This window comes from Microbacterium cucumeris (assembly GCF_058349845.2).
In genome coordinates, this window is record NZ_JBYRIZ020000002.1 from 222912 (window position 1) to 335943 (window position 113032).

Here is a 113032-nt window from a genome sequence, read left to right on the forward strand (position 1 = left end):
TGGTGGGAGCGCGACCTCGAGAACGGACTCGGTGAGCTCTCCTTCCCGCCGGAGTTCCCCAAGATGCCCGGCGAGCCGCCGCGCGTGCAGCCGAGCAAGAAGGTCGCGGAGAACTGGGACGAGGACGGCGAGCGGGTCGACGGCTGAAGCCTTCTCCCCTCAGGTCAGCACGTCGTCCAGGTCGTAGCCGGCGACGGTCTCGAGCTGCGCGTAGGTGCAGGAGCGGGCGTCCCGGTCGGGCCGCCAGCGCTCGAACTGCACGGTGTGCCGGAAGCGCGCGCCCTCCATCTGGTCGTAGCGCACCTCGAGCACGCGTTGGGGGCGGAGCCGCACGAACGAGGTGTCCTTGGCTCCGCTGAAGCGGCTGCGCTCGCCTTCACCGGTCACGGCCTCGCCGTCGGCATCCCGCTCGACGAACGGAGCGAGCTCCTCGACGAGCTCCTGGCGGCGGACGTCGCTCCAGGCGGCCACACCGCCGACCTGTCGCAGCGTCCCGTCGGCGTCGTACAGCCCCACGAGGAGCGACCCGACGCCCGAGCCGGACTTGTGGATGCGGTAGCCGAGAGCGACCACGTCCGCGGTGCGCGCGTGCTTGACCTTGATGAGCGTGCGCTTGCCAGGCGCGTACGGCTGGCCGAGAGGCTTCGCGACGATGCCGTCCAGGCCCGCACCCTCGAACTCGGCGAGCCAGCGCTCGGCGACGGCCTGTTCGCGTGTCGTCCGGGTGAGGTGGAACGGATGGGGGACGTCGTGGAGCAGCTGTTCCAGGCGGTCGCGGCGTTCGAAGAACGGACGCTCCTGCAGCAGGTCGTCTCCGTCGGCGAGCAGGTCGAACGCGACGAACATCGCGGGCGTCTCCTCCGACAGCCGGGTGATGCGCGACGCGGCGGGGTGGATGCGCTGGCTGAGCGCCTCCCAGTCCAGGCGCTGCGCGCCGGGTTCGCCCGTGGCGACGACGATCTCACCGTCGAGGAGGCACGGTCGGGGGAGAGCGGATGCCGCGGCATCCGCCAGCTCCGGGAAATAGCGCGTCAGCGGCTTGGCGCCACGGGAACCGATCTCCAGCGTCTCGCCGTCCCACGCCAGGAGCCCGCGGAACCCGTCCCACTTCGGCTCGTAGAGCAGCCCTCCCGGCGTCTTGGCGGGGTCGGGGACGGCGGGGGCGGCCTTCGCCAGCATCGGCGCGGGGATGTCGTACATGCAGCCATCCTGCCCGGTACGGCTGCCCGCCGGAAGGTCCGCCGCGGATGGTGCGCGTGTCGAACTCCTGCAGAACCCGCGCGGCGGGTGCCTGCGGCGGCGCGGGAGAGCGATCGTCCCGGAGTTCGGAACGGCGGTGGCTCAGAACAGGTCGGCCAGGGATGCCGGGGCTCCGGCATCCTTCAGCGCGGTGCGTGCCGCGTGCCAGCCGGACAGCCCGTTCACGCCGGGACCGGGGGGAGTGGAGGCCGAGGCGAGATACACGCCGGACATCGGTGTCCGCCAGGGGGCGGTCGACAGCGTCGGGCGTCGGATCGCCTGTCGGATCGTGAAGGCGCCGCCGAGGATGTCGCCGCCGATCTCGGCCGGATTGATGGCCTCCCGCGCGGAGGCCGGGACGGCGTGGTGGGCGAGGATGCGGTCCCGGAAGCCGGGGGCGAACCGCTCGATCTGGCGCGTCACGAGTTCCGTGGCGTCGAGGTCCGAGCCCTGCGGCACGTGGATGTAGGCCCAGAGCACGGCCTTGCCCGCGGGGGCGCGGGAGTCGTCCAGCACGGACGGCTGCGACGTGAGCACGTACGGCCGTTCGCTCACGCGTCCGTGTGCGACGGCGTTCTCGCTCGCCCACACCTCGTCGCGCGTGCCGCCGACGTGCACGGTCGGCGCCAGGGCGACGTCGGGATTGGTCCACGGCACGGGCCCGTCCAGTGCGAAGTCGACCTTCGCCGCCGCCGGTCCGTACCGGTATCCCTCGACCGCTCTGGCGTAGCGCGAAGGGACGTCGGGGTGCGACAGCAGCAGCCGCGGGGAGGTGTCCAGCAGCAGCACGTCCCCGCGGGCAGGATCGCCCCAGTCGAGCGCGCCTAGATCCGTGACGTGCACGCCGGTCTCGATCTCGCCGCCGTGGGCGCGGAGATCGTCGGCCAGGGCATCGGCGATGCGCTGCGCGCCCCCGCGCGGATACATCCACCCCCCGGCGTGGGCCTGTGCGGCCAGCAGGAGACCCGCAGCCGCTCCGGCGAGCGAGGGCAGCGGGGTGTTGGCATGCGCGAGCACGCCGCTGAGCAGGGCGGCCGCCTCCTCGGTGCGGAATGTGCGCTTCGCGAGCGGGGTGCCCTGGTCGAGCATCCGCAGCGCGAACCGCACTGCGGTCACGGGATCGCGCGGGATGCGCAGCATCTGGTTGCCGGTGAAGTCGACCACGCCGCCGATGTGTGCGCTGAGCGGGCGCAGGCGGCTGAGCCATGCGCGTTCGTCGACGCCGAGGCCCGCGGCCGTACGCTCGACGTCGCGCCAGGCGACGCCGGCGCGGCCGTCGTCGAGCGGGTGCGCGTACGAGATCGCCGGGCGGATCCAGTCGATCCGGTCGGCCAGTCCGAACGCCTGGAAGAACGGCGAGGCGAGAGCGGCGGGATGCACGGCGGAGCAGATGTCGTGGACGAAGCCCGGGAGCGTCGACGCCTCGCTGCGCACGCCGCCGCCGATCGTCGCCGCCGCTTCGAGGACGCGCACCCGGTAGCCGGCCCGTGCCATCGAGACGGCCGCCGCGAGTCCGTTCGGACCGCTCCCGATGATCGTCGCGTGCGCCATGCCGCCAGTCTTGCACGCGCAGAAGCGGTCTGCAGGACGTCGGCGCGCGTGCGATCCTGGTAGTGATGAACGAAGTACAGGGGCCGACCCCCGCAGGCACCTCCCGTCCGTACCGCAACCTCGCCGAGGCGCTGCGCGCTCACCGCATCGATCCGGTGAACCACGCGTTCATCACGCAGATCATGGATGCCGTCGGCATCACCTCCTACATCGACCGCGGCCGCTACATCGAGGCCATCCGCCGGGGAGAGGGCGCCGCGCTGCACATCGGTCGGACGTACACCAACGGCTTCACCGAGGACGAGGTGGTCGTCGTCGGCTCGGCGCCGCTGCGGCTGGTGCCGAGCGAGGGGCGCGCACCGTACTTCTACGCGGTCCATCCCAGCGAGTTCGCGCCGGCGACCCCGGCGAGGGCGTCGCGGTCGCGCACGTCCACGCCTCGGGCGGCTGCCGCACCGCGCCCCGATCGGGCCGCCAAGCCGAAGCCCGTCGAGCGCGACTACGGCGTGTGCGAGGTGTGCTTCATGACGCGCACTCCCGCAGGTACCTGCGGCTGCAGCTGACCCTCGCGGCAGGCGTCACGCGAACGCCGAATGACCGGTGATGTCGCGACCCAGCAGCAGCGCCTGCACGCTCTCGGTGCCCTCGTAGGTGTGGATGGCCTCGATGTCGGCCATGTGCTGGATCACGCCGTTCTCGAGCAGGATGCCGTTTCCGCCGAGCAGGTCCCGGGCCGTCGCGGCGATGCGGCGGGCGGCCCGCGTGTTGTGGAACTTCGCCAGCGACGCCTGGGTCGGGCGCAGCTCGCCGGCGTTCTCGAGATCGGCGAGTCGGCGGCAGTACAGCTGCATGGCGGTGAGGTCCTCGAGCATGTGCGTGAGCCGCTCCTGCACCATCTGGAACTTCGCCAACGGCTTGCCGAACTGCACGCGCTGCAGCGCGTAGGACAGCGCCGCCTCGTAGCAGGCCGTCGCGTGCCCGAGCGCCGACCAGGCGACACCGGATCGCGTGGCGTACAGCACGGTGGAGGCGTCCTTGAAGCTGCGGGTCCCCGGCAGGACGGCATCGGCGGGGACGCGCACGTCGTCGAGGACGATGTGCGCCTGATGGATGCCGCGCAGCGAACCCTTCCCCGGGATGACGGTCCCCGTGTACCCGGGGGCGGACTGCTCGATGAGGAAGCAGCGCACCGCGCCGTGCTCCGCGGCATCCGGATCCTCCACCCGCGCCCACACGAACGTGATCCCTCCGGAGGCGCCGTTGCCGATCCACTTCTTGGCGCCGCGGATGACCCAGCCGTCGCCGTCGCGGCGCGCGACGGTCTCGAGCGACACCGAGTCGGACCCGTGGTCGGGTTCGGTGAGCGCGAACGATCCCAGCACCGAGCCGTCAGCGAGCGCCGTCAGCCACCTCTCCTGCTGATCGTCGCTGCCGAACAGTGCGAGGGTGCGCAGCGCGAGTCCGCCCTGCACTGCGAGCACGGTGCCGAGCGATCCGTCGCCGCGGGAGATCTCCATGTTGACCAGTCCGGCCGCGAGCGGCGAGAGGCGCGTGAGCAGCGGATGGTCGATGCCGTCGACGACGAGGTCCATCTCGCCCATGCGGCGGGCGACGTCCAAGGGGTACTCGCCGCGGTCCCAGGCCTCGGCCATGCGGGGACCGACCTCGTCGATGTACGCCCTGGCGCGATCCCACGCGGCGCGGTCGGCGTCCGGGATGTCCGCGAACACGGCGTAGTAGTCGCTGTCGCGGCGGGTCGTCGTGTCGTAGCGGGAGACGCGCTCGCCGGGGAGGAGGGTGGCTTCATCGCTCATGCGCGCCACTCTACTCCGATGCGGCACTCAGTTTCACGTCGGGAGGCACCGAGTGCCACGGAGGTCATCAGCCCAGTTCGGCACCCAGACGGCGGGTGATCTCGGCGACCGGCATCGACCGCGGGAACACGGCGACGACCACGTCGTCAGCTGCGGACGCCGCGGCGTCCTCCTGCACGCCGTAACGCCGACGGACGTCGGCGAGGGCCGTCTGCAGGGTCGTCAGCGGCACCTTCTTCGTGCCGCGCAGCAGGCGGCGCAGCACATGGTTGTGCACCGCGGTGACCAGAGCGGCGAACCCGACCGCGTCGAGCGGATCGATGCCGGGAAGGGCGCCGCGCAGGTACTCGTCGAACAGGCGCTCGTAACGGAACACCGTGATGATCTCGCGCTCGCGCAGCACGGGGACCTGCCGGACGATCTGGTAGCGCTGTCTGGCCATCTCGGGATCGTGCGCGAAATGCGCGTAGACGTGCTCGGATGCCTCGCACACCGCCGTCCAGGGGTCGTCGTGCCCCTCGGCGAGGAAGGAGCGCAGTTCTTCCAGCAGCACCTCGTGGTCGGCGAAGACGACGTCCTCCTTCCCGCCGAACTGACGGAAGAAGGTCGAACGGCTGACCCCGGCGGCCCGGGCGATCTGCTCCACGGAGGTCTGGTCGTACCCCTGCGCCTGGAACAGTTCGAGCGCTGCGGCGACGACGGCGGAGCGCGGTTCTGCGGATTCGTGCATAGCGAGAAGCCTAGACCGGCGCGAAAGCACGATGACAGACGGTAGTAGGCTGGGGGATCGGGTCGATTCAACAATCGGCAACCGACAATCTTGTCGCGTCCCACCCGCCGCAACCAGCGAAGGACTGCACGTGGATCTCTACGAGTACCAGGCACGAGACCTTTTCGAGAAGTACGGAGTGCCGGTCCTCGCCGGCATCGTCGCGGACACTCCTGAGGAGGTGAGAGCGGCAGCCGAGAAGATCGGCGGCGTGGTCGTCGTCAAGGCGCAGGTGAAGACCGGTGGCCGCGGCAAGGCCGGCGGCGTGAAGGTCGCGAAGACGCCGGACGAGGCGTACGAGGCCGCCAAGGCGATCCTGGGTCTGGACATCAAGGGCCACGTGGTCAAGCGCGTCATGGTCGCGCAGGGCGCCGCGATCGCCGAGGAGTTCTACTTCTCCGTGCTGCTCGACCGCGCCAACCGCTCGTACCTGTCGCTGTGCTCCGTCGAGGGCGGCATGGAGATCGAGCAGCTCGCCGTCGAGAAGCCCGAAGCGCTGGCTCGCGTCGAGGTCGACCCGCTGACCGGCATCGACAAGGACAAGGCGGTCGAGATCGCCCGTGCGGCGAAGTTCCCGGAGGATCTCGTCGAGAAGGTCGCCGACGTCTTCGTGAAGCTCTTCGAGGTCTACAAGGGCGAGGACGCCACGCTCGTCGAGGTGAACCCGCTGGTGCGCACCGAGGACGGGTCGATCATCGCCCTGGACGGCAAGGTCTCGCTCGACGACAACGCCAGCGAGGTGCGCCACCCGGAGCACGAGGAGCTGGAGGACAAGGCCGCCGCCGACCCGCTGGAGGCGAAGGCCAAGGCCGAGGGCCTCAACTACGTCAAGCTCGACGGCGAGGTCGGCATCATCGGCAACGGCGCGGGTCTGGTCATGTCCACGCTGGACGTCGTCGCGTACGCCGGCGAGAACCACGGCGGCGTGAAGCCGGCCAACTTCCTCGACATCGGCGGCGGCGCGAACGCGCAGGTCATGGCCGCGGGGCTCGACGTCATCCTCGGCGACGCGCAGGTCAAGAGCGTGTTCGTCAACGTCTTCGGCGGCATCACCTCGTGCGTCGCGGTCGCGGAGGGCATCGTCAAGGCGCTCGAGATCCTCGGCGACCACGCGACGAAGCCGCTCGTCGTCCGCCTCGACGGCAACCAGGTCGAGGAGGGCCGCGCGATCCTCGCGGACGCGAACCACCCGCTCGTCACGCTCGCCGCGGGCATGGACGAGGGCGCCGACAAGGCCGCTGAGCTGGCGAACGCCTGAGACTGAAGGAATCAGAGAAATGTCGATCTACCTCAACAAGGACTCCAAGGTCATCGTCCAGGGCATCACCGGCGGCGAGGGCACCAAGCACACCGCGCTCATGCTGAAGGCGGGCACGAACATCGTCGGCGGCGTCAACGCGCGCAAGGCCGGCACGACCGTCACCCACGAGAAGCCGCACGAGGGCGAGGTCGACCTCCCCGTGTTCGGCACGGTCGCCGAGGCCATCGAGAAGACCGGGGCGGACGTCTCGGTCGCGTTCGTCCCGCCGAAGTTCGCCAAGGACGCCATGATCGAGGCCATCGACGCCGAGATCCCGCTGCTGGTCGTCATCACCGAGGGCATCCCGGTGGGCGACAGCGCCGAGGCGTGGGCGTACGCGAAGTCCAAGGGCAACAAGACCCGCATCATCGGCCCGAACTGCCCCGGCATCATCACGCCCGGCGAGGCGCTCGCCGGGATCACCCCGGCCAACATCACGGGCACCGGACCGATCGGCCTGGTGTCGAAGTCGGGCACGCTGACGTACCAGATGATGTTCGAGCTCAAGGACATCGGCTTCTCCACGGCCATCGGCATCGGCGGAGACCCGGTCATCGGCACGACGCACATCGATGCGCTCGCCGCGTTCGAGGCCGACCCCGACACCAAGGCGATCGTGATGATCGGCGAGATCGGCGGCGACGCCGAGGAGCGCGCTGCGGAGTACATCAAGGCCAACGTCACCAAGCCCGTCGTGGGTTACGTGGCCGGCTTCACGGCTCCGGAGGGCAAGACCATGGGCCACGCCGGTGCCATCGTCTCCGGCTCCGCCGGCACCGCGCAGGCGAAGAAGGAGGCCCTTGAGGCCGCCGGGGTCAAGGTCGGCAAGACGCCGAGTGAGACCGCCGCTCTGATGCGCGAGATCATCGAGTCGCTCTGACGCGCTAAGCCGTAGACGAAGGCCCGGGCTCCACCCCGGGCCTTCGTCATGTCCGGGGACATCGCGCGTGCCGCCGGCGGGTTCAGCGGATGCCGTCGAGCAGGATGTCCAAGGCCTCGTGCGCCTGCGCGCGGGCGGCGGCGTCCTGATGGTTCCTGGTGAGCAGGAGCGCGAGTTCGTTCATGGCCCCGGACAGCGCAGCGGTCATGGCGTCGATCAGCTCGGGGGCGATCCCCGCCTCGGCGAGGCCCGCGCGCAACTCCGTCTCGGGTCCCGCAGCATCCATACGACGCCAGTCCTCCCAGGTCAGCACCGCCGGTCCGTCGACCAGCAGGATGCGCGCCGCGGCGCCCTGCGTGATGGCATCGAGGAAGGCATGACTGCCCTCGCGCAACGCGTCCTGCGGGCGCGAACGCTCGGTACGCGTCGCGATCGCCTCGGCGACCGTCTGCTGCTGTGCGGTCGCGACGGCGGTGAACAGGCCGCGTTTCGAGGCGTAGTGGTGATAGACCGCGCCGCGGGTGACTCCGGCGGAGCGGGCGATGTCGTCGACGGACGCCGCCGCGAACCCGTGCTCGGCGAAGTGATCGGCGGCCACGGCGAGGATGCGACGCGCCGTCTCGGCGGCCTCGGCGGCGCTGGCTCTGGGCATGGACTTCCCTTACGTGCAGTGTGTATGTATTCTAAACCGAGGAAATACAAACAGCGTGTATGTAAAGGAGGATGACATGGAAGTCACGAGCTTCTACCCGGTCCTGATGGTCGACGACGTTCCTGCGAGTGCGCGGTTCTACCGCGAGGTCCTCGGCTTCGAGACGGCGTTCGAGACGAACTGGTACGTGAGTCTGCGTTTCGCCGGGGGAGAGCTGGCCGTGCTCGATCGCTCGCATGAGACGATCCCGGACGGATTCCGCGAGCCCGTGCGCGGGCTGCTGCTCAACGTGGAAGTCGAGGATGCCGCGGCCGAGCATGCGCGGATGGTGGGGGAGCTGGGCCTGAGCGAGCGGCTCCCGCTGCGGGATGAGGCCTTCGGCCAGCGCCACTTCATCGTCGAGGCACCCGGGGGCGTGCTGCTCGACGTCATCGAGCCGATCGAGCCGTCGCCGGAGTTCGCCGCCGCCTATGCGGCCGACTGAACGCGCGGGAACGACGGAGGGTCGGATGCCGGGGCATCCGACCCTCCGTCGTGTCCGAGGTCAGGCGACGCCGAAGGCCGCCTCGATCGGGCCGCGGGCGAAGAACAGCACGAAGCCGACGCCGACGATCCACAGCAGCGGGTGGATCGTCCTCGCCCGGCCGGACAGGGCGTTGACGACGATCCAGCTGACGAAGCCCGCACCGATTCCGTTGGCGATCGAGTACGTCATCGGCATGACCGTGACGGTCAGGAACACCGGCAGCAGCACGCGGAAGTCGCTGAAGTCGATGTTCTTGATCTGCGACAGCATCATGGCCCCGACGAGAACCAGTGCGGCGCCGGCGATCGCGCCGGGGACGAGCGAGGTCAGCGGCGTGAAGAACATCGCCAGCAGGAACAGTCCGCCCGTGATGACGGTCGCGAAGCCGGTGCGCGCGCCCTCGCCGATGCCGGCGCCGGACTCGACGAACACCGTGGCCGAGGAGGACGAGGTCCCGCCTCCCACGATGGCTCCGACGCCCTCGACGACCAGGGCCGACTTGATCCGCGGGAAGTCGCCCTTCGCGTCGGCGAGATCCGCCTCCTTGGCGAGCCCCGTCATGGTGCCCATGGCGTCGAAGAAGTTCGAGAAGACGAGGGTGAAGACGAACATCACGAGCGCGACGAAGCTGACCTTGCCGAGATCGAAGGAGAAGTCCACCGCGCCGATCAGACTGAGATCCGGCAGGGACACGATGCCGCCGGAGAAGTCGAAGCCGAGGCCCTCCACCTTCCAGATGAGGTTGATGAGCGCGCCGATCACGGTGCCGCCGACGAGGGCGATGAGGATCGCGCCCTTGACGCGCAGGGCGATGAGCACGCCGCCCAGCAGCAGCGTGATGACGAAGAGTAGGGTCGGCACGCTCGCCACGGAGCCGCCGATGCCGAGGTCGACGGGAGGAGACGCGTTGCCCGTCGCCGTCACGAAGCCGGCGTTCACGAACCCGATGAACGCGATGAACAGGCCGATGCCGACCGTGATCGCGAGCTTCAGCTGCACGGGCACGGCGTCGAAGATCATCTTCCGCAGCCCGGTGGCCGCGAGCAGCACGATGACGATTCCGTTGATCATGACGAGGGCCATGGCCTCGGCCCATGTGACCGATCCGACCACCGTGAACGCGACGAACGCGTTGATGCCGAGGCCTGCGGCGAACGCGAAGGGCAGGCGCGTGATGACGCCGAACAGCACGGTCATGACGCCGGCTGTCAGCGCGGTGGCGGCGGCGACCGCGGGTCCCGGCAGCGTGTCGCCGGCGACGTCCGGCGTGGACAGGATGATCGGGTTGAGGATCACGATGTACGCCATCGTCACGAAGGTGACCAGGCCCCCTCGGATCTCGGTGCCGATCGTGGATCCGCGGCGGGTGATCTCGAAGAACCGGTCGAGTGCGTTCTTCGGCTCCGCTGTCTGTTCGGGCGCGGGAGCAGGGGCAGTTGTCATCGGGGGAACCTCCGCAGAAACGTTATCGTGTGGCGGGCATCGCGCGCGCCCCCGGAGGACTGTCGGGAACTCGTCGTAGTCTCGTTGAGTCATGCAACGCCTCCTCGTCGCGCTCCTCGCCGCCGTCGATGCCGCCATCGCGGCCGCCGTGGGGCTGACGGTGCTGCTCGCGCCGCTGACGCTGCTGTGGACGTTCGCGTTCGGCGTCGCGGCGGACTGGGGCGCGCTGTGGCCGGCCACCGGCGTGCTGTGGCAGTTCGGGCACGCGGTGCCTCTCGACATCCTGCTGTCGGACGACGTGCGCGTCGCCGTCGGGATCCCGCAGGAGGCCGCGGCCTTCACTCTCTCCGTGACGCCGTTGGCGTTCCTGCTCTTCACGCTGCTGTTCGCCGCACGCTCCGGGCGCCGTGCGGCACGGTCGGGCGCCTGGGCGACCGGTGTGCTCGCGGGGACGCTCGCCTTCGGCGCCATCGCGGCCGGTGTCGTTCTCAGCTCGCACATCGCCGGAGTGACCACCTCTCCGGTGCTCGGCATCGTGCTGCCGACGGCCGTGTACCTCGCCGGCGCCGCGGGCGGAGCCGTCGTCGAGGCGTGGCGCGAAGGTGACGACGGGCTCGTCGATCGTGTCCACGACCTCCTCGACGACCGCGGTGACCACGGTGCCGTCGTCGCGGAGACCGTGCGGGGCACCGCTGTCGTGGTGGTGGCGCTCACGGCCGCGGGCGCTCTCGGCGTGGCCCTCATGGTGCTGCTGCGCGGCAGCGAGGTCGTCACGCTGTTCGAGGCGGCCCGTGTGGACGCGCTCGGTGCCACCGTCATCACGCTGGGCCAGCTCGCCTATCTTCCGACGATCGTGGTGTGGGCGGTGTCGTGGCTCGCCGGACCCGGGTTCGCCGTCGGGGTCGGCACCGCGGTGTCCCCGGCGGGCACGCAGCTCGGCGTCCTCCCCGGCATCCCGATGCTGGGGCTGATCCCCGAGAACGGATCCATCTGGATGCTCATCGTCGTGCTGGTCCCGGTGGCGGCCGGAGCGGTGGCCGGGTGGATGGTCCGGTCGCGCCTCGTGTGGGAGCAGACCGCGGTGAACTGGAGGCCCCGCGCCGTCATCGCCCTCGGGATCGCCGCGCTGTCGGCGTCCGTCGCGGCTCTCGCGGGGTGGGCCGCATCGGGGTCTCTCGGTCCCGGACGGCTCGCCGAAGCAGGGCCTCACCCCGGCCTTTTCGCACTCGCGATCGGCGTGGAGGTCCTCGTCGGCGCCGGCATCCTGCTGCTGTCCCCGCGCAACCGCGACGAGCTGGCGGAGGAGCGCACCGATCGCTGGACCGCGCAGATGGGGATGTCGCCGGTCGAGGTCGACGCCCCGATCGCCGCCCCTCACGCGGCGGGCGCGGTCCCGGGAGACGACGACGAGACGGCGCCGATCGAGGGATCCGACTTCTTCCGCGATCGTCACGGCGATTCGGGCGACTCCGGCCGCCGGTAGACTGGCCGGGTGCTCACGGTCGCCGTCCTCATCTCGGGTGCGGGCTCCAATCTCGCTGCCCTCCTCGAAGCCGCTCGTCACCCCGATTTCCCCGCTCGGATCGTCGTGGTCGGCGCGGACCGCGAAGCCGACGGACTCGCGCACGCCGAGGCGTTCGGCATCCCGAGCTTCACGGTGCCGTTCCGCGCGCACCCCGACCGCGAGAGCTGGGGCGAGGAGTTGGGCCGCCAGCTCGAGGTCTGGTCCCCGGACCTCATCGTGCTCTCCGGCCTCATGCGCCTGCTGCCGGCGTCTCTCGTCGCCCGCTACGCCCCGCACATCATCAACACCCACCCGGCGTATCTGCCCGAGTTCCCGGGTGCGCACGGCGTGCGCGACGCCCTCGCTGCCGGAGTCACCGAAACAGGGGCGAGCGTCATCGTCGTCGACGACGGCGTGGACTCAGGGCCGATCCTCGCGCAGGAGCGCGTCCCCGTACACCCCGGTGACGACGAGCACTCCCTGCACGAGCGCATCAAGCCCGTCGAACGACGGCTGCTGATCGACGTCGTCCGCGGCATCGCCACCGGCTCGATCGACCTGACCACCGCAACCTGAACACCCGAACGCCCCGACGCACGAAGGAGCCCTCCATGGCCGGCCCCCGCCACGACCCCTCTCTCTACCGCGACCGCGACATCGTCCCGATCCGGCGCGCGCTGGTGTCGGTGAGCGACAAGACCGACCTGCTCATGCTCGCCGAGGCCCTCGCCGGCGCCGGGGTCGAGATCGTGTCCACCGGCTCGACCGCGGCGACCATCCGGGATGCCGGGTACGAGGTCACCGACGTCGCCGCCGTCACCGGGGTCGACGAGATGCTCGACGGTCGCGTCAAGACCCTCCACCCCAGCATCCACGGCGGCCTGCTCGCCGATCTGCGCCTGGCCGACCACGAGCGCCAGCTCGCGGAGCTGGAGATCGCGCCGTTCGAGCTCGTCGTGGTGAACCTGTACCCGTTCGTCGAGACCGTCGCCTCCGGCGCGGTCGGCGACGACGTCGTCGAGCAGATCGACATCGGCGGTCCCGCGATGGTGCGGGCCTCCGCGAAGAACCACGCGAACGTCGCGATCGTCGTCTCGCCCGAGTCGTACCCCGCGATCATCGAGGCGGTGGCGGCGGGCGGCACGACGCACTCGCAGCGCCGGGAGCTCGCCGCCAGGGCGTTCGCGCACACCGCCGCATACGACACCGCCGTCGCCGCCTGGTTCGCCGAGGGGACGCTCTCGGACGGCGGAGAGCTGCCCGCGCACCTGACGATCAAGGCCGAGCGCCTCGCCACGCTGCGCTATGGCGAGAACTCGCACCAGCGCGGCGCCATCTACACGCGCGTCGGCGGTCACGGGATCGCCCAGGCCGTGCAGCTGCAGGGCAAGGAGATGTCGTACAACAACTACGTGGACGCGGATGCCGCGCTGCGTGCCGCGTTCGACATGGTGCTGCCTGCCGTCGCGATCGTGAAGCACGCGAACCCGTGCGGCATCGCGACCACGGCGCCCAACGCCCTCGACCCGATCGCCAGCGCGCACCTGCGCGCCCACGAATGCGATCCGGTGTCGGCGTACGGCGGCGTGATCGCCGCCAACGGCACTGTGACGCTGAAGATGGCCGAGAACCTCAAGGACATCTTCACCGAGGTCATCGTCGCCCCGGCCTTCGAGCCCGCGGCGCTGGAGGTGTTCAAGTCCAAGAAGAACCTGCGTCTGCTGCAGCTGCCGGCCGACTGGCGCCAGGAGCAGATGGACGTGCGCCTCGTCTCCGGCGGCCTGCTGCTGCAGGACGCCGACCGCTTCCCGGACGACATCGAGTCCGTCGCGAAGGACTGGGAGCTCGTCTCGGGCGAGCGTCCGGCCGAGGAGGAGATGCAGAACCTCATCTTCGCGTGGAAGGCGTGCCGCGCGGTGAAGTCGAACGCGATCGTGCTGGCCAAGGGCAACGCGACGGTCGGCATCGGCATGGGGCAGGTCAACCGGGTCGACTCGTGCCGTCTCGCGGTCGAGCGCGCAGGAGACCGGGCGGCCGGTTCGGTCGCGGCATCGGACGCCTTCTTCCCCTTCGCCGACGGGCCGCAGGTGCTCCTCGACGCCGGAATCACGACGATCATCCAGCCGGGCGGCTCGGTGCGCGATGACGAGGTCGTCGCCGCGGCGAAGGCCGCGGGCGCCACGATGTTCTTCACCGGCGAGCGTCACTTCTTCCACTGATCCTCACGCCCGGGCTCAGCGCATCGCTTCGCGTCGGTCTGAGCCCGGGAGCGCGGCGGAGAGACGCAGCGGGACGGAACCGTGATGTCCGATTTCCGCGCGCCCGCGGCATCCGGACATGTCAGAGTGGAGGCATGAGCCTCCCCGTGATGACCTTCGACGAGCGGTACCGCGCGATCGACGCGCGCGACGTCCGCTTCGACGGCCAGTTCGTCACCGCCGTCCGCTCCACGGGGATCTACTGCCGCCCGAGCTGCCCTGCACGGACGCCGAAGCGCGAGAACGTCACGTTCTATCCGACCAGCGCCGCCGCCCACGAAGCGGGGTACCGCGCCTGCAAGCGCTGCCTGCCCGAGGCGGCACCCGGATCGCCTCAGTGGAACCTCCGCGGGGACGCGGCGGCCCGCGCGATGCGGCTGATCGCCGATGGAGTCGTCGAACGCGAGGGAGTGACGGGCCTGGCAGCCCGACTGGGCTACTCCAGCAGGCACCTGAACCGGATGCTCACGGCCGAGCTCGGTGCGGGGCCGCTCGCCCTCGCGCGAGCGCACCGTGCGCACACGGCGCGCATGCTCCTCGTGGGCACCGACCTGCCCATCGCCGACGTCGCGTTCTCGGCCGGCTTCGCCAGCATCCGGCAGGCGGGAGACACGATCCGCGAGGTGTTCGGCCTGACGCCGACCGAGCTGCGCGCGCGTCGTCACCGCGCCGGGCTCACGGCTCCCGGCGAGATCGATCTGCTGCTGCCGCATCGCGAACCGCTGGAGGCCGCCGGAGTGTTCGCCTGGATGGCGGCTCGAGCTCTGCCCGGCGTCGAGCGCGGGAGCGCCGAGGCGTTCGCGCGGCACCTGCGCATGGCCGGCGGACCGGCGTGGTTCGAGGTCCGCGCGGAGCGGGGGCGGTTGCGCCTGCGCGCTCGCGTCACGCAGCTCGGTGATCTGGCCCCGCTCGTCGCGACCGCACGCAGGCTGTTCGACCTCGACGCCGACCCTGTCGCGGTGGATGCCGCGCTGGCCGCGCATCCCGAGCTCCGGGACGCCGTGGCGCGGACTCCCGGCATCCGTGTCCCGGGTGCCGCCGACCCGCACGAGATGCTCATCCGCGCGATGGTGGGGCAGCAGATCACGGTGGCGGCCGCGCGGACCGCGCTCACGGGTCTGGCCGAGGCGCTGGGAGAGCGCGTCGACGACGGACTGCTCTTCCCGACCATGGCGACGATCGCCGAGCGCGGCGCCGAGGTGCTGCGCGGGCCGGCGGCTCGCATCCGGGCCCTCACCGGTGCCGCGGCGGCGCTCACGGACGGATCGCTGCGGCTGACGGTCGGCGACGATTCGCGCGACCAGCGGGCCGCGCTGCTCGCGATGCCCGGAATCGGACCGTGGACCGCCGACTACGTGCGCATGCGCGTGCTCGGAGACCCCGACATCCAGCTGCCCGGCGACGTCGCCGTGCGCGCCGGGGCGGCAGCCCTGGGCATCCCGTCGGATCCGCCGGGGCTGACGGCCTGGGCCGCACGCACGGCGCCGTGGCGCAGCTACCTCACCGCCCACCTGTGGCGGGCCGCCCCCGTGCGCCCGTCCCGCACGAAGGAGAAGCCATGACCGCCACCATCCAGACCATCGACACCCCGGACGGCGCCTTCACGATCCTCGCCGACGAGCGCCAGCGCGTGCTGGCCTCGGGATGGACGGACGAACCGGTGCGGATCCTCGGTCGTCTGTCGGCGAAGACCCGTCCGGTCGCCGTCCGGGAGGGGGAGACGGACGCCGCGGCCGCCGCCCTGGCCTATTACGGCGGCGACGTGACCGCGATCGACGAGGTCGCCGTCGCTCAGCACGGGACCGAGATGCAGTTGCGCGGCTGGGCCGCGCTGCGGAGGATCGCGGCCGGTGAGCCGCTGACCTACACGGGATTCGCGACCGCCCTCGGTCAGCCGAGCGCGGTGCGTGCTGCGGCGTCGATCTGCGCGCGCAACGCCCCGGCGCTGTTCGTGCCCTGTCACCGCGTGCTGCGCACGGACGGCTCGCTCGGCGGCTTCGCGTGGGGCCTGGGTGTGAAGGAGTCGCTGCTCGGGCGCGAGTCGCGCTGATCACGCCTGAGACGATTCATTCACTCGAAACGACCTGTTGCACTCAGGAGGTTCACAGGCATAGGCTGGAGGGCTGTCGCGCCGACCGGGCGACGACGCCGAAACCGAGGAGGACACCATGATCTCGATCGCCGTCGCACAGGTCTTCACTCCGGGTGTCCGCGTGGCGCACAGCCGCGGGTAGATTCCACCCCCGCCCTCACGTCTTCCCCGTCGTCCGCATCGGACGACGGCCTTCGCCTCCCTTCTCGCCTCGTCACTTCTGAGAGTCATGTCTGCCACGCCTACGCACATCCCTCCCTCATCCGCCTCCCTCTCCACTCCGGCCGCCCTGTGGCGGCTGAAGCCCTTCGTCCGCCCGATCATCTGGCGCCTGGTCGGCGGGGCGGGCAGCGCGCTCGCCGCGGCCATCCTCGCCCTGATGATCCCGATGGTGCTCGAGCAGATCGTGCGCGGTCTCGGTGCCGAGACCGTGAACATCGGCCTGATCGTCGGCGGCGCCGCCGTCGTGCTCCTCCTCGGACTCGGCGAGGCCGCCATGGTGTGGCTGCGCCGCTGGTTCGTGCTGACTCCGGCCACCGAGGTCGAGTTCCGCATGCGCAGCGAGATCTACGCGCGCCTGCAGACTCTGCCGGTCGCATTCCACGACCGCTGGCAGTCCGGTCAGCTGCTGAGCCGGATGATGCAGGACATCGGGCTCATCCGGCGCTGGATCGCGTTCGGTCTCATCCTGCTCGTCGTCAACGTCCTGACGATCATCATCGGCTCGGTGCTGCTGTTCCAGTGGCACTGGATGCTGGGGACGATCTTCCTCGTCACCGGCATCCCGATGTGGATCCAGGGATTCCTCTTCGAGAAGCGCTACGGCGCGCTCGCGCGGCAGAGCCAGGACCAGGCCGGCGACCTCGCGACCAGCGTCGAGGAGAGCGTGCACGGCATCCGCGTGCTGAAGGCGTTCGGCCGCGGCAAGCACGCCCTCAGCCGATTCAGCCGTCAGGCCGAGACGCTGCGCGAGACCGAGCTCAGCAAGGCCCGCGCAGTCGGCACGATCTGGTTCTGGCTCGATCTCATGCCCCAGATCGCCTTCGGCCTCAGCCTCATCACGGGGATCTGGCTGATCTGGCAGGGCGCGATCGAGCTGCCGGAGATGTTCGCGTTCTTCGCCATGGCGACCGTGCTGCGCTGGCCCATCGAGTCGATCGGCTTCCTGTTCTCGTTCATGCTGGACGCGAGGACCGCGACCGACCGCGTGTTCGACATCTTCACCGAGACGAACTCGATCACCGACCCGGAGAACCCTGTGCACATCGCCGAGCCGCGCGGAGAGCTCGCTTTCGAGAACGCGCACTTCCGGTATCAGGACGCCGGGGCTTCGGAGCGGGACCTGCTGGACGGGATCGACCTCGTGCTGCGCCCCGGAGAGACCATGGCGCTCGTCGGGCTCACCGGCTCGGGCAAGACGACGCTCACGACGCTGCCGGCGCGCCTGTACGACGTGACCGGCGGACGCGTCACGCTCGACGGCGTCGACGTGCGCGACCTGCCGCTGGCCGAGCTGCGCACGCACATCGCCATGGCCTTCGAAGACGCCACGCTGTTCTCGGCGTCCGTGCGGGAGAACGTGCTGCTGGGACGCGCGGACCTCGATCCGCACAGCGAGGAGGGCGAACGCGTCATGCGCCAGGCCCTCGAGGTCGCCCAGGCCGGGTTCGTCGACACCCTCCCGGAGGGCACCGAGACGATCATCGGCGAGGAGGGCCTGAGCCTGTCCGGCGGGCAGCGGCAGCGGCTGGCGCTCGCACGCGCCGTCGCCGCAGCGCCCAAGGTGCTCGTGCTGGACGACCCGCTGTCGGCCCTCGACGTCGACACGGAGGCGCTCGTCGAGGAGGCGCTGCGTCACGTGCTGGCCGAGACCACGGCCCTGATCGTCGCGCACCGGCCCTCGACCGTCGCGCTCGCCGACCGCGTGGCGCTGCTGGAATCCGGCCGCGTCACCGCGGTGGGCACGCACGCCGAACTCCTGAAGACGAGTTCGCATTACCGTCACGTGATCTCGAGCCTGGAGGCCGAGGAGGCGGCCAGGACCGGGACGATCCCCATCATCACGGACGAGATGCTCGCGGCGGAGGCCCCCGCCACGAAAGCCCAGGCCGCCGAGGACGAGGAGGTGCAGGCATGACTCTCACGGGAACCCAGGACGAGGACCGCTCTCAGTACACCCGCGAGGAGAGCCGCGCCATCCGGCGGCGCTCGCTGCGTCTGCTCGGATCGCTCATCACGCCGCTGCGGGCGCAGATCACGCTCGCCGCGATCGTGCTCGTCGTCTCGACGGCGCTGCAGGTGTCCGGCCCCATCCTCATCGGCCTCGCCCTCGACAACGCCCTGCCGGTGCTGCTCGAGCAGGCCGACTGGATGCCGGCGCTGATGGTGACGGGCGTCTACCTGCTCGCCGGGGCGACGGCTGCGGCGCTGATCGGCTGGTACGTCGTGGTCGCCGCGCGCATCACCCAGGCAGTGCTGCTGGATCTGCGCAAGCGCATCTTCCTGCACACCCAGCGACTCAGCCTCGAGTTCCACGAGTCGTACACGTCCGGCCGTATCATCTCGCGCCAGACCAGCGACCTGGACTCGATCAGGGAGCTGCTGGACGGCGGACTCAACAACCTGGTCTCCGGCGTGCTGTTCGGCGTCTTCACGTTCATCGCGCTCGTGATCGCCGACTGGCAGTCCGGCCTCATCCTGCTGGTCGCGGGCGTCCCGCTCGCGTTCCTGATGCGGTGGTTCTACTCGCGCTCGCAGCTGGTGTACCGCGAGTCGCGCGTCATCAGCGCGAAGGTGATCGTGCAGTTCGTGGAGACGATGACCGGCATCCGTGCCGTGAAGTCCTTCCGCAAGGAGCCGCGCAACGACAAGACGTTCCGCAAGCTCGCCGGTGACTACCGCGACGTGAACCGCCGGTCCATGGTCCTGTTCGGCACGTTCGAGCCGGGACTGATGGCGGTCGCCGCACTCACCACCACGTTCGTCGTGCTCTGGGGAGGGTTCCGGGTCTCCACCGGCGCCCTGGGCGTCGGCGTGCTGCTGAGTGCCGTGCTGTACGTGCGCAACTTCTTCGCGCCCATGCAGGAGATCGCGATGTTCTTGAACTCCTACCAGTCGGCGACGGCCGCCCTGGAGAAGGTGTCCGGTGTCCTGGAGGAGGTCCCGACGGTACCCGATCCGGCCAAGCCCGTGGACCTGTGGGAATCGCGCGGGCACGTCTTCTTCGACGAGGTCACGTTCGGGTACAACGGCGACAAGACGATCCTGCCGAACTTCTCCCTCGACATCCCGGCGGGGCAGACGATCGCCCTGGTCGGGACGACGGGCGCGGGCAAGTCCACGCTCGCGAAACTGATCTCGCGGTTCTACGATCCGTCCGAGGGGCGGGTCACGCTGGACGACGTGGATCTGCGCTCGCTGCACCCGAAGGACCTGCGTCGTGCGATCGTCATGGTGACCCAGGAGGCGTACCTGTTCAGCGGAACCGTCGCCGACAACATCGCCCTCGGAAAGCCCGACGCGACGCTGGACGAGATCCGTGCGGCGGCGAAGGCGGTCGGTGCGGACGAGTTCATCTCCTCGCTGCCGGACGGCTACAACACCGACGTCAACAAGCGCGGCGGTCGCGTGTCGGCCGGACAGCGCCAGCTGATCTCGTTCGCGCGCGCGTTCCTCGCCGATCCTGCGGTGCTGATCCTCGACGAGGCGACGGCCTCGCTCGACATCCCGTCGGAGCGCCTGATCCAGGATGCCCTGCAGACGCTGCTCGCCGACCGGACCGCGATCATCATCGCGCACCGTCTGTCCACCGTCGCGATCGCCGACCGGGTGCTGGTGATGGAGCACGGCCGCATCATCGAGGACGACACCCCGGAGGCCCTCATCGGCGGCACGGGCAAGTTCGCCCAGCTGCACGCCGCCTGGCAGGAGACGCTGGTCTGATCCGAACCGGGACGGATGCCGAGGCATCCGTCCCGGTTAGCATGAAGGACATGGACCCCCTCACGCTCGCGGAGTTCTGGTGGGCGGTGCCGGCGGCTGCCGGCGCCGTGGGGGCCGGAGCGTGGGGAGCCCATCGCATGAACGCCGAACGACGGCTCGGATACGACGCCGCCAGGCTCGAGTTGCGCCAGGCCGTGGCGGACGCGACGGCGAAGCAGAACGCGGCGCGGGTCGCACGCGCCGATCTCGCCCGCATCACGGCCGAGCGGGCGGCCTCGCGGGCGAGCGCGGAGGACGTCGGCCGCGCGCGGCGCGGACTGCAGGCGGCGCAGCGCGAGGCGAAGGCGGCCGCCGCCGCGGTCAAGGCGCTGCGCACCCGGGTCGCCGCTGCCCGCGCCGAGATCCCGGCGCGGTCGGAACCCACTCCGCTGGACCGCCTGCGTGCTCAGCACGACACCGTGCTGGTGCGGTGGATGCAGTACGAGACCGATCCGGCCAGGGCGATCGCCTATCCCACCATGAGCGACGGGCACGTCCCGGCGACGGCGGCGTTCCTCGGGGCCCTCGAGAACGCACAGGCCCGTCGTCCGGCGGAAGGCAAGGTCGCCCCCGCCGAGTTCACGGAGTACCGCCTCGCGGTCGTGCGGCTGGAGCAGGCGTTCGACGACGCCGAGCGTGCGGCTCGGCTCGCGGCCGGGGAGCGGCCGACCGCCGGGCCCGGGTGGCAGGACGCGGCGCAGCAGGTGATCACGCTGTCCGCGGATGTGCTGGATCGGGCGGCGGGTGTCGCCGCATCCGCGATCGCCGCCTGGCGCGACCGATCCCGCCCCGACGGAGGTCAGGGCGCACGCTGATGCGGGACGAGCGACGGCCGTGAGCTCGTCGTCGCAGGCGCGCCGGTGAAGGCGACGGGGTCTCGGTGGGGGAGGGGATCCGAGGCCCCGCCGCCGGTCTAGGACGCGATCCGGATCTCGGCGATGACCTCGCCGTACTCCGTCTCGCCGACAGGGGAGAAGCCGACGCGGTTGAAGAACGCCTCGGGGCCGCCCTCGCCCGCCTCGTAGATGACGTCGACGTGGTCGAAGCCGCGTGCGCGGGCCTCCTCGACGAGCGCCTCGACCGCGAAGCGCCCGACTCCGCGGCCCTGGTCGTCGGCATCCACGTTGATCCGCCACAGCACGGAGCGGAAATGCTCCTCGGGGGCATCCGGGTCGAAGTTCGCGCTGACGAATCCGACCACCTCGTTGCGGTCGAGCACCACGCGCTGCCAGGAGGTCTTCGGGTTGATCACCGTGGCGGCGATCCCGTAGGAGACCGGAGCGAGGAACTGCTCCTGCCCGGGCTTCAGGGACAGGTTGTTGACCGCGACGATCGTCGCGGCCGAGAGTTCGACCACACGCAGTTCCGACATAAGCCCAGGGTAACCGCTCCCGGTGGTTCTGACACCAGAGCGCGTCTCGAATCCTCGCGATCAACGCCGCGACGAGGCCTCAGGTATCTTGGAATCGAGACAAATGACCTCGTGAACGGAGATCTCCCGGTGACCGACGACGCCATCATCTACACCTACACCGACGAGGCGCCGGCTCTGGCCACCGCCTCGCTCCTGCCCATCGTCCAGGCGTACGCCGGGAAGGCGGGGATCGAGCTCGAGACGCGCGACATCTCCCTGGCCGGCCGCATCCTGGCCGCGTTCCCGCAGCGCCTGAGCGCCGAGCAGGAGGTCTCCGACGCACTCGCCGAGCTCGGCGGGCTCGCCACCACCCCCGAGGCCAACATCATCAAGCTGCCGAACATCTCGGCATCCATCCCGCAGCTGAAGGCCGCCATCGCCGAACTGCAGGGCAAGGGCTTCGACGTCCCGGACTTCCCCGATGAGCCGTCCACGCTCGAGGAGAAGGACGTCCGTGCACGCTACGACCGCATCAAGGGGTCTGCGGTGAACCCGGTGCTGCGCGAGGGCAACAGCGACCGTCGTGCGCCGCTGGCCGTCAAGAACTACGCCAAGAAGCATCCGCACCGCAACAAGGCGTTCGCCGAAGGGTCGAAGACGCGGGTCGCCACGCTCGGTCACGACGACTTCAAGTCGAACGAGCGCAGCTGGGTCGCCCCCGGCGACGACGCGCTGACGATCCAGCACGTCGCGGAGGACGGCACCACCACGGCGCTCAAGGAGAACCTGAAGGTGCTGCCCGGAGAGATCGTGGACGCCACCTTCCTCTCCGCCGCCGCCCTGGACGCCTTCCTCGCCGAGACGCTGACCGCGGCGAAGGCCGATGACGTGCTGTACTCGGTGCACCTGAAGGCGACCATGATGAAGGTCTCCGACCCGATCATCTTCGGTCACGTCGTCAAGGCCTATTTCGCCGACGTGTTCGCTCAGCACGGCACGGCGCTCGCCGAGGCCGGCCTCAGCGCCAACGACGGGCTCGGCTCGATCCTCGCGGGTCTGGCCGACCTGCCCGGTGGCGAGGCGATCGCCGAGGACTTCTTCCGCGCCATCCAGAACGGCCCGCGGCTGTCCTACGTCAACTCGGACAAGGGGATCACGAACCTGCACGTCCCCAGCGACGTCATCGTGGACGCCTCGATGCCGGCGCTCATCCGCAACGGCGGCAAGCTGTGGGGCGCCGACGGCGGCGAGGCGGACACGATCGCCGTGATCCCGGATTCCTCCTACGCGGGCGTCTACCAGGCGACGATCGACGACGTGATCGCGAACGGTCCGCTGGACCCCGCCACGATCGGCACGGTGCCGAACGTGGGTCTCATGGCACAGGCGGCCGAGGAGTACGGCAGCCACGACAAGACGTTCGAGGTCACCGAGCCGGGGCGCATCCAGGTCGTGACCTCCGCGGGCGACGTCGTCCTGGAGCACGCTGTGCAGCCGGGGGACATCTGGCGCGCCACGCAGACGAAGGACGTCGCGATCCGCGACTGGGTGAAGCTGGCCGTGACGCGCGCCCGCGCCACGGGAGCGCCTGCCGTGTTCTGGCTGAACAAGGAGCGCTCGCACGACGCCGCGCTGATCGCGAAGGTGAACGAGTATCTGAAGGACCACGACACCGAGGGCCTGAAGATCGAGATCCTCGCCCCCGAGGACGCGACACGCTACTCGCTGGAGCGTCTGCGCCGCGGTGAGGACACCATCTCGGTGACGGGCAACGTGCTGCGCGACTACCTGACCGACCTCTTCCCGATCCTCGAGGTGGGAACGAGCGCCAAGATGCTCTCGATCGTCCCGCTCCTCGCGGGCGGCGGCCTGTTCGAGACCGGTGCCGGCGGATCCGCCCCGAAGCACGTGCAGCAGCTCGTCGCGGAGAACTATCTGCGCTGGGACTCGCTGGGCGAGTTCTTCGCGCTGGCCGCCTCGCTCGAGCACTTCGCGGAGCGCACGGGCAACGAGAAGGCGCGCGTGCTCGCCGAGACGCTGGATGCCGCGACCGGCACGTTCCTCGAGGAGGACCGTTCGCCCGGCCGCGCGCTGGGCACGATCGACAACCGCGGCAGCCACTTCTACCTCGCCCTCTACTGGGCGCAGGAGCTGGCGAAGCAGACGACGGATGCCGAGCTGGCCGCCGCGTTCGCCCCGATCGCGGATTCCCTCACGGCCCAGGAGCAGACGATCGTGGCTGAGCTGAACGCCGTGCAGGGCTCGCCCGCCGACATCGGCGGCTACTACCGTCCTGACGCTGCGAAGGTGGCGGCGGTGATGCGTCCGTCCGCGACGCTGAACGGCGTGATCGACGCCCTCTGATCCGGGCAGAGGAAAGGGCGGATGCTTCGGCATCCGCCCTTTTCCGTATCGGTGCTGTGCTCAGGTCAGTTGTGGACCCAGACCTCGACGCCGTCCGGCGCCCATTCGTAGACCCACTTGGCGGCCGAGATCGGCATGTTCACGCATCCGTGGCTCATGACGTTGCCGTAGTTGCTGTGCCAGTACGTGCCGTGGAAGGCCTGGTTGCCGTTGAAGTACGTGACCCAGGGCACGTCCTTCGTGACGTAGTCCTCGCCGACCATGTCCTGGATGCGCACGTGGGCGCGGATGGTGAAGTGACCGGTCTCGGTCTCGTGACCCGCGCGTCCAGAGGAGATGTACCAGGAGTTGACGAGCTTGTCGTTCTCGAAGAAGTACGCGCGCTGCTCGCTCAAGTCGACCTCAGCGCGGCGGACGAGTCCGGTGGTCTCGAACGGCGTCTCGGTGACCGAGAGTGCGAAGTTCGCGTTGCCCTCGGCGAGCTGAGCGGCGAAGTCGTCGGCGACCGAGGAGGTGTCTCCCACGGTGCGACCCGCCTGTCCGCCCGTCAACTCCCGAAGGACGTCCCCGCTGGAGTTGACCACGTTCGTCGCGTTGACCGGAGCGCGATCCACCGCGGCTGCCAGGCTGTCGACCGTCTTCTGGATCGCTGCCGGGTCCGCCTCGATCACGAGGGCGCCGTCGACGTTCTCGACGCTCAGCCAGGTGGCGGCGACGGTCGGCGCGACCGGCACGGTGCGCTCCTCGCCGACGTAGAAGCCGATCGTGGAGAGCATCGTGTTCAGCTCGCCCGCCGTGGCCTGGGCGTCCTCGGTGGAGATCTCGGGGAGCGCCTCGGTGGGGTCGCCGGAGAACTCCAGGTCCGACTTCCCGTCGCCGATCGCCTCGACGAAGGCGTCGGACAGCGACGCGACGTCGATGCCGGTGCCCGATTCGGCCGGCGTCACGGTGTAGGTGCCAGATGCCGCGTCGAACACGACCGTGGCGTCGGTGGCGTCGCTGAAAGAGGTCGGAACGGCGGCGCGCAGCGCGCTCTCGGCCGTCTCGGTGTCGAGCGTGATGGTCGCAGGGATGGGATCGGCGCCCCACTGCCCGACGTTCCACAGCGGGCGGTCGGCGAAGGCCTGCTCGGCCAGGGTCGTCGCATCGACGGAGGCTCCAAGGTCGGCACCCGTGACGACGACATCGCCGCCCATGCCGGTGAGCGTGATCTCAGTCTCGGCCAGACGCGCGCTGATCGTCTCGGCGGCCATGCCGGGGGTGAGTCCGCCGACCTGGATGCCCGCCACGCTGGTGCCGGGCGCGATGAGGACCATCGACGCCGCTGCGGCACCGAGAACGACGACGCCCGCGCCGATGCCGACCCACAGGCCGACGCGCTTCTTCCTGGGTGCGGGCTCACGCGGAGCCCACTCGACGGGCTGCTCGCCGGGAGGCAGCTGGCCTGTCCCGAGGGCACCGGGAAGCGTCTCCGGGACCACCTCTGTCTTGGCGGTGTCGGAGCCAGGTGCTGCAACAAGATCGGTCACGATCTCACCCCCCGTGATCGGCGTGACGCGCTTCGTCCCTCTATCGTACGGGATCACTTATCACGGAATGGCAACGGTCGGCAACTTCGCAGGGCGTCTAGGTTCGTCGGCATGAGACTCTCCGCTCTCCCCGAGGCCGCGAGCTGGAATCACCACAGCGGTCGGGTCGGATTCGAAGTCGCGTTCTTCCGCGCGGCCCAGGACGGGCATCGTCTGACCGGTCACACGACGGCGCACGAGTCGCCCGTCTGCTGGTCCGTCGGCTACGACATCCGGGTCGATCGCGCATGGAGGACGCGCGCGGTCTCGGCGATCGGGCTGTCAGTGGCGGGCGAGCGCACGGTCACAGCGGCCCGTGACGAGGAGAATCGGTGGACGGTGGACGGGGTGCGACGGCCCGACCTCGACGGATGCGTCGACGTGGATCTCGAGTCGTCAGCCGTCACCAACACGTTGCCCGTGCACCGCATCGACTTCCGCGTGGGGGTGGGCGTGGACCTGCCGGCGGTGTTCATCAGGGCCGACGACCTGCGGGTGGAACGGCTCGATCAGCGCTACACCCTGATCGATGCCTCGGCCGATCGGCCGGTGTTCCACTACGAGTCGTCGACGTTCGACGTCTCGTGCGAGCTGCAGCTCGACGGTGCGGGGCTCGTCCTGGCGTATCCCGGGATCGCCACCAGGGACGGTTGAGTGCCGCGCCCAGGCCCCGCACACACGGATGCCCCGCGGCCGAGCGGCCACGGGGCATCCGTTCGATCAGCTGGGATTCAGCCGGCGCAGAGCGTCGACAGCTCCGTGGCGGAGTCCATCAGGTCGGTCGTGAGCGTCGACATGTCGGACGCAGCAGAGGCATCCTGATCGATGAGCACGGCCGACAGCAGGTCGCCCAGCTTGGTGTACTGCTCGTGGAGAGCGGTGGCCGCTTCCTTGACCTCGGCGTTGGTCACGGAATCGGCGGCCTCGCCGATGGAGGCGACCGTCTCATTGAACGCGTCGACGGTGCCCTGCGGGTCGCTTGCGGCGGCCTCCATGTCGGACAGGCCGGACATCGACGAGCTGGCCTCGGTGAGAGCCGGGACGACGACGGCGCAGGCATCCGCGACCGACTGGTCCGTCGTGGTCTCCGCGGGCGCCTCTTCGCTGGTCGAGGAGTCGTCGGTCTCGGGCTCCGACGCGCTCGGGGATCCCGAGCAGGCGGTGAGGCCCAGGACGGCGACGGCCGCGATGGTCCAGGCAGCGATGGTGCGGTTCATGTATTCCCCCTGTGTGGACGCACCGCGATGCGGTGCTCGTTTCTCCGGTCGCGTCCAGTCAACCACAGCGCGGCACTGCTCCCCGACGGGGAGAAGTGCCCATGCGCCGCGAATCAGCCCTCGACGATGGCGATGCCGTCGATCTCGACGAGCATCTCTTCGCGGGGAAGTCCGGTGAAGACCGTCGTGCGCGAAGGGAGCACACCGCTCGGCGTGTTCGCCTCGACGAAGGCGCCGTATGCCTCGTTCATGATCGCGAAGTCCTCGCGCTTGGTGAGGTAGACGCGCAGCATGACGACGTCGTCGAACGTGGCGCCCGAGGCTTCGACGATCGCCTTGACGTTCTCGAGCGTGCGCGTGGTCTGCGCCGCGACATCCCCGGGGAAGAGGTACTCGTTCGTCGCCGGGTCCACCGGCCCCTGACCGGAGACCTGCACGAACGGGCCCTTGCGCACGCCCTGGGAGAAGGTGTGCGCGGGGGCGGGAGCGGCGTCGGTCGTGATGCGGGTCTTCGAGCTCATGGCTTCAGCCTAGTAGCCTTGTTAGGTGCCTCTACAAATTCCCGATCCCGTTCTGGGCCCCTGGGCCAAGGCGTTCCCGGCCCGAGCGCACGGGCTCCGCCTGTCCGAGGTCGCGAATGCGGATCTGCGGCTGTCGGAGTTCTCGACGCCGGTCATGACGGTTAGTGAGCCGGCGCTGGTTCACAACGAGAGCACCGTCTTCGAGTGGGCGCGCGAGCAGGGTGTCCTCCTCGCACCGCACGGCAAGACCACGATGGCCCCTGCGCTCTGGCAGCGGCTGCTGGACGCCGGCGCCTGGGGCCTCTCGGTCGCCACGCCCTGGCAGGCCGGAGTCGCCGCCGAGGCCGGTGTGCGACGCATCCTGATCGCGAACGGTGTGACGGATGCCGCGGCCGCCGCCCGTCTCGGCGAGCTGCTCGCCGGCGACGACGGCCTGCGCATCCTCTGCTGGGCCGACTCCGAGGCGACGGTCGAGATCCTCGCCTCCGCCGTCTCCGACCCGGCGCACCCGCTGGACGTCCTCGTCGAGATGGGCGGCCTCGGCGGGCGCACGGGTGCCCGCACGGTCGACGAGGGCACGCGGATCGCCGACGCCGTATCCCGCGCGACGGGGCTGCGCCTCGCGGGTGTCGCCGGCTACGAGGGCCCTTTCGGCCCCGACCGCACCCCGGCGTCCGTCGCGGCCGTCGACGCGTACCTCCAGACCCTCGTCGACCTGCACGAGCGGCTCGAGTACCCGCAGGGTCTCCAGCCGGTGCTGTCCGCGGGCGGAAGCGCGTTCCCGGACCGTGCCGCCGCCGTGCTCGCACCGCACCGCGAACGCGCGGATGTCGTGCTGCGCTCCGGCGCGTTCCAGATCCACGACGACGGCTTCTACGCGCGCATGTCCCCGTTCGGCTCCGCCGTTCCGACGGCGCCGCTGCGCTCCGCCATGCACGCCTGGGCACGCGTCGTCTCGCACCCGGAGCCGCAGCTCGCCCTGCTGGATGCCGGTCGGCGCGACGTGCCGTTCGACATCGACCTCCCGGTGCCCCAGACCGTCGCCGGAGAGATCACCGCGTTGAACGACCAGCACGCGTTCCTCCGGTGCGCGCCGGAATCCGCGCTCGCTGTCGGGCAGGTGGTGCGTCTCGGGCTCTCGCATCCGTGCACCGCCTTCGACAAGTGGCGGGTGGTGCCGGTGATCGACGATCCGGATGCCGCGGACCCGCGCGTCATCGGGGCGGTGGCGACATGCTTCTGAGTGCGGAGAAGGCAGCGGCGGGCCTCGTCCGGGTGTACCGCGATGCCGGCGTCGTCGACGGCACGGGCGCCGATCGCTTCACGGCCGACGTCGCCGTCGAAGGGGCGCGGGTCGTCGGCATCCGCCGCGGCGGGGATGCCGACTTCGAGCTGCCGGACGGGACGATCGAGGTCGACGCGGCGGGGCTGGTGCTCGCCCCCGGGTTCATCGACATGCACGCCCACAGCGACCTGGCCGTGCTGCGGGGTGCCGAGCACACCGCTAAGATCCTGCAGGGCGTGACCTGCGAGGTGATCGGACAGGACGGACTCGGCTACGCCCCGCTCGACGATGCCGCGGCCCTCACGATCCCGGCGCAGATCGCCGGATGGAACGGCCCTGCGGACGTGCCGTGGCGGACGATGACCGAGTTCCTGGTCGCGGTGGACACCGCCACCGCCGCGAACGTCGCCGTGCTCGTTCCGCAGGGGAACCTCCGGCTGATGGTCGTCGGCCACGAGGACCGTCCCGCGACGCCGGAGGAGATCGCCCGCATGGCCGAGCTCCTCGGCGCCGCCCTCGACGCGGGCGCGTTCGGGATGTCCAGCGGGCTGACCTACACGCCGGGGATGTACGCCTCGACCGCCGAGCTCGAGGCGCTGTGCCGCGTCGTCGTCGAGCGCGGCGGCTACTGGGCTCCGCACACCCGCAGCTACGGGGGCGCGGCCCTCGACGCCTACCGCGAGGTGCTGGACATCGGGCGGCGCACCGGGTGCCCGATCCACCTCACGCACGCGACCATGAACTTCGCGCCCAACCGGGGGCGCGCCGACGACCTGCTGGCACTCGTCGACGAGGCGGTGGCCGACGGGGTGGATGTCACGCTCGACACCTACCCCTATCTGCCCGGAGCCACGACCCTCGCCGCCCTGCTGCCCAGCAGGTTGGCCGCGGGCGGCGACCTGCTCGGCGCGATCGCCGGCCTCGACGCCGACGGCCGCGAGCGGGTGCGAGCCGAACTGGAGGACATCGGCTGCGACGGTTTCCACGGTGAGCGCGCGGACTGGTCGCGGATCGAGATCTCGGGTGTCGCGGATCCCGCCCTGGTCGGCCTCGTCGGTCGGCGCATCGACGAGATCGCCCGGTCTCAGGGTCGCAGCGCCGTCGACGTGGTGCTCGACGTGATCGTTCAGGATGCCGGGGCCACCGGCATCCTCATGCACATCGGCGATGAGCAGAACGTCCGCCGGATCATGCGGCATCCGCGTCACAGTGGCGGCAGCGACGGCATCCTCATCGGCGACAAGCCGCATCCGCGCGGATACGGGACGTTCCCGCACTACCTCGGCCACTACGTGCGCGATGAGGGGGTGCTCAGCCTGGAGGAGGCCGTGCGTCATCTCTCGGCGACGCCGGCGCGCCGGCTGGGGCTCGATCGAGGGGACGCTCCGCGCGGCGTGATCCGCACGGGGGCCACGGCGGATCTCGTGCTGTTCGATCCGGAGCGGATCGCTGCCGGCGCGACCTTCGACGACCCGCGCGCCGAACCCGTCGGGATCGTCGAGGTGCTCGTCGGGGGAGTGGCCGTCGTGTCCGGCGGCCGGGCGACGGGAGCGACCCCAGGAGCGGCGCTGCTCATGCCCCCGCCGGCCCATCGCGCCACGGTCCCCGCGCTCGAGGCGGACATCGACCCGCAGGCGCCCCCGTTCGTCCTGGACGCGCGAGTGTTCATCGATGCGCCCGACGCCTTCGCCGGCGTCGGCCGGCGGCTGCAGGAGCTTCTGGAGCTGACGGGGTCGCGGGATCCGGATGCCGGCACCATCGCCCTCGTCCAGGATGCCGCGTTCGAGAACCCGGAGTCGTTCCGCATCACCGTCGGGCGCTCGCGCATCGAGGTGCGTGCGGCGCAGGCGATCGGCGCGTTCCGGGGAGCCACCGCGCTGCGGCAGCTGCTGCCGCCGGAGCGAACGCTGGGCGCACGTCTGCCTGCCGGCACCTGGGAGGGCACTCCCGCCTTCGGATGGCGCGGTGCCATGCTCGACGTCGCGCGGCACTTCCACCCCGCGGCCGACATCCGGCGGCTCATCGACGTGCTGGCGGCGCACCAGCTCACCGTCCTGCACCTGCACCTCACGGATGACCAGGGATGGCGGTTCGAGGTGCCCGGCTACCCGCGCCTCACCGAGATCGGCGCGCACCGCGAGGCGACCCAGCGCGGCCACGGGCCCTCCGCGACGGTAGAGCCCGGCGTCCACGAGGGGCACTACACGACCGAGGAGCTGCGCGAACTGGTCCGCTACGCCGCCGATCGCTTCATCACCCTGGTGCCCGAGGTGGAACTGCCCGGACACGTGCAGGCCGCTCTCGCCGCATACCCCGAACTCGGCAACCTCGACGCCTCCGAACCCGCGACGGGACCGTGGGAGCGGTTCGGGGTCAATGAGCGCACGCTCGCGCCGACCGAGGAGTCGCTCGCCTTCGGGCGCGCGGCGATCGACGCGCTGTGCGACGTGTTCGACTCGCCGTGGATCGGCATCGGCGGCGACGAGGTGCCGGTGACGGAATGGGCGCGCAGCGCGGCGGCGGCCGAACGCATGCGCGAACTGGGCATCGACTCCGCGCACGGCGTCCAGCCCTGGTTCACCGCGCATCTCGTGGCGCACGTCCGCTCCCGCGGGCGCACGGCGCTGGCCTGGGACGAGGTCCTCGAGGGGGACGTCCCCGACGGTGTGGAGATCCTCGCCTGGCGGGCGCCCGTCGCACTCGACGAAGCGCTGGACCGCGGCATCCCGGTGATCGCGTGCCCCGACCTGGAGGTGTATCTGGACTACCGGCAGTCGGAGTCCGCGGACGAGCCGGTCCCCGTCGGACCGCCGCTCACCGTCGAGCACGCGTACACGCTGCGCATCGACGAGCGCGCCCTGGGTGGGCAGGCGAACACGTGGACCGAGCATCTGCCCACGCGGGACCGAGTCGACTACGCGATGTTCCCCCGGCTCTCGGCCGTCGCCGAGCGGCTCTGGGTCGGCGGCGAACCCGCGCCCTTCGACGATTTCGCCCGCCGACTGCCCGTGCAGCTGCGCCGGCTCGCAGCGGCGGGAGTGCGGTATCGTCCCCTCGACGGCCCGTCTCCCGACCAGCGGCGCCCCGGCGTCCCCGGTAAGCCCATGACCGTCGATGCCCGCCGCGAGATCGTCGCGGATCTGGTCGCGGGCATCATCGCTCGCCGGGGAGCGGAGGAGACCCCGCGGTAAAGTAACGTTTCGGTAACCCTGCCCGTCGCGCAACTGACAGAGGTTGCGTAAATTTTGTTCGTAAGGTCTACTAACAAACATGTCCGAATCGGATGGGATGCGTGCACCGGCCACGGCCGAGTACACCGGCGCGACCGCGCACGGATTCGCAGGTGCGCGGCACCTCCGCTCGCGCGCCAAGGTGCTTCCCGAGCACGCGCGGGGTCACAACCGCGCCCTGGTCCTGCAGACGCTGTACCACGCCGGTGCCATGAGCCGCGCCGACCTGTCCCGGGAGACCGGACTCACGCGCGTCACGATCTCGGATCTCGTCGCCGAGTTCATCGCGGACGGCATCGTCGTGGAGAAGGGGATCCGCGAGACCGCCGGTCCGGGCAAGCCGCCGATCCTCATCGACATCGACCGCGACGGGCATCAGATCATCGGGCTCGACCTGTCCGGACCCGAGGCGTTCCAGGGCGCCGTGCTCAGTCTGGACGGCGAGGTCCTCGAACGTCGTGAGGTGCCGCGTCCTGCCACGCCCGACGGCGCCGCGACCTACGACGCCATGCTCGGACTCGCCCGTGAGCTCATGGCGGCGTCCACGACGACCCTCCTCGGCGTCGGCGTCGGCACTCCCGGCATCGTGCGCCCCGACGGCGTCGTCATCGAGTCGCCGAACCTGGGCTGGACCGATTTCCCGCTCGAGGCGCGCCTCGGCCTGGATCTGGACCTCCCCGTGACCGCGCGCAACGACGCGAATGCCGCCGTCCTCGCCGAGTACACGTTCGGCGAGGCGAAGGCCGACGTCATGCTCATCAAGATCGGGCGCGGCGTCGGCGCCGGGCTCATCACCGGCAGTCAGCCGCTGTTGGGCAGCCGGTTCGCCGCCGGCGAGATCGGCCACGTCGTCGTCGGGACGGACGGCGGACCGCGATGCGTGTGCGGAAAGGACGGATGCCTCGAAGCCTGGCTCAGCGGCAGTCGTCTGGCCGCGGCCATCGCCCAGGCGCCGGACTCCCGTGACGAGCTCCTGCGCGACGCCGGCACCCGCATGGCCGTCGCGATCGCCCCGATCGTCAGCGCCCTGGACCTCTCCGAGATCGTCCTGTCCGGCCCGGCCGACCTGCTCGACGACACCTTCTTCGACGCGGCCACCGAGACCCTGCGCGCGCGCACGCTCGAGGGCGTGTTCGACGACGTCGTGATCCGCCCCACGCTGCAGGACGACATCGTGCTGCGCGGAACTGCGGTCATGGTGCTGTCCGGGCAGCTGGGGGTCTCCTGATGCGCCGCACACCGCCCGCCTCCGTCCTCGCCGACCGGCAGCCCGTCAGCCGATGACGCGGCGCAGGGACACCGACACGCGCGGTCGGGCGATACGCGTGGGCCTGGACGTCGGCGGCACGAAGACGGATGCCGTCGCCGTGGGGCTCGACGGCGAGATCCTCGCACGCGTGCGCCGGCCGACCGGGTGGGGGGACGACGCCGTCATCGCCAGCATCCTGGACAGCGTCGCCGCCCTCGCGGAGGAGGGCGGGTTCGTCGCGTCCGCGATCCGCTCCGTCGGCGTCGGGATCCCCGGCCTCGTCGAACCCGGCACCGGACGCGTGCTGCACGCCGTCAACCTCGGCGTCGAGTCGCTCGACATCGAGGCGCGCGCGGGCAGCCGTCTGCAGGTGCCCGTCACCGTCGAGAACGACGTCAAGGCCGCTGCTCTCGGCGCGGCCGCACTGCGCCGTGACACCGCGACCATGGCGTATCTCAACCTCGGCACGGGGGTCGCGGCCGGAATCGTGGCGGACGGGCGCATCTGGCGCGGGGCGCGCGGCACGGCGGGAGAGGTGGGACACCTCAGCGTCGATCCGGCCGGACGGCTGTGCGGCTGCGGCCAGCGCGGCTGCGTCGAGACGCTGTGCGGTGGCGGCGCCCTGGCGAAGGCGTGGGGACGCCCCGGTGCCCTTCCCGTCCGTGACATCTTCGACGCCTCCGAGACCGGCGATCCCGTCGCGACGGCGCTGCGCGCCGATCTCGCCAGGGGAGCGGCGGCCGCCGTGCGCATCCTCGTGCTCTCGGTCGACGTCGAGACGGTGGTCATCGGCGGCGGGCTCACCGCGCTCGGGGAGCGCCTGCACACGGACATCGTCGCGACCCTGCGGCGCGAGGCCGAGGGGTCGGCGTTCATGCGCTCCCTCCGGCTGGATGAGAGGATCGAGCTGCTGCCGGCGGGTTCCCCGGCGGCGGCTCTGGGCGCGGCGCTCGTGGGTGCCGCCGAGTTCGCACCGGCACCGGACAAGGAGATCGTCACCCATGGCTGAAGTCGTCATCGTCGAGAACAGCGCCGCGGCAGGAGCCCTGGTCGCCGACGAGATCGTCGCGCTCATCAGGGAGCGCTCAGACGCGGTACTGGGGCTCGCGACCGGGTCGACGCCGCTGCCCGTGTACGAGGCGCTGCAGAGCCGGCTCGAAGGCATCGACGTGTCGCACGTCCGCGGGTTCGCGCTGGACGAATACGTCGGCATCGACCCGGCGCATCCCGAAAGCTATCGCTCGGTGATCACGCGCGAGGTCGTGGAGCCCCTGGGCCTCGACCCGCGGCGCATCCACGTCCCCAACGGTGCGGCGGACGGCATCGAACATGCCGGCTCCGACTACGAGGCGGCGATCGCCGAGGCCGGCGGCGTCGATCTGCAGATCCTCGGGATCGGCACCGACGGGCACATCGGATTCAACGAGCCGGGATCGTCGTTCGCGTCGCGCACGCGCGTCAAGACGCTGACCCAGCAGACCCGCGAGGACAACGCGCGTTTCTTCGACACGATCGACGACGTCCCGATGCACTGCATCACGCAGGGCCTCGGTACGATCCTCCAGGCGCGTCACCTGGTGCTGCTGGCGTTCGGCGAGAACAAGGCGCAGGCCGTCGCGGACGCCGTCGAGGGACCGCTGTCCGCCATCCTCCCCGGGTCCGCGATCCAGCTGCACCCGCACGCGACGGTCGTCGTCGACGAGGCGGCGGCGTCGAAGCTGAAGCTCGCCGATTACTACCGGTACACATTCGCGAACAAGCCGGCCTGGCAGGGGATCTAGCGCACCCGTCCGGTCGCAGTTTCTGTCGTCATCGGACGGCTGAGTTCGCTTCCGGTCGCAGCTTCTGTCGGTTCCGCGCGCCTACAGCGGCATGGATTGCGACGGGAACGCGGGTGACCAAGCCGGAGCGGCGTGAACTGCGACCCGAGGCAGAGAGGCGGGAGCCTAGGCCTCCGGCCAAGCCAGCGGGAGCAGGTGCTCGAGGCTGAGCGGAGCCAGCGGCAGCGCGGCGATGTCGTCCGGGGTGATCCAGCGCAGCTCGGCGAGCTCGGCCTGGACCGCGACGTCGTCCGGCTCGGCGCGCATCGCGAAAGCGGATGCGACGACGCGGTGCCCCGGTTCATTCGCGGCATCCGAGACGAACTCGCCCAGTGGCGTGAGGTCGGTTTCCGCGACCCGCAGACCGAGCTCCTCCTCCAGTTCGCGTGCCAGCGTCTGCGCGGCGCTCTCGCCCGGCTCCGGCTTGCCGCCGGGCTGCATGAAGCGCACCGTGCCGTGCTTGCGGACCACGAGCACACGATCGGCGGAATCTCTGATGATCGCGGCGCTCACATGGATGTCAGGCATGCGGGGTGAACACCTTTCCGGGGTTGAGGATGCCGAGCGGGTCGAACACGCGGACGATGTCGTGCTGCAGCCGCCACTGATCGTCGCCGAGCTCCTCGGCGAGCCACCGGCTCTTGAGCGTCCCGATGCCGTGCTCGCCGGTGAGAGTTCCACCCAGGCGGATCGCGGCGCGGAACAGTTCATCGGCCGCACGCCAGATCTCGGCGGGCACCTCGGTGCCCTCGAAGATGAAGTTCGGGTGCAGGTTTCCGTCGCCCGCGTGCACGACCGTGGGGATGGTCAGACCGTACGCACGCTCGATGCGGGAGATCTCGTCGAACATCGCCGGCAGAGCGCTGCGCGGTACGGAGACGTCCTCGATCAGTGTGGTTCCGAGAGACGCCATCGCGGCGTGCATGGAGCGGCGGATCGACAGGAGGCGCTCGCCCTCCGCCGGGTCGTCCGAGAGTGCCACCTGGCCGCCGTGAGCCGTGAGGATCGCCGCGATGCGCTCGGCCTCGATTCGGGCGGCGGTGCCGTCGGTCTGGATCGTGAGCTGCGCCGCGCCCGCGGCCGGTGCCGACAGCGACAGCAGGGCATGGACCGCAGCGAGGGCGGCGGCGTCCATCAGCTCCATGATCGCGGGCTGCTCGCCCGCCGCGGTGACGGCGGCGGATGCCGTGGCGGCGGTCCGGGCATCCGGGAACACCGCGGCGATCGTGCAGGTGCCGCCCGGGACCAGGCGCCGCAGCTTCAGCGTGGCGCCCACGACCACTCCGAGCCTGCCCTCCGAGCCGATCACGAGGGAGGTGAGGTCGAGTCCGGTGACGCCCTTGACCGTGCGATGACCGAGATGGAGGAGGCGTCCGTCGGCCAGGACGAGGTCCACGCCGAGGACGGCGTCGCGGACCACGCCGTACTTGGCGCACAGCAGCCCGCCGGCGCCCGTGGCGATGTTGCCGCCGACTGTGGAGATGTCCCTGCTCGCCGGGTCCGGCGCCCACCACACGCCGTGCGGCGCCAGCGCGGCATTGAGCTCGGCGTTGAGGATGCCGGGCTCGACGACAGCGAGAAGGTCGTCGGGACGGATCTCGTGGATGCGCGTCATGCGCCGCGTGGACAGCACGATCTCGCCCTCGCCGGCATTCGCGGCGCCGGCGAGACCCGTGCCCGCACCGCGCACCACGACGGGCGTGCGGGTGTCCGAGGCGATGCGGAGGGTCTCCTGGACGTGCGCGACGGTCTCGGCGTGGACGACCGCGAGGGGGCGACCGGGGGCGGCGTGACCAGAGCGGTCGGCGCGGGCCTGCTCGCGGGAGGCCTCGGTGACGTCGACGATGTCGCCGAGCGCCGCCTGCAGCGCCGCGAGCGCGCTCATGCCAGAGATCGCCGCCCGGCGATCACTCCGGCCGCGATCGCCACCACGGCGAAGACCGATCCGATCAGTGCCTGGCCCATGGACCACCACGCGATCGTGACGCCGACGTAGACGAGCAGCTCCACGGCCGCCCGCAGGAACGGATGCAGCCGCAGCACGGGACGCGGCGACAGGAACAGGGCCCAGACGAGCAGGACCACGACAGGGGTTCCGATGCCGAGGACGATGTTCCATGGCATGTCCCACGACGCGAAGCCCCACAGGGCGAGCGAGGCGAGGCTGACCAGAAGGATGACGACCCGGACGATGTCGAGCGGAGTGACGTTCGGGCGGTTCACGCCCGGTTCGGCCGGAGTGTCGTGGGTCATGCTCCCAGTCTATTCGGCGGGCGGTGCGGCCTCGTCGCCCGGGACCAGTGCGGATGCTGGGGCGACGGCCTCCTCGGCCGCGTCCTTGAGGGGCGCTGCGACCTGGTCGGTTGCGGCCTTCTCCTCGGCGGTTGGCTGCTCGGCCGGGGTGCTCTCCGCCGCGGGGTCCTCAGTCGTCGGCGCCAGCGGCGCGGAGGACGGATCGGCAGGAGCGGGCTCTTCAGCGGCCGGTGCGGGCTCGGTCGGAGCCTGCTTCTGCTCCGGCTCGGACGGCTCGGCCTCGGCAGCCGCAGGAGCGTCCGTCTGGTCGTCGGCGGGGGTGTCCGCGGCCGGGATCTCGTCCGCAGCGGGGTCCTCCGCCGGCGGGTCCTCGGCCGGAACCTCGCCTTCGGGGAGGGTCTCCTCCTCGCCGTCGCAGGCCGGGGCCAGCAGGACGGAGGTCAGGGTCACGCCCAGTGCGGACAGCGATGTCTCATAGGGGTGGACCGGTCCGTCGACGGTGACGTAGTGGAACTCCACGTCGGCGTTGAAGAGGATCTGGTCGAGGCTCGGACGGAGGCTGATGGTCCCGCTGCCGTCCTCACCGAGCAGGATGTTGTCTGCCCTGCTCGTGCTGCCATTGAGCAGCGCCTGCACCTCGGCCTCGGGCACGCCGAGGACGTCGATCGAGACATAGGTGACCGCCTCGTCGCCGAGGCACATCGTGACGTCGACGAGCTCGACGGGCGACGTCGGCACGACCGGGTCCACGGGGTCGACCGGGTCCACGGGATCCACGGGATCGACCGGATCCACGGGGTCGACAGGATCGACAGGGTCCACAGGATCCACCGGAACCTCGGGCACCGTGCCCGTCTCCCCGCCGCTTCCCGATTCCGCCGGGGGAGCGACCTCGGCCGGTGGAGCGACCGGCTCCTCGACCGGCACGGCATCCGCTTCCGGCGCGGGGTCGTCCTTCTCCTCGGCATCCGGGTCGTCGAGGACGAGATCCTCGGCGTCGAGCGCTTCCAGCTCGTCGTCGGGGCCCACCTCGGTCGGGATGGAGGGGGAGTCCGAGACCTCTCCGGCGCTGGGGAGGCTCGTCATCGCGGGCGCCGAGACGAGACCGGGAACGATCGCGGCGGCCGCGACGACGCCCGCGACCACGAGGGCCGCCGAGCCGACGCCGACGAGTGCACCGATTCCCGAGACCGCACCGGCACCGCCGGCTGCACTCGAACCGCTTGCGGCGCCGGCGCCTGCCGTGCCGCCCGCTCCGGCTCCGCCCGCTCCGGCGACCGCCGCGCTCCCGGCACCGGCGATCACCACGCCGCCCTCGACCACGCTCGAGGGCATGGCGGCGAGAGCCACGATCGGGGTTCCGCCGCCCTGCAGCGTCGCGAGATAGCCGGCGGCGCCGGAGACTCCGAGGACGAGGGGGAGCAGCACGAGCGCTAGACGCTGGGACACGTCCTTCGCCTCGGCGGCCACGATCATGCAGCGCGCGCAGTCGGCGAGATGCGCGTCGAGGCGCTTGCGGTCGCGGTTGCTCAGGTTCCCGCGCGAGTAGGCGCCGAGGTGCTCGATGGTCCACTGGCATTCCGAACCCGGTGCGGCGCTGCGCAGGTGCGCCTGGATCCACGCCTCGCGCAGGCCCTCGCGGGCGCGGAAGGCAAGCTGAGCGACGGCGCCGGCCTTCATGCCGAGCAGCGGAGCGACCTCTCCGGGCTTCATCTGCTCGATCTCGGTGTACCAGAGCACTTCCTGCCAGCGAGACGGGAGGCTGCGGAACGCCTGCGCGGTGAGGCCCCGGTCCAGGGCCTCGTCGGCTGCCTGCTCGGTGCTGTCCGGATCGGCGACGGCCTCCATCTCGTCGATGGCGGTCTCGCGACGCGCCTTGCCCCACCCTGCTGCGGTGTTGCGGATGCTCGTGAACAGGTAGGCACGGAACGAGCCGTTGGGTCCGCCGCCCTTGAGGATCGCGTTGTAGATGCGCGTGTACGACTCCTGGACGAGATCGTCCGGGTCGAGCGTCGACGTGATCGACCGCGCGACGGCGATGCCGGACGGATAGTGGCGTCTCCAGAGTTCGCCGAAGGCCTCCCGGTCCCCGGATCGGGTGCGGAGGATCAGATCGGCGTCGGCGATCTGCACGTCGTGGTCGTTTTGGTCAGGCACGGTCATCCAGCTCTCGTGGAGCATCGGTTCGGCTCCACAGGAAGAGACGCGTGAATCGGGTCCCCATCACGCGCCCGAACCATTCTCACCCGGTTTTCCCAGCCTGGCCAGCCCTGGGGACAACTCGGAGCGAACTCTCTGCGGGATCACGGCAGAAATCTCCGAAGAATTTCTCCGCATCCGCGTAATGGATCGGTCAGGACGCCGTCTCATCAACCAGAGCATGCTGTCGGATCCCCACCGGGGGGCGGAGATCCGGCGGCACCGGTGCACGGGGCAACCGCGCCGGTACAGGCGGGCTCGGGATCCTCGGGGGAGGAGTTCCCGAGCCGCCTGCTCGTTCCGGAGGGACTGGGGCCGCCGCTGACTGGGGTGCGGCGGCCTCCCCTCGACTCCCGCGATCCGGCACGCGTCGTGCATCACGCAGCGGCCCGGCCGCCGACCCACACGTGGTGTACGCGCAGCTGCGCGTCCAGGAGCACGGCGTCGCCCAGCATCCCTGCGCTGAGTCGTCCCACGCGGTCGCCGGCGCCGATCGCTGCGGCCGGGGTCTCGGTCAGCGCACGGATCGCGGCGGCGAGCGGAACACCGGCCTGCACGGCGCGCTGCAGCGCGACGTCCTGCGTGAGGGTCGAACCGGCGATCGAGCCGGTGTCGTCGGTGCGCGCGACCCCGTCCGCGACCGTCACCTTGACGGCGCCGAGGTCGTAGTGCCCGTCGGCGCTGCCGGCGGCGGCCATGGCGTCGGTGACCAGCGCGACCCGGTCGGGCGCGGCGTCGAACACGAGCTTGATCACGTGGGGATCGAGGTGGACGTTGTCCGCGATGGCCTCGAGCACGACGCGACGATCGGCCGCTGCCGCGAGCACGGGACCCGGGGCGCGATGGTGGATGCCGCGCATGGCGTTGAACGCGTGCGTGAGGATCGTCGCCCCCGCATCGAAGGCGGCCGCGGCCATGGCGGCATCCGCGTCGGTGTGCCCGACCGCGGCGGCGGCGCCCGCCGCGACCACCGAACGGATCGCGTCGATTCCCCCGGGGAGTTCGGGGGCGATCGTGACCTGGCGCACCGTTCCGCGGCCGGCATCGAGCAGCCGCTGCACGTCGGCGGCGATCGGCGCTCGCAGCAGCGACGGCTCGTGGGCGCCCTGATGCCCGGGATCCAGGAAAGGGCCTTCGAGGTGCGAACCGAGGATCTCGGGATCCGCCTCGGTGAGGTCGGCGATCTCGGAAGCGCGGCGAGCGAGGTCGTCCAGCGAGGCCGTCACGAGCGACAGCACGGCGCGCGTGGTGCCGTGCGCGCGGTGCAGGGCACGGGCAGTACGGATCGCCTCGACGCCCTCGTCGTACGACGCACCCGCGCCCCCGTGGCCGTGGATGTCGATGAACCCGGGAGACAGGATCGCCCCGGGACCGGCGATCTGCGTCGCGTCGACGACGACCTCGGCATCCGTCCACGACGAACCCGTGCCGGTCGCGGAGACGAGACCGTCGTCGAAGCGCACCCAGGCGTCCGCGACGTCGGACCCGGAGGAGACCAGTCGGGCGGAATGGATCACGGTGGCGGTCATCGCGGGCTCCAGTCGATCTCGGAGGGGCGATGCCCTCCCCAGCCCTCCGCGTCCCACACGGCGCCGAGCCCACCTACGCGGTCGCGGAACGACGCCCAGTCCTTGGCGGATGCCGGAGACCATCCGATCTCAGCAAGCGCCGCCGCCCGCGGGAAGAACAGCTGATCGATGTCCGCGAGCGACGGGATCGTCTCGGACCACAGCGGTCCCTCGACACCCAGGATCGCCTCGGCATCGAGTCCGGGGACGATCTCCTCCGGCTCCCAGGAGTAGGCGCTCTCGAGGTCGATGATCGCCGCCCAGGTGAGTCCCAGCGGGAAGTCCGCGGTGTACTTCATGTCCAGATATGCGCGGGTGGACGGCGACAGGATGACGCGGCCGCCGCGCTCGGCGAACCGGCGGGTGTGCTCGGCGTGCTCCGCGGTGGGCGTGCTGCTTCCCCAGAACTGGCCGACGGTGCCCTCGGCGACCTGCGCGGATCCCGCCTCGTGCCAGGCCACCGGCGTCTTCCCGAGCTCGGCGGTGAGGGCCGTGACGCGTTCGATGAATGCGTCGAAATCGGCTGCGGGCGTGCCCAGGCACTCGTCTCCGCCGACGTGCAGGTACGGGCCGGGGGCGATCTCCGCCACTTCCGAGAGCACGTCGCGCAGGAACTCCCAGGTCGCGTCCTCGTGGATGCGCACGGAGGAGTGTCCGACTCCCCAGCCGAGGTAGGGCTCACCGGCCACGGGGAGCGGCTGGCCCAGGGACTCGGACTGCGCCAGGAGCATGTCGTTCATGACCGGAGCCTCGACGACATCCGGGTAGGCCAGACCGATCGCGTGCGTGTGCCCTGGGAGGTCGATCTCCGGGACCACGACCATGTGGTGGGCGGCCGCGTATCCGACGATCTCGCGGAAGTCGTCCTTGGTGTAGAAGCCGCCAGGGCGACCGAGCGTGGAGGTCCCCGCAGCCTTCTCCGTCAGCAGCGGGCGGCTGTCGATGTGCAGGCGCCAGCCTTGATCGTCGGTGAGGTGCAGGTGCAGGTGGTTGAACTTCAGCGATGACGCGCGGTCGATGAACGCCTTGACGGTCGCGACGTCGAAGAACGTCCTGGCGACGTCGAGCATGACGCCCCGGTACGCGTAGCGCGGGGCGTCGACGATAGAGGCGCGTGCGATCGACCAGACGCCGTCCTTCACGCGCAGCAGCTGACGAAGGGTCTGGACGCCGTAGAACAGCCCGGCATCCGATCCGGTGATCTCGACGCGGGCGCCGATCTCGAGGCGGTACGACTCGCCGTCGTCGTCGGTGCGGCGGAGGACGAGGTCGCCGTCGGACGGCGGGTCCGTGACGACATCCGGCCGCAGGCCGGTGCGCGCGGCGAGCACATCGGAGAGGACGGATGCCGCGGCATCCGCGCCGTCGACGATGACGATGCGCGTGGCGGGGGAGAGCACGAGCGTTCCGGAGCCCTCGGTCACGGACGCGGGCTGGGGGACAAGAGTAAGGACCATGAACAAAACGTACCGGTGACCGTGACGACATCCAAGCATCCGGACCGATCCGATCCGCTATGCTCGAGACGTCGCGACTGGCGTCTGGGTGGGGTACCACCGGGGAGCGACTTCTCATGGAAATCGACCGCGCGCCTGGGCCGATAGGAAATCCCTTCCGCCGTGAGATCAGGAGCAGCCATGACCGACCCGTACTTCAACGCCCCGCTGTCCGAAGTCGACCCGGAGATCGCCGAGGTCCTCGAGCGGGAGCTGAACCGCCAGCGCGGTTATCTCGAGATGATCGCTTCCGAGAACTTCGTCCCCGTCTCGGTCCTGCAGTCGCAGGGGTCCGTGCTCACGAACAAGTACGCCGAGGGCTACCCCGGGCGCCGCTACTACGGCGGCTGCGAAGAGGTGGACGTCGCGGAGGAACTCGCGATCCAGCGCGCGAAGGATCTGTTCGGCGCCGAGTTCGCCAACGTCCAGCCGCACTCCGGCGCCACGGCCAACGCCGCCGTGCTGCACGCGATCGCCCGCCCTGGCGACACGCTTCTCGGCCTCTCGCTCGACCACGGCGGTCATCTCACGCACGGCATGAAGATCAACTTCTCCGGGCGGCTGTACGACATCGTCGCCTACGGCGTCGACCCTGAGACCTCGCTCGTGGACATGGACGAGGTGCGGCGCCTCGCCCTCGAGCACAAGCCGAAGGTCATCATCGCCGGCTGGTCGGCGTACCCGCGTCAGCTCGACTTCGCGGCCTTCCGCGAGATCGCCGACGAGGTGGGCGCGTACCTGTGGGTCGACATGGCGCACTTCGCCGGTCTGGTCGCCGCGGGCGTGCACCCCTCGCCCGTGCCGCACGCGCACGTCGTGTCCTCCACGGTGCACAAGACGATCGGCGGCCCGCGCTCCGGTTTCATCCTCACCAACGACGCCGACCTGGCCAAGAAGATCAACTCCGCGGTGTTCCCGGGTCAGCAGGGCGGACCGCTCATGCACGTGATCGCGGCGAAGGCCACGGCGTTCAAGATCGCCGGCACGCCGGAGTTCCGCGAGCGTCAGGAGCGCACGGTCCGCGGCGCCGCCCTCCTCGCCGAGCGTCTCGGCCGCCAGGACGTGCAGGACGCCGGCATCCGGGTCCGCTCCGGCGGCACCGACGTGCATCTCGTCCTCGTCGACCTGCGCGATGCCGAGATCGACGGCAAGCAGGCCGAGGACCTGCTGCACGACATCCACATCACCGTCAACCGGAATGCGGTCCCGAACGATCCGCGTCCGCCGATGGTGACGTCGGGCCTGCGCATCGGCACGCCGGCGCTCGCCACGCGCGGATTCGGGGACGCCGAGTTCACCGAGGTCGCGGACATCATCGCGCTCGCGCTGCTGCCCGGTGCCGACGTGGCCGCACTGAAGGCGCGCGTCGACGCGCTCGCTGCGGCCTTCCCGCTCTACCCGGGGCTGACCCAGTGACCGCTGTCGTCCTGGACGGCAAGGCCGCCTCGGCCGAGATCAAGGCGGAGCTCGCGGAGCGCGTCGCGGCGCTGCGCGCTCGGGGCGTGATCCCCGGCATCGCCACGGTGCTCGTGGGCGCGGATCCGGCGTCCCAGCTGTACGTCGGGATGAAGCACCGGCAGTCCGAGGCGATCGGGATGAACTCGATCCAGCGCGAACTGCCGGCCGACGCCACGCAGGAGCAGGTCGAGGAGCTGATCGACGAACTCAACGCCGATCCGTCCTGCCACGGCTACATCGTGCAGCTGCCGCTGCCGAAGCACCTGGACACCGACGCGATCCTGGAGCGCATCGACCCGGCCAAGGACGCCGACGGGCTGCACCCGACGAACCTCGGGCGTCTGGTGCTCAATGTCAACGCCCCGATCACCACGCCCCTGCCGTGCACTCCGCGCGGGGTGATCGAGCTGCTGCTGCGCAACGACTACGACCTCACGGGCAAGCACGTCGTCGTCGTGGGGCGCGGAGTGACGATCGGACGTCCGATGGGACTGCTGCTGACGCGTCGCGACATCAACGCCACCGTGACGCAGGTGCACACGGGGACGCCGGACATGTCGCCCTACCTGCGTCAGGCGGACGTGATCGTCGCGGGCGCGGGGGTGAAGCACCTCATCCGCCCCGAGGACGTCAAGCCGGGCGCCGCCGTCCTGGACGTGGGCGTCACGCGCGAGACGGATGCCGAGACCGGCAAGACCCGCGTCCACGGGGATGTGCATCCGGACGTGGCCGAGGTCGCAGGCTTCCTGTCTCCGAACCCGGGCGGCGTCGGCCCCATGACCGTCGCGCTTCTCATGACGAACGTCGTGGAGGCCGCGGAGCGTCTCACTTTCGATCGTTGAGCCGCGGTTCGACTCGCATCGCTCGTTAAGCGCAGGTCTCCGTGAGTCGAAACGCGGTCGTCGTCGATCAGCAGTGACCGCGTTTCGACTCCTCGCTCCGCTCGTCGCTCAACGAGCGAGGTGGGTTTCGGCGTGTGAGGCTGGGCCGGCGCTCGTCGTTCACGGAGCGAGGAGGGGGTTTCGGCGTGTGAGGCCGGGCCGGCGCTCGTCGTTCAGGGAGCGAGGAGGGGGTTCGGCGTGTGAGGCCGGGCTGGCGTCCGTCGTTCAGGGAGCGAGGTGGGGTTCGGCATGTGAGGCCGGGCCGGCGTTTCGAGTCCGGGCTAGAGCTCGTCGAGCATCCGGCGCTGCTCGGGGGTGAGCCCGTCCTCGGCCTCGCGGCGGGCCTCCGGCGTCGTCTGCGTCGGTGCCGGAGGCGCAGCGGTCTCCGAGGTGCTCCGGCGTCCGCCGGTGACCCGGTCGTACACCTCGCCGGCTTTGCGGTGCAGGCTGTCGTCGATGCGGTCGTAGATCACCCAGCCGAGGAGTAGCAGCAGGGGCGGCAGCACGTACCCCCAGAAGAAGCCGGCGATGCTGACTCCGCTCAGCCACACGGTGAGCGCCCAGACGATGAGCTCGACGAGATAGACGAGCACGTACTGCACGGTCTTCTCGCCCGCCCTGGTGCGATCCGCGGCCGACTTCGCGGTCGCCCTGCGGAACAGCGAACGCAGCGCAGGTTTGATGAACAGGGCGCCGAGGGTGAGGATCACGGCCGCCCAGAGCGCGTTCCAGCCGACCGCGACCGTCGGCAGGAGCAGTCCGATGATGAGCAGGACAGCGACGTTGAAGACATAGAGCGCGCCGAAGCGGATGATGCCGTTCCTCATATGCTCAGGTTCGCATACTTCCGGTGCCGGCGGAACGGGGTGTGCCGCCGGGATGATGGCGCCGAGGCCCGTCGACCGATATCCTGACGCCGGATTCGCCGCGACCGGAGGGGGCGTCCATGGAGATCGCGCTGTTCATCCTGCAACTGCTCGTCGTTCTCGGGTGCATCGTCATGGGGACGCGCTCCAGCGGCGTCGGCCTCGGCCTGTGGGGCGGCGCAGGCGTGGCGATCCTCGTCTTCGTCTTCCAGCTCTCACCGGGATCGCCGCCGGTCGACGCGTTGCTCATCGTGCTGTCGGTCGTGCTCGCCGCCTCGATGATGCAGGTCGCGGGAGGCATCGACTGGATGGTCTCGGTCGCAGCCAGGCTCATCGCACGCAGTCCGAAGCAGATCACGCTCGTGGCCCCGCTGGTCTCCTTCCTCTTCGCCGCGGGTGCGGGGACGTCGAACATTCTCTATCCGCTTCTCCCCGTCATCCAGGACCTCTCCTACCGCAACGGCATCCGGCCGTCCCGTCCGCTGTCCCTCTCCGTGGTCGCGACCGGAGTCGCCCTCGCCTGCAGCCCGGTGTCGGCGGCCATGGCCGCCATGGTCACGCTCACCGATGTGCCGCCGTGGGACTTCGAGCTGATCGACATCCTCAAGGTGACGATCCCCGCCGCTGTGGTCGGCATCGTGCTCAGTTCGCTGGTGGTCAACCGCCTCGGCAAGGACCTCGCGGACGACCCGGAGGTGCAGGCGAAGATCGCCAGCGGAGAGCTGGCACCGCCGCGACAGGGGGCGGCGGAGGTGAAGGCCGACGTCACCGTGACCTCCGCCGGGCGCAACGCGGCGCTGATCTTCCTCACCGGTGTCCTCGCGATCGTGGTGTTCGGGCTGTTCAAGGGGATCCGCCCGTTGGACGCGGACGGAGACCCGGTCGGCATGACTCCCATCATCGAGATCATCATGTTCCTCGTGGGAACGGTGATCCTGATCGTGTCCCGGCCGAAGGTCGCCGAAGTCCCGGCGGCGACCGTGTTCCGCGCCGGAATGGTGTCCGCGATCGCCCTGTTCGGTCTCGCCTGGCTCACCGACACCTTCCTCGCGGCGCACGCGGACCTCATCTCGGAGAGCATCGGTGCGCTCGTCGGCGCCGCACCGTGGATCTTCGCTCTGGGCGTCTTCCTCGTGTGCGTGCTCACGACGAGCCAGTCGACCGCGACCAGGACGATCGTGCCGATCGGCCTTGCGGCGGGCATCCCGCTCGGCCTGCTCAGCGGCATGTGGGCCGGTGCGTTCGCGGGCATCTACCTGCTGCCGACCAACGGATCGCAGATCGCGGCGGCGAACTTCGACACCTCGGGGACGACGAAGCTGGGCACGAAGCTCGTCGACCATTCGTTCTTCCTGCCGACTCTGATCCTCGCCGTCACGACGATCGGAGCGGGTGCGCTGTTCGGCGCGCTGTGGGGAGGGTGAGCGGCGGGGTCGTTCAGGACACTCCGCGCTGTCGATAGAGATCCCAGGCGCGGCGGGATGCCGCAGCGACCTCGTCGACGTGCGCCGCGTCCTCGGAGATCCATTCCGTGCCCGGTCGGTGCAGCTCGGCCACGGCGGCGTCTCCGAGCAGGTACTCCCTCAGGAACTCCGCCTGGACCGCATCGAACCGACCTCCGGCCGCAGGGTCCTCCGCGGCGACGGCACGGAAGCGGGCGCCGGCCGCGAGGATCTCCTGGCTGCCGAGATACGGCTTGTTGAGCGCCACGTCAGCGGCCGAGTCGACGCGGAAGGCGGTGCGATGAGCCTCGGCGAGGGCGCGCAGGCGGGACGGGTCCATGGTCGGCGGGTCCGCGGGGTCCCGTTCCTCGCCGGCTTCGTCTCCGCGGTTCGACAGCGCCACGACCCGCGGCAGTCGATCCTTCTCGTCACGGGGGACGTCCACGGCGCCGTCCTTCGTCGTCGTGGTGTTCATCGTGTCGTGGAACGACAGGCGCGTGAATCGCCCGCCCCTGGTCCGTCGATCCTCGATGAAGCGCTCGGTCAGGTCGTCGCGGATGCGCTCGTAGACGCCCAGCCCGCGTTCGGCGACCTCGACGAACGTGTCGACGAGCGCCTTCAGCTCGGTGGGGGTCTCCGGAACTTCGAGAATCGGGAAGAAGGAGAAGGTCACGGGGCGGATCGCGTCAACGCCGGTCAGGTCGACGCGCTGCCAGGGGCCGGCAGCGCGCGTGCGCTCGATCGCCTCCCTCAGGTCTGCCGCGATGTCGGACGGCTTGGCGCGGTTGGGGTCGCGCACGAGGCGCGGATGGGGGTTGAGGACCGCGACCACCCGGGGGTCTGTCGAGGCCCAGCGCCGGACGATCGCATCGGTCGCGACGTCCGTGAAGTCGTACTGCAGTCGCCGTGTCAGCGCGGGGGAGAGGAAGCCCGCGATCTCCGCGGGGATCGCGGCGCCGGCGTGCGGGCAGGTGATGAGGACGTCCGCCTCGCGGATCGCGTCGTCGAGCGTGCGTCCGCCGGCGTCGGCGTAGACGACGATCTCGGACTCGGTGAACGTCTTGCCAGCGGGAAGGAGATCCAGAGCGGCCATGCGCTCATGCTAGCGACGCGAGATCCGGAACGAAGGGACTCAGGCGGCCGCGCCGTCCACAGAGCCCTCGATTCCGGTGATGCGGGCCTGTTCGTCGAAGCGGAAGGTCGCAGACGCGGACGCATCGCTGACGACCGCCCCGGAGAACGCCTCATCGGTCCATTCCAGGTTCCAGCCGGCCAGTCGCGCCGCGTCCCACACCGAGGAACGCGCGTCGGGCAGCGAGAGGGTCGAGAGCAGACGCGGAGCAGCGACGACGGCATCCGCGACGGTGAGCGCGTTCAGGGGTGCGTCGAGCAGGAAGACCGCTCGCGTCCCTCCGCCCACCGGTGCCGAATAGTAGGGAGAGCGGCCCGTGATCTCGACCGCGACCGAGCCGATCACGTGCGTCGCCTGGGCGATCCAGGCGTCGAGGTCGTCCCCGGCATCCTCCGGGAAGGGCAGCTCCGCCTCGGTGAGCTCGGCGATGCCGTACTGCTGGCCGTACTCGCGCAGCTGGGCGGCGACTCCCTGAGCGTCGCCCTGGGGGTGCGCCCAGGCCCACAGCAGGGAACGCGGGCCGGGGGCGAGGGTCGCGATCAGGTGCGGGCGGGTCACGAGCTGTCGGGACGGATCGTCGTTCGCCGTGAACGTCAGGGTGCCGGCGTTGAGATCGGCATCCCAGCGGTGCTCGCCGAGAGCGTCGGTAGCGCTGACGAGCGCGTCCTGGCGGAGGGCGGTGAACAGGGCGGCGCGGTCGGCGAGAGGCTGGAGTGCGGCGAAGCTCATGGCACCAGTCTGGCCTGGATGTCTATGAATCCGCCAGTTCCTCGGCCGCCGTCCGGGTCCGGCCCATCCGCCACACGCTCGGCACGACCAGGGTGGCGAGAGCGACGACCGCGTACACGACGGCGGATGCCACCAGCACGGTCGTCACGTCCGCATGCGTGATCAGCCAACCGTAGACGAGCGTGCCGATGGGGATCGCCACGAAACTGCCGAGCATGTCGTAGCTCGAGACGCGGGACAGCCGATCGACGGGGACGTTCTCCATCATGGCGACATTCCAGCCGGTGCTGAACACCTCCATGCCCGCCCCGGCGAGGAAGGCGGCGATCGCGAGCAGAACGGCTGCCGGATGCACACCGAGCATCGTGAGCGGGATGGCGAACGTCGCCATGCCGAGCATGCCGAAGCGCAGGGGGCGCTTCAGCGGCACCCACAGGAGCACGAGCGTCATGAGCAGCACGCCGACGCCCTCGGCGCTCACGACCCAGCCCCAGCCCGTGATGCCCAGGCGCTCGTCGTTCTTGGCGATGTAGGGGCCGGCGACGCTCCACGCGCCCACGTGGATCGCGTTCATGACCATGAAGGCGAGAACGATCGCCCAGAGCCAGGTCCGGCTCCAGAACTCGCTCCACCCGACGCGGAGGTCGCGGAACAGCGTCGCGCCGCCGGACGCGGCGGGCGGCGGCAGTCTGACCAGCGCGAGCACCGGGATCGCGACGATCCAGCCGAGCGCCTGGACGACCATGGCCCAGGCGGGCCCCGCCGTCGCCACGAGGACGCCGGCGACGACGGGCCCTCCGATCGTGACCGCCGAGCGGACGAAGGACAGCATCGCGTTGGCCTGCTGGAGATTCTCGGGCGTCGTGAGCTGCGGGATGATGCCCTGCATGGCGGGCATCACGAACGCCGTCGATGCCCCGTTGACCACGGAGAGGACCGCCAGCAGGGGGACGGTCGCGGTTCCGGAGAACAGCAGAGCCGCCATCGTGCCGACCGAGAGGATGTCGATCACGTAGCAGCCCTGGATGATGAGCGCCCGGGGCAGCCGGTCCGCGACGACGCCGCCGAACAGGATGAACACGATGTTGCTGACCGTGAAGGCCGTCAGCACGAATGACAGCGATCGGGCGTCGTTGTCGATCTCGAGCACCGCGAAAGCGAGGGCGATCGACGACATCGACCCGGTGGTCAGCGTGATCGCCCTCGCGATGAAGAACCAGCGGAAACCGCGGTCCTGCATGGCCGCGAGGCCGCGGATCACGACGTGCTCTTCAGAGACGGCATCCGCCCATCCTGTCACGCCGCGCAGCGGCGTGAACTCACCAGGTGGGACGCTCGCCCGTCAGGGCCCACGCCGCCTGGACGGCGGCGCCGAGAGCGACGTACTCACCGGGGGCGGGGACGACGACCGGTGCGTCGAAGACCTCCGCGGCGATGGAGGCGACAGCGGGACTCTGCGCCGCACCGCCGATCAGAAGCACGCGCTCGGCACGGACCCCCTGCGCCCGGATGGCGTCCAGACCGTAGGCCAGCCCGCCGAGGACGCCCTCGATCGCCGCGCGGGCGAGGTTCTCGCGCGTCGTCGACGCCAGCGTCATCCCGGACAGCGTCGCGGTGGCGTCCGGACGATTCGGCGTCCGCTCGCCCTCGAACCACGGCTGCAGGCGGAGCCCGTCCGCCCCGGGCTCGGCCGCCAGGGCGAGACGCGAGAACTCGTCGAGGTCCACGCCCAGCAGCGCCGCCGTCGCGTCGAAGACCCGGGCGGCGTTCAGCGTCGTCACGATCGGCAGCCGTCCGCCGGCCGCGTCCGCGAACCCGGCGACGGTCCCGGACGGATCCACGATCGGCGCATCCGTCACGGCGAATACGGTTCCGCTCGTGCCGATGGAAACGCCCACATCGCCTGAGCGCGCTCCCATGCCCAGTGCGGCCGCCGCGTTGTCGCCGGCGCCGGCGGAGACGAGGATGCCTCCCCGGCCGGCCACGTGCTCGCTCGGACCCAGCACCCGCGGGAGGACGATGTCCGTGACATCCCGGCGCAGCGCGAGCGCGAGCAGGTCGCGGTCGTACGCGTCGCGCACGGGGTCGAAGTATCCCGTCCCGCTGGCATCCGACCGGTCGGTGACGAGCTCGGACAGCACCGGCCCGAGCTCGGATTCGCCGGCGGGACCGTATCCGCGCAGACGCCAGGTCAGCCAGTCGTGAGGCAGCGCGACGGCCGCGACGCGCGCGGCGTTGTCCGGTTCGACGTCGGCGAGCCAGCGCAGCTTCGTCACCGTGAACGACGCGACGGGCACGAGACCGGTCCGGCGGGCGTACTCCTCGGCGCCGACCTCGGAGGTCAGAGCCGCCGCGGCATCCGCCGAGCGCGTGTCGTTCCAGAGCAGGGCGTCCCGGATGACCCGGCCGTCGGCATCGAGGGCGACGAGCCCGTGCTGCTGGCCGCCGACGCCGATCGCTGCGACGTCGGCGAGGCCGCCGGCCTCCGCCAGCGCGGTCTGCAGAGCCTCCCACCAGGCGGAGGGGGCGACCGACGTGCCGTCGGGATGCGACGCACGGCCGGTGCGCACGACGGCGCCCGTGCCGGTGTCGCGGACGACGACCTTGCAGCTCTGCGTCGACGAGTCGACGCCGGCGACCAGCGGCATGTCAGCGTGCCCCGAGCAGGTGCTCGGTGGCGAGCTGCTGCAGGCGCACGAATCCGAAGCCCTTGCCGCCGAGGTAGGCATCGGCGTCGAAGTCCTCGTAGGCCGAGCGGTCGGCGAGGAAGTCGTCGTAGCTCTCGCCCGGGTTCAGCGTCGGGGCCGACAGCTCGTCGACCTTCGCGGCGGCCAGGGCCTCCTGCACCTCGGGGTCGGCGCGGAACGCCGCGGCGCGCTCCTTGAGCAGCAGGTAGGTGCGCATGTTGGCCGCGGCCGAGTCCCATACGCCGTTCTCGTCCTCGGTGCGGCTCGGCTTGTAGTCGAAGTGCCGGGGACCCTCGTAGGCCGGGACGCCGCCGGGGCCGCCGTTCTCGAGAAGGTCCACGAGGGCGAACGCGTTGTGCAGGTCGCCGTGGCCGAACACCAGGTCCTGGTCGTACTTGATGCCCCGCTGGCCGTTCAGGTCGATGTGGAAGAGCTTGCCGTGGTACAGCGCCTGCGCGATGCCGGCGGCGAAGTTCAGCCCCGCCATCTGCTCGTGGCCGACCTCGGGGTTGAGTCCGACGAGCTCCGGGCGCTCGAGCGAGTCGATGAACGCGATCGCGTGGCCGAGGGTCGGAAGCAGGATGTCGCCGCGCGGCTCGTTGGGCTTGGGCTCGATCGCGAAGCGGATGTCGTAGCCCTTGTCGGTGACGTAGTCGCCCAGCAGGTTCACGGCCTCGCGGTAGCGCTCGAGCGCGGCCCGGATGTCCTTGGCGGAGTCGTACTCGGCGCCCTCGCGGCCGCCCCACATGACGAACGTCTTCGCGCCCAGCTCGGCGCCGAGGTCGAGCTGGCGGAACACCTTGCGCAGGGCGTAGCGGCGTACGTCGCGGTCGTTCGAGGTGAAGCCGCCGTCCTTGAACACGGGGGCGCTGAAGAGGTTCGTGGTGACCATCGGGACGACGAGACCGGTGTCGGCCAGGGCGCCCTTCAGGCGGTCGATCTGCGTCTGACGCTCGGCATCCGAGGAGCCGAAGGCGAACAGGTCGTCGTCGTGGAACGTCAGGCCGTACGCGCCGAGTTCGGCGAGCTTCTCGACGGCGTGCACCACGTCGAGCGCGGGGCGGGTCGGACCGCCGAACGGGTCGGTGCCGTTGTACCCGATCGTCCAGAGACCGAAGGAGAACTTGTCATCGCGGGTGGGGGTGAGGGACATGACGCATCGCTTTCAACATCGGTGGTGAATTGTTGTGAGCTAGAACATATCAACCCCGAGCCCGGAAGGCAACGCCTGGGGCGGCCCGTCCGCCGCCCTTCCGCGGATCAGGCGGCGAACGTCGCCGTGGAGCCGCGGACGATCAGCTCGGCGGGCATGCGGACGTGCTCCGGTTCGCCGCCGTCGAGCATCCCCAGCAGGATCCTGACGGCGGCAGCCCCCATGGCGGGGAGCGGCTGACGCACGGTGGTCAGCTGCGGCGCGTGTGACGAGGCCTCCGGGATGTCGTCGAACCCCACGACGGACAGGTCCTCGGGCACTCGCAGTCCCCGCTCGGACGCCACACGGATCATCTCGATCGCCGACAGGTCGTTGGCGGCGAAGACCGCCGTCGGCCGGTCGGCGACGTCGAGCAGTGCGTGGGCTCCCGCAGTCGCTCCCGCTGTGCGGTACCCGCCGTCGGCGACGAGAGCGGGGTCGAACGGGATTCCCGCGCCGGCCAGCGCTTCCCGGTATCCGCGCTCGCGCTGCTGCGCCGACTCGAGATCCGTGCGTCCGCGCAGATGCCCGATGCGACGGTGGCCGAGCGACAGGAGGTACTCGGTCGCCGCGCGAGCTCCGTCGAGATTGACGACGGACACGGTCGCGGGGCCGTCCGGACCCGTGTGCGGGTCGATCGCGACGATGGGCACGGATGCCCGCGTGGGAGCCGTGGTGGGGGTGACGAGGATCGCACCGTCGATCAGCGTGCCGCCCAGACGCGACAGCGAACGATGCTCCCAGCCGAGGTGGTCGCCCGCGGACACCGTCCCTGCGTAGGCGAGCACGTCGTACGGGGTGTCCTGCAGGGCGGTGGACACGCCGCGCAGCAGTTCCAGGGCGAACGGCTCGAACTCGGCGACGAGGACGCCGATGACGTTCGTGCGCCCGCGCCGCATGGAGGTCGCGACCAGCGAGCTCTCGTACCCGAGCTCGGCCACGACGCCGAGGACGTGTTCGAGCGTCGCGGCGGACACGCCGTCGCGGCCGTTGATCGCCTTCGAGACGGTCGCCACGGAGACTCCCGCCGTGCGTGCGACGTCGGTGATGGTCGGCCGTCGGTTCATATCGCCAGCATAACGAAGAGAAAACGATATCGATAACGATTGACATCGCCGTGTCCCGAGTGTCAGAGTGGGCGCACAACCCATTGGTGTGGCTGGCAACAAATAGACGTCGCCCGGCTGCACGAACTCGATGAAGAGGAGACACAGCATGAAGATGCGCAGGACATGGGCCGCCGGTGCGGCCGTCGCGGCGCTGGGAATGCTCGGGCTGACGGCGTGCACGGGCGGCGGTGGTGAACAGGCCGACGGCGGCGAGACCACCCTCACGATGTGGCACAACTCGACCACCGGTGACGGCAAGCAGTACTGGGCGGACGCGGCGGCGGCCTTCCACGAGGAGAACCCCGACGTCACGATCGAGGTCACCTCGATCCAGAACGAGGACATGGACGGCAAGCTCCAGACCGCCGTCAACTCCGGGGACATGCCGGACATCTTCATGGCCCGAGGCGGAGGCAAGCTCGCCGACATCGTCAGCGCCGGCAAGGTCAAGGACCTCACCGACCTCGTCGACGAGGACGTCAAGACGGCCTTCGGCGACGCCCCGTTCGCGGCCTTCACCGTGGACGGCAAGATCTACGGCGTGCCGAGCGCCGTGCTGCCCGGCGGCATCTTCTACAGCAAGGACCTGTTCGAGGCGGCGGGGATCACCGAGGAGCCGACCACGATCGACGAGCTGGCCGACGCCGTCGACAAGCTCAAGGCGTCCGGCGTCGCGCCGATCGCCCTCGGCGCGAAGGACGCCTGGCCCGCGGCGCACTGGTACTACTTCTTCGCGCTGCGCGCGTGCGGCCAGGAGGTCGTGCAGAACCTCGTCACCGACCCCGACTTCACCGACCAGTGCTGGCTGGATGCCGCCGAGAACCTCGACGAGTTCGCCTCGATCGAGCCGTTCAACGAGGGCTTCCTCACCACGTCCGCCCAGCAGGGCGCGAACTCGTCGGCCGGGCTCGTGGCCAACCACAAGGCGGCCATGGAGCTGATGGGCGCCTGGGACGTGGGCGTCATCGCGAGCCTGACCCCGGACCAGGAGCCGCTGGCGGACCTCGGCTGGTTCCCGTTCCCCGAAGTGGACGGCGGCGACGGCGCACCCGGCGCGATGATGGGCGGCGTCGACGGATACTCCTGCTCGGCGGACTCTCCCGCGGCCTGCGAGGAGTTCCTCAACTTCGTCTCCTCGACCGAGTGGCAGGAGAAGTACGCCGAGGCGTTCCAGACCATCCCGGCGTCCCAGGACGCCAAGGGGGCCGTCACCGACCCGTCGCTGATCCCGCTGCTCGAGGCGTACGGCAACGCGCCCTACGTGTCGCTGTGGCTGGACACCGCGCTCGGACAGAACGTCGGCAACGCTCTGAACACCGGGGTCGTCGAGATGCTGGCGGGTCAGGGCGACCCGCAGAAGCTCGTCGACGGCATCGCGAACGCGGCGGCGAGGGGCTGATCCGCCGATGACCGATTCTCAGGCGCTGATGGACACGCCGGCGCCTGCGAAGAGCACCCGTGCCGGGACCGACGAGGTCCCGGCACGGCGATCCCCGCGGCCTGACTGGCGCAAGCGCGGCGAGATCGCGCTCCTCGCGGGCCCCGCCCTGGTGGTCTTCCTCGGCTTCGTCATCGTCCCTGTGCTGATGGCCGGCTTCTACGGCTTCTTCCGGTGGAACGGCTTCGGCTGGCCGACCGAGTTCGTCGGGCTCGACAACTACGTGCTCATGCTGCAGGACGACACGTTCCGCCAGGCAGTGCTGCACAACTTCATCATCGTGGTCCTTTCGCTCGTGATGCAGGGACCGATCGCGATCCTGTTCGCGCTGCTGCTGAACCAGAGGATCCGCGGGCGATCGGTGATCCGCGTGCTGATCTTCGCTCCCTACGTGATCGCCGAGGTCGTGGTCGGCACGGGGTGGAGCCTGATGCTCCAGGATGCCGGGGCGCTGAACTCGCTCCTCGAGAAGGTCGGCCTCGGTGCGTTCCAGCAGTCCTGGATCGCGGACCCGTCCATCGCGATGTGGTCGCTGATGGTCATCATCACCTGGAAGTACATCGGCTTCGCCGTGATCCTCATGCTCGCCGGCATGCAGTCGATCCCCGAGGAACTGTACGAGGCCGCGGCGATCGACGGCGCCGGATTCTGGCGCGCGCAGTGGAGCATCACGCTGCCGCTGCTCGGTCCGACGATCCGGATCTGGGCGTTCCTGTCGATCATCGGCTCACTCCAGCTGTTCGATCTCGTGAACATCATCTGGGGGCAGTACATCGCCGCCACCGCCGGAACGTCGACCATGGCCACGTACATGTACCAGAACGGCCACCTGGCCGGGAACTACGGCTTCGGCAACGCGGTCGCCGTGATGCTGTTCCTCGTCTCGCTCGTGGTCGCGCTCATCTATCAGCGGTTCGTGCTGCGGCGCGACACCGAGGGTGCGCTGACCGGAGACAGCCGAAAGGGGCGCAGGCGATGACCGACGCACTCAAGACCTCCGTGGCGATCCAGGCGGTCGGCTCCCGCCGCAGGCGGGCCGAATCGGGAGTGCGCTGGGGGAGCCCCGGCGTGTACCTGCTCGCCCTCGTGCTCATCACGATCTGCGTGACGCCCCTGTTGTACATCATCGTCGGCGGGTTCCGGACGAACTCCCAGATCACGAACGACCCGTCCGCCTGGCCAGACCCGTGGGAGATCGCGAACTACACGGACGTGCTCGCCAGCAGCGAGTTCTGGACTGCGATGCTGAACTCCACGCTCTCCGCCGTCGGCACGACGCTGGGAGCGGTCGTCCTGGGCGTCATGGCGAGCTATGTGATCGCGCGCTACGACTTCTCGGGCAAGGCGGTGATGTACTCGCTGTTCGCCGCCGGGCTGATGTTCCCGGTGACCGTCGCGATCACACCGCTGTACCTGATGATCCGCAACCTCGGTCTCGTCAACAGCCTGGGCGGCATCATCCTGCCGCAGATCGCCTTCGCGCTGCCGACCACGATCATCATCCTGGTCCCGTTCCTGCGCGCGATCCCGCGCGAGCTGGAGGAGGCCGCCTCGATCGACGGCGCGTCGCGACTCGGCTTCTTCTGGCGGATGGTGATCCCGCTGAGCCTGCCGGGTGTCATCACCGTCGGCATCCTCGCGTTCATCGGCGCCTGGAACGGCTACATGCTGCCGCTGTTCATCCTGAACGATCCGGCGCTGTTCACCCTGCCGCTCGGCGTGCAGAACTTCGCCTCGCAGTACTCCGTCGACACGGCCAGGGTGCTGGCGTACACATCGCTGTCGATGCTGCCGGCGCTGATCTTCTTCAGCATGTTCGAGCGGCGCATCGTGGGCGGGCTGACCGGCGCGGTCAAGGGCTGAGACAGGACGAGGGACAGATGGAGAACGAGATGACGGCCGACGTACCCGCATTCCCGACGGCGTCCGATCGCGTGTCGGACCTGCTCGCGCGCATGACGCTCGAGGAGAAGGCCGCACAGCTGGTCGGCTACTGGCTCGACCAGGGCGGCGAGGTCGTCGCCCCGATGCAGGACGAGATGGCACGCGGCGCGGCCCCCGGCGCACTGGCCGAGATCACGCGCGACGGCATCGGCCACTACACGAGGGTGTACGGCACCCGGCCGGTGGATGCCGCGCAGCGCGCGCAGTGGCTCTGGGCGGAGCAGCGTCGGCTGAAGGGTGAGACGCGTCTCGGCATCCCCGCCCTCGTCCACGAGGAGTGCCTGACGGGTCTGGCGGCGTGGAAGGCGGCGACGTTCCCGACGCCGCTCGCGTGGGGCGCCGCCTTCGATCCGGACCTCGTGACGGAGATGGCGGGACTGATCGGGGAGTCCATGCGGGGCCTCGGCATCCACCAGGGCCTCGCGCCCGTGCTCGATGTCGTGCGGGATCCGCGATGGGGACGCGTCGACGAGTGCATCGGCGAGGATCCCTACCTCGTGGGGACGGTGGGGACCGCGTTCGTGCGCGGGCTGCAGTCCTCCGGAGTCCACGCCACGCTGAAGCACTTCCTCGGGTACTCCGGGTCCGCCGCGGGCCGCAATCACGCTCCGGTGTCGGCAGGACCCCGGGAGGTGGCCGACGTGTTCCTCCCGCCGTTCGAGATGGCGATCCGGGACGGCGGCGTGCACGGCGTCATGAACAGCTACGCCGAGATCGACGGGGTGCCGGTGGCGGCGGACCCGGATCTGCTGACGGGGCTGCTCCGCGAACGTCTGGGATTCGACGGAGTCGTGGTCGCGGACTACTTCGCCGTGGCCTTCCTCGAGGTCATGCACGCCGTCGCCGCGGACCGGGGCGAGGCGGCGGCGCTCGCGCTGACGGCGGGCATCGACGTCGAACTGCCCTCCGGCGACGCCTTCCTCGCGCCGCTCGTCGATAAGGTGCGTACGGGGGCGCTCGACGAGCGCTACCTCGACCGCGCGGTGATCCGCGTGCTCACCCAGAAGGAGCAGCTCGGGCTGCTCGATCCGGCGGCCTTCGAGGACGAGGCGCCGGCGATCGTCGACCTCGACACTCCGCGTCACCGCGCGGTCGCGCGCCGGCTCGCGGCGGAGTCGCTCGTGCTGCTGTCGAACGACGGCGTGCTCCCGCTGGCTCGCAGCGCCCGCCGGATCGCGCTGATCGGTCCCAATGCCGACCGCGCGGATGCGCTGCAGGGCTGCTATTCGTTCGCCAATCACGTGCTGGCTCATCATCCCGGCACGGAGATCGGGTTCGAGATCCCCACGGTGCACGACGCTCTCCGGCGCGCGCTGCCCGACGCGGACATCGTCCCCGTGCGCGGGGCCGAGGTCGAGGGCGATGACCGTTCCGGCTTCGATGACGCGGCGCGGGCCGCGGCGTCCGCCGACGTGGCCGTCGTGGTGGTCGGCGACCAGGCGGGGCTCTTCGGGCGGGGCACCGTGGGGGAGGGAAACGACGTGGACTCCCTCGAACTCCCCGGCGTCCAGCGCGAGCTCGTGGAGCGCGTCGCCGCCACGGGCACGCCGGTCGTCCTCGTCCTCGTCACCGGGCGGCCCTACGCGATCTCCTGGGCGCTCGACGGCGACGGGGCGCGTCCTGCGGCCGTGCTGCAGGCGTTCTTCCCCGGCGAGGAGGGCGGCACGGCGATCGCCGACGTGCTGACCGGGGCGGTCACTCCGTCGGGGCGGATGCCGCTGAGCCTGCCGCGCTCCGCCGGGGCCCAGCCGTACGGCTACCGGCATCCCCTCCTGGGCGGGCCGAGCGCCGTGACGGCCGCCGACCCGACGCCGCTTCGCCCCTTCGGATTCGGGCTGAGCTACACGACGTTCGCCTACGAGGACGTCGTGGTCTCCGAGGATGCGGCGACCGACGGTGCGTTCACGGCCGCCGTCACCGTGGTGAACACGGGGGAGCGGGACGGGGCGGAGGTCGTCCAGCTCTACGGACGGGATGTCGTGGCATCCGTGACGCGCCCTGTCGCGCAGCTGCTCGCCTATGCGCGGGTGGAGCTGGCGGCCGGGGAACGCCGCAGGGTGTGCTTCGACGTTCCGGCCGCGCGCTTCGCCTTCACGGATCGGCGGATGCGGCGCGTCGTCGAGCCGGGAGACGTCCTGGTCTGGGTCGCCTCCCATGCCGAGGCGTCCGCCGACGAGGATCACGAGGATGCGACCGGCGGAGCGATCTCGAACGAGCGGACGCGGGCCCGGCGGCGTCTTCCGGGCACGGCGACGCCGCCGCACACGGTGCGGCTGGCGGGCGGCGTGCGCGAGGTCGGTCCGGACGACGCGAGGATCGCAGCCGTACGCGTGGAGGAGCCCGGCATGGCGGCCGCTCATCGATAGCCTGGGCGGATGAACGAACGAGCGACGACGGTCGAGGGCGTACGCCGGACGAATCTCGGCGAGGTGCTGCGGCTGGTGCACCATCGCGGTGCGCGTTCGCGAGCCGCGCTCACCGCCGACACGGGGCTGAACCGCTCGACCGTCGCCGACCTCGTCGCCGAGCTCGCCTCGCGCGGTCTGGTCGTCGAGCAGGAGCCGGATGCGACCCGACGGGTCGGACGGCCCTCCCCGATCGTCGCCCCGAGTCCGGACGTGGTCGCGATCGCGGTGAACCCCGAGGTCGACGCGATCGAGCTCGGGGCGATCTCGCTCGGCGGCGGCGTGCGCGAGCGGACTCGCGTCGCGTTCTCGCAGTCACCGCAGCCCGAGGTCGTCGTCGACGCCGTCGCGCGGTTCGTACGGGAGTGGCGCGCGCGGTTCCCGGACGCGCGCATCATCGGCGTCGGACTCGCCGTGCCGGGCCTGGTGCGTGCCGAGGACGGCATCGTGCGCCTCGCGCCGCACCTCGACTGGCGCGACGAGCCGATCGCGGACCGGCTCGCCTCGACGCTCGATCTGCCCGTGTCCGTCGGCAACGACGCCTCTCTCGGAGCGCGGGCAGAGCGGCTCTTCGGAGCGGCGCGCGAGCACCGCGACGTCGTCTATCTCAACGGCGGCGCGAGCGGCATCGGCGGCGGTCTCATCCTCGACGGACGGCTGATCTCCGGGGCCGGGGGCTACGCGGGCGAATGGGGCCAGACCAGGCCGGGCATCCTCTCCGACGCCGACCGCCGCACGGACGGCGGCGTCCTCGAGGACGAGGTGAACAGAGCGCGGCTGCTGCAGGCCGCTCGGCTCGGGGCCGTCGACGACGCAGCCCTCGCCGCCGTGCTGGCCGCGACGAACGATGCGGGCGTCGTCGCGGAGATCGGCCGGCAGCGGCGCATCCTCACCGCGACACTCGCCAACGCCGTCAACGTGCTCAACCCCTCGGTCGTCGTCCTGGGGGGCTTCCTCGCGATGCTGCGGGATCGGGACCCGGAGGGGTTCGACGCGGACGTGCGCGCGGGGGCGCTGCAGGCACCCGCTGAACAGGTCGAATTGCGCGCGGCGGCCCTGGGGGCGGACCGCCTCCTGATCGGCGCTGCCGAGGCCGCGTTCGCTCCGCTGCTCGCGGACCCTCTGGCGGCCCGCTGACGCGCGCGCTCTCCGTTCGTCGAGCGCCCCTCATCTCGTTCGTTGAGCGAGCGGTTGTCCGGATCCCTCCCTCCGTTCGTTGAGCGAGCGGAGCGAGTCGAAACGCGGTTGATGCCGAACGGCAACCCTCCGCTTCGTCTCGCTCGCCTCCACCGTCCTCGCTCAGCCGGGAGTGCGTGCGAACCGCTCCGCGAGGGCTTCCGAGCTCCGCGCGAGCATCGCGACGTCCGCGCCCACGGCGACGAAGTCCGCGCCCTGTGCGATGTAGGCGTCGGCGGCGGCCGGGTCGAACGCGTTCACCCCGACGGCCGTGCCGGTGGCCGTCACCGCCGTGAACGTGCGCGTCACGGCATCCACCACCTCGGGGTGCGTCTGCTGGCCGAGGTGCCCCAGAGATGCCGCGAGATCCGACGGTCCGACGAAGACGGCGTCGACCCCGTCGACCGCGGCGATCTCGGCCGCGTGCTCGACTCCGGCCGCCGTCTCGATCTGCACGATGAGCGACAGGTGCGAGGCGGCGTCCTGGAGATAGCCGTCCACACGGTTCCAGCGCGCGCTGCGCGACAGGGCGCTCCCGACACCGCGGATCCCGTGCGGCGGGTACCGCATCGCCGCGACCGCGGCTTCGGCTTCCGCGGCCGACGACACCATCGGAACGATGATGTTCTGCGCGCCGAGGTCGAGCACCTGCTTGATGATCACCGGGTCGTTCCACGGCACGCGCACGAGCGGGGCGACGCCGTAGGCGGCGACGGCCTGCAGCTGGTGCAGCACGGACTCGAGCGAGTTCGCGGAGTGCTCCATGTCGATGAGGAGCCAGTCGACCCCGGACCCTGCGGCGATCTCGGCGATGACCGGGCTGCCCGAGCACACCCACATGCCGATCTGCGGCCGATCGGCGGACGCGAGGCGCTCGCGGAAGGACGGGGCTAGAGGAAGCGGCATTCGATCGTTCCCATCTCGCGGTAGTCGCACACGACGGTGTCGCCCTTCGACACCCACATCGGACGCGTGAACGATCCTGCCAGGATGATCTCTCCCGCCTCCAGACGCGCGCCGTGCTGGTGGAACTTGTTCGCCAGCCACGCCACCCCTGTCGCCGGGTGGCCGAGGACGCCGGCGGCGACGCCGGTCTCCTCGATCTCGCCGTTGCGACTCAGGACTCCCGGCACCCAGCGCAGATCGATCTCGTCGGGTCTCCGGTGAACGTCACCGAGCACCATCGCGCCGTAGGCGGCGTTGTCGCTGATCGTGTCGACGATCGTGCGCCCTTCCAGCTCGATGTGCGAGTTCAGCACTTCGAGGGCGGGCACGGCGTAGTCGATCGCCGCCACGGCGTCCTCGAGCGTGCAGTCCGGCCCCTCGAGCGGGCGCGCGAGCACGAACGCCAGCTCGACCTCGACGCGCACGTTCGAGAATTCGTCGAACGCGATCTCGGCTCCTGATGCGTGCACCGTGTCGTCGAACATCACGCCGTAGTCCGGCTCGGTGATCCCCGTGGCCTGCTGCATCGCCTTCGAGGTCAGTCCGATCTTGCGACCGACCAGACGTCGCCCCGCGGCGATCTGGGCGTCGCGCCAGACTCCCTGGATCGCGTAGGAATCCTCGATCGTCGCCTCGGGGAAGCGCGCCGTGATGCGCGGGATCACCCCGTGCGTCCGGTGGGCCTCGGCGAGCTCGGCGGCGATCTCGGCGATCTGCGTCGGAGTCAGCATCCGTCGCCCCTCACAGCTGGTGTCCGAGCTTGTACTCGCCCTGCTTCCATTCGGGCATCGACTCCTCGCCCTCGCGGGAGCGGGTGTAGCTGAATCCGTCAGCGCCGATCGTCACGGCCATCTCGCTGCTGTCCGTGCGGGCGCGCACCGGCTGAGGGTCGCCGTCGAGATCGAGCACGAGCGAGGCATCCGTGTACCAGGACGGAACGACCGGATTGCCCCACCAGTCGCGGCGCTGGTTGTCGTGCACGTCCCAGGTGACGACGGGATTGTCCGGGTCGCCGGTGTAGTAGTCCTGCGTGTACACCTCGACGCGATGGCCGTCGGGATCGCGCAGATACAGGTAGAACGCGTTGCTCACGCCGTGCCGGCCGGGTCCGCGCTCGATCGCGTCGGAGCGGCGGAGCGCACCGAGCTTGTCGCAGATCGCGAGGATGTTGTGCTTCTCGTGCGTGGCGAAGCACACGTGGTGCATGCGCGGCCCGTCGCCTCCGGTCATGGCGGTGTCGTGCACGGTGGGCTTGCGACGCATCCACGCGGCGTACACCGTGCCCTCCTCGTCCTGGATGTCCTCCGTGACGCGGAAGCCGAGGTCCTGCATGAACTTCACGGCGCGCGGGACGTCCGGGGTGACCTGATTGAAGTGGTCCAGACGCACGAGCTCGCCGGGGACGTGCAGGTCGTATCGCCAGGACATCCGCTCCTGGTGCTCGGTCTGGTGGAAGAACTCGTAGGGGAAGCCCAGCGGATCGACCACGCGCACCGAGTCGCCGATGCCCTTCACGAAGCCGTCGGGGTTGCGGCGCACGTCGCAGCCGAGCTCGGTGTAGAAGTCCACGGCGCGGTCGAGGTCCGCGGGCTCGCGCACGCGGTACGAGAACACGGCGACGGCGGCCACCGGCCCCTTGCGCAGCACGAGGTTGTGGTGGATGAACTCCTCGGTGGAGCGCAGGTAGATCGCCTCGTCGTCCTCCTCGGTCACATACAGCCCCAGGATGTCGACGTAGAAAGTGCGGGAGGCCGCGAGATCGGTCACGACGAGCTCCATGTAGGCGCAGCGCAGCACGTCCGGGGGAGTGCTGGTCGGCGTCGGGGTCGGGTCGTCGGTCTGGATCGGCGCCTCCTGGCTCACGTAGAAGCCAGAGGAGGTCAGCGTCATGTCTTCGCGATTGGTCATGTCAGCGTCCTTGCCGGTACTGGGTTCAGTTCTTGCCGAACGTGGGATTGTGGACCGCACCCAGCGTGATGTGCACGGCCTGCTGATCGGTGTAGAAGTCGATCGAACGGTATCCGCCCTCGTGGCCCAGTCCGGAGGCCTTCACCCCGCCGAAGGGCGTGCGCAGGTCGCGCACGTTGTTGCTGTTCAGCCACACCATGCCGGCCTCGACGGAGCCGGCGAAGTTGTGGGCGCGCTTGAGATCGTTGGTCCAGATGTAGGCGGCCAGGCCGTACTTCACGCCGTTCGCGAGCGTCAGCGCCTCCTCGTCCGAGTCGAACGGAGTGATCGCGACGACGGGACCGAAGATCTCCTCCTGGAAGATCCGGGCTTCGGGGGCCACGTCGGCGAACACCGTGGGGGCGACGAAGTTGCCGGTGTCGAACCCGTCGGGGCGACCGCCTCCGGCGACGAGCCTCCCCTCCGTCTTGCCGATCTCGACGTACGACATGACCTTGTCGTAGTGCTCCGGGTGCACGAGTGCGCCGACCTCGGTCGCCGGGTCGTGCGGATAGCCGACCTTCACGCGCTTCGCCTGCGCCGCGTAGCGCTCGACGAACTCGTCGTAGACGCTGCGCTCCACGAGGATGCGGCTGCCGGCCGTGCAGCGCTCGCCGTTGAGGGAGAACACCCCGAAGATCGTGGCGTCGATCGCGGCATCCAGATCCGCGTCGGCGAAGACGACGGCCGGGGACTTGCCGCCCAGCTCCATCGACAGGCCCTTCAGGTGCGGTGCGGCGTTGCCGAAGATGATCTGCCCCGTGCGGCTCTCACCCGTGAAGGAGATGAGCGGGACGTCCGGATGCTTCACGAGGGCGTCCCCGGCATCCTCTCCGAGCCCGTTCACGAGGTTGAAGACGCCCTGCGGGAGCCCCGCCTCCTCGAAGATCCCGGCCCACAACGAGGCCGACAGCGGCGTGAACTCGGCGGGCTTGAGGACGACCGTGTTGCCGGTCGCGAGCGCGGGGCCGAGCTTCCACGACTCCAGCATGAACGGCGTGTTCCACGGCGTGATGAGGCCCGCGACGCCGATCGGCTTGCGGTTGACGTAGTTGATCTGGCGGCCGGGGACCTTGAACGTGTCGTCGGACTGGGCGACGATGAGGTCCGCGAAGAAGCGGAAGTTCTCGGCGGCGCGGCGGGCCTGACCGAGGGCCTGGGCGATCGGAAGGCCCGAGTCGAAGCTCTCCAGCTCTGCGAGGCGCTGATCGCGTGACTCGACGATGTCGGCGATGCGGTGCAGGACGCGGCTGCGCTCGCGGGGGAGCATGCGCGGCCAGGGGCCGTCGTCGAACGCGCGCTTGGCGGCAGCGACGGCGAGATCGATGTCGGCCTTCCCTCCGGCCGCAGCGGTCGTGTAGGTCTCGTTCGTCACGGGATCCAGCACGTCGAAGGTGCTGCCGTCGACCGAGTCGGCGAACGCGCCGTCGATGTAGTGCCGGATGCGGTCGGGGAGGTCTGCGGGGATGCGGGAGCCGGTCATGTCTTCTCCTGGTGTGTTCAGAGGATGTGCATTCCGACGGCCTCGTCGGGATGCTCGTGGTCGAGGTAGGCGTCCAGCGTCGCGGCGTGATGCCGGCGGGCGGCGTGCTCGATCTCGTTCAGCGCGGCGCCGCGTTCGATGAGCGCGACGATCTCCTCGTGCTCGCGCACGGATTCGTGGGCGCGGCCGGGGACGAAGCTGAATGTGGAGTCGCGCAGGCGGCTCAGCCGCGCCCACTCAGCCGTGACGAGCTCATGCAGGCGGGGATTGGGGCACGGGGCGATGAGCGTCGCGTGGAAGCGGTGGTTCAGCGCGGTGAACGCGGAGGGATCGAAGTGGTCCAGGGTCTGGATCATCTCGTCGTTGATGGCGCGCGCGGCGCGCAGGTCCTCGACGGTGAGCGCGGGGGCGGCGAGGGCGGTCGCGGTGCCCTCCAGGATGCTGAGGGCCTCCATGCTGTGCCGGTACTGCGCGTCGTCGACCATGGCGACGCGCGCGCCGACGTTGTGCTCGAACTCGACGAGCCCCTCGGCCTCGAGCTGGCGGATCGCCTCGCGGACGGGGACCACGCTCATGTCGAGCTCGCCCGCGATCGCACCGAGCACCAGGCGATAGCCGGGCGTGTAGGTCTGCGCCGCGATGCGCTCCTTGATCCAGTGGTACGCACGCTGCGACTTGCTGAGGGTCTTCGTCATGATCGGCCCTTGTCGGTCTCGTAGCGGGCGCGCCAGTGCGCGTTCATCGGGAACAGTCCGTCCACGGCGTGACCGGCGGCGACCTGCTCGGCGATCCAGGCGTCCTCGTCCTCCTGCGCCAGGGCCGCGTCGGCGACCTCCTCGGCGATTCCGGGCGGGATGACGAGCACGCCGTCTCCGTCGCCGACGATGATGTCTCCGGGAAGGACGGTCGCTCCGCCGCACGCGATCGCGACGTCGGACTCCCACGGCACATGCCTGCGGCCGAGCACGGACGGATGCGCTCCCTGCGAGAACACCGGCAGGCCGATCTCGGCGACCGCGTCGAAGTCGCGGACGCCCCCGTCGGTGACGACACCGGCCGCGCCGCGCGTCCTGGCGCGCAGCGCGAGGATGTCCCCGAGTGTGCCGGTGGCGGCGTCGCCGCGGGCCTCGATGACGATGACCTCGCCCTCGCCGACGGCGTCGAAGACGCGCTTCTGCGCGTTGTACCCGCCGCCGTGCGAGGCGAACAGGTCCTCACGGAAGGGCACGAAGCGCAGCGTCCGCGCGGTGCCGACGATCTTCGCCCCCGCGATGTTCGCCGAGACCCCGTCGATGAAGCAGGCGGTGATGCCGCGCCCCCGCAGCTGGCTGGACAGCCCGGCGGTGGGGGCGGCTTCCAGTTTCTCCCGCAGCGCAGCGCTGATCGTCGTGCCGGTTGCCGGTGCCCCCTCGCCCGACGGGCCCGGCGCGGGCGTTCCCCACGCCTCCGCGCGCTGCAGGTCGTCGACGGCGGGAAGCGAACCCAGTGCCGGATCGAAGGGCACGTCTCCCTGAACCACCGTCGTCGTCAGCCGTCCGGTTGTGAGCTCACCGGCATCCACTTCGACCTCGACCACGTCTCCGGGGACGATGACCGACGAACCGGCCGGTGTGCCGGTGAGGATCACGTCTCCGGTCTCCAGCGTGAAGTGCTGGGAGAGGTCGGCGACGAGCTGGGGGAGCGGGAAGATCAGGCCGGCGGTCGTGTCGTCCTGGCGGAGCTCGCCGTTGACCCAGGCGCGCACACGCAGGGAGCCGGGATCGACCGCGCGAGCGTCGATGAGTCCGGGGCCGAGCGGCGTGTACCCGTCGCCGCCCTTGGAGCGGACGTTGGAGCCCTTGTCGTTCGCGCGCAGGTCGTACAGTCCCAGATCGTTCGCGGCGGTCACCGATGCGACGTGGGACCAGGCGTCCTCGAGGCGCACCCGGCGGGCCGGTGCCCCGATGATCAGCGCGATCTCGCTCTCGAAGGCGAGCAGCTCGGTGCCGGCTGGTCGTTCGACGACGCCGCCGGATGCCGCGACGGAGCTGGCGGGCTTGAAGAAGTAGGAGGGGTGGGCGGGCCGGCGTCCGCGCTGCGCGGCACGGGAGGCATAGCTGAGGTGGATCGCGATGATCTTGCCCGGTCGGGCGATCGGGTCGGTCACGGGTGCGCCTCCTTGCGTCGTGCTGCCGCTTGTGCGGAATATTCGAAATCGTATATCATCGCCGCATCGGGTGGCAAGCATCGTTCCCGCCCCCGAAGACAGCGACGTCGTCCAAGGAGCATCAATGACTGATCACCCCGGCTTCACGCCGACCGGCACCATCGCCACCGCCGCCGACCGGCGGCGCGTCGTCTTCGCGACGGTGGTCGGTACCACCGTCGAGTGGTACGACTTCTTCATCTACGCGTCGGCCGCGGGGCTCGTCTTCGCGCAGCTCTTCTTCGCCCCGGCGGGTGAGGGGTTCGCGCAGATCCTCGCCTTCATCACCGTCGGCATCAGCTTCCTGTTCCGTCCGCTCGGCGCGTTCCTGGCCGGCCACCTCGGCGACAAGTACGGCCGGCGACTGGTGCTCATGCTGACCCTGATCCTGATGGGCGTCGCGACCACCCTGGTGGGTCTTCTGCCGACGTTCGAGATGATCGGCATGGCCGCGCCCGTCCTGCTGATCCTGCTGCGCATCCTTCAGGGCATCTCGGCCGGCGGCGAGTGGGGCGGCGCGGTGCTGATGGCCGTCGAGCACGCCCCGCGGGCCCGGCGAGGGATCTTCGGCGCTTCCCCGCAGATGGGCGTTCCGCTCGGCCTCCTGCTCGCCTCGGCGGTGCTGGCGATCGTCGCCCTTCCCGGGCAGGAGTGGTTCCTGGCGTGGGGCTGGCGCATCCCGTTCCTGCTCAGCGTCGTCCTGATCCTGATCGGCTACTACGTGCGGCGCCGTGTCGAGGAGAGCCCGGTCTTCACGGAGCTGGCCGAGCGCAAGGAGCAGACCCGGATGCCCATCGTGCAGCTGTTCCGCAAGCACACGCCGCTGGTGATCATCACGGCCCTCGTCTTCGCGGGCAACAACGCGGTCGGCTACATGACGACGGGTGGCTACGTGCAGCGGTACGCGACCGATCCGGCCGGTCCGGTCGGGCTGCAGACCTCTGACGTGTTGTGGGCGGTGACCGTCTCGGCGGTGTCCTGGCTCCTGTTCACGGCGGTGGGCGGCTGGATGGCCGATCGGCTCGGACGACGCAACACGTACATCGTGGGCTGGATCCTGCAGCTCGTCGGCGTCGTCGCCCTCTTCCCGCTGGTGAACACGGGCAACGTCGTGATGCTCGGCCTCGGGCTCGTCATCCTCACGATCGGCCTCGGGCTGACCTACGGCCCGCAGGCGGCGCTGTACACCGAGCTGTTCCCGGCATCCATCCGCTTCTCCGGCGTCTCGATCTCGTACGCGGTCGGCGCGATCGCGGGCGGCGCGTTCGCCCCGACGATCGCGCAGTGGATCGTCCAGGTGACCGGGTCCACCGCCGGGGTGACCTGGTACCTCGCCGGTATGACCCTGATCGGCCTCGCCGCCACTCTGCTGCTGCGCGACCGCAGCGGCATCCCGCTCGGTCCTGACCACGAGCAGGAGCAGGCGGTCAGCCCGATCTACGGCCTCGCCAAGGCCTGAACCGTTTCCCGGGGCGGATGCTGCGGCATCCGCCCCGCAGAAGGAGATCCCATGCAGTTCCACCACCACGGCTACGTCTCGCAGGACCCCCGGGTGCTGCCGGCCTCCGGGACGGGCGTCGACCGCCCGACCGATCTGCCGGACGAGGTCGACGTGCTGATCGTCGGGTCGGGGCCCGCCGGCATGCTGCTGGCCGCGCAGATGTCCCAGTTCCCGGAGGTCACGACGCGCATCATCGAGAAGCGCGAAGGGCGCCTCGAGCTCGGCCAGGCTGATGGCATCCAGCCGCGCAGCGTCGAGACGTTCCAGGCGTTCGGGTTCGCCGAGCGCATCATCGCCGAGGCGTACAACATCGGGTGGATGAACTTCTGGGGACCGGACCCGGAGAACCCGCAGAACATCCGGCGCACCTCGCGCACGGCCGACTACGCCTACGACATCTGCGAGTTCCCGCATCTGATCGTGAATCAGGCGCGCGTGCTGGACTACTTCGCCGAGGCGGCCGCGCACGGGCCGGGACGGATCGTGCCCGACTACGGCGTCGAGTTCGCGGGACTCGTCGTCCACGAGGACGGGGACTTCCCGGTCGAGGTGAACCTGAAGGATGCCGAGGGCGAGCGCACGGTGCGGGCGAAGTTCGTCGTCGGCTGCGACGGGGCGCGCAGCGGGGTTCGCGACGCGATCGGCCGCAAGCACGTCGGGGGTGTCTCGGCGCACGCCTGGGGTGTCATGGACGTGCTGGTGAACACGGACTTCCCGGATTGGCGCACCAAGTGCGCGATCAACGCCGAGGCCGGGAACATCCTGCACATCCCGCGCGAGGGCGGGTACCTCAGCCGGATGTACATCGACCTGGGCGAAGTGCCGGAGGACGATCAGCACCGCGTGCGCCAGACCCCGATCGAGACGATCATCGCCAAGGCCAACGAGATCCTGCATCCCTACACGCTCGACGTGAGGGAGGTCGCATGGCACAGCGTCTACGAGGTCGGCCATCGCGTCACGGACGGTTTCGACGACGTGATCGACGGATCCGGACGGACGCCGAGGGTCTTCCTGACCGGAGACGCGTGCCACACCCACAGCGCGAAGGCCGGGCAGGGGATGAACGTGTCGATGCAGGACGGGTTCAACCTGGGCTGGAAGCTGGGCGCGGTGCTGACGGGGCGCTCGCCCGAGTCGCTGCTGGCCACTTACGGCGCCGAGCGGCGACCGGTGGCGCAGCAGCTGATCGACTTCGACCGGGAATGGTCGTCGCTGATGGCGCGCAAGCCGGAGGAGATCTCCGACCCGAACGACCTCGCCACGTATTACCTCGCGACCGCGGAGTTCCCGTCGGGGTTCATGACGCAGTACACCGAATCGATGATCACCGGCTCCGATGCGCACCAGACGCTCGCAGCCGGGTTCCCTCTGGGCAAGCGCTTCACGTCGGCAGAGGTGGTCCGGGTCGCGGACGGCAACGTGGTCCATCTGGGCCACCACGCGAGGGCCGACGGCCGGTGGCGGGTCTACGCGTTCGGCGACCGGGATGGGACGGCGCTGTCGGCCTGGGCGCTGTCGGCGGCGGAGGTCTTCGCCCGCTTCACCCCGTCGGATGCCGACGTCGACGCGGTCTTCGACGTGAAGGCCGTGCATCAGCAGCCCTTCGAAGAGCTCGAGGTCACGACGATGCCCGAGCTGTTCCGGCCCCGGACCGGGCCGCTGGGACTGGCGGACTGGGAGAAGGCCTATGCCGCAGGGCCGTCGAAGTGGACGCAGACGGACATCTTCGAGGCGCGCGAGCTTTCTCGGGACGGGGTCGTCGTCGTGGTACGGCCGGATCAGTATGTGGCCGCGATCCTGCCTCTGGAGGGCGTGGACGAGTTGGCCGCGTTCCTGGAGGGGGCTTTCCTGCCCGCGTCCTGATCGCGCCGGCGGATCCGGGCTGATCGTGCAGGTACCCTCTGCTGGCCGGGTCGAAAGGGGTGGTGCGTGTCGTCGGGCCGCTCTAGCTTGGACTCGGGCGGGAGACTCCCGCCGTGGAGGTGTGGGCGATGGACTGGAAGATCGAGCTGATCTTCGTGCCGGTGAGCGACGTCGACCGGGCGAAGGACTTCTATGTCAGGATCGGCTTCAACGCCGATCACGATCAGACGCCGTACGAGGGCCTGCGGTTCGTGCAGATGACTCCGCCGGGGTCGGCCTGCTCGATCGCCTTCGGCACGGGCCTCGGCGAGGGGATGGAGCCGGGACAGCAGAACTCGATCCAGGTCGTCGTGCCGGATGCGGACGCGGCTCTCGCTCAGCTGCGCGAGGTCGGCGTCGAGGCGCAGGGCGTCGATGAGCAGGCCTGGGGACGTTTCGTCACGTTCGACGATCCCGACGGGAACACCTGGACCCTCCAGGAGCTGCCGGACTACTCGGCCGCGAACCAGGCCTGAGGCGTGCGGGTGGCAGGCCGGCGGCCGGCGTGATGTCTCCGGAGCAGGCGGAGCTCGTCGCTCGGCTGCGAGCGGTGTTCGGTGATGAGCCGGTCGTCCGAGAGGTGTCGATGTTCGGCGGCCGCGCGTTCATGGTGAACGAGAAGATGGTGGCTGCGGCTCTCAAGAGGGGTGATCTCCTCGTGCGGGTCTCAGCCGACCGGCACGAGGAGCTGCTCCGGATTCCCGGAGCGACGCAGGCGGAGATGGGCGCAGGACGCGACATGGGGCCGGGGTGGATCGAGGTCGCGGCGTCCGCCGTCGCCGAGGACGCCGGTCTGCGTTTCTGGACAGGCGTCGCGATGGAGCACAACCGGACGGTGACGGGCGGCGCGGTCTAGCGAATCCGGCGACCTCACCCGCCCACCCAGGCCGGCAGCGAGGCTCGGGGCGTTCGCCACTCTTGATGCGGATCCCACCATGCCGGGCCGCGGATCTGGGGCGTGCCTCCCACCATGCGGATGCTCCATCCGGAGTGGTCGATCGTGCGGTGGTGCCACCAGCAGAGCGGCACCCCGTTGTCGGTGTGGGTGGGGCCGCCGCGTGCATGCTCGACGACGTGGTGGATCTCGCACCAGGATGCGGGAACGTGACACCCCGGAATGAGGCATTCCTTGTCGCGGAGCACGATCGCGCGGCGCTGGTGGACGGTGAAGACCCGATCCGTCGTGCTGATCCCGACGATGCGGCCCTCGTGGAACAGGACGCGCTGGATCGTCGCCGAACACGCGGCGTGGGCGGCGACCGACACCGGCACCGGCTCGTCGACGCCGGCGACGTGCGCCCACCCGGTGCCGCGGACGAAGTCCTAGGCCTCCACCTGCACGACGAGTGTGGGCGCAGCCCCGCCGAGCGAGGGCATCTCGTCATGACGGGCGGCGATCCCGAGGGCGAAGGCGAGCGCGTCATGCTGCTTCTGAGCGACCGTGCGCGGATCGATCACGTTGCGCGGGTCCGAGTTGAACTCGTCGTCATCCGCGAGGAAATCGTCGTCGGAATGCGCGCTGTCATGGAAGGCCACGCCCAGGTCGGGCGCGCCATCGACCCTGGGATTGTTCAGCGCGTCCAGGATGAGTCTGAGCTGCCCGTAGGCCTCGGGCATCAGCGCACCGCGAAGCGGATAGACCCCATCGCGCAGGCGCCCGATCGTGAGTGAGCGGTTCTGCGCCGCCTGCGCCTCGGTCGGAGCGGACCCGTCCGGATCCAGATAGGTCGCGATCAACTGGGCGAACTGACGCAGATCGTCCGGCGTCGCGGGCGGCGCCGGGTTCGGGAACTCCCCGTCGTCCGGCGCCTCCTCCGCGGCGGCGTCGAGGCCTCGCGCGCAGGCGGCGAGCTCTGCGTCGGCACGCAGGCGGTCTCCGCCGCTGATGCGATCGCGAGTCCGATCGATCGGATCGATCGCCGCGATCAGCCCGGCGATGCCGATGACTCCGTCCAAGAGAGCCTCGCGCAGCGCAGGCCAGCGCGGTTCCAGCGGCGCGCCCGTGGTGAGCTCCACATCCCGGTGCACGGCACCGGCGGACTTCACGATCCGTGCCGCGCCGGACGCGTCCACCCGCAGCACGCGCTGGAGCAGCTCGTTCATGTTCCGGCACCCGAACACCGCAGGGAATGTCGGCACGCCGGAACCGGCGGGGCGACCGTCGACCGATGCGACCGTCTCGACCACCAGCGCCTCCACGCGGCGCTGAGCCTCGCCGGCCAGCCGGAGAACATCCATCCTCTCCGCATCCGACATCGCGTCCAGACCAGAGGAGCGCACAGTTTCCGCGATCGTGAGATCGAGGTCGGAGACGACCCGATCGAGAACTGCCGCAGTGCTGTGCATACCCCCATTCAACGCGGGGCCACCGACATTCGACCCGGCCGAGACCGGAGTTGTCCACAGCCTCCGGGCAGAAGGACGAAGACGGAGCCGTGTACAGTTCTGTGCCATGTCGAGTCCGGAATCAGACAGGTCAGGGGCTGCCGGTCGCACCGCCAGCCCCGTGAACCGCTGACACGACGCCCGCCCTCTGCGCGGGCGTGATCCGGCGACTCCCGCTGCAGGCGTGGTGACGAGAAGAACCTGTTCCCGATCTCTCACCTCGGAGTACTCGATGCCTTTCTCCCTCTACCTGCTCGCCCTGGCGGTCTTCGTCATGGGCACCTCGGAATTCATGCTCGCGGGGCTGATCTCCGCGATGGCGACCGATCTCGATGTGACCATCGGTGTCGCCGGACTGCTGACCTCCGCCTTCGCCGTCGGAATGGTCGTCGGCGCCCCGCTGATGGCGGCGTTCGCCCGACGCTGGCCACCGCGGGTCGCGCTGCTCGTGTTCCTTTGCGCGTTCGCCGGCTGCCATGCGATCGGCGCGATGACGTCCGCGTTTCCCGTTCTTCTCGTCATGCGCGCCGTCAGCGCGCTGGCGAGCGCCGGCTTCCTCGCTGTGGCGCTGAGCACCGCCACCAGCCTGGTGCCCGCTGACCGGAAGGGACGTGCTCTGTCGATCCTGCTCTCTGGCACGACGATCGCCACCGTCGCCGGCGTCCCCGCTGGTGCCCTGCTGGGCGACATGGCGGGCTGGCGGGCGACGTTCTGGGTGATCGCGATCCTGTGCGTTCCCGCCGCTCTCGGCGTCGTCGGTAGCATCCCGAGTCGCCCGCTCGGATCTGCGCCGGGTGCCCGCCCACCGGCTCTTCGCGACGAACTCCGCCTGTTGCTGGTGTCACCGCAGCTCCTCCTCATGATGACGCTCGGCGCACTGATCAACGGCGGCACCTTCACGGCCCTGACGTTCCTGGCTCCACTCGTGACGGAGAACGCGGGACTCCCCGACGCCTGGGTTCCGGTCATGCTCGTGATGTTCGGCATCGGGTCATTCCTCGGTGTCACGATCGCGGGTCGGCTGTCGGACCGCCGTCCAGGACTCGTTCTCGCTGTCGGCGGCCCCCTGCTGCTGTCGGGATGGTGCGTTCTGGCGCTCACCTCGGGACATCCGGGGATGCTGATCGCCATGGTGCTCGTCCAAGGTCTTCTGTCCTTCGGCGTCGGGAGCACCGTCATCGCCCGAGTGCTGTACGCGGCCTCGGGCGCGCCGACGATGGGCGGCTCCTATGCCACGGCCGCGCTGAACCTCGGTGCCGCCGTCGGCCCTGCGCTCGGAGCGATCGCGCTCGCCATCGGAGGGGAACCGATCGCGCCCGTCTGGGTCGCGTGCGCCCTCGTCGCGATCGCCCTCGCGATCATGGCGCTGTCGCGGGCCGTGCTGACCGCCGTCGTCACGGCGACCGGATGAAGTCGTGATGCCCGTACGTCGCCGATCGCCGTGCGGGCATCACCTCCAGCCGTCCAGGATGCTCAGCAGAACCCGCGACGTCTCCTCGGGGGCGTCCCACGTGACGATGTGACCGGCATCCGGGATCACGTGCTCGACGATCCCTTCGGCCAGAGCCCAGCGCGGCATGGCGGTGGCGATGTTGCCGGTGCGGTCCGCGGCTCCCCGGACGAGAGCGAGTGGAACCGGACAGCGGTAGGCGGGATCCGGCTCGACGAACGAGACCGTCGCACGCCAGACGTCGAGGAACAGGCGCTTCGGCATCCGCGCGAAGGTCGCCTCGGTGCGGGCGATCGCGGAGGGGGAGACGGCCGAAGCCCGGGCCATGATCCCGGGCAGGGAACGCGCGGGCACCAGCGCGAGCGACGGCGCCGCGAGCCGCAGCCCCCACCGCTCCCACCGGGTCAGAGGCCCCGTGTTCCACGTCGAGTCCAGGACGACCAGGCCCGCGGTCCGTTCCGGCCGTGTGCGCGCGAACGCCTGCACGAGGTTCCCTCCGAGCGAGTGCCCGACGAGGACGGCGCGCTCGACGCCGCATCGATCCAGCAGCGCCGTCAGGTCGTCGAGGATGTCCGCAGCCGTGAACCGGGATGCCGCGGCGAGCGTCGATCGCCCGTGCCCCCGCAGATCCCAGGAGACGACACGGTACCCGGCATCCACCAGCGCGGCAGCAGGTGCCTCGAACATCGTCCGGTCCATGCCGGCGCCGTGGCAGAGGACGACCGCCGGGCCGCCACCGCCCGAGTCCCAGAACGCGATGTCCGCGTCCGGGCGGGTCAGCCGCGACAGCGACGCGCTCATGCGTCAGCGATCACGGGCTCGTCCGCGAGTGCGAACAGCGCGTGCGGGGCGCCGGAGGGGAACAGCGGGCGGACTCCGTCGCGGAGCTCGGCGACCGGCACCCAGCGCACCGGGGAGCCCTCGTCCAGCACCTCCAGTTCGGCTTCCAGCGGCAGGGCATCCAACTCGGCAGAGGCGACCGCGAAGATGTGTGCGATCTCGTGGCCGGGCTCGCCCTCGTAGGTGAAGAGGTTCTCGGACACGGCGAGCAGGGTCGAACCGTCGAGGGTCACGTCCAGCTCCTCCCTGAACTCGCGGTGCAGGGCTTCCTCCGCCCGTTCGCCGAACTCGATCCCTCCGCCGATCGCGCGATAGAAGTCCTGCCCGAGCGACCGGTCGCGACCGCACAGCACCAGGACGTGACCGTCCTTCACGGGCAGGCCGACACTGATGTTGCGGATCGCGGGCATCTGAGAACTCTAGGGCACGAGACGGCCTCGACGCCTCGATCCCCGCCCGCCTCGTGACACGCGTCACGTCCGATCGATGACATCTCCCTCCGGCGGTCCGCTCATCTCCTGGCCAGCCTGGAAGCATGCACACACTCAGTCCGGCGCCCGTCGCGTCCACCGGAACGTCGTCCCAACCGGCGATCGAGTTCACCGGCATGCGCCGCCACTTCGGTCACGGCGATCGCCGTGTCCAGGCGGTCGACGATGTCACCCTCGCCATCGCGCGCGGTGAGGTCGTCGCTCTGCTCGGTCCGAACGGCGCGGGCAAGACCACGACGCTCGACATCCTGCTCGGCCTCTCCGAACCCAGCGAAGGGAGAGTCCGCGTGCTGGGGGAGCGTCCCCAGCATGCGGCATCGCGGGGCGCGATCGGGGCGGTCCTGCAGACCGGAGGACTGCTCTCGGACCTGACCGTGCGCGAGACCGTGAGCCTCATCGCCTCGCTGCACGGACCCGCGTCTCTCGCGCGGGTTCCCGAGGTGCTCGAGCGCGCCGACCTCGACGGGATCGCGCGGCGCCGGGTCGTGAAGTGCTCGGGGGGAGAGCAGCAGCGCATCCGATTCGCTCTCGCGCTGGTCGCCGATCCCGACATCCTCGTCCTGGACGAGCCCACCGCCGGGATGGATGTGACCGCGCGGCGACACTTCTGGGACGTCATGCGCACGGATGCCGCGGCCGGCCGCACCATCCTCTTCGCCACGCACTACCTCGAAGAGGCCGAGCAGTTCGCGCACCGCACGGTCGTCATGCATCGCGGCCGGGTGGTCGCCGACGCGCCGACCGCGCAGCTGCGCGCGGGTCTGGGTGCAAGACGCGTCTCGGCGACCCTGCCGACCCGAGCGGCGGATGCCGCAGACGATCTCCTCGCGATGCTGAACGCGCACGAAGGCGTCACCGACCTGCGCCGGGACGCCGATCGCGTGAGCCTGCTCGCCGTGGACTCCGACGCGGTCGCCTCCGCCCTGCTGGATGCCGGTGCCCGCGACCTGGAGATCGCCGCTCCGACTCTGGAAACCGCCTTCACCGCTCTGACGGAGGTTGAACGATGATCTCGTCGACCATGCTGCGCATCGAGGCCGTCCGCCAGCTGCGCAATCCGTACACGCTCGCCTTCACCCTGACGATGCCGGTCGTCATGTACCTGCTGTTCGGGGCGAGCGCCGCCTACGGCGGCCAGCCTGCCGGGCACGGCAACGTCTCGTTCTACGTCATGGTGTCCATGGCGGCGTACGGCACCGCCGTGGCGATGAGCTCGCTGACCTCGCTCGCCGCGGTCGAGGCGAAGCAGGGCTGGGGGCGTCAGCTCGCCATGACCCCGCTCAGCACGGCTGGATACGCCGCGACCAAGCTGGTCACGGCCGTGGGGTTCGCCGCGCTGGCCCTGATCGCCGTGTTCACTGCCGGCCTGATCACCGGAGCCGAAGCCGAGGACGCCTGGCGCTGGGTCGCGTCGGCGGGGATCATCCTCGGAGCGGGGCTCATGTATGGCCTGTACGGGCTGGGCGTCGGCCTGTTCTTCACCTCCGACACGGCCGCGGCGCTGGCCTCGATCTCGCTGACCTTCTTCGCGTTCTTCGGGAACGTGTTCATGCCGCTGGACGGGGTGATGCTCGACATCGCCCGGTTCACGCCGCTGTACGGCTACGTCGCACTGTGCCGGTGGCCGCTCACGGACGGCATGCTGACCACGGGGCAGACCGACCCCCTGTGGGCGGTGCTGCTGAACATCGCCGTGTGGCTGGTCGTGTTCTCGCTGCTGGTGTTCGCCGGGGCGCGGCGGGCGCGTTCGCGCCGGTAGTCCGGGCGGGCCGGGCGTGGCAAGGTGGGGGAGATGAGGACGCACACCCGGCGCACCGCGCAGAAGCCGTGGGAGCGGTTCGCGTCGGTGATGGCCCTCATCTGGCTGGTCTTCCTCATCTATCCGATGGTGGGCCTGGTGCGCTCGGAGGCCGCGACGGCGTGGGTCGTCCTCGGGTGGACCGCGCTCGTCCTGTTCGTCGTGCTGTACGTGGTCGGGGCGATCCGCGGCATGCGCAGCGATGCGCCGATCGGGTCGCCGCGCGGACCGGGTCCCTGGCTGTTTTTCGCCGGGCTGATCTGCTGCGCACTGCTCTGCGCTCCGGCGGTGGGGGGGACGGCGCTGAGCTTCCTGCCGTTCATCATGTCCTTCGCCTCGTACGGCCTCACCCGTGCGTGGCACTGGATCGCGATCGCCGCAGCGCTGATCATCGCTGCTCTGTTCGTCCTGCTCGCCCCCGGCGGTGTCGGATACGTCACGCTGCTCATCATCATCGCGCTGCTCGCGGTGGTGAACACGGTGTCGACGACGCTGATCACCCGGTCGGCCGAGGCCGAACGGCTCGGCCTCGAACTGGCCACGAGCACGGGGCGCGAAGCCGTGGCGCGCGACGTGCACGATCTGATCGGACATTCGCTGACGGTCGTGCGACTCAAGGCCCAGCTCGCCCGCCGGCTGATCGACTCCGACCCGGAGCGCGCCAGAGCCGAGCTCGCCGACATCGAGTCCCTCACGGCCGAGGCGATCGCCGGGGTGCGCGCGACCGTGTCCGGTGCACGGACGGTCACGCTCGACGAGCAGCTGGCGGCCAGCGGCGACGCGCTGCGGGCCGCGGGGGTCGAGCTCGCGGTCGACGGCGACCCCGCAGCCCTGTCGCCGGCGCAGGCGCTCACCGCCACCTGGATCCTGCGCGAGGCGACGACGAATGTACTGCGCCACGCCGAGGCATCCCTGGTACGCGTGCAGGTCGGGCCGGGACGGCTGTCCATCGCGGACGACGGCCGCGGGCGGAGCGATCAGGAGGGCAACGGCGTGCGCGGCATGCGCGAGCGCGCGGCCGCCGCCGGTGCGCGCTTCCGGATCGACGACGAGGACTCCGGCGGAACCCTCGTGGAGGTGATGTGGTGAGCGAAAGCATCCGCGTGGTGATCGCCGACGATCAGGCGCTCGTACGAGGCGCGCTCGCCGCGCTGCTGGAGCTCGAAGGCGACCTCGAGGTGGTCGGCTCCGCGGCGGACGGCGAAGCGGCGGTGAGCCTGGTGCGCGAGACGGCACCCGATGTCTGCCTGATGGACATCCAGATGCCGGGGACGGACGGCATCGACGCGACCCGGCGGATCCGCACGGCGAGCGAGGCGACGAAGGTGCTCATCGTGACGACCTTCGCCCGCCCCGGCTATCTGCGTCAGGCTCTGGATGCCGGAGCCAGCGGCTTCGTCGTGAAGGACACTCCGGCGGAGCAGCTCGCCGACGCGGTGCGCCGCGTCCACGCAGGGAACCGCGTCGTCGATCCGGCGCTGGCCGAGGAGAGCCTGTTCAGCGGAGCGAATCCGCTCAGCGAGCGGGAGCGCCAGGTGCTGAGACTCGCCGCCGACGGCCGGTCTGCGGCCGCCGTGGCATCCGAGGTGTTCCTCTCCGCGGGGACCGTGCGCAACCACCTGTCGTCCGCGATCGGCAAGACCGGCGCCGCGAATCGCGCTCAGGCCGTGCGCATCGCGCAGGACAAGGGGTGGATCTGACGGGGGAGCACCCCGGTCAGGAGTTCACGCGGATGATCTCCTCCTGGTACGGCGCGATCACGTCGCCCGAGATGCGCAGATCCAGGAGGAGGAAACGGCGTGCGGAGGAATCCTCTGCGGCCCAGGATCCGAGCCTGTCCAGATCGGCGAGGGTGCGGACGACGACGCCCTCGGCCCCCACCGCGGAGGCGAACGCGGCGAAGTCGACCTCGGGGATGCGCATCGGCTCCTCGGCCAGCCCCTTCAGACCGTACAGATTGACCTCCGCACCGTAGGCCGCGTCGTTCCAGACCACGGCGCATCCGCGCCCGCCGGCCGTCCGGACGGCGGATTCGAGGTCGGCGACGGCCATGAGCCCGCCGCCGTCCCCCGTGGTCAGGACGATCGTCGCCTCCGGACGGGCGCGTGCCGCGCCGACGACGCTGGGCCAGCCCTGGCCGATGGCCTGGAAGGCCGTGCCGACCATCATCATGCGATCGGGAGACGCCACCGGCCAGTACATGTTCGCCCAGCCGATGAAGTGACCGCCGTCGGACACCACGATCCGGTCCGCGGGCAGCAGTTCGGCGATCCGGCGGGCGGCCGAACGGGGGTCGAGGCGTCCGTCCGGCGCCTGTTCATCGCCAGGAGCATAGGCGCGCGCGGCCGCGACGTCGACGGACTCCCGCCAGGGCGCGCGCCGAACTCCTGCGGAATCGCGTCTCGCGGCATCCGCGGAGCCGGAAGCGTCGGAATCGCCGGAGTCCGGCACGGCCCCGGCCCCGGCCCCGGAATCCGACGCCGCGGTCACCCGCGTCACGAGCTCCTCGGCGACGAGTCGCGCGTCGCCGCGGACGAAACCTCCGACATGAGCGTGCGTCGCCGACGCGGACACGTCCACCTGGTACACCCGCGTCCCGGGAGCGAACAGGGCACCGAAGCGCATCGTGAACTGGTTCAGCGATGCGCCGAAGACCACCGCGACGTCGGCACGGCGAACGAGCTCCATCGCGCCCTCCGCCCCGAAACCCCCGGTGACTCCGAGGTCGTACTCCGCGCGCAGGAAGACGCCGCGACCGAGCGCCGTGGATGCTGTGAGAGCGCCTGCCGCGTCGGCCAGGCGTCCCAGGGCGTCTCCGGCACCGGCCAGCCACGCGCCGCGTCCGGCGAGCAGGAACGGGCGCTCGGCGCACGCCAGGGCCGACGCGATCTCGTCCAGCATCCCTTCGGCGAACGGCCCGGCCGGCGCCATCGGTGCCGGCAGTCGCAGCGTCGCCGCGCGCTCGGCCGTGTCCTCGTCGGCCTCCAGCGCCGCCACATCGTACGGGATCGCCAGGACGACCGGCACCCGATAGGTGAGGGCGTGCTCGATCGCGATGATCGTGGTCGCCGAGGCATCCGCTCGTCCGACCGTGTAGGTCCGCGCGCCGACCGCGGAGGCGAGCGCGATCTGGTCCACGTCCCACGGACGCGGGCCTGAGGTCGGCTCGTCACCGACCACGAGCACCAGCGGGATGCGCGCCTGCACCGATTCGGCCAGGGCCGTCAGGGTGTTCGTGAAGCCCGCGCCGTAGGTCGCCGTCCCGGCCGCGATCCGCCCGGATGCGCGGTAGTGCGCGTCGGCGGCGACCACGGCGCCCTGCTCGTGCCGGACCGCCGTGAACGACGCGGCGGTCTGCGTCTCGATGGCATCCAGGAAGTAGGCGTTGCCGTTGCCCATCACGCCGAACACGGCATCGACGTGCTGGGCGAGGGTGCGGGCGACATGGGCGGACACGGTGGGCATGCGAGAGCCTTTCGACACGGACGGAGGAGGGTTTCCGTATGTGTCTCGCCCCGCCGCGTCGTCGCCGCGGGCTTCGTGCCCCTTTTTCGGGCACCGGCGTCGGATGCCGGACAGGACACATTCTAGAGTGGATGCCGTGACTGATGCAGCGAACGAGCGCGAGACCCTCACCTGGGACGGATTCGGCGAGGCGACGCGGGATCTCGCGCGCCGGATCCTCGACAGCGGGTTCGTCCCCGAGGTCGTCGTCGCGATCGCCCGCGGCGGACTGCTGCCCGCCGGCGCCATCGCTTACGGACTCGGCGCGAAGAACTGCGGGGCGATCAACGTGGAGTTCTACACCGGGGTCGGCACCGTCCTCGAAAATCCCGAGGTGCTGCCGCCCGAGCTGGACATGGCCTACCTCGACGGGCGGCGCGTCCTGCTCGTGGACGACGTCGCGGACTCGGGGCGGACGCTGGCGCTCGCCGCGCATCTGCTGGAGGACATCGGCGCCGAGGTGCGCTCGGTCACGATCTACACCAAGCCCTCGACGATCATCCAGCCGGACTACGCCTGGAAGGACACCGACCTCTGGATCGACTTCCCGTGGTCGTACAAGGGCACCGTGCGCGAAGAGGACCAGGGACTTCCGCCGACCGCCTGACGTCACCGGGGCCCGGCAGGCTCTATCGTGAGGGCATGCAGACTGCGGAGACCTCGCGCGTGAACGACTGGCTGGGCCGTTTCGTCCGGCGCCCCGGAGAGACGACGATCTCGATCGAGGCCGTCGCGCTGCTCATCGGAGCGGCGTTCTTCGTACTGGCATTCCTCATCTCGTTCGTCGTCTTCTGGGGGCGCACGCTCGAGATCACCGGGCCGGGATCGATCGGAAACTACGCCTCGATCGGCGGCGCCGTCGTCGCGGTTCTCGCCGTCGCGCTCGCGCGGCTGGGCGTGCGCGAACGAGGGGAGCGTCCGGTGCTGCGCCCGGACGGGCTCGCCCTGCCGGACGCCCACGTGCGGTGGTATGAGAGCGCGGCGATCGCGCTCGCGTTCGCGGCGACCGCTCTGCTGGGCTGGGAGGGGATCGCCGTGCTCCTGTCGCAGAGCTTCACGGGGGCGCCCGTGTTCGCCTTCCCCGGGGCGATCCTCGTCGCCGTGGCGTTCGCCCTGACCGCTTACATCTGCTACCTCAGCGCGGCGACCCTGACGCCGTTGTCGCTCTCGCTCGTGCTCGCGGTGTTCCTCGTCGTCGGTGCGTTCGCCAGCATGCTGACGGCGACGGATCCGCTGTGGTGGCAGGACAACCTTTCGGCGCTCGGCATGGCCAGCAACGCCTCGGCCTGGATCTTCAACGGGACGCTCATCATCGCCGGGATCATCGTCACGACGATCGCCCGCTACGCGACGGCGGGTCTGCCGGTCGACACGGAGAAGGCTCGCCGCGGTCGGCGCTTCGTGCGCATCGGGCTGGTGCTGATCGGGCTGTTCCTGGCGTGTGTCGGCATCTTCCCCGTCGACGCGTTCTTCCTGCTGCACAACACCGTCGCCACGGGCATGGCGGTCGCGTTCGCGGCGCTCGTGATCGGACTGCCCTGGCTGCTGCCGACCATCTCCCGCGTGTTCGTGGTCCTCGGGTACGTGTACGTCGGTGTGATCGTGCTGCTCGGCGTGTTCTTCGCGACCGGCTACTACAACCTCACCGCGGTCGAGCTGATCGCGGCGGTGCTCATCTTCAGCTGGATCATCGTGTTCCTGCGCACGGCGAGCGTCGGCGTGCCCGTGGTCGCTTCCGGCGAGGCGTGACGGTTCAGCGCAGCTGCCTGGTGGCCTCGTGCGTGCGTCGCAGGGCGTCGACGGTGTCCCCGTAGCGGCGCTGTGCGACGCCGAGGAAGAGGCAGTCGACCACAGCGAGCTGAGCGATCCTGCTCACCATCGCGCCGGCACGGAAAGCGGGTTCGCGCACCGCGGTGTACAGGACGTGCTCGACGGCTCCCGCGAAGCGCGAGTCCCGGGCGGATGTGACGCCGATGGTCGTGGCGCCGGCGGCGCGGGCGGTCTCGATGAAGCGCAGCGTCTCGACGGTCGAGCCCAGGTGCGAGAAGCCCATCGCCACCGTCGCGGCGTTCGAGAGCGCGGCGGAGCTGACGGCCTCGTGCGCGTCGGAGAGGACGAGGGCATTGCGCCCGACGCGCAGCAGCTTGTGTCCGAGGTCGGCCGCGGTGAAGTGGCTGGCTCCGATCCCGAACAGCAGGATGCGGTCGGCGGCGTCGATCGCGCCGACGGCGGCGGCGAGGGCGTCGAAGTCCAGCGCGGCGATGGTCTCCTCGATCGCCAGCACCTCGAGCGATGCCATGGTGGCGGCGATCTCGGGCAGCGAGTCGTCCGCACCGATCTCGGAGCCGAAGCCGTTGCGCTGTCCGAACTGCGCCGACTCCCGGCCGATCTCCGAAGCGAGCGAGATGCGCAGCTCGGCGTAGCCGGTCACCCCGACGGCGCGACAGAACCTCACGACGGAGGCGACGGACGTGCCGCAGCGCTCGGCGAGCTCGGTGATCGACAGGCGCGTGATGAGCGCCGGGTCCCGGCGGATCTCCTCTGCGATGCGCTGAAGGGCGGGGGACAGCGCGGGCGCCGTCGCGTCGATGCGCGTCTGGATGCTCATGCGTCTCCTCGGAAGAGCCGAAAGTTCATTACACCTCGTTGTTCGGAACTGTAGACTATTTTCATGCGTGCAGCGGCCATCGATCTCGGAAAGACCCGGTGCCGGTTCGTCGTCTCCGACGCCGCGGCTCCGGTCCGACGCGACGGCCCGGGGGCTCCCGGACTGGCGGTGTCCGGGGGAGTGGAAGCTGCGCTGGAAGCCATTGTGCCCCTGCTGGACACCGCAGCGCACGCGATCGACGTGCTGGGCGTCGGCGCGGCGGGCGCGTGGGTGGCCCCGGAGGCCGCCCGGCAGCTCGCGGGCGAGCTCGCCGTGCGCACCTCGGCGCGGGTTGCGGTGGCATCCGACGTGGTGACGGCCCACGCCGGTGCGCTCGTCGGATCGCCCGGAGTGCTCCTCATCGCCGGCACCGGCGCGGCCGCGCTCGGGGTGGATGCGCGGGGTGTCCGACTCGTGGACGGCTGGGGCCCTGAGCTGGGCGACTTCGGCAGCGGCTCGTGGCTGGGGCGGGAGGGGATCCGTGCGGTCCTGCGCGCCGGCGCCGGACTCGGCCCCGCCACCGCGTTGTCCGCCGCGCTCGATGCGCACATCGCCCCGTCACCTGACGTGCACGCGTGGCTCGCCGGTGGCGGGCCGGCCGCGCGGCACCTCGCGACCTTCGCGCCCGTCGTGCTGGACGCCGCTGCCGACGGCGACGACGCAGCGGCAGGGATCGCCGCCGAGGCAGTGCGGCTGCTCACGGCCTCCGCCGCGGCGGCGGCCGGCGCCGATTCCCGCGTCGCCCTGCACGGCGGCCTGACGGACCATGTCTGGTTCCGGACCGCCCTCGAAACCGCCCTCGTCTCCGCGAGCCGCACGGTCGTGCCGGCGCGCGGAGACGCCCTCGACGGCGCGCTGCTGCTGGCCGCGCGCACCGACCTGCCCCACGAAAGGTATGTGCATCGTGCAGGATGACTCCTCCCGCTTCGCCGAACTGCTCGCCGAGCTGTCCGGACTCACGACCGAGGCGCAGACCGCGGAGCGCGGCGATCTCGATCTGCTCAGCACGATCGAGCTCGTCCGCGCCATGAACGCCGAGGACCGTCGCGTCCCGGAGGCCGTCGCCGCGCAGGCTGAGCCGATCGCTGCAGCGGTCGACGGCATCACAGAGCGCTTCCGCCGCGGCGGGCGCCTGATCTACATCGGCGCGGGCACGGCGGGGCGCATCGGCGTGCTGGACGCCAGCGAATGCCCGCCGACGTTCGGCACCGACCCCGCCATGGTGGTCGGCGTGATCGCCGGCGGCGAGAAGGCGATCCGCTCGGCCGTGGAGGATGCCGAGGACGACGAGGACGCCGCGATCGCCGACCTCGACCGGCTGTCGCTGTCCGCGGACGACACGGTCGTCGGCATCTCGGCATCCGGGCGCACGCCGTACGTGGTCAGCGGGCTCGTGCACGCGCGGGAGACCGGAGCGCTCACGGTCGCGATCGCCGCGAACGCGGGCTCCGCGATCGGATCCGCCGCCGAGATCGCGATCGAGGTCGTCACCGGGCCGGAATTCATCTCGGGATCTACGCGGTTGAAGTCCGGCACGGCGCAGAAGCTGGTCGTCAACATGCTGACGACGCTGTCGATGATCAAGCTCGGCAAGACCTACCGAGGCGTCATGGTGGACTTGGTCGCCACGAACGAGAAGCTGCGCGTGCGCAGCGTCCGCACCGTGTCACAGCTGGCCGGCGCGAGTGTGGAGGAGGCCTCCGCGGCGCTGCGCGCCGCCGACGGCTCCGTCAAGCTCGCGCTGCTGATGCTGGCGACCGGGGCGGATGCCGCGTCCGGCGCCGCCGCGCTGGAGGCGTCCGGCGGTTTCCTGCGGGACGCGATCAGCGCGCTGAGCTGAGGCGGCAGCGGCTCAGGACGCCGGTGCGCGTCGCTCGAGCACCGCGTGAGCGGCGCCCAGATCGAGATCCGCGATCCGCACCGCCTGCCCGGTGGCCAGCGAACGGTTCCCGGCGAGGCCGACGGCCATGCTGCGCACGCCGTCCGTCCAGTCCGCCGTGCGTCCGAGCGGATCGTCCTCGACTCCGACGAAGACATCCCGCAGCAGCATGGCGTCGCCCCCGCCGTGCCCGCCTTCGCCGTCCGGGATCGCGACTTCGCGCGCCGGCGCGAAGTGCTGCTGCACGACGAGCCGCTCCGACACCGGACGCGCGGTGTCGTCGACGACGAGGTCGGGGCGAGCGCTCGGGTCGACGACGGTCCGGCCCTCCTCGTCGACGAGCACCGATCCGCGTTCGACGACCGTGAGCTCAGCCCGTCCCCGCGTCCCGTTGACCGCGACGGTGTACCCCTCCCAGGGTGCATGCGCATTCAGGGAGTACGACAGCGTGCTGCCACGGGCGTAGTCCACGACGAGGGACAGGTTGTCCTCGATCGTGATGCCCTCGTCGAACACGTCGCGATCGCGCAGGTAGCCGTCGAATCCCTCCTGTTCGAGATACAGGCCGCGCCAGACCGGATCGGTGCGCAGGTCCAGGCTGAACCGGTCGCGCAGCGGGGAGTCGGTGGTGCCGCGCTCCGGGCGGGGGCCGAGGCCCCGCCGCCGGGCGTTCTCGGCTCCGTAGAACCGCAGTCCTCCCGAGGCGAAGACGCGCGTCGGGGTGTCGTCGATCCACCAGTTCACGAGGTCGAAGTGGTGGCTCGCCTTGTGGATCAGCAGCCCTCCCGACCGATCCTTGTCCCGGTGCCAGCGTCGGAAGTAGTCCGCGCCGTGACCGGTGTCGAGCACCCATTCGAAGTGCACGCTCGTCACCTCGCCGATCTCGCCGGACGAGATCACCTGCTTCAGGGCGCTGTTGCGCGGAGAGTAGCGGTAGTTGAACGTCAGGGTGACACCGCGACCGGTGCGCCGGACCGCGTCGGTGATCCGGCGCACGCCCTCTTCGGTGGTCGTCAGCGGCTTCTCGACGACGACGTCGGCACCGGCGTCGACCGCCTCGACGATCAGATCCGCATGCGTCGAGTCCGGCGTCGTGATGATGACGCGCTGGACGCCGTGCTCGGCGACGACCGACGCGAGCCGCGACGGCGCGAAGCGTGCGGGATCGCCGAGCTCGGGATGCCGGGCCAGCGACCATTCGACACGACCGGGGTTCGTGTCCGCCACGGCGACGAGCTCGGCCGCGTCCGCGTGCGGTCCCGCGATGGCCTCCAGGTACATCTGGGCTCGGGAACCGGTGCCGACCAGGCCGTATCGATCCTTCTGCATGCGCGGTCCTTTCGACGGCGTCTCTGCGCCGGTCACTTGATGCCGCTGGTCGCGGCGCCCTTGATGAGGAATCGCTGTCCGAACAGGAACACGAGGAACAGCGGGACCAGCGACACGACGCTCATCGCGAACATCGAGCCGTAGTCCGAGCTGGACTGCGCGTCCAGGAAGCCCTTCAAGGCGAGGGAGGCGGGGAACAGCTCCGGCAGTCGGAGGTAGATGAGCGGGCCGAAGAAGTCGCCCCAGGTCCAGATGAAGGTGAAGATCGCCGTGGTCGCCAGAGCGGGCACGATGAGCGGCAGCGTGATCTGGAAGTAGCTGCGGGCGTGCCCGGCTCCGTCGATGCGGGCCGCCTCGAACAGCTCCTTCGGAAGACCCCGGATGAACTGCACCATGAGGAACACGAAGAAGGCCTCGGTCGCGAGGAACTTCGGCACGACCAGCGGAAGGAAGGTGTTCAGCCAGTCGAGTTCCTTGTAGATGATGAACTGCGGCACCAGCAGCACCTGGAACGGGAGCATGATCGACCCGAGCATCAGCGCGAACGCGAGGTTGCGGAATCGGAACTTCATGCGCGCGAAGGCGTAGGCGGCCATCGAGCAGGACACCAGGTTCCCGAGGATCGCGCCGAACGCGATGATCGCCGAGTTGAGCAGGAACAGCCCGAACGGATGCTGGAGGTCGTTCCAGCCGTTGACGTAGTTCTCGGTCGTGAGGTTCGTCGTGAAGATGCTGAGATCCCGGAAGATCTCGTCGTTCGGCTTGAGGCTGGAGGCGACGAGCCAGATCAGCGGGTACACCATCACGACGCACAGGACGATCAGCACGACGTGCTTCAGCAGGGAGCGCCAACGGGCGTGACGCTGCCCCGGCCGACGGCGGGACACGGGCGCGGCGCCGGAAGGACGGACGAGGGTCTCGGTTTCAGTCGTCATAGAACACCCAGTACTTGGAGAGCCAGAAGTTGAAGGCGGTGAATGCGGCGATCACCACGAGCAGGAACCAGGCCATGGCCGAGGCATAGCCCATGTCCAGGTCGGTGAACGCCTCCTTGTACAGCAGGAGGGTGAAGAACATCGTCGAGTCGCTCGGTCCGCCCGTTCCGCCGGAGACGACGTACGCCTGGGTGAACGACTGGAACGCGAAGATGATCTGCAGCACGAGGTTGAAGAAGATCACCGGCGTCAGCAGCGGGAACGTGATCGACAGGAACTGACGGACCCGGCCGGCGCCGTCCATGGATGCGGCTTCGTAGTACATCGCCGGGATCTGCCGGAGGCCCGCGAGGAAGATGACCAGCGGTGAGCCGAACGTCCAGACGTTCAGGACGATGAGCGTTCCGAGCGCGAAGTCCGGATGTCCGATCCAGCCGGGGCCGTCGATTCCGAACCAGGCGAGGACGCCGTTGACGAGTCCGTCCTTGCCGAACACCTGACGCCACAGGATCGCGATGGCGACGGAGCCGCCCAGCAGAGAGGGGAGATAGAAGACCGAGCGATAGAACGACAGGCCCCGCAGGCCCTTGTCGAGGAGCACTGCCAGCGCGAGCGCCAGTGCCAGCTGCAACGGCACGCCGATCAGGACGTATTCGACGGTGACGCGGAACGAGTTCCAGAAGCGGGCATCCGAGAACATCCGCACGAAGTTCTCGATGCCCGACCATGTCGGCGGCTGGAGCAGGTTGTAGTCGGTGAAGGACAGGTACAGGGATGCCACGATGGGGCCGATCGTGAGGCCCAGCATCCCGATCAGCCACGGCAGCAGGAATGCCACGGCGGCCTTGTTGTCGGGGAACTTCTCTCGGACGCGCGCGCCCGGCCCGCGTGTGCGGGTGAGGGTGCGCAGCTCGCCAAGACTGCTCATGCGACCTCCTTGTCAGCTTGCGCGATGCTTCTCCACGTCATCCGGCTCGGATGCGATGCGAGAAAGCGGTTTCACGGTCAGGACGATTATTGGTGTCCGGGAATCCATCCGTCAAGTCCGTCATTCCGGCGTGTCGCCCGATCGCCGTCGGCGGTGGTGAAAGGTCTTCGTTGACAGGGTTCCGGTCCGATGCTAACTTTCGAGAAAGCGGTTTCACCGTTTTCTGATATCCATCCCTCCTGGCGGACATCGATGCCGCCCACAGCGAAAAGAGGCGCAATGACGCGTATCACCCGTACCCGCGTGATGACGTTCGGATCCATCGCCGCCGTGTCCGCCCTGGCGCTGAGCGGATGCTCCGGCGACGCGGGCTCCGCCGAGGGCTTCGACCCGGACGAGGAGATCGAGCTCGAGATGTCCTGGTGGGGCGACGACGCGCGCGCCGCCCTGTTCGACGAGGTCATCGGCCTGTTCGAGGACGAGCACCCCAACATCACCGTCACCCAGACTCCGGTGGGATCGCCGGATGACCTCTTCAACCGCCTGGCCACGGACTTCGCCGGCGGAGGGGACACCGCGCCCGACGTGTTCGCGCTCGGGGGAGCGAAGCCGCAGGAGTACGGCGAACTCGGCGCGCTGCTGGACTTCGAGACGGTCGGGGAGTACGTGGACTCCTCGCAGTACCCGGACTTCTCGCTGACGAACTCGATCGTCGACGACACGCTGTACGGCCTGCCGACCGGGGGCAATGCGACCGCCGCGTTCGTCAACGCCGACATCTTCGAGGCGGCCGGAGTGGCCGTGCCGCAGGACGGCTGGACGTGGGACGACCTCATCGCCGCCGCCAACGAGATCGGCAGTGCCGGTCTGACCAACGAGGCGGGCCAGCCGGTCTACGGGATCGACATGAGGATCGCCGACATCATCGGCACTTATGCCGCGCAGGTCAGCGAGCTCGGCATGTACGACTGGGACGGTCAGCTCGGCGTGGATGCCGAGCAGATCGCAGGCATCTTCGAGATCGAGAAGGAGCTGTCGGACGGAGGCGGCATGCCGGATCCCTCCGTGGTCGCCTCCGGGGTCGCGCTTCCGCCGGACCAGCAGCTGTTCACGCTCGGGCAGGCGGGCATCACCTTCGGCTACAGCAATCTCATGAACGTCTACGGAGCCGCAGGAGACGTGCGGATCATGCTTCCCCCGACGTCGACGGACACGACCGGCGTCGCCCTGCTCCCGTCGGCGTTCTGGGCGATCAACGCCGCGACGCCCCACCCGGAGGCCGCGGCCATGCTCGTGGACTGGTTCCTCAACGAGCCCGCCGCCGCCGAGCTGATCCTCGACACCCGCGGAGTCCCGTTCAACCCGGAGACGCTGGCCGTGGTGACCCCGCTCCTCGAGGGGCCGAGCCAGGTCGCGGCCGAGTACGTCGACGTCGTGCTCGAAAGCGGGGTCGTCGCTCCGCCGCAGCCGTCCGGCGGCTCGATCATGAACGAGCTGTCGCAGCGCATGGAGGCCGATGTGCTCTTCGGTCGCGCGACACCAGCGCAGGCCGGCGAGCAGTGGGTCGCCGAACTCGGTGCGGCACTGGAGCAGTAACGGCGATGCAGACGATGACGGCCCGGGACGACGCCTTGCAGCGACTGCGAGAGGCGGACCCGATCGCCCGGGCCGGCATCGCCGGCTCTCCGCTCGCGGACGGCATCCGCACCGCCGAGGTCCGCTTCGCGGCCGTCGGCGGACCCCTCGAGGAGCGCTGGCACCGCGCGCTCGCCGAGCTGAGCGCCAGTATCGGCTCGACATCAGGGACCGAGCCCGTGCTCCTCGAGGGCGGTGTGTATCCCGGGACGTGGCTGGAGAGCACGGGGTCGATCAGCGCCGACGTGCTCCGGCACTGGGCTCCGGACGTCGCCAGGGAGACGCTCCTGCAGTTCGCGGAGCACCAGCGCGACGACGGGCTCCTGCCCTACAAGGTGACCGCCGACGGCCCGGCGTTCAGCCAGATCCAGATCGTGACACCGCTCGCCCGCGTGGTGTGGCGTCACTATCTGGCCTCGGGGCGCGATCGTGGGTTCCTCCGGAGGATGTACGACGCCATGGTCCGGGGCGACGAGTGGCTGGCACGCCATCGCGACACCCGCGGCACCGGCGCGGTGGAGGCGTTCTGCACGTTCGACACCGGACACGACCTCTCGCCCAGGTTCTGGTTCGCACCGGATCGCTGCCCCCACGGCGATGCGCAGCAGTGCGATCCCGATTCTGCGCTCCTGCCGTACATCGCGCCCGATCTCACCGCGAACGTCGCCTGTCAGCGCGCCTACCTCGGCCGCATCGCCGACGAACTCGGCGAGGACGGGGAACGCTGGCGAGCGGCCGCACGCGAGAGCACGGCGGCTCTGTGGGAGCAGTGCTTTCACGCCGAGGACGGCCTGTTCTACGACCGCGACCGGAACGGGCGCAGCGTGCGGATCGCCTCGGACGTGCTGCTGCGGGTGCTGGCATGCGAGATCGGTGACGAGGCGTTCTTCGCGGAGAGCCTGGAGCGCTATCTGCTGAACACGCGGAAGTTCCTCGCACACTACGGCTTCACCTCGATCGCGATGGATGATCCGCGTTTCGACCGGGATGCGTCGCGCAATTCGTGGGGAGGGCCGGTCAACTTCCTGAGTCTGCTTCGCGCCCCCGACGCATTCGAGCACCATGGCCACGCGGCCGAGCTGGCGGCCGCGTCCGCCCCGGTACTGGCCGCCCTGGCCGCGGCGGACCGGTTCCCGCAGTGCCTGGACCCGTTCACCGGGGAGGCCGGGTTCACCACGCAGTACTCGCCGTCGATCCTCTGGTTCCTCGATGCGCTGGAGCGCTGGTCCGGGATCCGCGAAGCGGACGACGGCGACCTGTGGTTCTCCGGCGCCTCTCCGACGCGGCTCGGCCTCGGCGCCGCGGCCTCGGCGGTCGCGACAGCGCGTCGCACGGCAGGGGGATTCTGGGAGCTCGCCGCCGATGACGACCGGGTGGACGTGCATCGAGACGGCGAGCTCGCGTTCTCGTTCCCGCGCGGGTGGCGCGTCATCACCGATCCGTCCGGGGTGCCGTGGCGGATCGTCGGCCTCGGCTCCGCCCGCGTCGGCGGGGACCTCGTCATCGACGGCAGACGGACGCATCTCGACGCGGCGCCCGATGAGATCCTCGAGCTCCGGGACGGGCGGCTCGACGGTCGGCATGGCGTCGCGAGCATAGCGCCCGTCTTCGACTGATCGCACTCAGCCGCGCAGGCGGAGTCCGTCCGGCGTCTCGTCGAGAGGGAAGAACCGGGCGCGCTCATGCGGAGTCCGGTTGGGAGTGTGCAAGGCGAGGAGCAGTGTGCCCTCGGCATCACGGAAGATCATGCCGTGTCCTCCATCGGCCGGCCACAGGGCCGTCTCCGCCTGCATCCACGGGCCTCGGATGCCGCCGGAAGAGGACGTCGCGACTCCCAGCGCGTATCCGGACTCCCCGAAGCTGGACCACAGCATGAGCAACCGCCCGTCGGCCGTGCGATGCAGGGACGGGCCGTCCGTCACGTACACGAGCGGGAACTCCGGTCTCGGGATCGGCCGTGCCCACGCGGCGGCGGACGCGCGGAAGAGCAACTCGGGTTCGGAAGCGGGAGTCCGCAGATCCTCGCTCAACCGCACGGCGAGGATCTCGCCGTCGCCGACGTCCTTCCATTCGTGACAGAAGACGAGGTAGGGGACGCCGTCCTCGACGTGCAGGGTGCCGTCGAGGCATTCCCAGTCGTGCGGCGTGAGCGGCCCGTCGGACCAGGGCGTGTAGGGACCCTGTGGCGAGGAGGCGCGCAGGACCTGCGTGCCCCGGTGCCGGCCGGGTGCGGTGAAGGTCGCGAACAGGTAGTACGCGTCCTGGTATCGGTGGACCTCCGGCGCCCAGTACTGCGTCCGGGACCAGAAATCCGGGTCGGGGCGGAACGCGGGAAAGGGACCGGACCAGGTCTCCAGGTCCGCGCTCCAGTAGGCGTCGAAGCCGGTCGCCGGACCGTCCCAGATGTTCGGGTCGGTGCTGCCGAACAGCCAATGGCCGTCCCCCTCGCGCAGGACGAAGGGGTCGCGGATCTGGATGTCGTCGAGTCTCATCGGCGTCGTCCTCTCAGCGCCGGACGGGGCCGGTCGACTCGCGCAGTTCGAGCCGCGGCTGGAACATCACGTCGTGGTCCGGTGTCTCGCCGTCGATGAGCGAGCGCATGCGGTTCCACGCCAGAGCGCCGAGCGCCTCGTGCGGCACGGATGCCGTGGTGAGCGCCGGAGACATGAAGCGGGCGAAGGGGATGTCGTCGAATCCGGTGATGGAGATGTCCTCCGGTACGCGGATCCCCTTCTTCGTGAGTCCGTGCAGCAGTCCGATCGCGACGAGGTCGTTGAAGGCGAGCACGGCGGTCGCGCCGGTGCGCGTCACCGCGTCCACGGCATCGAGCCCGCTCTGGCTGTTGGCACCACCCGGTATGCGGTCGACCGTGAGGTCTCCGACGGAATTCCGGACGTCGTCGATGCCGCGCAGGCGATTCTCGTTAGCGGGACCCTCCGGACCTTCGACGTAGGCGAGGTGGCGGTGCCCCAGAGCGTGGAGATGGTGCGCGAGGCGTTCGAAGCCGGCCCGCGAGTCGACGGCCAGCGTCGGCGCGGAGGAAGCGGGGCTCGCGCGGTTGAGGACGACGACGGGGCCGAGCGTCGACGTCGCGGTGCCGAGGGCATCATCCGTCATCCGGGGTGCGCACAGCACCAGGGCGTCGCAGCGGTGGCGTATCTCCGCGGCCAGCACGGGTTCGTCCTCGGCGGACTCGGCCGAGTCGGCGACGAGCACCCGGTATCCGTCCTCGGCCGCGGCCTTGCTGAGACTCGTGAGCACGGCTTGGAACGTGGGGTTCGACAGGTCCGGCACGAGGAAGGCGATGGCGTTCGTCTGGCCCATGGCGAAGCTGCGCGCGAGGTGATTGGGGGAGTAGTCGAGTTCCCGAGCAGCGGCCCGCACGCGCTCCGCGATCTGCGGTTCGCCGAAGAACCGTCCGTTCATCACGCGGGAGACCGTCGCCGGCGACACCCCCGCCGCCTGCGCGACCGAGCTGATCGTCGTCGCACTCGATCGTCGAGCCACTGCGCCCGCCCCCTTCCCGCCGGCCGTCCGCCGGCCGCGTGCTTCCGGGGATCAGTGTAGCGCTGAAACCGCTTTCTCCGGCGCGAGGACGCGCCCAGGACCCCCTGCGCGCCTGCGATGTCCCCGGCATCCGCCATGATGGTGCCGTGATGACGCCAGCGAAGCTCCGCGCGGAGCGCCTGCGATCCCATCGACTGACTGCTCCCGCTCCGACCGTCGCCGACGCGGCTTCGCACCTGCTCGCCGTTCAGAGTCAGGAGTTCTGGGGCGGGCGCTGGGCGCTGGCCACGCGGACCGTGGGCGCTCCGACCATGCGCGCGGTCGACGCGCTGTTCGACGACGGCACCCTGATCCGCGCCTGGACGCAGCGCGGCACGCTGCACATCGTCCCGGCCCGTGACTTCGCCTGGATGCTGCGGGTGACCGGCGAACGCCAGCAGCGCGCGCAGGCGCCGCGTCTGCGCGAACTCGGACTCGATGCCGACGTGCTCGCACGGATCGAACGCGCCGCGCGAGTCGCTCTGCGCGGCGGGAACGCCCTGACGCGGGCGGAGTTCTTCGACGTGCTCTCCGGCATCGGGGTCGACCCGACGGGGCAGCGCGGCGCGCACGCCATCGGCGACCTCGCCATCCGCGGGATCATCTGCCAGGGCCCGGTCGTCCCGCGCCCCGACGGCGTGAGCCGCGAGCAGTACTTCGTGCTCGCCGAGGAGCACATCACCGACGCGCACGTGCCCGACGATCCGGCGGCCGAGATGTTCGCCCGCTACATCGACGGTCACGGCCCCGCGACGGCCGAGGATTTCGCGTGGTGGTCCGGTCTCACGCTCACGGCGGCCCGAGCGGCGGCGGCCTCGGCGGTCGCACGGCTGGATGAGGTGGACGACGGCGTGTACGTCGCACGGGCGCGTCCTCGTCGCCGCGCGACCGGCGAGGTCCTCGCTCTCGCGTCCTTCGAGGAGTACTACATCTCCTATGCCGATCGGTCGCACGCGGGAACGCCGGAGGCGTTCGCGGCGGTCGGACCGGGCAAGAACGGGATGGTCCGACCCATCCTGCTCGCCGACGGGCTGATCGTCGGCACATGGCGACAGTCGACGGCGCTGGGACGGCACACCGAGCATCCGACGGCCGAGCTGCTCGCCGACCTCCGCGACGAGGACGTCGCAGCCGCCCTTGCTCGCTACGCCGCGTTCGTCACGGGATGACGCACGCGGCCGTCATCCGAGGAGGACGTCGAAGCCGTCGCCGGAGGCGATGATCCGCACGGAAGTGAGATCGTCGACGTGATGCGCCGGGCCGAACGACGGAGCGTGCGGACCGACGCCGATCACGATCATCCCGGCATCCTGCCCCGCGCGGATCCCGGCCGCGGAATCCTCGAACACGACGCAGTCCGAGGCTTCGATCCCCAACTCCGCCGCGGCGCGGAGGAAGCCTTCGGGATCCGGCTTGCTGCGCGACACGCTCTCCGCGGTCACGGCGAGCCGGGGAACGGTCAGCGACGCCGCCCCCATCCGCGCCGTCATGAGGCGGACGTCGGCGGAGGTCACGATCGCGTGGGGGAAGGGTGCGAGTGCGCTGAGGAACGCCGCGGCTCCCGCGATCTCGACGACGCCGTCCACGTCCTCGCTCTCGCGCTGCAGCATCTGCTGGTTCTCGTCCAGGTTCACGGCGTGGTCTCGGGCGGGGAGCAGCAGCGCCATGCTCTGGTGCCCCTGCCTGCCGTGCACGGTCCGCAGCACCGTCTCGGGATCGAGGCCGTGCGGTCGCGCCCACTCCAGCCAGAGCCGTTCGACCACCGCCGTCGAGTCGACCAGCGTGCCGTCCATGTCGAGCAGGGCGGCGCGGGCGTGCAGCGTGATCGTCATCCCTCCAGCGTACGGGGGAGGTCCTGCTCACTCCTGAGCGTGCCGTGCGAGGAAGTCGTAGACCTCGCTGTCGTCGACACCCGGGAACGCGCCGCGGGGGAGCGGGGAGAACATGTGGGTGTGCACGCGGGCGCTCGGCCAGGCCTTGCCGCTCCACCGCTCGGCGACCTCGCTCGGAGGGCGGCGGCAGCACGCCTCGTCCGGGCAGGTCGACGCCGCGCGGTCCGGCGTCTCGCGTCCCCGCCACCACCGGGCGTCGTCGAACGGCACGCCGACCGTGATGGAGAACTCCCCGTCGCTGGAGGATCCGGTCTGCGTCGAGCACCAGAACGTCCCGGACGGCGTGTCGGTGTACTGGTGATGCTCCGTGGTGCGGTTCTGCTGCGCGAATGCGGCCCGCGCCTGGAACTTGCGGCACACGCGCTGCCCCTCGACCGCGCCCGTCACGTCCATCGGCAGGGGGAGGCCGTCGTTCTCGTAGACCCGGGTGATCGCCCCGGTCTCGTCGACGCGGAGGAAGTGCAGGGCCATCCCGAGGTGCTCGGTCATCAGGTTCGTCATGCGCATGCCCGCTGCCTCATGCGTGACGCCGAACGCGTCGCGGAAGTCCTCGACGGCGAGGTTGCGGTCCTTGCGCGCCTGCTGGAGGAAGGCCACGCCGGCGGTCTCGGGGATCAGGCAGCACGCCGCGAAGTAGTTGATCTCCAGCCGCTGCTGCAGGAAGTCGGCGTAGTCGGTCGGCGGAGTGTGGCCGAGGAGGCGGTGCGCCATCGCCTGCAGGGCCATCGACCGCAGGCCGTGGCCGCCGGGGATCGACGCCGGGGGGAGATAGATCCGCCCGTTCTCCAGATCGGTCACCGAGCGGGTCGAATGCGGCAGGTCGCCGACGTAGATCAGCTCGAATCCCAGCTTCTCCGCCATGATGCTCACGGTGCGGTGGGTCAGGGCGCCGCCCACATGACCGGCCGAGCGCAGCTGCTTCTCGGCGAGCTTCTCGATGTCGCCGATGTAGTTGTTCTGCGCGCGCATCCGAAGCCGCAGCTCCGTGTTCGCGCGGCGAGCCTCCTCCGGTGTGGCGATGGCCTCGCGTTCGCGACGCTGCAGTTCGCGGTGCAGGCCGAGCACGGACTCGATCGTCTCGTCGGTCATGCCCTTCGTGACGCGCACGGGGGCGATGCCGAGCTGCCGGAACACGGGGCTGGCCTGCGCTTTCTCCAGTTCGATCTCCAGCGCCGCCCTGCGGTTCGGCGGCTCGCCGGAGATGAGGTCGGCGACCTCGGTGTCCGTCGCCTGGGCGATCGCCTGCAGGAGCGAGAGCTTGGGCTCGCGCTTGCCGTTCTCGATGAGGCTGAGCTGGGAGCCCGCGACCCCGACCAGCGCGCCGAGCTCGTCGAGCGTGTAGCCGCGGGCGGTGCGGTGGTGACGGATGCGATGACCCAGGGTGGTGAGGTGGATGCCGGAGCCGCTCATTCCTTGATCATACTGAAAGAATCATTGTTCTTACGTTCCGAATCGTCGAAAAATCCTCGCGTGTCTGGCGCAGGATGGTCACAACGACCTGATTCTTCGAGGGAGCAGACATGGCCATCGCTGAGACGTTCACCTTCCGCACCGCACCGGCCGGGCCGGCGCGGACGCTGGGGCAGGCGCCGACGTACGACACCCCGGCGATGGCGGATCTGCGCGCCTGGGTGGAGGAGATCCGCGCACTGACGCAGCCGGACGCCGTGCACTGGGTCGACGGCTCGCGTGCCGAGAACGACGCTCTTCTGCGCGGGCTCGTCGACGAGGGCAAGCTCATCAAGCTCAACCCGGAGTGGCGCCCGGGCTCCTACCTCGCACGCTCCCATCCGAGCGATGTCGCCCGGACGGAGGGACGCACGTTCATCGCCTCCGAGCGCGAGGAGGACGCCGGCCCCACCAACAACTGGGCCGAGCCCGGGGCCATGCGCACCAAGATGGACGTCCTCTTCGCCGGCTCCATGCGGGGGCGCACGATGTACGTGGTCCCGTTCTCGATGGGCGCCGTCGGCGGCCCGCTCTCGCACATCGGGGTGCAGATCACCGACAGCGCATACGCCGTGGCATCCATCGGCATCATGACCAGGGTCGGCGACGCCGTGACCCGTGAGATCGCCGGCGGAGCCCCGTGGGTGCGCACCGTGCACACCGTGGGGGCGCCGCTGGCACCAGGCGAGCAGGACACCGCGTGGCCCTGCAACGACGAGAAGTACATCGTGCACTTCCCGGACACGCTCGAGGTGTACTCCTACGGTTCGGGATACGGCGGGAACGCCATCCTCGCGAAGAAGTGCTTCGCCCTGCGCGTCGCATCCGTCATCGCTCGCGATGAGGGCTGGCTGGCCGAGCACATGCTGCTGATCCGCATCATCGACCCGAACGGGCGGGCGTACCACGTCGCAGCGGCTTTCCCCTCGGCGTGCGGCAAGACCAATCTCGCGATGCTGCGCCCGACGATCCCGGGATGGCGCGTCGAGACGATCGGCGACGACATCGCATGGATCCGCCCGGGGGAGGACGGCCGGCTCTGGGCGATCAACCCCGAGGCCGGGTTCTTCGGGGTCGCTCCGGGGACCGGGGAGGCGACGAACGTCACCGCGGTGGAGACGCTGTGGGGCAACACGATCTTCACGAACGTCGCCCTGCGCCCGGACGGGGACGTGTGGTGGGAGGGGCTGACCGACACGCCGCCGAGCGACCTCATCGACTGGGAGGGCAAGGCCTGGACGCCCGGATCCGGGCGTCCGGCCGCGCACCCCAACTCCCGCTTCACCGTCGCCGCGGCCCAGTGCCCGCAGATCTCCGACGACTGGGAGGAGGCCGTGCCGCTGGACGTGATCCTGTTCGGAGGGCGCCGCGCGACGAACGTGCCGCTGGTCGTCGAGGCCACCGACTGGGCGCACGGGGTCTTCCTCGGGTCCACGATATCGTCGGAGCGCACCGCCGCCGCGGAGGGCACGGTCGGCGAACTTCGTCGCGATCCCTTCGCCATGCTGCCCTTCTGCGGGTACAACATGGGCGACTACTTCGCCCACTGGCTCGACGTCGGGCGCCGGCTGCGGTTCGATCGCGCACCGCGCATCTTCCAGGTCAACTGGTTCCGCCGCGGTGACGACGGCCGTTTCCTGTGGCCGGGGTTCGGCGACAACGCGCGTGTGATCGACTGGATCATTCGCCGCATCGACGGGCAGGTGGCCGCCGTCGACAGCCCGCTGGGCCGGCTTCCGCTCGCCGGGGATCTCGACCTCGACGGCCTCGACATCCCGGATGCCGACATCGAAGAGCTGTTCCGGGTGGACCCGGACGCCTGGCGGAGCGAGGCGGAGGGCATCGAGCGCTTCTACGACATGTTCGGCGACCGGCTGCCGGCGGCCCTGCGCGCCGAGCTCGCCTCGTTGCGCTACCGGCTCGACCGCGCGAGCTGAGCGCACCGCAGACCCGCGACGGCGGGATGACGGGGACGAACCCATGGCTGAGTGGTTCCCGGCATCCCGCCGTCGCGTCCTTCCGCCCCCGACTGCCTCACGCCCCTGGCCGTCTGCACGAGACTTCTCCCTAGCCCCGTGAGACCTCTCCGCAGTGACGAGACCTCTCGGTATTCACGCGCATAACGAGAGGTCTCGCGAACAAGACGGGGTCTGTCCGGTTTGGGAGGGGATGGATTGCCTGGGAAAACGGGACGACGCCGCGGCGTCAGGCGAGAAGCTGGTGGCGGGCGAGGTCCCGGTACAGCGGCGTCGACTCGATCAGCTCGGCGTGCGTCCCCTGGCCCACGACCTCGCCGTCCTCGAGGACGATGATGAGGTCGCTGTCCACGACGGTCGACAGCCGATGCGCGATCACGACGAGCGTCCGGTCGGTGGCGACGGCGTCGATGGCCTCGCGCATGCGCTGCTCGTTGACGCCGTCCAGCGATGAGGTCGACTCGTCCAGCAGCAGGATCGGCGCCTCCGTGAGCAGGGCACGGGCGATCGCGAGACGCTGACGCTCGCCTCCCGAGAGCATGACGCCGTCCTCGCCGACCGGGGTGTGAAGGCCCAGCGGGCCGCGTTCCAGTACGTCGCCCAGGTTCACGGCGCGCAGCACGCGTTCGCAGTCCGCATCGGATGCCGCGGGCGAGGCCAGCCGGAGGTTGTCGGCGAGCGTGCCGGCGAGCGTCGGGGCATCCTGCTCGACGTAGCCGAAGCGCGCCCGCAGGTCAGCACGCGCGTACGTGCGGATGTCATGACCGTCCAGCCGGATCGAGCCTCCGGTCGGATCGTAGAAGCGCTCGATGAGGGCCAGCACCGTGCTCTTGCCGGCGCCGCTCGGGCCGACCAGGGCGACGCGGGCGCCGCGCGGGACGGCGAAGGAGACCCCGCGCAGCACCTCACGGTCCGAGCCCGCATCGAGATCGGTCTCGTCGAGGTCGCGCTCCAGATGCGCGTCGACGAGCAGGCCGTGGACCTCGGTCGCAGCGGCCCGTCGTGCCGCCACGACGGCATCCGGATACCGGAAGCGCACGTCGCGGAACTCCAGCGCCGGTGCATCGCCGACGACGGCCTCGCGACCGATCGCGGCGGCGGTCTCGACGTCGGCATCCGATTCCCGGGGCAGGTCGAGCACCTCCTGGATGCGTCCGAGGGCGCCGAGAGCCTGGTTGACCGAGGTGATCGCGCCGAACGTCGACGCCAGCGGCATCACGAGCATGAACAGGAACATGATGAACGTGATGAGCGCGGCGATCGAGATCGTACCCGCCGCGACCCGGAATCCGCCGACGCCCAGCACGACCAGCAGCGAAAGCTGAAGGGCGATCCCGGCGATCGGGACGACCAGTGCCGACACCTTCGCGATGCGCACGCCGAGGCCGTAGGCCTGGCTCGCGAGCTGCGACACGGAGTCCGTCTCGCGCTCGGTGGCGCCCGACGCGCGCACGGTGCGGATCGAGCCGACCGCCCGCTCGACACCGGAGGCGAGCTCTCCGACCTTCACCTGCTGCGCCGTGGATGCCTCGCGGATCCGTCCGCTGAGCGCGACGACCACGACCACGGACGCTCCGATCACGACGACGATGAGCAGCAGCAGGACGGGATCGATGACGAGCATCGCGATCAGGGCGCCGACGAACAGGACCGCGTTGCCCACGGCATCCGCCAGACCCTGAGTCAGCACGGCGTACAGCAGCGTGGTGTCCGTCCCCACGCGCGACACGAGGTCTCCCGTCCGGCGCGCGTCGAATTCGCTGATCGGCAGATGCAGGATGCGGGCGATGAGCTTGCGCCTCGAGGAGTACACCACAGCGGTGCCGGTGCGCTGCAGCAGGTAGTGCTGGTAGCCGGAGATGATCGAGGACACGATCACGAAGCCGACGAGCAGCCACACGAGCACGCCGATGGTGCCGTCGGACTGCACGGCTTCGATCACCTGGCCGACCAGCAGCGGCTGCACGAGCGAGGTGGCGGCGCCGAACACGCTGAGCACGGCGACGACGACGAGCGTGCGCTTGTGCTCGAAGAGGAAGGGGAGCAGCTGGCGGAACGTGGCGCGCGGACCATCCTGCGGCGCGCCACGGCCGCGTCGGCGTGCGGGCGCCGTGCGGGACATGCGTGACCTCGAGTTCGGGAGAAGGGTTTACCTACGACCGTACTTCCTGTGCGCGGCCTGTTTGGTCACTCCGAGCGCTCCGGCGATCGCCTGCCACGAGTATCCGCCCAGGCGCGCGCGGCGGACCTGAGCCTCCTCGGCGCGGGCGATCTCGCGGCGGATGCCGGCGAGGCGGTGCAGTTCGGCGATCGGCTCGCCTTCGGGATCGGTGGCGACAGCGGTTCGGATGCTCATGGGGACCTCCGCAAGTCAACATATGTTGACCCGCGGTCGCGCGTCAAGTCCTGTTGACGATGTTCGCCGCTGGCAGACTGGACGGATGCTGCAGCTCTCCCCGCTCTCACCGGGCGACCGCGTCGCCGTCCTGTCGCCCGCCTTCGCCGCGCCGGCGGTCGCTCCCGTGCTGCACGAGCAGGCGCTGCGGCGCCTGCAGGCGCTGACCGGCCTGATCCCGGTGGAGTATCCGACCACCCGGCTGCTCGACGCGAGCCCCGAGGCACGGGCCGCCGACGTCGACGCGGCCTTCGCGGACCCGTCGATCCGGGCCATCCTCGCGACCATCGGCGGGGACGACCAGATGCTCGTGGTGCCGCATCTGACTCCGGAGCTGGCTCAGGCGGACCCGAAGCCGTTCGTCGGCTACAGCGACAACACCAACATCCTCAACTGGCTGTGGGGTCTCGGCGTCCCCGGCTACCACGGCGGCTCGACGGCCGTGCACCTCGGCCCCGGACCCGACGTGGACGACATCCACCTGCGCTCCCTGCGGGCCGCGCTGCTGGACGGCGGGGAGCTCGAGATCACCGAGCCGGGGGAGTCCGAGGACGTCGGACGCCGCTGGGAGGACCCGCGCGCCCTCACCCAATACGGCGACCGCACGCCGACCGAACCCTGGACGTGGGCGGGACCCGAGCGTCGCGTCGAAGGACGGACGTGGGGCGGATGCCTGGAGGTGCTCGACGGCCTGGCCTGGGTCGACCGACTGCCGCCGGCGTCGGACCTGGAGGGGGCGATCCTGCTCCTTGAGACGAGCGAGGAGCGGCCGAGTGCCGGGTGGGTCGCGCGGTGGCTGCGCGGGCTCGGTGAGCGCGGCATCCTGGCGGCCGTCGCGGGCGTCGTCGTGGCGCGGCCGCCGGTCAGCGACTTCGAGTTCCAGCCTTCCGCTGCGGAGGCCCTGGCGCTGCGCGAGGCGCAGCGGGATGCCGTGATCGAGACCGTCTCGCGCTACAACCGCGATGCCGTCGTCTGCGTGGGCGTCCCGTTCGGGCACACCCGGCCGCAGTGGATCCTGCCGTACGGCGGCACGATGGTGCTGGACGGAGCCGCGCGCCGCGTGTTCGCCAGGTACTGAAGCTACAGCGTCGCTCCCACGCCGAGATCGGCCTCGTAGTCGTGATCCTTCGTCTCCGGTGTGAAGATCAGCGCGACGAAGGTCAGCACCCCCATCGCCGAGAGGTAGACGCCGACGAGCCACGGCTCGCCGCCCACGGCGGCCCACAAGGCGACCGCGATGAACGGCGCGACCGCGGCCCCGAGGATGGACGACACGTTGTACGCGATCGCCGAGCCCGAGTAGCGGACGTTCGTCGGGAACAGCTCCGGCAGGAGCGCCCCCATCGGACCGAACGTGATGCCCATGAGCATGAACCCGAAGACCAGGAACGCCTGCGTGAGGGCCCCGGTGAACTTCGGATCGGCCTGCGGGAGAAGGAACGTGTTGAACAGCAGGCCGAACACGATGATCGCGCCGGTGACCCACAGCAGGAGCTTGCGACGCCCGACCGCGTCGGCGATCGGCCCGGACAGCAGCGTGAAGATCCCGAAGAACACGACGCCGATGATCTGCATGAGCACGAAGTCGGTGTAGCCGAAGCCGAGACCCGGATAGAACTGGGCCGCGAAGGCGGCGGGATCGAAGGCCTTTCCGGTCGCCTCGGCGGCGGACTGCGCCGCGGCGGACGCGGTCTCGAGATCCGCGGCCTTGGTGCCGTAGGTGAGCGTGAAGTTCGTCATCAGGTAGAACAGCACGTAGGTCGCGAGCATGATGAACGTGCCCAGGATCAGCTGCTTCCAGTGGTGACGGAACACGGTCGCGAGCGGAAGCTTGCGGATCGTGCCCTTCTGCTCGGCTCTCTTGAAGGTGTCCGATTCGACCAGCCGCAGGCGCACCCACAGACCGATGATCACCATGACGGCCGAGAACAGGAACGGGATGCGCCAGCCCCAGGCGAGGAACGCCTCGGACTTCAGTGCGGGGTCCTCGGGGTGCGGCAGGAGCCAGTTGATCGCGAGGAACAGCACGTTCGCGATGATGAAGCCGAGCGGGGCGCCCAGCTGCGGGAAGGAGCCGTACCAGGCCCGCTTGCCGGCCGGGGCGTTCTCGGTCGCGACCAGTGCGGCGCCGGACCATTCGCCGCCGAGCGCGAAGCCCTGGGCCAGGCGCAGGATGAGCAGCAGCAGCGGGGCGACCCAGTTGATCACCTGGAAGGTGGGCAGCAGGCCGATCGCGAAGGTCGCGATGCCCATCGTGAGCAGGGACGCCACCAGGGTCGCCTTGCGGCCGAACCGGTCGCCGAAGTGGCCGAACACGACGGCGCCGATCGGCCGGGCGACCATGGCGGCGCCGAACACGGCGAACGACGCGAGCAGGGACGCGGTGTCGTTGTCGCTCGGGAAGAAAAGCACAGGGAACACGAGCACGGCCGCCGTGGCATAGGCGTAGAAGTCGTAGAACTCGATCGTGGTGCCGACCAGGCTCGCGGTGATGACGCGCGAGCGGGGGTTCGCCGGCTTCGTGGCAGAACTCATCAGGGATCCCTCCGTGGTGCTCGTGTGGGGAAAGAGCACACCGGATCATACGCCCGCGGGTGCGCTCGGTGCGGGATCAGCGCGCGGCGGGTCACTCCTCCAGGTCGCCGAGGGCCAGGGTGTCCACGAAGGAGGCCACGGGCTCGAGAAGGTGCTCCAGCTCCAGCACGACCAGTCGGTTGGTCCCGGCGCGCGTGGCCGGAGCGGGGACGTACAGGGTGCGCTGAGGACCGTTGCGCCAGTAGCGCCCCAGGAAGAACCCGTTCACGAACGCGTAGCCCTTGCTCCAGGACGCGGTGTCCAGGAACAGGTCGGAGGCCCCGTCCAGGGCGAAGTCGGCGGTGTAAGCCATCGCTCCGCTCCCCGCGGGCTGTTCGCCCTCGACGCGAGCGGCGATCTCCGCGACGTCCAGGGGCGTCGAGCGCCAGCCGTGCAGCGGGTGGCCGTCGAGCAGCGGAGCGCCGATCATCCCCTTGGGCTCGCCGAGGCGGTGGTCGTAGTTCACGCGTCCCTGATCCTCGACGAGGATGCTGAGCCGCCGTCCCGGCGGCAGTGCGATCGCGCGGTCGTGGCGCGTGCGCGCGAGCGTTCCGACGCGCCGGCCGTCGACGCTGACCCAGGCGAGGTCGCGGATCTCCTCGTCGAAGCGCAGCAGACCGCCGCGGAACCCCTGCGGCAGCTCCGCGTCGTAGCGCACCAGGGCGCTCAGGTGCCTGAGGTCGTCGAAGGTCGCGGGTTCCTCCGTCGCCGGGGCGGTGGCCTCGGCATCCGTCCACGTGCCCGCCGGGTGCAGTTCGGCGGTGAAGACGGGGACGGATGCCGCGGCATCCGGGACCTCGTCCGGAACGGGTGCGTATCTCGCGATCACGTCGCGCAGGGCGAAGTACTTCGCCGTGGGATTGCCGGCTTCGTCGAGCGGGGCGTCGTAGTCGTACGAGGTGACCAGGGGCAGGTAGCGGCCCTTGTGATTGGCGCCGTTGGTGAGGCCGAAGTTCGTGCCGCCGTGGAACATGTAGATGTTGACCGAGGCCCCGGCGGCGAGCAGCGCGTCGAGGTCCGAAGCGGCTGCGGAGACGTCGGTGGTGTGGTGCACGCCGCCCCACCAGTCGAACCAGCCGTCCCAGAACTCGGAGCACATCAGGGGACCGGTCGGCTGGTGCGCACGCAGCGTGGCGAGCCGTTCGGGCACGCGGGAGCCGAACGAGCCCGTGCGGTGCAGCTCGGGCAGGCTCCCGTCCGCGAGCATGCGATCGGTGGGCTGATCGACCGTGGTCAGGGGCACCTCGATGCCGGCCGCGCGCGTGACCCGGACGAGTTCGGCGAGGTAGGCCTTGTCGGATCCGTACGCGCCGTACTCGTTCTCGATCTGCACGAGTACGACCGGGCCGCCGCGGTGGATCTGACGAGGGGCGACGATCTCGTACACGCGCTCGAGGAAACCCGTGACGTCCGCGAGGTAGGCGGGGTCGGAGGAGCGCAGCGTCCGCTCGTCGGCGTCGAGCCAGGTGGGAAGTCCCCCATTGTGCCATTCGGCGCAGATGTAGGGTCCGGGACGCACGATGGCGTCCATGCCCTCGGCGGCGACGAGATCGAGGAAGCGTCCGAGGTCGTTCCAGCCCGTCGCGTCCCATTCGCCGCGCCGCGGTTCGTGGGCGTTCCAGGCGACGTAGGTCTCGATCGTGTTGAGCCCCATCAGGCGCGCCTTGCGGATGCGGTCCTGCCACTGGTCCGGGTGCACGCGGAAGTAGTGCAGGGCGCCGGCCAGGATGCGGTGGGGGCGGCCGTCGCGGAGGAAGTCGGTGTCGCCGATGGAGAAGGTGCTCACGGATCGTGCTTTCGGAAGAAGGGGGCCGGGGTGCGCTGCGCGCGCACCCCGGCCCGATGGTGCTTACTTGTTGACGGCGAAGCCCTGCTCGTTGCCGTACTGGACGAGGGCCTCCTGCCACGCGGTCAGGCCGTCGTTCAGGTCGGTGCCGTTCTGGTAGGCCTGTCCGACGGTGTCGCCGAAGATGCTGTTGGCGTACACCTGGTAGGGCAGGTAGCTCCAGCCCTCGACGACGTCATCGGCCGCGGCGGCGAGCACCTCGTTGATCTTCTGGCCGCCGAAGTACTCCGGCGCGTCGGCGAGGAACTCCTCGTCGCTCAGGTTCGCGGTGGTGGACGGGAAGCCGCCGGACTCCAGGAAGATGTCGACGCTCTCCTCGCTGTTGTTCAGCCACCACAGGAAGCCGGCCGCCAGCTCGGGGTTCTCGCTCTGCTTCGTCACGGCCTGACCGCCGCCGCCGTTCTCGGCGCTCGCCGGCTCGCCGTCATAGGTCGGCATCGGGGCGACGCGCCAGTCGCCGGCACCGTCGGGCGCGCCGGAGATGAGGTTGCCGGGCATCCAGGCGCCGATCACGAGCGTCGCGATGCTGCCGTCGCCCAGACCGCGGAACCACTCGTCGCTCCAGCTCGAGGTCGGGGCGACAAGGCCCTCCTCGACGAGGCGGTTCCAGTTCTCGGTCCAGCGGACCGAGCCCTCGTCCTGCAGGTCGATGGTCACGTCGGTGCCGCTGGTCTGGAACGGCTGCCCGCCGGCCTGCCAGATCATGCTCGTCGCGAAGCCGGCGTCGCCGATGTCGTTCGTGATGTACGCGTTCGGGTCGGCGGCGTGGATGGCCTTCGCGGCCTCGTAGTACTCGTCCCACGTGGTCGGAACCGCCAGGCCCAGCTCGTCGAACACGGCCTTGTTGTAGAACAGCGCCATGGGGCCCGAGTCCTGCGGCAGACCGTAGATCGCGTCGCCGTCGGTGACGGAGTTCCAGGTGGATGCCGTGTAGTCGTCCTCGAACTCGCCGAACCCGTACGCGGACAGGTCGACGAACGCGTCCGTGAGCGCGAACTGCGGGAAGGCGTAGTACTCGATCTGCACGACGTCGGGCGCTCCGGAGCCGGCCTTGATCGCGTTCTGGAGCTTGGTGTACTCGTCGTTGTTGGTGCCCGCGTTGACGAGGTTCACCGTGACGTTCGGGTACTCCTTCTCGAACGCGGCGACCTGCGCCTCGGCGGAGGGCGTCCACGACCAGTACGTGATCTCGCCGCCGGCTTCCAGGGCGGCTTCGACCGACGCGAACGAGCCGTCGCCGGTGCCGCCTGCGCTGTCATCGCCGCCGGCGCTGCAGCCGGCCAGCGCGAGGGCGGCGACGGTTCCGGCGCCGATGGCCAGGAGGGTCCGCCGTGCGGCGGGGGAGGGAAGGTGCTTCATCGCTGTTTCCTTTCAGGGTGGTGCAGGGGTGGGAGGTTACTGCTTGACGCTTCCGGCCGTCAGGCCGGACTGCCAGAAGCGCTGCAGCAGGAGGAAGGCGATCACGATCGGGATGATCGTGATCAGAGAGCCCATGATCACGAGGTTGTAGATCGGCTGCGATCCCGCGCCGATCGCCTGAGCGCTCCACTGGTTCAGCCCGACCGTGAGCGGATACCAGGCCGGGTCGGAGAGCATGATCAGGGGCAGGAAATAGTTGTTCCACGTCGCGACGACGGTGAACAGCGCCACCGTCACGATGCCGGGAGCGAGCAGGCGGATCGAGATCGTGAAGAACGTCCGGAACTCGCCGGCGCCGTCGATGCGGGCGGCCTCCAGCAGCTCGGTCGGCACCGACTCCGAGGCGAACACCCAGATCAGGTACAACCCGAAGGGACTGATCAGCGACGGGATGATCACGGCCCACGGGGTGTTGGTGAGGCCGAGCTCGCTGAAGAGCAGGAAGGTGGGGACCGCCAGAGCCGTCCCGGGTACCGCGACCGCGCCGAGGACGACCGCGAACACCGCGCGGCGGCCGGGGAAGCGGTACTTCGCCAGGCCGTACCCGGCCATCGTGGCCAGCAGCGTCGCGCCGCCGGCGCCGATGACGACGTACAGCAGCGTGTTGCCCAGCCAGCGCAGGAAGATGCCGTCGCGGTAGGTGAACGTCTCCACCAGGTTGTCCACGAACGCGAAGTCGTCCGCGAACCACAGGCCGAACGAGCTGAACAGGCCGGACTGGGTCTTGGTCGAGGCGAACAGCAGCCACACCAGCGGGATGAGCGTGTAGAGGGCGTACACGATCATGACGATCAGCAGGGTCTTGGACTTCCGCGGGTTCAGCGGGTCCTTCGACCGGCGGGCGTCGCGGGCGAGGGGGAGTGCCATCTAGCGCACCTCCGGGTTCGAGCCGCGCAGCTGCACGACGTAGGCGATCACGGCCGTGATGACGCCCATGATGATCGCGATGGTGGCCGAGTAGTTGAACTGCTGCCCGGCGAACGACAGGTTGTAGGCGTACATGTTCGGCGTGTAGTACGTCGTGATGACGTTGGGAGCCAGCGGGCGCAGGATGTTCGGCTCGTTGAACAGCTGGAAGCTGCCGATGATCGAGAAGATCGTCGCGATCACGAGGGCTCCGCGCACCGAGGGGATCTTGATCGAGAAGATCGTCCGCCACGCGCCGGCGCCATCCAGCGACGCGGCCTCGTACATCTCGGTCGGGATGGTCTTGAGCGAGGAGTAGAAGATCAGCATGTTGTAGCCGACGAACTCCCACGTCACGATGTTGCCGATCGAGACGAGCATCCACTCCTTCGCGAACGGCGTGATCGCGTCGATGCCGAGGAAGTCGTTGATGTTCGCGGTGAGCCCGAACTGGTCGCCGTAGATGTAGCCCCACATGAGCACCGCCACGACCGCGGGGACCGCGTAGGGCAGGAAGATCAGGATGCGGAAGAACGAGGCTCCGCGCAGGCGCGCGCTGTCCAGGGCGAGGGCGGCGGCGAGGGCGAGGGCGAGCATGATCGGCACCTGGATCACCAGGAAGATCGCCACGCGTCCGAAGGCCTCCCAGAACTGCGGGTCGGTCAGGGCGCGCACGTAGTTGTCGAAGCCGACGAAGGCGGTCCCTCCGACGAGCTTGTCCTGGAAGAAGCTCAGGTACAGCGAATAGAGCAGGGGCGTGAGGAACACCAGGGCGAACACGACCATGAACGGGCCCACGAAGGCCCATCCCTTCCAGTCGCGTCGTTCGCGGCGGGGAGCGCCGGTGGCCGCTGGCGCTGCGGCGAGCTGTGTCGTCATCGACGAACCTTCTTCAGTCGGCGGCGCGAGGTGCGCCGGTATGTCAACGTCAACATATGCGATCCGATGCTAGTGTGTCAACGTCAACACATGAACGGATGGGTGATCGTGTCCCAGGAGCCATCGGCAGAGTCGCCGCAGCGCCGTCGTGAACCGTCGATGGAGGACGTCGCGCGCGAAGCGGGCGTCTCAGGGCAGACGGTGTCGCGGGTCGTGAACGCCCGAGGGTACGTCGGCGCGGCCACACGAACTCGCGTGGAGGCGGCCATGCAGCGGTTGGGCTATCGGCCCAACAGCGCGGCGCGCGCCCTGCGCTCTGGGCGGTTCCGCGCGATCGGCGTCGTGATGTTCTCGTTCAGCTCCTACGGCAATCAGCGCACGCTCGACGCGATCGCGGTGCGGGCGGCGCAGGCCGGATACGCCCTGACGCTGATCCCGGTGGAGTCCAACGCCTCCGAGACTGTGGCCGGCGCCTTCCGCCGGCTCGAGGAGCATGCCGTCGACGGCATCGTGATCGTCATCGAGGCGCACCAGCTCGATGAGTCCGACGTCGAGATCCCGTCCGGCGTCCCGGTCGTCTTCGTCGACTCGAGTCGAGCGGGTTCTCGTCCGTTCGTCGACACCGACCAGGCGCAGGGCGCTCGCCTCGCGGCCGAGCATCTGCTCGATCTCGGGCACGAGACCGTCTGGCACGTCGCCGGTCCCGCTCGGTCCTACTCGGCCGAGCGACGGCGACAGTCCTGGCACGACACGCTCCAGGACCGCGGATGCCTCGTGCCCGAGGCGCTCGTGGGGGACTGGTCCGCCGAATCGGGGTATCGCGCCGGTGTGCGGCTGCGCGACGAACCAGAGGTGACGGCGGTGTTCGCGGCGAACGACCAGATGGCGATCGGCGTGCTGCGGGCGTTCCGCGAGATCGGCAGGGATGTCCCCGGGGACGTGAGCATCGTCGGCTTCGACGGGCTGCCGGATGCCGCGCAGCTGTGGCCACCGCTGACGACCGTCCAGCAGCATCCCGAGCGGGTGGGCGCGGCCGCCGTCGACCTGCTGCTCGCCGAGCTGGGCGGCGACGCCCCCGCGCCCGTGCCGCTGATCGGCACCGAGCTCGTGATCCGCGAGAGCACGGCTCCGCCGCGCCGTTGAGCGAGCCCGCGCCACCTCGTTCGTTGAGCGAGCGCAGCGAGTCGAAACGCGGTGCCCGGCCGCCTGGCCCGTTTCGACTCGCGCGCGCTGCGCGCGGGCTCGCTCAACGAGCGGGGATGGTTGATCGGGCCGTCCCCTCCTCGTTCGTTGAGCGAGCGGAGCGAGTCGAAACGCGGTGCCCGGCCGCCTGGCCCGTTTCGACTCGCGCGCGCTGCGCGCGGGCTCGCTCAACGAGCGGGGATGGTTGCGGTTCCCGCGGGCGGGGTCAGCGCCAGAGCAGACCCATGCCGGCGTTCGCGAGGGTCAGCACGCCGACGAGCCAGAACACCGCGGGCGGGACGGCCTCTCCGCGCTTCTGACGCGCGGAACCGATGCCGAGCATGGCGCCGATCGCGAGCAGCACGACGAGCTTCACGCCGATCTTGACGTAGTTGAGGTCGTACGAGATGCCCCACGGCGCGGCCAGCGCGAGTCCGGCGATACCGGCGATCGCGAGGCCCCAGTCCATGAGGCGCGTGAACTGACGCTTGCCGCCGAAGGCCTGGGCGGCCCAGGCTCCGAAGAGCACGGCGAAGCCGATGAGGTGGACGAACACGACGATCAGGCGCAGGGTCTCCATGACGCTCACCGTATGCCTCCTGGCGTCCTCGCGCCAGGTAGGTCTACCTGACCTGACCGGGCGTCAGGCGCGCAGCTGCTTCACCAGGACCGCCGTGCGGATCGCGGCATCCGCGGCCTCGGCACCCTTGTCCTCCTTCGAGCCCGGAAGACCGGCCCGCTCCAGACCCTGCTGCTCGTCGTCGAGAGTGAGCACCCCGAACCCGACGGGCTTGCCGGCGTCCAGCGACACCCGGGTCAGCCCGTCGGTGGTCGCCGCCGAGACGTACTCGAAGTGCGGTGTGCCGCCGCGGATGATGACGCCGAGGGCGACCACCGCGTCAGCTCCACCGGCGAACGCCGCCTGTGCCGCGAGCGCCAGTTCGAAGGAGCCGGGAACCCGGACCAGCCGATGCGTGGCGTGCGCGGCGTTGAGCGTGCGCTCGGCACCCGCGATCAGGCCGTCCGTGATGGTGTCGTGCCAAGTGCCCGCGATGATGACGACGTTCAGCCCCGTCGCGTCGATCGGGGCCTGGGGGGTGGGAGCTCCTGCGCCGCTCATGCGTGGTGGTCCTTTCCGTTCGCGAGAGCCTCGGCGAGCTCCGCCTCTCCGATGATGTGTCCCATGCGGTCGCGCTTGGTCTCGAGGTACTGGTGGTTGTTCGGGCCGACGCCGACGATCAGCGGCACCTGCTCGACGACGTCCAGACCGAGTTCGCGCAGCTGGTTGACCTTGTCGGTGTTGTTGGTCAGCAGACGCACCTTCGAGATTCCGAGGTCGCTGAGGATGCCGGCGGCGGCCGCGTACTCGCGGGCGTCGGCGGGAAGCCCGAGCGCGAGGTTGGCGTCGACCGTGTCGAGGCCCTCCTCCTGCAGGCTGTAGGCCCGCAGCTTGTTGATCAGGCCGATGCCGCGCCCCTCATGGCCGCGCATGTAGATGACGACTCCGCCGTCCTGCTCGATCGCCTCCAGCGCGGCATCCAGCTGGGGCCCGCACTCGCACTTCAACGAGCCGAAAGCCTCGCCGGTCAGGCACTCGGAGTGCACGCGCACGAGGGCGGTGTCGCCGGGCTCGCCCTTGACGACCGCGATGTGGTCGGTGCCGGTGATCCGGTCCTTGTACGCCAGGAAGCGGAACGTGCCGTGCTCTGTCGGGACGGTGGCGTCCGCCCGCAGGCTCACCCGCCGCCTGCCGGTTCCGGATGCCGGGGCCGCAGGATCCCGCGGATCCACCTCGTCCAGGTAGGCCACGAGCTGCTCGATCGTGATGACCGGAACGTCGTCGCGTGCGCCGAGCTCGATGAGTCCCGGAAGACGCATCATGCTGCCGTCCTCGGCGACGACCTCGGCGATCGCGCCGACCGGACGCAGGCCCGCGAGCTTCATGAGCTCGACGGCCGCCTCGGTGTGTCCGCTGCGCTCGCGCACACCGCCGTCGACGGCGCGCAGGGGCAGGATGTGACCGGGACGGATGATGCTCGTGGACGTCGACGAGGGGTCCGCCAGGACGTTCAGCGTGTGAGCGCGATCGTGGGCGCTGATGCCCGTGGTGACGCCCTCTGCGGCATCCACGCTGACCGTGTACGCGGTCGAGCGCGCGTCCTCGTTGGACTCCACCATCGGGGGGAGGTTCAACTGGTCGGCGAGGTCGGCGGGCATCGGAGCGCAGATGAACCCGGAGGACCAGCGCACCGTCCAGGCCACCCACTCGGGAGTGGCGAGCTCGGCGGAGAGGATGACGTCGCCCTCGTTCTCGCGGTTCTCATCGTCCGCGACGATGACGGGGCGGCCGGCGCGCAGGGCGTCGAGGGCCGCGGGGATGGTGGCAAGGCTCATCGCGAGCCTCCTTCCGGGTCAGCCCGGAACGCGAGCAGGCGCTCGACGTGGCGGGCGAGGATGTCCGTTTCGAGATTGACGACGTCGCCGACGACGCGGTGACCGAGAGTGGTCGCCGTGAGCGTCTCGGGAATGAGGGAGACCTCGAGCCAGGCGGCTTCGGCTCCGGGCTCGCTCACGGCGCTCACGGTCAGC

100 protein-coding genes and 1 riboswitch (2 of these 101 only partly in view) are annotated in these 113032 nt (G+C 70.2%); of the genes, 47 read left to right on the top strand and 53 right to left on the bottom strand.

Annotation, left to right across the window (positions count from 1 at the left end):
- Positions 1 to 147: the 3' portion of a non-homologous end-joining DNA ligase gene (ligD, locus tag AC3RXZ_RS07660; RefSeq protein ID WP_491493635.1), read on the top strand. Its footprint begins 906 nt before the window's first position; 147 of the gene's 1053 nt are visible here — the last part of the coding sequence; the start codon falls outside the window, past its left edge; the stop codon is at positions 145 to 147.
- Positions 148 to 159: 12 nt separating this feature from the next.
- Here the strand turns inward: ligD and AC3RXZ_RS07665 are convergent, their stop codons facing one another.
- Positions 160 to 1200 (bottom strand): ATP-dependent DNA ligase, encoded by a 1041-nt coding sequence (locus tag AC3RXZ_RS07665; RefSeq protein WP_491493636.1) that lies wholly within the window; start codon positions 1198 to 1200, stop codon positions 160 to 162.
- Between the two features lie 141 nt (positions 1201 to 1341).
- Positions 1342 to 2790: a phytoene desaturase family protein gene (locus tag AC3RXZ_RS07670; protein WP_491493637.1), complete on the bottom strand. Its 1449-nt coding sequence runs from the start codon at positions 2788 to 2790 to the stop codon at positions 1342 to 1344.
- Between the two features lie 65 nt (positions 2791 to 2855).
- Here AC3RXZ_RS07670 and AC3RXZ_RS07675 point away from each other — a divergent pair, with 65 nt between their 5' ends.
- Positions 2856 to 3353, top strand: a complete 498-nt coding sequence (locus AC3RXZ_RS07675) for a hypothetical protein (protein WP_491493638.1) — start codon at positions 2856 to 2858, stop codon at positions 3351 to 3353.
- 15 nt (positions 3354 to 3368) lie between these two features.
- On the opposite strand, the gene AC3RXZ_RS07680 is transcribed toward AC3RXZ_RS07675, so the two are convergent.
- Both AC3RXZ_RS07680 and AC3RXZ_RS07685 read right to left on the bottom strand, forming a co-directional pair.
- The gene (locus AC3RXZ_RS07680) at positions 3369 to 4604 is read right to left on the bottom strand and encodes an acyl-CoA dehydrogenase family protein (protein WP_243230627.1); all 1236 of its coding nucleotides are present in this window, start codon (positions 4602 to 4604) and stop codon (positions 3369 to 3371) included.
- A 67-nt stretch (positions 4605 to 4671) separates the two neighbouring features.
- Positions 4672 to 5334 (bottom strand): TetR/AcrR family transcriptional regulator, encoded by a 663-nt coding sequence (locus AC3RXZ_RS07685; RefSeq protein ID WP_243230629.1) that lies wholly within the window; start codon positions 5332 to 5334, stop codon positions 4672 to 4674.
- A gap of 130 nt (positions 5335 to 5464) precedes the next feature.
- On the opposite strand from AC3RXZ_RS07685, the gene sucC reads away from it, so the two are divergent.
- Complete coding sequence (gene sucC, locus AC3RXZ_RS07690; RefSeq protein WP_491493639.1) at positions 5465 to 6631, top strand: ADP-forming succinate--CoA ligase subunit beta; 1167 nt, start codon at positions 5465 to 5467, stop codon at positions 6629 to 6631.
- Positions 6632 to 6650: 19 nt separating this feature from the next.
- Positions 6651 to 7553, top strand: a complete 903-nt coding sequence (gene sucD, locus AC3RXZ_RS07695; protein ID WP_243230636.1) for a succinate--CoA ligase subunit alpha — start codon at positions 6651 to 6653, stop codon at positions 7551 to 7553.
- Positions 7554 to 7635: 82 nt separating this feature from the next.
- Here sucD and AC3RXZ_RS07700 read toward each other — a convergent pair whose 3' ends face one another.
- The gene (locus AC3RXZ_RS07700) at positions 7636 to 8205 is read right to left on the bottom strand and encodes a TetR family transcriptional regulator (RefSeq protein ID WP_491493640.1); all 570 of its coding nucleotides are present in this window, start codon (positions 8203 to 8205) and stop codon (positions 7636 to 7638) included.
- Between the two features lie 76 nt (positions 8206 to 8281).
- On the opposite strand from AC3RXZ_RS07700, the gene AC3RXZ_RS07705 reads away from it, so the two are divergent.
- A complete protein-coding gene (locus AC3RXZ_RS07705) occupies positions 8282 to 8689 on the top strand; it encodes a VOC family protein (RefSeq protein ID WP_243230647.1) in 408 nt (135 codons plus the stop codon).
- A gap of 60 nt (positions 8690 to 8749) precedes the next feature.
- On the opposite strand, the gene AC3RXZ_RS07710 is transcribed toward AC3RXZ_RS07705, so the two are convergent.
- On the bottom strand, positions 8750 to 10174 hold the full coding sequence (locus tag AC3RXZ_RS07710) for an NCS2 family permease (RefSeq protein WP_243230649.1): 1425 nt from the start codon (positions 10172 to 10174) through the stop codon (positions 8750 to 8752).
- Positions 10175 to 10265: 91 nt separating this feature from the next.
- Here AC3RXZ_RS07710 and AC3RXZ_RS07715 point away from each other — a divergent pair, with 91 nt between their 5' ends.
- From AC3RXZ_RS07715 to AC3RXZ_RS07750, 8 genes are all read left to right on the top strand, one after another.
- Entirely contained in the window at positions 10266 to 11657 is a 1392-nt protein-coding gene (locus AC3RXZ_RS07715) for a cell division protein PerM (RefSeq protein ID WP_491493641.1), read from the top strand.
- A gap of 9 nt (positions 11658 to 11666) precedes the next feature.
- On the top strand, positions 11667 to 12254 hold the full coding sequence (purN, locus tag AC3RXZ_RS07720) for a phosphoribosylglycinamide formyltransferase (RefSeq protein WP_243230654.1): 588 nt from the start codon (positions 11667 to 11669) through the stop codon (positions 12252 to 12254).
- 35 nt (positions 12255 to 12289) lie between these two features.
- Positions 12290 to 13897, top strand: coding sequence for a bifunctional phosphoribosylaminoimidazolecarboxamide formyltransferase/IMP cyclohydrolase (gene purH / locus AC3RXZ_RS07725; protein WP_491493642.1), 1608 nt, complete (start codon positions 12290 to 12292; stop codon positions 13895 to 13897).
- Between the two features lie 134 nt (positions 13898 to 14031).
- Entirely contained in the window at positions 14032 to 15498 is a 1467-nt protein-coding gene (locus AC3RXZ_RS07730; protein WP_491493643.1) for an Ada metal-binding domain-containing protein, read from the top strand.
- The gene (locus tag AC3RXZ_RS07735) at positions 15495 to 15986 is read left to right on the top strand and encodes a methylated-DNA--[protein]-cysteine S-methyltransferase (RefSeq protein ID WP_491493644.1); all 492 of its coding nucleotides are present in this window, start codon (positions 15495 to 15497) and stop codon (positions 15984 to 15986) included. Before AC3RXZ_RS07730 ends, AC3RXZ_RS07735 begins: the two co-directional genes overlap by 4 nt.
- Before the next feature lie 271 nt (positions 15987 to 16257).
- Positions 16258 to 18165, top strand: coding sequence for an ABC transporter ATP-binding protein (locus AC3RXZ_RS07740; protein WP_243230673.1), 1908 nt, complete (start codon positions 16258 to 16260; stop codon positions 18163 to 18165).
- The gene (locus AC3RXZ_RS07745; RefSeq protein ID WP_243230675.1) at positions 18162 to 19970 is read left to right on the top strand and encodes an ABC transporter ATP-binding protein; all 1809 of its coding nucleotides are present in this window, start codon (positions 18162 to 18164) and stop codon (positions 19968 to 19970) included. The genes AC3RXZ_RS07740 and AC3RXZ_RS07745 overlap by 4 nt, the downstream gene beginning before the upstream one ends.
- A 50-nt stretch (positions 19971 to 20020) precedes the next feature.
- Entirely contained in the window at positions 20021 to 20824 is an 804-nt protein-coding gene (locus AC3RXZ_RS07750; RefSeq protein ID WP_491493645.1) for a hypothetical protein, read from the top strand.
- Between the two features lie 98 nt (positions 20825 to 20922).
- On the opposite strand, the gene AC3RXZ_RS07755 is transcribed toward AC3RXZ_RS07750, so the two are convergent.
- Complete coding sequence (locus tag AC3RXZ_RS07755) at positions 20923 to 21381, bottom strand: GNAT family N-acetyltransferase (protein WP_243230678.1); 459 nt, start codon at positions 21379 to 21381, stop codon at positions 20923 to 20925.
- Between the two features lie 129 nt (positions 21382 to 21510).
- Here AC3RXZ_RS07755 and AC3RXZ_RS07760 point away from each other — a divergent pair, with 129 nt between their 5' ends.
- Complete coding sequence (locus AC3RXZ_RS07760; RefSeq protein ID WP_491493646.1) at positions 21511 to 23727, top strand: NADP-dependent isocitrate dehydrogenase; 2217 nt, start codon at positions 21511 to 21513, stop codon at positions 23725 to 23727.
- 65 nt (positions 23728 to 23792) lie between these two features.
- On the opposite strand, the gene AC3RXZ_RS07765 is transcribed toward AC3RXZ_RS07760, so the two are convergent.
- Positions 23793 to 25256: a L,D-transpeptidase family protein gene (locus tag AC3RXZ_RS07765; RefSeq protein WP_491493647.1), complete on the bottom strand. Its 1464-nt coding sequence runs from the start codon at positions 25254 to 25256 to the stop codon at positions 23793 to 23795.
- A gap of 111 nt (positions 25257 to 25367) precedes the next feature.
- On the opposite strand from AC3RXZ_RS07765, the gene AC3RXZ_RS07770 reads away from it, so the two are divergent.
- Entirely contained in the window at positions 25368 to 25949 is a 582-nt protein-coding gene (locus tag AC3RXZ_RS07770) for a putative glycolipid-binding domain-containing protein (RefSeq protein WP_491493648.1), read from the top strand.
- A gap of 77 nt (positions 25950 to 26026) precedes the next feature.
- On the opposite strand, the gene AC3RXZ_RS07775 is transcribed toward AC3RXZ_RS07770, so the two are convergent.
- Both AC3RXZ_RS07775 and AC3RXZ_RS07780 read right to left on the bottom strand, forming a co-directional pair.
- Positions 26027 to 26512, bottom strand: a complete 486-nt coding sequence (locus tag AC3RXZ_RS07775; RefSeq protein WP_491493649.1) for a hypothetical protein — start codon at positions 26510 to 26512, stop codon at positions 26027 to 26029.
- Positions 26513 to 26625: 113 nt separating this feature from the next.
- Positions 26626 to 27033: a RidA family protein gene (locus AC3RXZ_RS07780; protein ID WP_243230691.1), complete on the bottom strand. Its 408-nt coding sequence runs from the start codon at positions 27031 to 27033 to the stop codon at positions 26626 to 26628.
- Positions 27034 to 27058: 25 nt separating this feature from the next.
- On the opposite strand from AC3RXZ_RS07780, the gene AC3RXZ_RS07785 reads away from it, so the two are divergent.
- The 5 genes from AC3RXZ_RS07785 (at position 27059) to nagB (ending at position 34578) form a co-directional block, all read left to right on the top strand.
- On the top strand, positions 27059 to 28276 hold the full coding sequence (locus AC3RXZ_RS07785) for an alanine racemase (protein WP_491493650.1): 1218 nt from the start codon (positions 27059 to 27061) through the stop codon (positions 28274 to 28276).
- Complete coding sequence (locus tag AC3RXZ_RS07790; RefSeq protein ID WP_491493651.1) at positions 28267 to 31509, top strand: family 20 glycosylhydrolase; 3243 nt, start codon at positions 28267 to 28269, stop codon at positions 31507 to 31509. Before AC3RXZ_RS07785 ends, AC3RXZ_RS07790 begins: the two co-directional genes overlap by 10 nt.
- A 79-nt stretch (positions 31510 to 31588) precedes the next feature.
- A complete protein-coding gene (locus tag AC3RXZ_RS07795; protein WP_243230701.1) occupies positions 31589 to 32776 on the top strand; it encodes an ROK family transcriptional regulator in 1188 nt (395 codons plus the stop codon).
- A 52-nt stretch (positions 32777 to 32828) separates the two neighbouring features.
- On the top strand, positions 32829 to 33806 hold the full coding sequence (locus AC3RXZ_RS07800; RefSeq protein WP_491493652.1) for an ROK family protein: 978 nt from the start codon (positions 32829 to 32831) through the stop codon (positions 33804 to 33806).
- Positions 33799 to 34578, top strand: a complete 780-nt coding sequence (gene nagB / locus AC3RXZ_RS07805) for a glucosamine-6-phosphate deaminase (RefSeq protein ID WP_243230712.1) — start codon at positions 33799 to 33801, stop codon at positions 34576 to 34578. The genes AC3RXZ_RS07800 and nagB overlap by 8 nt, the downstream gene beginning before the upstream one ends.
- 165 nt (positions 34579 to 34743) lie before the next feature.
- Here nagB and AC3RXZ_RS07810 read toward each other — a convergent pair whose 3' ends face one another.
- The 6 genes from AC3RXZ_RS07810 to AC3RXZ_RS07835 form a co-directional block, all read right to left on the bottom strand.
- Complete coding sequence (locus tag AC3RXZ_RS07810) at positions 34744 to 35145, bottom strand: NUDIX hydrolase (protein WP_491493653.1); 402 nt, start codon at positions 35143 to 35145, stop codon at positions 34744 to 34746.
- The gene (locus tag AC3RXZ_RS07815; RefSeq protein WP_491493654.1) at positions 35138 to 36502 is read right to left on the bottom strand and encodes an FAD-binding oxidoreductase; all 1365 of its coding nucleotides are present in this window, start codon (positions 36500 to 36502) and stop codon (positions 35138 to 35140) included. The genes AC3RXZ_RS07810 and AC3RXZ_RS07815 overlap by 8 nt, the downstream gene beginning before the upstream one ends.
- Positions 36499 to 36870, bottom strand: coding sequence for a YrdB family protein (locus AC3RXZ_RS07820; protein WP_243230719.1), 372 nt, complete (start codon positions 36868 to 36870; stop codon positions 36499 to 36501). The genes AC3RXZ_RS07815 and AC3RXZ_RS07820 overlap by 4 nt, the downstream gene beginning before the upstream one ends.
- 9 nt (positions 36871 to 36879) lie before the next feature.
- On the bottom strand, positions 36880 to 39033 hold the full coding sequence (locus tag AC3RXZ_RS07825) for a sigma-70 family RNA polymerase sigma factor (RefSeq protein WP_491493655.1): 2154 nt from the start codon (positions 39031 to 39033) through the stop codon (positions 36880 to 36882).
- Between the two features lie 413 nt (positions 39034 to 39446).
- Positions 39447 to 40598 (bottom strand): N-acetylglucosamine-6-phosphate deacetylase, encoded by a 1152-nt coding sequence (locus AC3RXZ_RS07830; protein ID WP_491493656.1) that lies wholly within the window; start codon positions 40596 to 40598, stop codon positions 39447 to 39449.
- Entirely contained in the window at positions 40595 to 42094 is a 1500-nt protein-coding gene (locus AC3RXZ_RS07835) for a beta-N-acetylhexosaminidase (protein WP_243230728.1), read from the bottom strand. The genes AC3RXZ_RS07830 and AC3RXZ_RS07835 overlap by 4 nt, the downstream gene beginning before the upstream one ends.
- Before the next feature lie 63 nt (positions 42095 to 42157).
- Positions 42158 to 42242, top strand: a riboswitch (ZMP/ZTP riboswitch).
- A 32-nt stretch (positions 42243 to 42274) separates the two neighbouring features.
- Between AC3RXZ_RS07835 and glyA the strand changes: the two genes are divergently transcribed.
- Entirely contained in the window at positions 42275 to 43549 is a 1275-nt protein-coding gene (gene glyA / locus AC3RXZ_RS07840) for a serine hydroxymethyltransferase (RefSeq protein WP_243230730.1), read from the top strand.
- The gene (locus tag AC3RXZ_RS07845; protein WP_491493657.1) at positions 43546 to 44433 is read left to right on the top strand and encodes a bifunctional methylenetetrahydrofolate dehydrogenase/methenyltetrahydrofolate cyclohydrolase; all 888 of its coding nucleotides are present in this window, start codon (positions 43546 to 43548) and stop codon (positions 44431 to 44433) included. The genes glyA and AC3RXZ_RS07845 overlap by 4 nt, the downstream gene beginning before the upstream one ends.
- Before the next feature lie 320 nt (positions 44434 to 44753).
- Here the strand turns inward: AC3RXZ_RS07845 and AC3RXZ_RS07850 are convergent, their stop codons facing one another.
- Entirely contained in the window at positions 44754 to 45299 is a 546-nt protein-coding gene (locus AC3RXZ_RS07850) for a hypothetical protein (RefSeq protein ID WP_491493658.1), read from the bottom strand.
- A gap of 119 nt (positions 45300 to 45418) precedes the next feature.
- Between AC3RXZ_RS07850 and AC3RXZ_RS07855 the strand changes: the two genes are divergently transcribed.
- Positions 45419 to 46762 (top strand): anaerobic C4-dicarboxylate transporter, encoded by a 1344-nt coding sequence (locus tag AC3RXZ_RS07855; RefSeq protein WP_243230736.1) that lies wholly within the window; start codon positions 45419 to 45421, stop codon positions 46760 to 46762.
- A gap of 13 nt (positions 46763 to 46775) precedes the next feature.
- On the opposite strand, the gene AC3RXZ_RS07860 is transcribed toward AC3RXZ_RS07855, so the two are convergent.
- The 6 genes from AC3RXZ_RS07860 to AC3RXZ_RS07885 form a co-directional block, all read right to left on the bottom strand.
- Entirely contained in the window at positions 46776 to 47873 is a 1098-nt protein-coding gene (locus AC3RXZ_RS07860) for an N-formylglutamate amidohydrolase (RefSeq protein WP_491493659.1), read from the bottom strand.
- Between the two features lie 39 nt (positions 47874 to 47912).
- Complete coding sequence (locus AC3RXZ_RS07865; protein WP_491493660.1) at positions 47913 to 48641, bottom strand: DUF6882 domain-containing protein; 729 nt, start codon at positions 48639 to 48641, stop codon at positions 47913 to 47915.
- 22 nt (positions 48642 to 48663) lie between these two features.
- Positions 48664 to 49902: an MFS transporter gene (locus AC3RXZ_RS07870; protein ID WP_491493661.1), complete on the bottom strand. Its 1239-nt coding sequence runs from the start codon at positions 49900 to 49902 to the stop codon at positions 48664 to 48666.
- A gap of 58 nt (positions 49903 to 49960) precedes the next feature.
- Positions 49961 to 51289, bottom strand: a complete 1329-nt coding sequence (xylB, locus tag AC3RXZ_RS07875; RefSeq protein ID WP_491493662.1) for a xylulokinase — start codon at positions 51287 to 51289, stop codon at positions 49961 to 49963.
- Position 51290: 1 nt separating this feature from the next.
- Positions 51291 to 52481, bottom strand: coding sequence for a xylose isomerase (gene xylA, locus AC3RXZ_RS07880; protein WP_491493663.1), 1191 nt, complete (start codon positions 52479 to 52481; stop codon positions 51291 to 51293).
- A gap of 107 nt (positions 52482 to 52588) precedes the next feature.
- Positions 52589 to 53587, bottom strand: coding sequence for a LacI family DNA-binding transcriptional regulator (locus AC3RXZ_RS07885; RefSeq protein WP_243230747.1), 999 nt, complete (start codon positions 53585 to 53587; stop codon positions 52589 to 52591).
- 148 nt (positions 53588 to 53735) lie between these two features.
- On the opposite strand from AC3RXZ_RS07885, the gene AC3RXZ_RS07890 reads away from it, so the two are divergent.
- The 5 genes from AC3RXZ_RS07890 to AC3RXZ_RS07910 are packed head-to-tail and all read left to right on the top strand — an operon-like array spanning position 53736 to position 60553.
- The gene (locus AC3RXZ_RS07890; RefSeq protein ID WP_491493664.1) at positions 53736 to 55028 is read left to right on the top strand and encodes an extracellular solute-binding protein; all 1293 of its coding nucleotides are present in this window, start codon (positions 53736 to 53738) and stop codon (positions 55026 to 55028) included.
- A gap of 28 nt (positions 55029 to 55056) precedes the next feature.
- Entirely contained in the window at positions 55057 to 56046 is a 990-nt protein-coding gene (locus tag AC3RXZ_RS07895) for a carbohydrate ABC transporter permease (protein ID WP_491493813.1), read from the top strand.
- A complete protein-coding gene (locus AC3RXZ_RS07900; protein ID WP_243230750.1) occupies positions 56043 to 56930 on the top strand; it encodes a carbohydrate ABC transporter permease in 888 nt (295 codons plus the stop codon). The genes AC3RXZ_RS07895 and AC3RXZ_RS07900 overlap by 4 nt, the downstream gene beginning before the upstream one ends.
- Before the next feature lie 17 nt (positions 56931 to 56947).
- Positions 56948 to 59377: a beta-xylosidase/alpha-l-arabinosidase gene (locus AC3RXZ_RS07905; protein ID WP_491493665.1), complete on the top strand. Its 2430-nt coding sequence runs from the start codon at positions 56948 to 56950 to the stop codon at positions 59375 to 59377.
- Positions 59378 to 59386: 9 nt separating this feature from the next.
- Positions 59387 to 60553 carry an ROK family transcriptional regulator gene (locus tag AC3RXZ_RS07910; protein ID WP_491493666.1) on the top strand — a complete coding sequence of 389 codons (1167 nt, stop codon included), beginning with the start codon at positions 59387 to 59389 and terminating at the stop codon, positions 60551 to 60553.
- 162 nt (positions 60554 to 60715) lie between these two features.
- Here the strand turns inward: AC3RXZ_RS07910 and AC3RXZ_RS07915 are convergent, their stop codons facing one another.
- From AC3RXZ_RS07915 to AC3RXZ_RS07940, 6 genes are read right to left on the bottom strand one after another with little or no spacing between them, the layout of a single operon-like run.
- Positions 60716 to 61498, bottom strand: coding sequence for an HpcH/HpaI aldolase family protein (locus tag AC3RXZ_RS07915; RefSeq protein WP_491493667.1), 783 nt, complete (start codon positions 61496 to 61498; stop codon positions 60716 to 60718).
- Complete coding sequence (locus AC3RXZ_RS07920; RefSeq protein ID WP_491493668.1) at positions 61483 to 62268, bottom strand: 2-keto-4-pentenoate hydratase; 786 nt, start codon at positions 62266 to 62268, stop codon at positions 61483 to 61485. Before AC3RXZ_RS07920 ends, AC3RXZ_RS07915 begins: the two co-directional genes overlap by 16 nt.
- Before the next feature lie 10 nt (positions 62269 to 62278).
- A complete protein-coding gene (hpaD, locus tag AC3RXZ_RS07925; protein ID WP_243230761.1) occupies positions 62279 to 63445 on the bottom strand; it encodes a 3,4-dihydroxyphenylacetate 2,3-dioxygenase in 1167 nt (388 codons plus the stop codon).
- Positions 63446 to 63470: 25 nt separating this feature from the next.
- A complete protein-coding gene (gene hpaE / locus AC3RXZ_RS07930; protein ID WP_243230763.1) occupies positions 63471 to 64967 on the bottom strand; it encodes a 5-carboxymethyl-2-hydroxymuconate semialdehyde dehydrogenase in 1497 nt (498 codons plus the stop codon).
- Between the two features lie 17 nt (positions 64968 to 64984).
- On the bottom strand, positions 64985 to 65662 hold the full coding sequence (locus AC3RXZ_RS07935; protein WP_243230764.1) for a GntR family transcriptional regulator: 678 nt from the start codon (positions 65660 to 65662) through the stop codon (positions 64985 to 64987).
- The gene (locus tag AC3RXZ_RS07940; RefSeq protein ID WP_491493669.1) at positions 65659 to 67113 is read right to left on the bottom strand and encodes a fumarylacetoacetate hydrolase family protein; all 1455 of its coding nucleotides are present in this window, start codon (positions 67111 to 67113) and stop codon (positions 65659 to 65661) included. Before AC3RXZ_RS07940 ends, AC3RXZ_RS07935 begins: the two co-directional genes overlap by 4 nt.
- 124 nt (positions 67114 to 67237) lie before the next feature.
- On the opposite strand from AC3RXZ_RS07940, the gene AC3RXZ_RS07945 reads away from it, so the two are divergent.
- The 4 genes from AC3RXZ_RS07945 to AC3RXZ_RS07960 all read left to right on the top strand — a co-directional run bounded on the left by AC3RXZ_RS07945 (position 67238) and on the right by AC3RXZ_RS07960 (position 71414).
- Positions 67238 to 68611 carry an MFS transporter gene (locus tag AC3RXZ_RS07945; protein WP_491493670.1) on the top strand — a complete coding sequence of 458 codons (1374 nt, stop codon included), beginning with the start codon at positions 67238 to 67240 and terminating at the stop codon, positions 68609 to 68611.
- 51 nt (positions 68612 to 68662) lie between these two features.
- Positions 68663 to 70519 carry an FAD-dependent monooxygenase gene (locus AC3RXZ_RS07950; RefSeq protein WP_491493671.1) on the top strand — a complete coding sequence of 619 codons (1857 nt, stop codon included), beginning with the start codon at positions 68663 to 68665 and terminating at the stop codon, positions 70517 to 70519.
- A gap of 128 nt (positions 70520 to 70647) precedes the next feature.
- Positions 70648 to 71034 (top strand): VOC family protein, encoded by a 387-nt coding sequence (locus AC3RXZ_RS07955; protein ID WP_243230770.1) that lies wholly within the window; start codon positions 70648 to 70650, stop codon positions 71032 to 71034.
- Positions 71035 to 71066: 32 nt separating this feature from the next.
- Positions 71067 to 71414 (top strand): TfoX/Sxy family protein, encoded by a 348-nt coding sequence (locus AC3RXZ_RS07960; protein WP_491493814.1) that lies wholly within the window; start codon positions 71067 to 71069, stop codon positions 71412 to 71414.
- Positions 71415 to 71428: 14 nt separating this feature from the next.
- On the opposite strand, the gene AC3RXZ_RS07965 is transcribed toward AC3RXZ_RS07960, so the two are convergent.
- Complete coding sequence (locus AC3RXZ_RS07965) at positions 71429 to 71824, bottom strand: HNH endonuclease signature motif containing protein (protein ID WP_491493672.1); 396 nt, start codon at positions 71822 to 71824, stop codon at positions 71429 to 71431.
- Between the two features lie 57 nt (positions 71825 to 71881).
- Positions 71882 to 72904: a DUF222 domain-containing protein gene (locus tag AC3RXZ_RS07970; RefSeq protein ID WP_491493673.1), complete on the bottom strand. Its 1023-nt coding sequence runs from the start codon at positions 72902 to 72904 to the stop codon at positions 71882 to 71884.
- 271 nt (positions 72905 to 73175) lie between these two features.
- Between AC3RXZ_RS07970 and AC3RXZ_RS07975 the strand changes: the two genes are divergently transcribed.
- Positions 73176 to 74354 (top strand): Cmx/CmrA family chloramphenicol efflux MFS transporter, encoded by a 1179-nt coding sequence (locus AC3RXZ_RS07975; RefSeq protein WP_491493674.1) that lies wholly within the window; start codon positions 73176 to 73178, stop codon positions 74352 to 74354.
- A 39-nt stretch (positions 74355 to 74393) separates the two neighbouring features.
- Here AC3RXZ_RS07975 and AC3RXZ_RS07980 read toward each other — a convergent pair whose 3' ends face one another.
- Entirely contained in the window at positions 74394 to 75194 is an 801-nt protein-coding gene (locus AC3RXZ_RS07980) for an alpha/beta fold hydrolase (protein ID WP_491493675.1), read from the bottom strand.
- Positions 75191 to 75643 carry an NUDIX hydrolase gene (locus AC3RXZ_RS07985; RefSeq protein WP_491493676.1) on the bottom strand — a complete coding sequence of 151 codons (453 nt, stop codon included), beginning with the start codon at positions 75641 to 75643 and terminating at the stop codon, positions 75191 to 75193. Before AC3RXZ_RS07985 ends, AC3RXZ_RS07980 begins: the two co-directional genes overlap by 4 nt.
- A gap of 125 nt (positions 75644 to 75768) precedes the next feature.
- On the opposite strand from AC3RXZ_RS07985, the gene AC3RXZ_RS07990 reads away from it, so the two are divergent.
- The 4 genes from AC3RXZ_RS07990 to AC3RXZ_RS08005 are packed head-to-tail and all read left to right on the top strand — an operon-like array spanning position 75769 to position 79222.
- A complete protein-coding gene (locus AC3RXZ_RS07990; RefSeq protein WP_491493677.1) occupies positions 75769 to 76734 on the top strand; it encodes an ABC transporter ATP-binding protein in 966 nt (321 codons plus the stop codon).
- On the top strand, positions 76731 to 77483 hold the full coding sequence (locus AC3RXZ_RS07995; RefSeq protein ID WP_243230779.1) for an ABC transporter permease: 753 nt from the start codon (positions 76731 to 76733) through the stop codon (positions 77481 to 77483). The genes AC3RXZ_RS07990 and AC3RXZ_RS07995 overlap by 4 nt, the downstream gene beginning before the upstream one ends.
- A 33-nt stretch (positions 77484 to 77516) precedes the next feature.
- A complete protein-coding gene (locus AC3RXZ_RS08000) occupies positions 77517 to 78611 on the top strand; it encodes a sensor histidine kinase (protein ID WP_243230781.1) in 1095 nt (364 codons plus the stop codon).
- Complete coding sequence (locus tag AC3RXZ_RS08005) at positions 78608 to 79222, top strand: response regulator (protein ID WP_491493678.1); 615 nt, start codon at positions 78608 to 78610, stop codon at positions 79220 to 79222. The genes AC3RXZ_RS08000 and AC3RXZ_RS08005 overlap by 4 nt, the downstream gene beginning before the upstream one ends.
- Before the next feature lie 16 nt (positions 79223 to 79238).
- Here the strand turns inward: AC3RXZ_RS08005 and AC3RXZ_RS08010 are convergent, their stop codons facing one another.
- Entirely contained in the window at positions 79239 to 80987 is a 1749-nt protein-coding gene (locus tag AC3RXZ_RS08010; protein ID WP_491493679.1) for a thiamine pyrophosphate-binding protein, read from the bottom strand.
- Positions 80988 to 81090: 103 nt separating this feature from the next.
- Here AC3RXZ_RS08010 and AC3RXZ_RS08015 point away from each other — a divergent pair, with 103 nt between their 5' ends.
- A complete protein-coding gene (locus AC3RXZ_RS08015; RefSeq protein WP_243230786.1) occupies positions 81091 to 81633 on the top strand; it encodes a phosphoribosyltransferase in 543 nt (180 codons plus the stop codon).
- A gap of 35 nt (positions 81634 to 81668) precedes the next feature.
- Positions 81669 to 82775: a DUF998 domain-containing protein gene (locus AC3RXZ_RS08020; RefSeq protein ID WP_243230788.1), complete on the top strand. Its 1107-nt coding sequence runs from the start codon at positions 81669 to 81671 to the stop codon at positions 82773 to 82775.
- Between the two features lie 4 nt (positions 82776 to 82779).
- Here the strand turns inward: AC3RXZ_RS08020 and AC3RXZ_RS08025 are convergent, their stop codons facing one another.
- On the bottom strand, positions 82780 to 83634 hold the full coding sequence (locus AC3RXZ_RS08025) for a MurR/RpiR family transcriptional regulator (RefSeq protein ID WP_243230789.1): 855 nt from the start codon (positions 83632 to 83634) through the stop codon (positions 82780 to 82782).
- Between the two features lie 63 nt (positions 83635 to 83697).
- On the opposite strand from AC3RXZ_RS08025, the gene AC3RXZ_RS08030 reads away from it, so the two are divergent.
- Entirely contained in the window at positions 83698 to 84588 is an 891-nt protein-coding gene (locus AC3RXZ_RS08030) for a BadF/BadG/BcrA/BcrD ATPase family protein (protein WP_491493680.1), read from the top strand.
- The gene (gene murQ / locus AC3RXZ_RS08035) at positions 84578 to 85513 is read left to right on the top strand and encodes an N-acetylmuramic acid 6-phosphate etherase (protein ID WP_491493681.1); all 936 of its coding nucleotides are present in this window, start codon (positions 84578 to 84580) and stop codon (positions 85511 to 85513) included. The genes AC3RXZ_RS08030 and murQ overlap by 11 nt, the downstream gene beginning before the upstream one ends.
- 12 nt (positions 85514 to 85525) lie before the next feature.
- On the opposite strand, the gene AC3RXZ_RS08040 is transcribed toward murQ, so the two are convergent.
- From AC3RXZ_RS08040 to AC3RXZ_RS08050, 3 genes are read right to left on the bottom strand one after another with little or no spacing between them, the layout of a single operon-like run.
- Positions 85526 to 86881, bottom strand: coding sequence for a Gfo/Idh/MocA family protein (locus AC3RXZ_RS08040; RefSeq protein WP_491493682.1), 1356 nt, complete (start codon positions 86879 to 86881; stop codon positions 85526 to 85528).
- Between the two features lie 32 nt (positions 86882 to 86913).
- Positions 86914 to 87816 (bottom strand): carbohydrate ABC transporter permease, encoded by a 903-nt coding sequence (locus AC3RXZ_RS08045; protein ID WP_491493683.1) that lies wholly within the window; start codon positions 87814 to 87816, stop codon positions 86914 to 86916.
- Positions 87806 to 88744, bottom strand: a complete 939-nt coding sequence (locus tag AC3RXZ_RS08050; RefSeq protein ID WP_491493684.1) for a carbohydrate ABC transporter permease — start codon at positions 88742 to 88744, stop codon at positions 87806 to 87808. The genes AC3RXZ_RS08045 and AC3RXZ_RS08050 overlap by 11 nt, the downstream gene beginning before the upstream one ends.
- A gap of 279 nt (positions 88745 to 89023) precedes the next feature.
- Here AC3RXZ_RS08050 and AC3RXZ_RS08055 point away from each other — a divergent pair, with 279 nt between their 5' ends.
- On the top strand, positions 89024 to 90340 hold the full coding sequence (locus tag AC3RXZ_RS08055; RefSeq protein ID WP_491493685.1) for an ABC transporter substrate-binding protein: 1317 nt from the start codon (positions 89024 to 89026) through the stop codon (positions 90338 to 90340).
- 5 nt (positions 90341 to 90345) lie between these two features.
- Complete coding sequence (locus AC3RXZ_RS08060) at positions 90346 to 91995, top strand: MGH1-like glycoside hydrolase domain-containing protein (protein ID WP_491493686.1); 1650 nt, start codon at positions 90346 to 90348, stop codon at positions 91993 to 91995.
- A gap of 6 nt (positions 91996 to 92001) precedes the next feature.
- Here AC3RXZ_RS08060 and AC3RXZ_RS08065 read toward each other — a convergent pair whose 3' ends face one another.
- Both AC3RXZ_RS08065 and AC3RXZ_RS08070 read right to left on the bottom strand, forming a co-directional pair.
- The gene (locus AC3RXZ_RS08065; protein WP_243230809.1) at positions 92002 to 92871 is read right to left on the bottom strand and encodes a glycoside hydrolase family 43 protein; all 870 of its coding nucleotides are present in this window, start codon (positions 92869 to 92871) and stop codon (positions 92002 to 92004) included.
- 13 nt (positions 92872 to 92884) lie between these two features.
- Positions 92885 to 93886 (bottom strand): LacI family DNA-binding transcriptional regulator, encoded by a 1002-nt coding sequence (locus AC3RXZ_RS08070; RefSeq protein WP_243230811.1) that lies wholly within the window; start codon positions 93884 to 93886, stop codon positions 92885 to 92887.
- A gap of 149 nt (positions 93887 to 94035) precedes the next feature.
- Between AC3RXZ_RS08070 and AC3RXZ_RS08075 the strand changes: the two genes are divergently transcribed.
- Entirely contained in the window at positions 94036 to 95094 is a 1059-nt protein-coding gene (locus AC3RXZ_RS08075; RefSeq protein ID WP_491493815.1) for a winged helix DNA-binding domain-containing protein, read from the top strand.
- A 12-nt stretch (positions 95095 to 95106) separates the two neighbouring features.
- Here AC3RXZ_RS08075 and AC3RXZ_RS08080 read toward each other — a convergent pair whose 3' ends face one another.
- Together AC3RXZ_RS08080 and AC3RXZ_RS08085 are read right to left on the bottom strand one after the other, a co-directional pair.
- The gene (locus AC3RXZ_RS08080; protein WP_491493687.1) at positions 95107 to 95757 is read right to left on the bottom strand and encodes an HAD-IA family hydrolase; all 651 of its coding nucleotides are present in this window, start codon (positions 95755 to 95757) and stop codon (positions 95107 to 95109) included.
- 27 nt (positions 95758 to 95784) lie between these two features.
- Positions 95785 to 97227 carry a helix-turn-helix domain-containing protein gene (locus tag AC3RXZ_RS08085; RefSeq protein ID WP_491493688.1) on the bottom strand — a complete coding sequence of 481 codons (1443 nt, stop codon included), beginning with the start codon at positions 97225 to 97227 and terminating at the stop codon, positions 95785 to 95787.
- Positions 97228 to 97337: 110 nt separating this feature from the next.
- Here AC3RXZ_RS08085 and AC3RXZ_RS08090 point away from each other — a divergent pair, with 110 nt between their 5' ends.
- Positions 97338 to 99203, top strand: coding sequence for a phosphoenolpyruvate carboxykinase (GTP) (locus tag AC3RXZ_RS08090; RefSeq protein ID WP_491493689.1), 1866 nt, complete (start codon positions 97338 to 97340; stop codon positions 99201 to 99203).
- A 268-nt stretch (positions 99204 to 99471) separates the two neighbouring features.
- On the opposite strand, the gene AC3RXZ_RS08095 is transcribed toward AC3RXZ_RS08090, so the two are convergent.
- A complete protein-coding gene (locus tag AC3RXZ_RS08095; RefSeq protein WP_491493690.1) occupies positions 99472 to 101364 on the bottom strand; it encodes an ABC transporter ATP-binding protein in 1893 nt (630 codons plus the stop codon).
- 27 nt (positions 101365 to 101391) lie between these two features.
- Positions 101392 to 101598: an AsnC family protein gene (locus tag AC3RXZ_RS08100; protein ID WP_243230820.1), complete on the bottom strand. Its 207-nt coding sequence runs from the start codon at positions 101596 to 101598 to the stop codon at positions 101392 to 101394.
- Positions 101599 to 101683: 85 nt separating this feature from the next.
- Here AC3RXZ_RS08100 and AC3RXZ_RS08105 point away from each other — a divergent pair, with 85 nt between their 5' ends.
- Positions 101684 to 102715: an LD-carboxypeptidase gene (locus AC3RXZ_RS08105; RefSeq protein WP_243230822.1), complete on the top strand. Its 1032-nt coding sequence runs from the start codon at positions 101684 to 101686 to the stop codon at positions 102713 to 102715.
- A 2-nt stretch (positions 102716 to 102717) separates the two neighbouring features.
- On the opposite strand, the gene AC3RXZ_RS08110 is transcribed toward AC3RXZ_RS08105, so the two are convergent.
- From AC3RXZ_RS08110 to AC3RXZ_RS08130, 5 genes are all read right to left on the bottom strand, one after another.
- Positions 102718 to 104172: an MFS transporter gene (locus tag AC3RXZ_RS08110; RefSeq protein ID WP_491493691.1), complete on the bottom strand. Its 1455-nt coding sequence runs from the start codon at positions 104170 to 104172 to the stop codon at positions 102718 to 102720.
- Positions 104173 to 104263: 91 nt separating this feature from the next.
- Positions 104264 to 105997 (bottom strand): glycoside hydrolase family 35 protein, encoded by a 1734-nt coding sequence (locus AC3RXZ_RS08115; protein WP_243230826.1) that lies wholly within the window; start codon positions 105995 to 105997, stop codon positions 104264 to 104266.
- Positions 105998 to 106060: 63 nt separating this feature from the next.
- A complete protein-coding gene (locus tag AC3RXZ_RS08120) occupies positions 106061 to 107416 on the bottom strand; it encodes an ABC transporter substrate-binding protein (protein WP_491493692.1) in 1356 nt (451 codons plus the stop codon).
- A gap of 36 nt (positions 107417 to 107452) precedes the next feature.
- A complete protein-coding gene (locus tag AC3RXZ_RS08125; protein ID WP_243230828.1) occupies positions 107453 to 108343 on the bottom strand; it encodes a carbohydrate ABC transporter permease in 891 nt (296 codons plus the stop codon).
- Complete coding sequence (locus tag AC3RXZ_RS08130; protein ID WP_243230829.1) at positions 108344 to 109261, bottom strand: carbohydrate ABC transporter permease; 918 nt, start codon at positions 109259 to 109261, stop codon at positions 108344 to 108346.
- A 159-nt stretch (positions 109262 to 109420) separates the two neighbouring features.
- Between AC3RXZ_RS08130 and AC3RXZ_RS08135 the strand changes: the two genes are divergently transcribed.
- Complete coding sequence (locus tag AC3RXZ_RS08135) at positions 109421 to 110404, top strand: LacI family DNA-binding transcriptional regulator (RefSeq protein WP_491493816.1); 984 nt, start codon at positions 109421 to 109423, stop codon at positions 110402 to 110404.
- A gap of 265 nt (positions 110405 to 110669) precedes the next feature.
- Here AC3RXZ_RS08135 and AC3RXZ_RS08140 read toward each other — a convergent pair whose 3' ends face one another.
- The 4 genes from AC3RXZ_RS08140 to AC3RXZ_RS08155 all read right to left on the bottom strand — a co-directional run.
- Positions 110670 to 111023: a Fe-S protein gene (locus AC3RXZ_RS08140; protein ID WP_243230830.1), complete on the bottom strand. Its 354-nt coding sequence runs from the start codon at positions 111021 to 111023 to the stop codon at positions 110670 to 110672.
- Positions 111024 to 111086: 63 nt separating this feature from the next.
- Positions 111087 to 111563, bottom strand: a complete 477-nt coding sequence (ribH, locus tag AC3RXZ_RS08145) for a 6,7-dimethyl-8-ribityllumazine synthase (protein WP_243230835.1) — start codon at positions 111561 to 111563, stop codon at positions 111087 to 111089.
- The gene (gene ribA, locus AC3RXZ_RS08150; protein ID WP_243230837.1) at positions 111560 to 112837 is read right to left on the bottom strand and encodes a GTP cyclohydrolase II; all 1278 of its coding nucleotides are present in this window, start codon (positions 112835 to 112837) and stop codon (positions 111560 to 111562) included. Before ribA ends, ribH begins: the two co-directional genes overlap by 4 nt.
- Positions 112834 to 113032, bottom strand: the final stretch of a protein-coding gene (locus AC3RXZ_RS08155; protein ID WP_491493693.1) for a riboflavin synthase. Its footprint extends 431 nt past the window's final position; the window shows 199 of its 630 coding nt (coding positions 432-630); the start codon falls outside the window, past its right edge; its stop codon occupies positions 112834 to 112836. Before AC3RXZ_RS08155 ends, ribA begins: the two co-directional genes overlap by 4 nt.

Coding starts and splice junctions, on each gene's coding strand:
- purH (WP_491493642.1), top strand. CDS start 12,290: ATGGCCGGCCCCCGCCACGACCCCTCTCTCTACCGCGACCGCGACATC.
- AC3RXZ_RS07945 (WP_491493670.1), top strand. CDS start 67,238: ATGACTGATCACCCCGGCTTCACGCCGACCGGCACCATCGCCACCGCC.
- AC3RXZ_RS07850 (WP_491493658.1), bottom strand. CDS start 45,299: ATGAGGAACGGCATCATCCGCTTCGGCGCGCTCTATGTCTTCAACGTC.
- AC3RXZ_RS07905 (WP_491493665.1), top strand. CDS start 56,948: ATGGAGAACGAGATGACGGCCGACGTACCCGCATTCCCGACGGCGTCC.
- AC3RXZ_RS07830 (WP_491493656.1), bottom strand. CDS start 40,598: ATGACCGCCACCGTGATCCATTCCGCCCGACTGGTCTCCTCCGGGTCC.
- AC3RXZ_RS07715 (WP_491493641.1), top strand. CDS start 10,266: ATGCAACGCCTCCTCGTCGCGCTCCTCGCCGCCGTCGATGCCGCCATC.
- AC3RXZ_RS08010 (WP_491493679.1), bottom strand. CDS start 80,987: ATGCCCACCGTGTCCGCCCATGTCGCCCGCACCCTCGCCCAGCACGTC.
- AC3RXZ_RS07735 (WP_491493644.1), top strand. CDS start 15,495: ATGACCGCCACCATCCAGACCATCGACACCCCGGACGGCGCCTTCACG.
- AC3RXZ_RS08000 (WP_243230781.1), top strand. CDS start 77,517: ATGAGGACGCACACCCGGCGCACCGCGCAGAAGCCGTGGGAGCGGTTC.
- AC3RXZ_RS07955 (WP_243230770.1), top strand. CDS start 70,648: ATGGACTGGAAGATCGAGCTGATCTTCGTGCCGGTGAGCGACGTCGAC.
- AC3RXZ_RS08025 (WP_243230789.1), bottom strand. CDS start 83,634: ATGAGCATCCAGACGCGCATCGACGCGACGGCGCCCGCGCTGTCCCCC.
- AC3RXZ_RS08030 (WP_491493680.1), top strand. CDS start 83,698: ATGCGTGCAGCGGCCATCGATCTCGGAAAGACCCGGTGCCGGTTCGTC.
- AC3RXZ_RS07750 (WP_491493645.1), top strand. CDS start 20,021: ATGGACCCCCTCACGCTCGCGGAGTTCTGGTGGGCGGTGCCGGCGGCT.
- AC3RXZ_RS07730 (WP_491493643.1), top strand. CDS start 14,032: ATGAGCCTCCCCGTGATGACCTTCGACGAGCGGTACCGCGCGATCGAC.
- nagB (WP_243230712.1), top strand. CDS start 33,799: ATGGCTGAAGTCGTCATCGTCGAGAACAGCGCCGCGGCAGGAGCCCTG.
- AC3RXZ_RS08020 (WP_243230788.1), top strand. CDS start 81,669: ATGCAGACTGCGGAGACCTCGCGCGTGAACGACTGGCTGGGCCGTTTC.
- AC3RXZ_RS07820 (WP_243230719.1), bottom strand. CDS start 36,870: ATGACCCACGACACTCCGGCCGAACCGGGCGTGAACCGCCCGAACGTC.
- AC3RXZ_RS08060 (WP_491493686.1), top strand. CDS start 90,346: ATGCAGACGATGACGGCCCGGGACGACGCCTTGCAGCGACTGCGAGAG.
- AC3RXZ_RS07815 (WP_491493654.1), bottom strand. CDS start 36,502: ATGAGCGCGCTCGCGGCGCTGCAGGCGGCGCTCGGCGACATCGTCGAC.
- AC3RXZ_RS08110 (WP_491493691.1), bottom strand. CDS start 104,172: ATGAGTTCTGCCACGAAGCCGGCGAACCCCCGCTCGCGCGTCATCACC.
- AC3RXZ_RS07710 (WP_243230649.1), bottom strand. CDS start 10,174: ATGACAACTGCCCCTGCTCCCGCGCCCGAACAGACAGCGGAGCCGAAG.
- AC3RXZ_RS07995 (WP_243230779.1), top strand. CDS start 76,731: ATGATCTCGTCGACCATGCTGCGCATCGAGGCCGTCCGCCAGCTGCGC.
- AC3RXZ_RS07980 (WP_491493675.1), bottom strand. CDS start 75,194: ATGAGCGCGTCGCTGTCGCGGCTGACCCGCCCGGACGCGGACATCGCG.
- xylA (WP_491493663.1), bottom strand. CDS start 52,481: ATGTCCCTCACCCCCACCCGCGATGACAAGTTCTCCTTCGGTCTCTGG.
- AC3RXZ_RS07985 (WP_491493676.1), bottom strand. CDS start 75,643: ATGCCCGCGATCCGCAACATCAGTGTCGGCCTGCCCGTGAAGGACGGT.
- AC3RXZ_RS08015 (WP_243230786.1), top strand. CDS start 81,091: ATGCCGGACAGGACACATTCTAGAGTGGATGCCGTGACTGATGCAGCG.
- AC3RXZ_RS08040 (WP_491493682.1), bottom strand. CDS start 86,881: ATGCAGAAGGATCGATACGGCCTGGTCGGCACCGGTTCCCGAGCCCAG.
- AC3RXZ_RS07890 (WP_491493664.1), top strand. CDS start 53,736: ATGAAGATGCGCAGGACATGGGCCGCCGGTGCGGCCGTCGCGGCGCTG.
- AC3RXZ_RS08050 (WP_491493684.1), bottom strand. CDS start 88,744: ATGAGCAGTCTTGGCGAGCTGCGCACCCTCACCCGCACACGCGGGCCG.
- AC3RXZ_RS07675 (WP_491493638.1), top strand. CDS start 2,856: ATGAACGAAGTACAGGGGCCGACCCCCGCAGGCACCTCCCGTCCGTAC.
- AC3RXZ_RS07780 (WP_243230691.1), bottom strand. CDS start 27,033: ATGAGCTCGAAGACCCGCATCACGACCGACGCCGCTCCCGCCCCCGCG.
- sucD (WP_243230636.1), top strand. CDS start 6,651: ATGTCGATCTACCTCAACAAGGACTCCAAGGTCATCGTCCAGGGCATC.
- AC3RXZ_RS08135 (WP_491493816.1), top strand. CDS start 109,421: ATGGAGGACGTCGCGCGCGAAGCGGGCGTCTCAGGGCAGACGGTGTCG.
- AC3RXZ_RS07835 (WP_243230728.1), bottom strand. CDS start 42,094: ATGGTCCTTACTCTTGTCCCCCAGCCCGCGTCCGTGACCGAGGGCTCC.
- AC3RXZ_RS08075 (WP_491493815.1), top strand. CDS start 94,036: ATGACGCCAGCGAAGCTCCGCGCGGAGCGCCTGCGATCCCATCGACTG.
- AC3RXZ_RS07770 (WP_491493648.1), top strand. CDS start 25,368: ATGAGACTCTCCGCTCTCCCCGAGGCCGCGAGCTGGAATCACCACAGC.
- AC3RXZ_RS08105 (WP_243230822.1), top strand. CDS start 101,684: ATGCTGCAGCTCTCCCCGCTCTCACCGGGCGACCGCGTCGCCGTCCTG.
- AC3RXZ_RS07795 (WP_243230701.1), top strand. CDS start 31,589: ATGTCCGAATCGGATGGGATGCGTGCACCGGCCACGGCCGAGTACACC.
- ribH (WP_243230835.1), bottom strand. CDS start 111,563: ATGAGCGGCGCAGGAGCTCCCACCCCCCAGGCCCCGATCGACGCGACG.
- AC3RXZ_RS08095 (WP_491493690.1), bottom strand. CDS start 101,364: ATGTCCCGCACGGCGCCCGCACGCCGACGCGGCCGTGGCGCGCCGCAG.
- AC3RXZ_RS07790 (WP_491493651.1), top strand. CDS start 28,267: ATGCTTCTGAGTGCGGAGAAGGCAGCGGCGGGCCTCGTCCGGGTGTAC.
- AC3RXZ_RS07895 (WP_491493813.1), top strand. CDS start 55,057: ATGGACACGCCGGCGCCTGCGAAGAGCACCCGTGCCGGGACCGACGAG.
- AC3RXZ_RS07970 (WP_491493673.1), bottom strand. CDS start 72,904: ATGCACAGCACTGCGGCAGTTCTCGATCGGGTCGTCTCCGACCTCGAT.
- AC3RXZ_RS07855 (WP_243230736.1), top strand. CDS start 45,419: ATGGAGATCGCGCTGTTCATCCTGCAACTGCTCGTCGTTCTCGGGTGC.
- AC3RXZ_RS08080 (WP_491493687.1), bottom strand. CDS start 95,757: ATGACGATCACGCTGCACGCCCGCGCCGCCCTGCTCGACATGGACGGC.
- AC3RXZ_RS07990 (WP_491493677.1), top strand. CDS start 75,769: ATGCACACACTCAGTCCGGCGCCCGTCGCGTCCACCGGAACGTCGTCC.
- AC3RXZ_RS07885 (WP_243230747.1), bottom strand. CDS start 53,587: ATGAACCGACGGCCGACCATCACCGACGTCGCACGCACGGCGGGAGTC.
- glyA (WP_243230730.1), top strand. CDS start 42,275: ATGACCGACCCGTACTTCAACGCCCCGCTGTCCGAAGTCGACCCGGAG.
- AC3RXZ_RS08045 (WP_491493683.1), bottom strand. CDS start 87,816: ATGACGACTGAAACCGAGACCCTCGTCCGTCCTTCCGGCGCCGCGCCC.
- AC3RXZ_RS07665 (WP_491493636.1), bottom strand. CDS start 1,200: ATGTACGACATCCCCGCGCCGATGCTGGCGAAGGCCGCCCCCGCCGTC.
- AC3RXZ_RS07860 (WP_491493659.1), bottom strand. CDS start 47,873: ATGGCCGCTCTGGATCTCCTTCCCGCTGGCAAGACGTTCACCGAGTCC.
- AC3RXZ_RS07670 (WP_491493637.1), bottom strand. CDS start 2,790: ATGGCGCACGCGACGATCATCGGGAGCGGTCCGAACGGACTCGCGGCG.
- AC3RXZ_RS07865 (WP_491493660.1), bottom strand. CDS start 48,641: ATGAGCTTCGCCGCACTCCAGCCTCTCGCCGACCGCGCCGCCCTGTTC.
- AC3RXZ_RS08065 (WP_243230809.1), bottom strand. CDS start 92,871: ATGAGACTCGACGACATCCAGATCCGCGACCCCTTCGTCCTGCGCGAG.
- AC3RXZ_RS07910 (WP_491493666.1), top strand. CDS start 59,387: ATGAACGAACGAGCGACGACGGTCGAGGGCGTACGCCGGACGAATCTC.
- AC3RXZ_RS08130 (WP_243230829.1), bottom strand. CDS start 109,261: ATGACGACACAGCTCGCCGCAGCGCCAGCGGCCACCGGCGCTCCCCGC.
- AC3RXZ_RS08125 (WP_243230828.1), bottom strand. CDS start 108,343: ATGGCACTCCCCCTCGCCCGCGACGCCCGCCGGTCGAAGGACCCGCTG.
- AC3RXZ_RS07975 (WP_491493674.1), top strand. CDS start 73,176: ATGCCTTTCTCCCTCTACCTGCTCGCCCTGGCGGTCTTCGTCATGGGC.
- AC3RXZ_RS08090 (WP_491493689.1), top strand. CDS start 97,338: ATGGCCATCGCTGAGACGTTCACCTTCCGCACCGCACCGGCCGGGCCG.
- AC3RXZ_RS07915 (WP_491493667.1), bottom strand. CDS start 61,498: ATGCCGCTTCCTCTAGCCCCGTCCTTCCGCGAGCGCCTCGCGTCCGCC.
- AC3RXZ_RS07825 (WP_491493655.1), bottom strand. CDS start 39,033: ATGACCGTGCCTGACCAAAACGACCACGACGTGCAGATCGCCGACGCC.
- AC3RXZ_RS07775 (WP_491493649.1), bottom strand. CDS start 26,512: ATGAACCGCACCATCGCTGCCTGGACCATCGCGGCCGTCGCCGTCCTG.
- AC3RXZ_RS07700 (WP_491493640.1), bottom strand. CDS start 8,205: ATGCCCAGAGCCAGCGCCGCCGAGGCCGCCGAGACGGCGCGTCGCATC.
- hpaD (WP_243230761.1), bottom strand. CDS start 63,445: ATGACCAATCGCGAAGACATGACGCTGACCTCCTCTGGCTTCTACGTG.
- AC3RXZ_RS08100 (WP_243230820.1), bottom strand. CDS start 101,598: ATGAGCATCCGAACCGCTGTCGCCACCGATCCCGAAGGCGAGCCGATC.
- AC3RXZ_RS08120 (WP_491493692.1), bottom strand. CDS start 107,416: ATGAAGCACCTTCCCTCCCCCGCCGCACGGCGGACCCTCCTGGCCATC.
- AC3RXZ_RS08055 (WP_491493685.1), top strand. CDS start 89,024: ATGACGCGTATCACCCGTACCCGCGTGATGACGTTCGGATCCATCGCC.
- AC3RXZ_RS07755 (WP_243230678.1), bottom strand. CDS start 21,381: ATGTCGGAACTGCGTGTGGTCGAACTCTCGGCCGCGACGATCGTCGCG.
- AC3RXZ_RS07705 (WP_243230647.1), top strand. CDS start 8,282: ATGGAAGTCACGAGCTTCTACCCGGTCCTGATGGTCGACGACGTTCCT.
- ribA (WP_243230837.1), bottom strand. CDS start 112,837: ATGAGCCTTGCCACCATCCCCGCGGCCCTCGACGCCCTGCGCGCCGGC.
- AC3RXZ_RS08140 (WP_243230830.1), bottom strand. CDS start 111,023: ATGGAGACCCTGCGCCTGATCGTCGTGTTCGTCCACCTCATCGGCTTC.
- AC3RXZ_RS07935 (WP_243230764.1), bottom strand. CDS start 65,662: ATGACGAAGACCCTCAGCAAGTCGCAGCGTGCGTACCACTGGATCAAG.
- AC3RXZ_RS07810 (WP_491493653.1), bottom strand. CDS start 35,145: ATGCCTGACATCCATGTGAGCGCCGCGATCATCAGAGATTCCGCCGAT.
- AC3RXZ_RS07680 (WP_243230627.1), bottom strand. CDS start 4,604: ATGAGCGATGAAGCCACCCTCCTCCCCGGCGAGCGCGTCTCCCGCTAC.
- AC3RXZ_RS07740 (WP_243230673.1), top strand. CDS start 16,258: ATGTCTGCCACGCCTACGCACATCCCTCCCTCATCCGCCTCCCTCTCC.
- xylB (WP_491493662.1), bottom strand. CDS start 51,289: ATGCCGCTGGTCGCCGGCGTCGACTCGTCGACGCAGAGCTGCAAGGTC.
- AC3RXZ_RS07950 (WP_491493671.1), top strand. CDS start 68,663: ATGCAGTTCCACCACCACGGCTACGTCTCGCAGGACCCCCGGGTGCTG.
- AC3RXZ_RS07685 (WP_243230629.1), bottom strand. CDS start 5,334: ATGCACGAATCCGCAGAACCGCGCTCCGCCGTCGTCGCCGCAGCGCTC.
- AC3RXZ_RS07900 (WP_243230750.1), top strand. CDS start 56,043: ATGACCGACGCACTCAAGACCTCCGTGGCGATCCAGGCGGTCGGCTCC.
- AC3RXZ_RS07920 (WP_491493668.1), bottom strand. CDS start 62,268: ATGCTGACTCCGACGCAGATCGCCGAGATCGCCGCCGAGCTCGCCGAG.
- AC3RXZ_RS08085 (WP_491493688.1), bottom strand. CDS start 97,227: ATGAGCGGCTCCGGCATCCACCTCACCACCCTGGGTCATCGCATCCGT.
- AC3RXZ_RS07960 (WP_491493814.1), top strand. CDS start 71,067: ATGTCTCCGGAGCAGGCGGAGCTCGTCGCTCGGCTGCGAGCGGTGTTC.
- AC3RXZ_RS07800 (WP_491493652.1), top strand. CDS start 32,829: ATGACGCGGCGCAGGGACACCGACACGCGCGGTCGGGCGATACGCGTG.
- hpaE (WP_243230763.1), bottom strand. CDS start 64,967: ATGACCGGCTCCCGCATCCCCGCAGACCTCCCCGACCGCATCCGGCAC.
- AC3RXZ_RS07745 (WP_243230675.1), top strand. CDS start 18,162: ATGACTCTCACGGGAACCCAGGACGAGGACCGCTCTCAGTACACCCGC.